Source organism: Paracoccus sp. SSJ, from assembly GCF_030234105.1.
Taxonomy (GTDB): Bacteria; Pseudomonadota; Alphaproteobacteria; order Rhodobacterales; family Rhodobacteraceae; genus Paracoccus; species Paracoccus denitrificans.
Window position 1 is genome coordinate 1 of sequence record NZ_JASSPE010000016.1, and the last position, 109,940, is coordinate 109,940.

At 66.4% G+C, this 109,940-nt stretch carries 116 protein-coding genes, 1 tRNA gene and 4 pseudogenes (1 of these 121 running past the window's edge); 74 read left to right on the forward strand and 47 right to left on the reverse strand.

All coding sequences use genetic code 11. The features are described 5' to 3' along the window. Positions 1 to 50 precede the first annotated feature (50 nt). Positions 51 to 127, forward strand: a tRNA-Met gene (locus tag QPR87_RS16340). A 205-nt stretch (positions 128 to 332) separates the two neighbouring features. Next, positions 333 to 542 (forward strand): hypothetical protein, encoded by a 210-nt coding sequence (locus QPR87_RS23660; RefSeq protein ID WP_350310459.1) that lies wholly within the window; start codon positions 333 to 335, stop codon positions 540 to 542. Positions 543 to 698: 156 nt separating this feature from the next. Here QPR87_RS23660 and QPR87_RS16345 read toward each other — a convergent pair. Continuing rightward, positions 699 to 1,736, reverse strand: a pseudogene (locus QPR87_RS16345) (recombinase family protein); the annotation flags it as partial. Between the two features lie 513 nt (positions 1,737 to 2,249). Between QPR87_RS16345 and QPR87_RS16350 the strand changes: the two are divergent. After that, complete coding sequence (locus tag QPR87_RS16350; protein ID WP_179921497.1) at positions 2,250 to 2,549, forward strand: type II toxin-antitoxin system TacA family antitoxin; 300 nt, start codon at positions 2,250 to 2,252, stop codon at positions 2,547 to 2,549. Positions 2,550 to 2,553: 4 nt separating this feature from the next. After that, positions 2,554 to 3,063: a GNAT family N-acetyltransferase gene (locus QPR87_RS16355; protein ID WP_179921499.1), complete on the forward strand. Its 510-nt coding sequence runs from the start codon at positions 2,554 to 2,556 to the stop codon at positions 3,061 to 3,063. Positions 3,064 to 3,178: 115 nt separating this feature from the next. On the opposite strand, the gene QPR87_RS16360 is transcribed toward QPR87_RS16355, so the two are convergent. Together QPR87_RS16360 and QPR87_RS16365 are read right to left on the reverse strand one after the other, a co-directional pair. After that, positions 3,179 to 3,838: a response regulator gene (locus QPR87_RS16360; RefSeq protein ID WP_148378261.1), complete on the reverse strand. Its 660-nt coding sequence runs from the start codon at positions 3,836 to 3,838 to the stop codon at positions 3,179 to 3,181. Next, the gene (locus QPR87_RS16365; protein WP_285050397.1) at positions 3,835 to 5,991 is read right to left on the reverse strand and encodes a sensor histidine kinase; all 2,157 of its coding nucleotides are present in this window, start codon (positions 5,989 to 5,991) and stop codon (positions 3,835 to 3,837) included. The genes QPR87_RS16360 and QPR87_RS16365 overlap by 4 nt, the downstream gene beginning before the upstream one ends. Positions 5,992 to 6,166: 175 nt before the next feature. Here QPR87_RS16365 and QPR87_RS16370 point away from each other — a divergent pair, with 175 nt between their 5' ends. From QPR87_RS16370 to QPR87_RS16400, 7 genes are all read left to right on the forward strand, one after another. Beyond that, complete coding sequence (locus tag QPR87_RS16370) at positions 6,167 to 6,550, forward strand: hypothetical protein (RefSeq protein ID WP_285050399.1); 384 nt, start codon at positions 6,167 to 6,169, stop codon at positions 6,548 to 6,550. Positions 6,551 to 6,752: 202 nt separating this feature from the next. Beyond that, positions 6,753 to 7,247, forward strand: coding sequence for a hypothetical protein (locus QPR87_RS16375; RefSeq protein ID WP_285050401.1), 495 nt, complete (start codon positions 6,753 to 6,755; stop codon positions 7,245 to 7,247). Positions 7,248 to 7,264: 17 nt separating this feature from the next. Next, entirely contained in the window at positions 7,265 to 7,873 is a 609-nt protein-coding gene (locus QPR87_RS16380) for a hypothetical protein (RefSeq protein WP_285050402.1), read from the forward strand. 98 nt (positions 7,874 to 7,971) lie between these two features. Next, positions 7,972 to 8,208: a hypothetical protein gene (locus QPR87_RS16385; RefSeq protein WP_285050404.1), complete on the forward strand. Its 237-nt coding sequence runs from the start codon at positions 7,972 to 7,974 to the stop codon at positions 8,206 to 8,208. Between the two features lie 104 nt (positions 8,209 to 8,312). Further along, entirely contained in the window at positions 8,313 to 8,603 is a 291-nt protein-coding gene (locus QPR87_RS16390; RefSeq protein WP_285050406.1) for a hypothetical protein, read from the forward strand. 1 nt (position 8,604) lies between these two features. Beyond that, positions 8,605 to 9,027, forward strand: a complete 423-nt coding sequence (locus tag QPR87_RS16395) for a tetratricopeptide repeat protein (protein WP_285050408.1) — start codon at positions 8,605 to 8,607, stop codon at positions 9,025 to 9,027. A 206-nt stretch (positions 9,028 to 9,233) separates the two neighbouring features. Continuing rightward, positions 9,234 to 10,463: a hypothetical protein gene (locus tag QPR87_RS16400; RefSeq protein ID WP_285050410.1), complete on the forward strand. Its 1,230-nt coding sequence runs from the start codon at positions 9,234 to 9,236 to the stop codon at positions 10,461 to 10,463. Here the strand turns inward: QPR87_RS16400 and QPR87_RS16405 are convergent. The 4 genes from QPR87_RS16405 to QPR87_RS16420 are packed head-to-tail and all read right to left on the reverse strand — an operon-like array spanning position 10,441 to position 12,495. Then, positions 10,441 to 10,938, reverse strand: a complete 498-nt coding sequence (locus QPR87_RS16405; protein WP_285050412.1) for a hypothetical protein — start codon at positions 10,936 to 10,938, stop codon at positions 10,441 to 10,443. The two genes, QPR87_RS16400 and QPR87_RS16405, sit on opposite strands and share 23 nt — an antisense overlap. Before the next feature lie 34 nt (positions 10,939 to 10,972). Next, complete coding sequence (locus tag QPR87_RS16410) at positions 10,973 to 11,452, reverse strand: hypothetical protein (RefSeq protein ID WP_285050413.1); 480 nt, start codon at positions 11,450 to 11,452, stop codon at positions 10,973 to 10,975. A gap of 33 nt (positions 11,453 to 11,485) precedes the next feature. Then, on the reverse strand, positions 11,486 to 11,974 hold the full coding sequence (locus tag QPR87_RS16415) for a hypothetical protein (protein ID WP_285050415.1): 489 nt from the start codon (positions 11,972 to 11,974) through the stop codon (positions 11,486 to 11,488). Then, a complete protein-coding gene (locus QPR87_RS16420) occupies positions 11,971 to 12,495 on the reverse strand; it encodes a hypothetical protein (protein ID WP_285050417.1) in 525 nt (174 codons plus the stop codon). The genes QPR87_RS16415 and QPR87_RS16420 overlap by 4 nt, the downstream gene beginning before the upstream one ends. A gap of 85 nt (positions 12,496 to 12,580) precedes the next feature. Between QPR87_RS16420 and QPR87_RS16425 the strand changes: the two genes are divergently transcribed. The 12 genes from QPR87_RS16425 (at position 12,581) to QPR87_RS16480 (ending at position 21,979) form a co-directional block, all read left to right on the forward strand. Further along, positions 12,581 to 13,894, forward strand: coding sequence for an immunity protein CdiI family protein (locus QPR87_RS16425; protein ID WP_285050419.1), 1,314 nt, complete (start codon positions 12,581 to 12,583; stop codon positions 13,892 to 13,894). Next, positions 13,891 to 14,325 (forward strand): hypothetical protein, encoded by a 435-nt coding sequence (locus QPR87_RS16430; RefSeq protein WP_285050421.1) that lies wholly within the window; start codon positions 13,891 to 13,893, stop codon positions 14,323 to 14,325. Before QPR87_RS16425 ends, QPR87_RS16430 begins: the two co-directional genes overlap by 4 nt. 94 nt (positions 14,326 to 14,419) lie before the next feature. Continuing rightward, positions 14,420 to 14,902 carry a hypothetical protein gene (locus QPR87_RS16435; protein WP_285050423.1) on the forward strand — a complete coding sequence of 161 codons (483 nt, stop codon included), beginning with the start codon at positions 14,420 to 14,422 and terminating at the stop codon, positions 14,900 to 14,902. Then, the gene (locus tag QPR87_RS16440) at positions 14,895 to 15,755 is read left to right on the forward strand and encodes a tetratricopeptide repeat protein (protein WP_285050424.1); all 861 of its coding nucleotides are present in this window, start codon (positions 14,895 to 14,897) and stop codon (positions 15,753 to 15,755) included. The genes QPR87_RS16435 and QPR87_RS16440 overlap by 8 nt, the downstream gene beginning before the upstream one ends. A gap of 72 nt (positions 15,756 to 15,827) precedes the next feature. Continuing rightward, positions 15,828 to 17,015 carry a hypothetical protein gene (locus tag QPR87_RS16445; RefSeq protein WP_285050426.1) on the forward strand — a complete coding sequence of 396 codons (1,188 nt, stop codon included), beginning with the start codon at positions 15,828 to 15,830 and terminating at the stop codon, positions 17,013 to 17,015. A gap of 79 nt (positions 17,016 to 17,094) precedes the next feature. Beyond that, positions 17,095 to 17,586 (forward strand): hypothetical protein, encoded by a 492-nt coding sequence (locus tag QPR87_RS16450; protein WP_285050428.1) that lies wholly within the window; start codon positions 17,095 to 17,097, stop codon positions 17,584 to 17,586. Between the two features lie 23 nt (positions 17,587 to 17,609). Further along, entirely contained in the window at positions 17,610 to 18,035 is a 426-nt protein-coding gene (locus QPR87_RS16455) for a tetratricopeptide repeat protein (protein WP_285050429.1), read from the forward strand. After that, the gene (locus QPR87_RS16460; RefSeq protein WP_285050431.1) at positions 18,032 to 18,685 is read left to right on the forward strand and encodes a hypothetical protein; all 654 of its coding nucleotides are present in this window, start codon (positions 18,032 to 18,034) and stop codon (positions 18,683 to 18,685) included. The genes QPR87_RS16455 and QPR87_RS16460 overlap by 4 nt, the downstream gene beginning before the upstream one ends. A gap of 4 nt (positions 18,686 to 18,689) precedes the next feature. Then, on the forward strand, positions 18,690 to 19,418 hold the full coding sequence (locus QPR87_RS16465; RefSeq protein WP_285050432.1) for a hypothetical protein: 729 nt from the start codon (positions 18,690 to 18,692) through the stop codon (positions 19,416 to 19,418). Then, positions 19,415 to 20,014 (forward strand): hypothetical protein, encoded by a 600-nt coding sequence (locus QPR87_RS16470; protein ID WP_285050434.1) that lies wholly within the window; start codon positions 19,415 to 19,417, stop codon positions 20,012 to 20,014. The genes QPR87_RS16465 and QPR87_RS16470 overlap by 4 nt, the downstream gene beginning before the upstream one ends. Before the next feature lie 106 nt (positions 20,015 to 20,120). Further along, positions 20,121 to 20,609, forward strand: a complete 489-nt coding sequence (locus QPR87_RS16475) for a hypothetical protein (protein ID WP_285050436.1) — start codon at positions 20,121 to 20,123, stop codon at positions 20,607 to 20,609. Beyond that, positions 20,606 to 21,979, forward strand: coding sequence for a hypothetical protein (locus tag QPR87_RS16480; RefSeq protein WP_285050438.1), 1,374 nt, complete (start codon positions 20,606 to 20,608; stop codon positions 21,977 to 21,979). The genes QPR87_RS16475 and QPR87_RS16480 overlap by 4 nt, the downstream gene beginning before the upstream one ends. Before the next feature lie 46 nt (positions 21,980 to 22,025). Here QPR87_RS16480 and QPR87_RS16485 read toward each other — a convergent pair whose 3' ends face one another. The 4 genes from QPR87_RS16485 to QPR87_RS16500 form a co-directional block, all read right to left on the reverse strand. Continuing rightward, on the reverse strand, positions 22,026 to 22,373 hold the full coding sequence (locus QPR87_RS16485) for a hypothetical protein (RefSeq protein ID WP_272857852.1): 348 nt from the start codon (positions 22,371 to 22,373) through the stop codon (positions 22,026 to 22,028). Positions 22,374 to 22,506: 133 nt separating this feature from the next. Beyond that, positions 22,507 to 23,472, reverse strand: coding sequence for a response regulator (locus tag QPR87_RS16490; protein WP_285050442.1), 966 nt, complete (start codon positions 23,470 to 23,472; stop codon positions 22,507 to 22,509). Continuing rightward, positions 23,469 to 24,806 carry a sensor histidine kinase gene (locus tag QPR87_RS16495; RefSeq protein WP_285050444.1) on the reverse strand — a complete coding sequence of 446 codons (1,338 nt, stop codon included), beginning with the start codon at positions 24,804 to 24,806 and terminating at the stop codon, positions 23,469 to 23,471. The genes QPR87_RS16490 and QPR87_RS16495 overlap by 4 nt, the downstream gene beginning before the upstream one ends. Further along, positions 24,803 to 25,285, reverse strand: coding sequence for a putative pterin-binding protein (locus tag QPR87_RS16500; RefSeq protein ID WP_083539298.1), 483 nt, complete (start codon positions 25,283 to 25,285; stop codon positions 24,803 to 24,805). Before QPR87_RS16500 ends, QPR87_RS16495 begins: the two co-directional genes overlap by 4 nt. 136 nt (positions 25,286 to 25,421) lie before the next feature. Between QPR87_RS16500 and QPR87_RS16505 the strand changes: the two genes are divergently transcribed. From QPR87_RS16505 to istB, 10 genes are all read left to right on the forward strand, one after another. Next, positions 25,422 to 25,901, forward strand: coding sequence for a hypothetical protein (locus QPR87_RS16505; protein WP_011749575.1), 480 nt, complete (start codon positions 25,422 to 25,424; stop codon positions 25,899 to 25,901). A gap of 1 nt (position 25,902) precedes the next feature. Further along, positions 25,903 to 26,475, forward strand: coding sequence for a hypothetical protein (locus QPR87_RS16510; RefSeq protein WP_011749576.1), 573 nt, complete (start codon positions 25,903 to 25,905; stop codon positions 26,473 to 26,475). A gap of 8 nt (positions 26,476 to 26,483) precedes the next feature. After that, entirely contained in the window at positions 26,484 to 26,963 is a 480-nt protein-coding gene (locus QPR87_RS16515; RefSeq protein ID WP_011749577.1) for a hypothetical protein, read from the forward strand. Continuing rightward, the gene (locus QPR87_RS16520; protein ID WP_285050450.1) at positions 26,960 to 27,487 is read left to right on the forward strand and encodes a hypothetical protein; all 528 of its coding nucleotides are present in this window, start codon (positions 26,960 to 26,962) and stop codon (positions 27,485 to 27,487) included. Before QPR87_RS16515 ends, QPR87_RS16520 begins: the two co-directional genes overlap by 4 nt. Next, on the forward strand, positions 27,484 to 28,008 hold the full coding sequence (locus QPR87_RS16525; protein WP_011749579.1) for a TMEM70/TMEM186/TMEM223 family protein: 525 nt from the start codon (positions 27,484 to 27,486) through the stop codon (positions 28,006 to 28,008). Before QPR87_RS16520 ends, QPR87_RS16525 begins: the two co-directional genes overlap by 4 nt. Before the next feature lie 23 nt (positions 28,009 to 28,031). Continuing rightward, positions 28,032 to 29,003, forward strand: a complete 972-nt coding sequence (locus tag QPR87_RS16530; protein ID WP_072463935.1) for a hypothetical protein — start codon at positions 28,032 to 28,034, stop codon at positions 29,001 to 29,003. Beyond that, a complete protein-coding gene (locus QPR87_RS16535) occupies positions 29,000 to 31,567 on the forward strand; it encodes a vWA domain-containing protein (RefSeq protein ID WP_285050454.1) in 2,568 nt (855 codons plus the stop codon). The genes QPR87_RS16530 and QPR87_RS16535 overlap by 4 nt, the downstream gene beginning before the upstream one ends. Further along, on the forward strand, positions 31,564 to 31,812 hold the full coding sequence (locus QPR87_RS16540) for a hypothetical protein (RefSeq protein ID WP_285050456.1): 249 nt from the start codon (positions 31,564 to 31,566) through the stop codon (positions 31,810 to 31,812). The genes QPR87_RS16535 and QPR87_RS16540 overlap by 4 nt, the downstream gene beginning before the upstream one ends. 111 nt (positions 31,813 to 31,923) lie before the next feature. Beyond that, positions 31,924 to 33,423, forward strand: a complete 1,500-nt coding sequence (gene istA / locus QPR87_RS16545) for an IS21 family transposase (protein WP_285050458.1) — start codon at positions 31,924 to 31,926, stop codon at positions 33,421 to 33,423. After that, on the forward strand, positions 33,423 to 34,151 hold the full coding sequence (gene istB, locus QPR87_RS16550; protein WP_028710811.1) for an IS21-like element helper ATPase IstB: 729 nt from the start codon (positions 33,423 to 33,425) through the stop codon (positions 34,149 to 34,151). Before istA ends, istB begins: the two co-directional genes overlap by 1 nt. Before the next feature lie 537 nt (positions 34,152 to 34,688). On the opposite strand, the pseudogene QPR87_RS16555 reads toward istB, so the two are convergent. After that, a pseudogene (locus QPR87_RS16555) lies at positions 34,689 to 35,780 on the reverse strand (phage tail tape measure protein); the annotation flags it as partial. A gap of 59 nt (positions 35,781 to 35,839) precedes the next feature. Here QPR87_RS16555 and QPR87_RS16560 point away from each other — a divergent pair. Further along, a complete protein-coding gene (locus QPR87_RS16560) occupies positions 35,840 to 36,181 on the forward strand; it encodes a type II toxin-antitoxin system RelE/ParE family toxin (protein ID WP_285050461.1) in 342 nt (113 codons plus the stop codon). After that, a complete protein-coding gene (locus QPR87_RS16565) occupies positions 36,178 to 36,468 on the forward strand; it encodes a helix-turn-helix domain-containing protein (RefSeq protein ID WP_285050463.1) in 291 nt (96 codons plus the stop codon). Before QPR87_RS16560 ends, QPR87_RS16565 begins: the two co-directional genes overlap by 4 nt. A 5-nt stretch (positions 36,469 to 36,473) precedes the next feature. Here the strand turns inward: QPR87_RS16565 and QPR87_RS23765 are convergent, their stop codons facing one another. From QPR87_RS23765 to QPR87_RS16580, 3 genes and pseudogenes are all read right to left on the reverse strand, one after another. Next, positions 36,474 to 36,551 (reverse strand): DUF7697 family protein, encoded by a 78-nt coding sequence (locus QPR87_RS23765; protein ID WP_502921620.1) that lies wholly within the window; start codon positions 36,549 to 36,551, stop codon positions 36,474 to 36,476. 156 nt (positions 36,552 to 36,707) lie between these two features. Next, positions 36,708 to 37,145 (reverse strand): annotated as a pseudogene (locus QPR87_RS16575) (phage-derived protein YdaY family protein). Beyond that, positions 37,145 to 38,059, reverse strand: coding sequence for a phage tail tube protein (locus QPR87_RS16580; RefSeq protein ID WP_502921618.1), 915 nt, complete (start codon positions 38,057 to 38,059; stop codon positions 37,145 to 37,147). Before QPR87_RS16580 ends, QPR87_RS16575 begins: the two are co-directional and overlap by 1 nt. A gap of 209 nt (positions 38,060 to 38,268) precedes the next feature. Between QPR87_RS16580 and acuR the strand changes: the two genes are divergently transcribed. The 4 genes from acuR to QPR87_RS16600 all read left to right on the forward strand — a co-directional run bounded on the left by acuR (position 38,269) and on the right by QPR87_RS16600 (position 40,924). Next, the gene (acuR, locus tag QPR87_RS16585; protein WP_502921619.1) at positions 38,269 to 38,928 is read left to right on the forward strand and encodes an acrylate utilization transcriptional regulator AcuR; all 660 of its coding nucleotides are present in this window, start codon (positions 38,269 to 38,271) and stop codon (positions 38,926 to 38,928) included. Between the two features lie 4 nt (positions 38,929 to 38,932). Then, entirely contained in the window at positions 38,933 to 39,919 is a 987-nt protein-coding gene (gene acuI / locus QPR87_RS16590) for an acrylyl-CoA reductase (NADPH) (protein ID WP_285050471.1), read from the forward strand. 6 nt (positions 39,920 to 39,925) lie between these two features. After that, complete coding sequence (locus tag QPR87_RS16595) at positions 39,926 to 40,426, forward strand: peroxidase-related enzyme (protein ID WP_285050473.1); 501 nt, start codon at positions 39,926 to 39,928, stop codon at positions 40,424 to 40,426. A gap of 111 nt (positions 40,427 to 40,537) precedes the next feature. After that, positions 40,538 to 40,924, forward strand: coding sequence for a methylglyoxal synthase (locus QPR87_RS16600; RefSeq protein ID WP_285050475.1), 387 nt, complete (start codon positions 40,538 to 40,540; stop codon positions 40,922 to 40,924). 76 nt (positions 40,925 to 41,000) lie between these two features. Here QPR87_RS16600 and QPR87_RS16605 read toward each other — a convergent pair whose 3' ends face one another. The 6 genes and pseudogenes from QPR87_RS16605 to QPR87_RS16630 form a co-directional block, all read right to left on the reverse strand. Then, positions 41,001 to 41,198, reverse strand: coding sequence for a TOBE domain-containing protein (locus QPR87_RS16605; protein WP_285050537.1), 198 nt, complete (start codon positions 41,196 to 41,198; stop codon positions 41,001 to 41,003). Then, complete coding sequence (locus QPR87_RS16610; RefSeq protein WP_285050477.1) at positions 41,114 to 42,094, reverse strand: ABC transporter ATP-binding protein; 981 nt, start codon at positions 42,092 to 42,094, stop codon at positions 41,114 to 41,116. Before QPR87_RS16610 ends, QPR87_RS16605 begins: the two co-directional genes overlap by 85 nt. Next, entirely contained in the window at positions 42,094 to 43,590 is a 1,497-nt protein-coding gene (locus QPR87_RS16615; protein WP_285050479.1) for an argininosuccinate lyase, read from the reverse strand. The genes QPR87_RS16610 and QPR87_RS16615 overlap by 1 nt, the downstream gene beginning before the upstream one ends. Before the next feature lie 2 nt (positions 43,591 to 43,592). Next, on the reverse strand, positions 43,593 to 44,438 hold the full coding sequence (locus tag QPR87_RS16620; RefSeq protein WP_285050481.1) for a carbohydrate ABC transporter permease: 846 nt from the start codon (positions 44,436 to 44,438) through the stop codon (positions 43,593 to 43,595). Between the two features lies 1 nt (position 44,439). Continuing rightward, positions 44,440 to 45,372 carry a carbohydrate ABC transporter permease gene (locus QPR87_RS16625; RefSeq protein WP_285050483.1) on the reverse strand — a complete coding sequence of 311 codons (933 nt, stop codon included), beginning with the start codon at positions 45,370 to 45,372 and terminating at the stop codon, positions 44,440 to 44,442. 65 nt (positions 45,373 to 45,437) lie between these two features. Then, positions 45,438 to 46,705: pseudogene (locus QPR87_RS16630) on the reverse strand (extracellular solute-binding protein). 126 nt (positions 46,706 to 46,831) lie between these two features. Between QPR87_RS16630 and QPR87_RS16640 the strand changes: the two are divergent. Beyond that, the gene (locus tag QPR87_RS16640; protein WP_285050486.1) at positions 46,832 to 47,887 is read left to right on the forward strand and encodes a substrate-binding domain-containing protein; all 1,056 of its coding nucleotides are present in this window, start codon (positions 46,832 to 46,834) and stop codon (positions 47,885 to 47,887) included. A 72-nt stretch (positions 47,888 to 47,959) separates the two neighbouring features. Here the strand turns inward: QPR87_RS16640 and QPR87_RS16645 are convergent, their stop codons facing one another. Next, on the reverse strand, positions 47,960 to 48,670 hold the full coding sequence (locus QPR87_RS16645; protein WP_285050487.1) for a gamma-glutamylcyclotransferase: 711 nt from the start codon (positions 48,668 to 48,670) through the stop codon (positions 47,960 to 47,962). Positions 48,671 to 49,244: 574 nt separating this feature from the next. On the opposite strand from QPR87_RS16645, the gene QPR87_RS16650 reads away from it, so the two are divergent. The 14 genes from QPR87_RS16650 to QPR87_RS16715 all read left to right on the forward strand — a co-directional run bounded on the left by QPR87_RS16650 (position 49,245) and on the right by QPR87_RS16715 (position 64,075). After that, positions 49,245 to 50,570: an MFS transporter gene (locus QPR87_RS16650; RefSeq protein ID WP_285050488.1), complete on the forward strand. Its 1,326-nt coding sequence runs from the start codon at positions 49,245 to 49,247 to the stop codon at positions 50,568 to 50,570. 176 nt (positions 50,571 to 50,746) lie between these two features. Next, entirely contained in the window at positions 50,747 to 52,132 is a 1,386-nt protein-coding gene (ehuR, locus tag QPR87_RS16655) for a MocR-like ectoine utilization transcription factor EhuR (RefSeq protein WP_011746626.1), read from the forward strand. Between the two features lie 97 nt (positions 52,133 to 52,229). Beyond that, positions 52,230 to 53,015, forward strand: a complete 786-nt coding sequence (gene ehuA / locus QPR87_RS16660; protein WP_011746627.1) for an ectoine/hydroxyectoine ABC transporter ATP-binding protein EhuA — start codon at positions 52,230 to 52,232, stop codon at positions 53,013 to 53,015. Positions 53,016 to 53,038: 23 nt separating this feature from the next. Further along, complete coding sequence (ehuB, locus tag QPR87_RS16665) at positions 53,039 to 53,860, forward strand: ectoine/hydroxyectoine ABC transporter substrate-binding protein EhuB (protein WP_232290479.1); 822 nt, start codon at positions 53,039 to 53,041, stop codon at positions 53,858 to 53,860. 58 nt (positions 53,861 to 53,918) lie between these two features. Next, the gene (gene ehuC / locus QPR87_RS16670) at positions 53,919 to 54,575 is read left to right on the forward strand and encodes an ectoine/hydroxyectoine ABC transporter permease subunit EhuC (RefSeq protein ID WP_011746629.1); all 657 of its coding nucleotides are present in this window, start codon (positions 53,919 to 53,921) and stop codon (positions 54,573 to 54,575) included. A 1-nt stretch (position 54,576) separates the two neighbouring features. Further along, on the forward strand, positions 54,577 to 55,236 hold the full coding sequence (ehuD, locus tag QPR87_RS16675) for an ectoine/hydroxyectoine ABC transporter permease subunit EhuD (protein WP_230998418.1): 660 nt from the start codon (positions 54,577 to 54,579) through the stop codon (positions 55,234 to 55,236). Beyond that, the gene (locus tag QPR87_RS16680; protein WP_285050489.1) at positions 55,233 to 55,976 is read left to right on the forward strand and encodes an aspartate racemase/maleate isomerase family protein; all 744 of its coding nucleotides are present in this window, start codon (positions 55,233 to 55,235) and stop codon (positions 55,974 to 55,976) included. The genes ehuD and QPR87_RS16680 overlap by 4 nt, the downstream gene beginning before the upstream one ends. Beyond that, the gene (eutB, locus tag QPR87_RS16685; RefSeq protein WP_285050490.1) at positions 55,973 to 56,929 is read left to right on the forward strand and encodes a hydroxyectoine utilization dehydratase EutB; all 957 of its coding nucleotides are present in this window, start codon (positions 55,973 to 55,975) and stop codon (positions 56,927 to 56,929) included. Before QPR87_RS16680 ends, eutB begins: the two co-directional genes overlap by 4 nt. Continuing rightward, complete coding sequence (locus QPR87_RS16690) at positions 56,926 to 57,903, forward strand: cyclodeaminase (RefSeq protein WP_285050491.1); 978 nt, start codon at positions 56,926 to 56,928, stop codon at positions 57,901 to 57,903. The genes eutB and QPR87_RS16690 overlap by 4 nt, the downstream gene beginning before the upstream one ends. 11 nt (positions 57,904 to 57,914) lie before the next feature. Next, on the forward strand, positions 57,915 to 59,096 hold the full coding sequence (gene doeA, locus QPR87_RS16695) for an ectoine hydrolase DoeA (RefSeq protein ID WP_285050492.1): 1,182 nt from the start codon (positions 57,915 to 57,917) through the stop codon (positions 59,094 to 59,096). A 4-nt stretch (positions 59,097 to 59,100) separates the two neighbouring features. Next, positions 59,101 to 60,111: a N(2)-acetyl-L-2,4-diaminobutanoate deacetylase DoeB gene (gene doeB / locus QPR87_RS16700; protein WP_041529713.1), complete on the forward strand. Its 1,011-nt coding sequence runs from the start codon at positions 59,101 to 59,103 to the stop codon at positions 60,109 to 60,111. Continuing rightward, a complete protein-coding gene (locus QPR87_RS16705; RefSeq protein ID WP_285050493.1) occupies positions 60,108 to 61,559 on the forward strand; it encodes an NAD-dependent succinate-semialdehyde dehydrogenase in 1,452 nt (483 codons plus the stop codon). Before doeB ends, QPR87_RS16705 begins: the two co-directional genes overlap by 4 nt. Next, a complete protein-coding gene (locus tag QPR87_RS16710) occupies positions 61,559 to 62,929 on the forward strand; it encodes an aspartate aminotransferase family protein (protein ID WP_104493400.1) in 1,371 nt (456 codons plus the stop codon). The genes QPR87_RS16705 and QPR87_RS16710 overlap by 1 nt, the downstream gene beginning before the upstream one ends. 3 nt (positions 62,930 to 62,932) lie before the next feature. Beyond that, complete coding sequence (locus QPR87_RS16715; RefSeq protein WP_230998421.1) at positions 62,933 to 64,075, forward strand: alcohol dehydrogenase family protein; 1,143 nt, start codon at positions 62,933 to 62,935, stop codon at positions 64,073 to 64,075. A gap of 15 nt (positions 64,076 to 64,090) precedes the next feature. Here QPR87_RS16715 and QPR87_RS16720 read toward each other — a convergent pair whose 3' ends face one another. The 3 genes from QPR87_RS16720 to QPR87_RS16730 form a co-directional block, all read right to left on the reverse strand. Then, a complete protein-coding gene (locus QPR87_RS16720) occupies positions 64,091 to 65,287 on the reverse strand; it encodes a winged helix-turn-helix domain-containing protein (RefSeq protein WP_285050494.1) in 1,197 nt (398 codons plus the stop codon). 157 nt (positions 65,288 to 65,444) lie between these two features. Continuing rightward, the gene (locus QPR87_RS16725) at positions 65,445 to 65,750 is read right to left on the reverse strand and encodes a hypothetical protein (protein WP_285050495.1); all 306 of its coding nucleotides are present in this window, start codon (positions 65,748 to 65,750) and stop codon (positions 65,445 to 65,447) included. Positions 65,751 to 66,397: 647 nt separating this feature from the next. Beyond that, a complete protein-coding gene (locus tag QPR87_RS16730) occupies positions 66,398 to 68,167 on the reverse strand; it encodes a Hint domain-containing protein (protein WP_285050496.1) in 1,770 nt (589 codons plus the stop codon). A 224-nt stretch (positions 68,168 to 68,391) separates the two neighbouring features. Here QPR87_RS16730 and QPR87_RS16735 point away from each other — a divergent pair, with 224 nt between their 5' ends. After that, the gene (locus QPR87_RS16735; RefSeq protein ID WP_285050497.1) at positions 68,392 to 68,697 is read left to right on the forward strand and encodes a hypothetical protein; all 306 of its coding nucleotides are present in this window, start codon (positions 68,392 to 68,394) and stop codon (positions 68,695 to 68,697) included. Positions 68,698 to 68,743: 46 nt separating this feature from the next. Further along, positions 68,744 to 69,220 carry a MarR family winged helix-turn-helix transcriptional regulator gene (locus QPR87_RS16740; RefSeq protein WP_285050498.1) on the forward strand — a complete coding sequence of 159 codons (477 nt, stop codon included), beginning with the start codon at positions 68,744 to 68,746 and terminating at the stop codon, positions 69,218 to 69,220. Between the two features lie 31 nt (positions 69,221 to 69,251). Here QPR87_RS16740 and QPR87_RS16745 read toward each other — a convergent pair whose 3' ends face one another. The 5 genes from QPR87_RS16745 to QPR87_RS16765 form a co-directional block, all read right to left on the reverse strand. After that, complete coding sequence (locus QPR87_RS16745) at positions 69,252 to 71,219, reverse strand: TonB-dependent receptor plug domain-containing protein (RefSeq protein WP_285050499.1); 1,968 nt, start codon at positions 71,217 to 71,219, stop codon at positions 69,252 to 69,254. Between the two features lie 102 nt (positions 71,220 to 71,321). Beyond that, positions 71,322 to 72,080, reverse strand: coding sequence for an iron ABC transporter ATP-binding protein (locus tag QPR87_RS16750; RefSeq protein ID WP_285050500.1), 759 nt, complete (start codon positions 72,078 to 72,080; stop codon positions 71,322 to 71,324). Next, entirely contained in the window at positions 72,077 to 73,036 is a 960-nt protein-coding gene (locus QPR87_RS16755) for an iron chelate uptake ABC transporter family permease subunit (RefSeq protein WP_285050501.1), read from the reverse strand. Before QPR87_RS16755 ends, QPR87_RS16750 begins: the two co-directional genes overlap by 4 nt. After that, entirely contained in the window at positions 73,026 to 73,982 is a 957-nt protein-coding gene (locus QPR87_RS16760; protein ID WP_011746646.1) for an ABC transporter permease, read from the reverse strand. Before QPR87_RS16760 ends, QPR87_RS16755 begins: the two co-directional genes overlap by 11 nt. A gap of 1 nt (position 73,983) precedes the next feature. Further along, entirely contained in the window at positions 73,984 to 74,889 is a 906-nt protein-coding gene (locus QPR87_RS16765) for a siderophore ABC transporter substrate-binding protein (protein ID WP_285050502.1), read from the reverse strand. A 215-nt stretch (positions 74,890 to 75,104) separates the two neighbouring features. Between QPR87_RS16765 and selA the strand changes: the two genes are divergently transcribed. Continuing rightward, positions 75,105 to 76,496, forward strand: coding sequence for an L-seryl-tRNA(Sec) selenium transferase (gene selA, locus QPR87_RS16770; protein ID WP_285050503.1), 1,392 nt, complete (start codon positions 75,105 to 75,107; stop codon positions 76,494 to 76,496). Here the strand turns inward: selA and QPR87_RS16775 are convergent. After that, the gene (locus QPR87_RS16775; RefSeq protein ID WP_285050504.1) at positions 76,493 to 77,398 is read right to left on the reverse strand and encodes a LysR family transcriptional regulator; all 906 of its coding nucleotides are present in this window, start codon (positions 77,396 to 77,398) and stop codon (positions 76,493 to 76,495) included. The two genes, selA and QPR87_RS16775, sit on opposite strands and share 4 nt — an antisense overlap. Before the next feature lie 93 nt (positions 77,399 to 77,491). On the opposite strand from QPR87_RS16775, the gene QPR87_RS16780 reads away from it, so the two are divergent. After that, positions 77,492 to 77,932 (forward strand): PACE efflux transporter, encoded by a 441-nt coding sequence (locus QPR87_RS16780; protein ID WP_285050505.1) that lies wholly within the window; start codon positions 77,492 to 77,494, stop codon positions 77,930 to 77,932. Here the strand turns inward: QPR87_RS16780 and QPR87_RS16785 are convergent. Further along, positions 77,929 to 78,813 carry a LysR substrate-binding domain-containing protein gene (locus QPR87_RS16785; protein WP_011746651.1) on the reverse strand — a complete coding sequence of 295 codons (885 nt, stop codon included), beginning with the start codon at positions 78,811 to 78,813 and terminating at the stop codon, positions 77,929 to 77,931. The two genes, QPR87_RS16780 and QPR87_RS16785, sit on opposite strands and share 4 nt — an antisense overlap. A 104-nt stretch (positions 78,814 to 78,917) precedes the next feature. Here QPR87_RS16785 and QPR87_RS16790 point away from each other — a divergent pair, with 104 nt between their 5' ends. Next, positions 78,918 to 79,181 carry a hypothetical protein gene (locus tag QPR87_RS16790; protein ID WP_285050506.1) on the forward strand — a complete coding sequence of 88 codons (264 nt, stop codon included), beginning with the start codon at positions 78,918 to 78,920 and terminating at the stop codon, positions 79,179 to 79,181. Between the two features lie 98 nt (positions 79,182 to 79,279). Here the strand turns inward: QPR87_RS16790 and QPR87_RS16795 are convergent, their stop codons facing one another. From QPR87_RS16795 to QPR87_RS16815, 5 genes are all read right to left on the reverse strand, one after another. After that, complete coding sequence (locus tag QPR87_RS16795) at positions 79,280 to 79,435, reverse strand: hypothetical protein (RefSeq protein WP_164901601.1); 156 nt, start codon at positions 79,433 to 79,435, stop codon at positions 79,280 to 79,282. A 154-nt stretch (positions 79,436 to 79,589) separates the two neighbouring features. Then, positions 79,590 to 81,107 carry a tripartite tricarboxylate transporter permease gene (locus QPR87_RS16800; RefSeq protein WP_011746653.1) on the reverse strand — a complete coding sequence of 506 codons (1,518 nt, stop codon included), beginning with the start codon at positions 81,105 to 81,107 and terminating at the stop codon, positions 79,590 to 79,592. A 3-nt stretch (positions 81,108 to 81,110) separates the two neighbouring features. Continuing rightward, entirely contained in the window at positions 81,111 to 81,605 is a 495-nt protein-coding gene (locus QPR87_RS16805) for a tripartite tricarboxylate transporter TctB family protein (protein WP_104493388.1), read from the reverse strand. After that, positions 81,602 to 82,543 carry a Bug family tripartite tricarboxylate transporter substrate binding protein gene (locus QPR87_RS16810; RefSeq protein WP_285050507.1) on the reverse strand — a complete coding sequence of 314 codons (942 nt, stop codon included), beginning with the start codon at positions 82,541 to 82,543 and terminating at the stop codon, positions 81,602 to 81,604. Before QPR87_RS16810 ends, QPR87_RS16805 begins: the two co-directional genes overlap by 4 nt. A 172-nt stretch (positions 82,544 to 82,715) precedes the next feature. Further along, on the reverse strand, positions 82,716 to 83,795 hold the full coding sequence (locus QPR87_RS16815) for an ABC transporter substrate-binding protein (RefSeq protein WP_285050508.1): 1,080 nt from the start codon (positions 83,793 to 83,795) through the stop codon (positions 82,716 to 82,718). 79 nt (positions 83,796 to 83,874) lie between these two features. On the opposite strand from QPR87_RS16815, the gene QPR87_RS16820 reads away from it, so the two are divergent. The 5 genes from QPR87_RS16820 to QPR87_RS16840 all read left to right on the forward strand — a co-directional run bounded on the left by QPR87_RS16820 (position 83,875) and on the right by QPR87_RS16840 (position 88,889). Further along, complete coding sequence (locus QPR87_RS16820; RefSeq protein WP_104493385.1) at positions 83,875 to 84,546, forward strand: response regulator; 672 nt, start codon at positions 83,875 to 83,877, stop codon at positions 84,544 to 84,546. After that, the gene (locus tag QPR87_RS16825) at positions 84,543 to 85,973 is read left to right on the forward strand and encodes a sensor histidine kinase (RefSeq protein ID WP_285050509.1); all 1,431 of its coding nucleotides are present in this window, start codon (positions 84,543 to 84,545) and stop codon (positions 85,971 to 85,973) included. Before QPR87_RS16820 ends, QPR87_RS16825 begins: the two co-directional genes overlap by 4 nt. Positions 85,974 to 86,106: 133 nt before the next feature. Next, positions 86,107 to 87,201 carry a DUF475 domain-containing protein gene (locus QPR87_RS16830; protein ID WP_011746659.1) on the forward strand — a complete coding sequence of 365 codons (1,095 nt, stop codon included), beginning with the start codon at positions 86,107 to 86,109 and terminating at the stop codon, positions 87,199 to 87,201. A gap of 90 nt (positions 87,202 to 87,291) precedes the next feature. Next, complete coding sequence (locus QPR87_RS16835) at positions 87,292 to 88,233, forward strand: hypothetical protein (RefSeq protein WP_285050510.1); 942 nt, start codon at positions 87,292 to 87,294, stop codon at positions 88,231 to 88,233. A 143-nt stretch (positions 88,234 to 88,376) separates the two neighbouring features. Beyond that, positions 88,377 to 88,889, forward strand: a complete 513-nt coding sequence (locus tag QPR87_RS16840; protein WP_041529719.1) for an AmiS/UreI family transporter — start codon at positions 88,377 to 88,379, stop codon at positions 88,887 to 88,889. Here QPR87_RS16840 and QPR87_RS16845 read toward each other — a convergent pair whose 3' ends face one another. The 4 genes from QPR87_RS16845 to QPR87_RS16860 form a co-directional block, all read right to left on the reverse strand. Continuing rightward, on the reverse strand, positions 88,890 to 90,974 hold the full coding sequence (locus QPR87_RS16845) for an NAD-dependent epimerase/dehydratase family protein (protein ID WP_285050511.1): 2,085 nt from the start codon (positions 90,972 to 90,974) through the stop codon (positions 88,890 to 88,892). It lies immediately after the preceding gene. Between the two features lie 9 nt (positions 90,975 to 90,983). Beyond that, positions 90,984 to 91,946, reverse strand: a complete 963-nt coding sequence (locus tag QPR87_RS16850; RefSeq protein ID WP_285050512.1) for a glycosyltransferase family 2 protein — start codon at positions 91,944 to 91,946, stop codon at positions 90,984 to 90,986. 90 nt (positions 91,947 to 92,036) lie between these two features. Next, positions 92,037 to 93,221, reverse strand: a complete 1,185-nt coding sequence (locus QPR87_RS16855) for an HPP family protein (RefSeq protein WP_285050513.1) — start codon at positions 93,219 to 93,221, stop codon at positions 92,037 to 92,039. A 104-nt stretch (positions 93,222 to 93,325) separates the two neighbouring features. Beyond that, entirely contained in the window at positions 93,326 to 93,982 is a 657-nt protein-coding gene (locus tag QPR87_RS16860) for a GntR family transcriptional regulator (RefSeq protein WP_011746665.1), read from the reverse strand. Positions 93,983 to 94,275: 293 nt separating this feature from the next. Between QPR87_RS16860 and QPR87_RS16865 the strand changes: the two genes are divergently transcribed. The 7 genes from QPR87_RS16865 to QPR87_RS16895 all read left to right on the forward strand — a co-directional run bounded on the left by QPR87_RS16865 (position 94,276) and on the right by QPR87_RS16895 (position 102,184). Next, positions 94,276 to 95,511 (forward strand): NRAMP family divalent metal transporter, encoded by a 1,236-nt coding sequence (locus QPR87_RS16865; RefSeq protein ID WP_011746666.1) that lies wholly within the window; start codon positions 94,276 to 94,278, stop codon positions 95,509 to 95,511. Between the two features lie 68 nt (positions 95,512 to 95,579). Beyond that, entirely contained in the window at positions 95,580 to 96,353 is a 774-nt protein-coding gene (locus tag QPR87_RS16870; RefSeq protein ID WP_285050514.1) for a LamB/YcsF family protein, read from the forward strand. Then, positions 96,350 to 97,141, forward strand: coding sequence for a putative hydro-lyase (locus QPR87_RS16875; RefSeq protein WP_011746668.1), 792 nt, complete (start codon positions 96,350 to 96,352; stop codon positions 97,139 to 97,141). Before QPR87_RS16870 ends, QPR87_RS16875 begins: the two co-directional genes overlap by 4 nt. 2 nt (positions 97,142 to 97,143) lie before the next feature. After that, positions 97,144 to 98,697 (forward strand): 5-oxoprolinase subunit B/C family protein, encoded by a 1,554-nt coding sequence (locus QPR87_RS16880; protein WP_285050515.1) that lies wholly within the window; start codon positions 97,144 to 97,146, stop codon positions 98,695 to 98,697. Continuing rightward, the gene (locus tag QPR87_RS16885; RefSeq protein WP_285050516.1) at positions 98,694 to 100,460 is read left to right on the forward strand and encodes an acetyl/propionyl/methylcrotonyl-CoA carboxylase subunit alpha; all 1,767 of its coding nucleotides are present in this window, start codon (positions 98,694 to 98,696) and stop codon (positions 100,458 to 100,460) included. The genes QPR87_RS16880 and QPR87_RS16885 overlap by 4 nt, the downstream gene beginning before the upstream one ends. A 79-nt stretch (positions 100,461 to 100,539) precedes the next feature. Further along, positions 100,540 to 101,571 (forward strand): AbrB family transcriptional regulator, encoded by a 1,032-nt coding sequence (locus QPR87_RS16890; RefSeq protein WP_285050517.1) that lies wholly within the window; start codon positions 100,540 to 100,542, stop codon positions 101,569 to 101,571. Positions 101,572 to 101,620: 49 nt separating this feature from the next. Further along, positions 101,621 to 102,184, forward strand: coding sequence for a HutD/Ves family protein (locus tag QPR87_RS16895; RefSeq protein ID WP_230998446.1), 564 nt, complete (start codon positions 101,621 to 101,623; stop codon positions 102,182 to 102,184). 49 nt (positions 102,185 to 102,233) lie between these two features. Here QPR87_RS16895 and QPR87_RS16900 read toward each other — a convergent pair whose 3' ends face one another. Both QPR87_RS16900 and QPR87_RS16905 read right to left on the reverse strand, forming a co-directional pair. Further along, on the reverse strand, positions 102,234 to 103,253 hold the full coding sequence (locus QPR87_RS16900) for an LLM class flavin-dependent oxidoreductase (protein WP_041530047.1): 1,020 nt from the start codon (positions 103,251 to 103,253) through the stop codon (positions 102,234 to 102,236). Positions 103,254 to 103,264: 11 nt separating this feature from the next. Next, positions 103,265 to 104,239 (reverse strand): LysR family transcriptional regulator, encoded by a 975-nt coding sequence (locus QPR87_RS16905; protein WP_104493377.1) that lies wholly within the window; start codon positions 104,237 to 104,239, stop codon positions 103,265 to 103,267. 119 nt (positions 104,240 to 104,358) lie between these two features. On the opposite strand from QPR87_RS16905, the gene QPR87_RS16910 reads away from it, so the two are divergent. Beyond that, entirely contained in the window at positions 104,359 to 105,303 is a 945-nt protein-coding gene (locus QPR87_RS16910) for a ring-cleaving dioxygenase (RefSeq protein WP_285050518.1), read from the forward strand. A 151-nt stretch (positions 105,304 to 105,454) separates the two neighbouring features. Continuing rightward, positions 105,455 to 105,856, forward strand: a complete 402-nt coding sequence (locus QPR87_RS16915; protein ID WP_285050519.1) for a DUF1801 domain-containing protein — start codon at positions 105,455 to 105,457, stop codon at positions 105,854 to 105,856. Between the two features lie 31 nt (positions 105,857 to 105,887). On the opposite strand, the gene QPR87_RS16920 is transcribed toward QPR87_RS16915, so the two are convergent. The 4 genes from QPR87_RS16920 to trpA all read right to left on the reverse strand — a co-directional run bounded on the left by QPR87_RS16920 (position 105,888) and on the right by trpA (position 109,808). Continuing rightward, a complete protein-coding gene (locus QPR87_RS16920; protein WP_285050520.1) occupies positions 105,888 to 106,481 on the reverse strand; it encodes an NADPH-dependent FMN reductase in 594 nt (197 codons plus the stop codon). 256 nt (positions 106,482 to 106,737) lie between these two features. After that, positions 106,738 to 108,267, reverse strand: coding sequence for a VOC family protein (locus tag QPR87_RS16925; RefSeq protein ID WP_285050521.1), 1,530 nt, complete (start codon positions 108,265 to 108,267; stop codon positions 106,738 to 106,740). 12 nt (positions 108,268 to 108,279) lie between these two features. Beyond that, the gene (locus QPR87_RS16930) at positions 108,280 to 108,897 is read right to left on the reverse strand and encodes a glutathione S-transferase family protein (RefSeq protein ID WP_285050522.1); all 618 of its coding nucleotides are present in this window, start codon (positions 108,895 to 108,897) and stop codon (positions 108,280 to 108,282) included. Positions 108,898 to 109,010: 113 nt separating this feature from the next. After that, positions 109,011 to 109,808 (reverse strand): tryptophan synthase subunit alpha, encoded by a 798-nt coding sequence (gene trpA, locus QPR87_RS16935; RefSeq protein ID WP_285050523.1) that lies wholly within the window; start codon positions 109,806 to 109,808, stop codon positions 109,011 to 109,013. Positions 109,809 to 109,937: 129 nt separating this feature from the next. Here trpA and ychF point away from each other — a divergent pair, with 129 nt between their 5' ends. After that, positions 109,938 to 109,940 carry the 5' portion of a redox-regulated ATPase YchF gene (gene ychF, locus QPR87_RS16940; RefSeq protein WP_285050524.1) on the forward strand. Its footprint extends 1,095 nt past the window's final position, so 3 of the gene's 1,098 nt are visible here — the first part of the coding sequence; it begins with the start codon at positions 109,938 to 109,940; its stop codon lies beyond the right edge, outside the window.

Genomic DNA, 109,940 nt, shown 5'->3' on the forward strand with positions numbered 1-109,940 from the left:
GAAAATCTCTCGACGATGACAAAAAGCGCTGACAATCCAGCGCAAACGGCCGCGGGGTAGAGCAGCCCGGTAGCTCGTCAGGCTCATAACCTGAAGGTCGTAGGTTCAAATCCTACCCCCGCAACCATCTTTACTTGCAACCCCGCTGCTGACGCCGCGGGGTTTTTGCGTTGCGCGGAAATCGTAAGGATTCCAGCGAGATCGCCCTGAACGTCGATCTCCACCTTGCCGTCGACCGGGGTTAGCACGATCTGATCCACGAGCGAGCGCAGCGTGTCGGCGGCCTCGATCCGCTTACCCTCGTCTTCGTCCTGCAGGGCGTCGTAAAGCTGTTGGACCCGCTTGCGGTATTGCAGTGCCATGCTCGGGTGCAGCAGGGGAGGCGGCTCGTCGGCTTCGGCCAGGAAGTTCTTCAGTTCGGCCTTGCGGCCTTCAAGCCGCTTCATGTCTTCTACGATGGCTTCGATTGGCCCGCCGGACTTGATCGCGGTCAGCAGCTTGGCCAGCTCGCGGTCGATCTTCTCGACCTCGGCCTCGGCTGAGACGATTTCCGCGCGGCCTTCCATGCGCAGGCGGTTCATCTCCTGAGTGAAGACCTCGCAGAAATGGGCGAAGAGCTCCGGATCGACGAGTTTGGTACGCAGTGCGTTCAGCACGCGCGATTCAAGCTCGTCGCGGCGGATGTTGACCCGGTTGTCGCAGGTTCCCTTGTTGCGGGCCGTCGCACATCCGATCAGCGTCGCCGAGATCGCGGAATACCCACCGCCACAGCAGGAACATTTGGTCAGTCCCGAGAAGAGGTACTTGGGGCGGCGACGGGTATTGATTCGGGAGAGATCGGCCTCGCCGTTTTCCTTCCGTGAGATCTTGTTCTTCTCCTGCCGCGCCTTCACGGCGTTCCAGAGATCGTCATCGAGGATGCGCAGCTCCGGCGTTTCCTGGATGACCCATTCCTCTTCCGGGTTGGGGCGGGCCTGCCGCTTGCCGGTGTTCGGATCCTTGACGAAGCGCTGCCGGTTCCAGACGATCTTGCCGATATACATCTCGTTGTTGAGGATGCCGTTGCCCCGTTTTGGGTTCCCGTTGATCGTGCTGAACCCCCAGTCGCCGCCTGACGGAGCGGGAATGCCTTCCTTGTTCAGCGCGAAGGCGATGGTCTTGGCCGATTTGCCGGCGGCGTAGTCGCGGAAGATGCGGCGGACCACCTCGGCCTCGAACTCGTTGATGGTGCGATCGCCACGGATCGGTTCGCCGTTTGCATCGAGCTTTTTGACCACATCGTAGCCATAGGCGTTTCCGCCGCCCGATTTGCCTGCCTCGACCCGGCCGCGTTGTCCGCGCCGGGTCTTGTCGGCCAGATCCTTCAGGAACAGTGCATTCATCGTGCCCTTGAGGCCGACATGCAGATGCGTCACCTCGCCTTCCGACAGGGTGAACATCTTCACGTCGGCATAGGACATGCGCTTGAAGATGCCCGCGATGTCTTCCTGATCGCGAGAGAGGCGGTCCATCGCTTCGGCCAGGATCAGGTCGAAACGGCCACTCATAGCGTCGGCCATGAGCGCCTGAATGCCTGGGCGGATCAGGGAGGCGCCGGAGATCGCGTGGTCCGAATACTCCTCGACGATATGCCAACCCTGCTTCTCGGCATGGAGACGGCACATACGGAACTGGTCGGCGATGGAAGCGTCGCGTTGATTGTCGGAAGAATAGCGGGCGTAGATTGCGACTTTCAAACCATGGCTCCCATCCGTATCAGGAGGAGCGCTTCCTCCTTTGCCGTGACATCTTCACTTCCTCTGCATAGCACTCCTGCGCCGCCTGCCTCGCCAGGATGCCGACCAGACGCAGAAGGCGAGGGTCGGGATTGCCACGCGGCGTAAACGTCAGCTCCGGCGCGTCCAGCAGCAAGGATTCGATCAGCGCTTCGCGCTCTCCTCCTGTCATCTTTGCCGGGTTTCCTGGGGCTCGCAAGGTCATAACTTGCAGCATTCGCCGCGAGGGAAGCATAAGCAATGGAAATTGAAGGTGAATATTTGGCGGCAATTGGCGCGGGTGAGCGGGCTGTAGCGTAGCCCAGCGTGTCCTGGCGAGCCATGGCGTAGCAAAATAACCTATCGGAATCTCTCGCTGGCCTCGTCATTATCCGCCTCGTCGCCCCTCCTCATGAGGTCATTGACTGTTGGGGCAACCTTATCGTATTGTAATTCGCGATACAAGGCGCTATATGCCGACCAAGGAGATTCGCCATGGCTGCGACCGCCGAACGCAAGGAATACCCGATCTCGATGCGCCTGCCTGAGGCAGATGTCGCAATGATCGATCGCGCCGCAAGCCTGCGCGGCCGCTCGCGCACCGACTTCGTGCGCGACGCCGCGGTGCGTGCGGCCGAAGAGGTCGTCATGGAGCAGGGGCTGATCCGGATGAGCCCGGAAGGCTTTGCCGAGTTCATGGATGTGCTGGCGCGTCCGGCCGCTCCGGTTCCGGAGATGGTGGAAGTCCTGAAGCGGCCCGCGCCATGGGAGCCCGGCTACGTGGCGAAGCGGTAAGCTCTTGCTGCTTTCGGGTCCTGAACCGCTCTCCGCCGAACACGATGTGTCCGAGTTCGCCTGTGGCAAGCCTACGCTTGACCACTGGCTGAAGACGCGCGCCCTCTCCAATCAGCAGAAGGGCTTCACCGCCGTTCTCGTCGTGCATGAGGCTGGGCGCGTGGTCGGCTTCTACGGCCTCGCGCCCACCGGTGTGGTGCCTTCGGTTTTGCCGCGTTCGATTCGGACAGGCCAGCCGCCCAACCCGGTCCCCTGTATGCTGCTCGGCCAGCTCGCAACCGACACAGCATGGGCAGGGTTGGGTATTGGCACCGGCCTTGTGAAACACGCCCTCCAGCGCTGTGTTCAGGCCGCGTCGCTGATCGGCGGGCGGGCCTTGATGGTCAACGCCGTCGACGGGGAGGCGGCCGAGTTCTGGAGGCGGCGCGGCTTTGAGCCGTCCAGGGATGATCCCCTGGTTCTGCTTCGCTCGATCAGCGACATCGCAGCGTCGCTCGGCGAGGCTGCCGGCTGAACGGTTGGCTGGCTCCAACCGTAGCGATCCGCCATTCAAATTCGTCTTCACCCCTGAAGAAAGGCGGGATCAAGCGCGCCAATCCAAAAAAGCGCGTAGAATCCGGAACCGGACGTTATTTGCCCTTCTTGCCTGAGGCGGGCGCTTCTCCGAGGCCCAGCCTTGCCGCGTGCCAGGAGGCTTCGGCGCGCGAGGAAATACCGAGCTTGCGGTAGATGTCCTTGATATAGCCCGCCACCGTGTTTTCCGAGATGCCCAACGATTCGGCCACCTCGCCATTGCGCAGGCCGCGGCCTATCAGGCCAAGCACCTCGCGCTCGCGTCCCGTCAGATCGTCTTCAGGCGCGGCCGGGCCAGTTCTCTTGAAATGCTCCATGATCCGGCGCGCGACCGAGGGTGAGAGCGCGGGGATGCCCTCAGCCATCTGCTTGAGCTGCCGGACCAGCAGATCCTGGGGTTGTTCCTTGAGCAGATATCCCTGCGCGCCTGCCGAAAGCGCGCCCACGATGGAGGCGTCATCGCCCATTACGGTGGTGACAACACAGACAGTCTGGGGGCGCAGGAGGCGCAGATTGCGCAATACGTCGAGACCGGACCCGTCCGGCAGGCCGAGATCGATCAGCGCGACGTCGTAGTCGCGCGCCGCCGCCTGCGCGATGCCGGCGCGCATGCTCGCTGCTTCGTGAATTTCGGACTCCTCGAAAGCCGCGCTGACGATCTCGCTCAGCCAGCGGCGGGTTTCGCTCAAGTCCTCGACGATGAGTATTTTCGTCATTGTGTAATCCGTACAATATCAACGGGGAACTGCGCCTCGATACGGGTGCCCTCTGTCCCGCTTGCGACGTTGAACCGGCCACCCAGACTTGTCACTCGCGCCTGCATGTTGGCAAGCCCGTTGCCGGCCTGGACGCTGCCGGGATCGAAACCGCTGCCATTGTCGGCCACGGTCAAGGCTATGGCGTCTTCATCGAGACGAACGGCGACGCGGATCGATCTTGGCTGTCCATGCTTGAGTGCATTCTGGACAGCCTCTCGGACGACCGAGCGCACCGTATGCGCTGCAGCCAGCGGCAGGATCGCGGGTCCGGCATTCTCCACCTCCCATTTCATCTTCACGCCGGCGGCGAACAGATGTTCGGAGATCTGTGAGCGCAGATCGGCCAGCATCTCGTCAAAGGAGAGGTCGGGATTGGAGGCGTTGTTGATGATGTCGCGCAAGTCCGTCAGCGTCTCGCGGATCATCATGTCCTTGCGCGCCAGCCCCCGGCTGTGCAGCGCGCCCATCAGTTGCACTCCGATATTGTCGTGGATGTCGCGCGCGATACGCTCACGCTCCTCGGCGACACCCTTTTCATAGGCTTCGCGGCTTTCCAGCGCATTGGCGAGCATGGCCGTAAGCTCGGCCGCAAGGTCGGCGTCGCGCAGGGAAAACAGCTTTCGCCCTCCGCTCGCATAATCCAGCCGGTAGTCCGGCAGATTGCCGGGACCGGGTACGGCGAGCGCCAGGCCGTCGTCGATCAGCACTGGGGCCTCGGCATCGCCGGGTGCGATGGAGAGCGGGCGAAACGCATCTTCCAGCAGCGCTCGCCAGCGCGCTTGCTGGTCGCGCCCTGGCGGGGTGAGCGCCACGTCCATCACCTGACGAAACAAGTTTCCGCGCGACGGCTCGGCGCGACGCAACACGAGGCGGGCCAGCATGTCGCGCAGGGGCAGCCAGGCCAGAGCCACGATCAGCAGCGACAGCGCGAAGGCTGGTGCGCGTTCATCGACGATGGTGACGATCAGGATGGCATCGAGCACAAGAAGCAGAAGCACGCCGACAACATAAAAGAGAATGCGGAAGGCCCATTCGTCGAGCTGGAACAAACGATAGCGGGCGACCCCGAGCGCAACCCCCACATAGACCAGCAGGAAGAACAGGAACGCCTCGCCCTGCGAGACGAAGGCGCCGATGCCCAGAACATTCGGCGCGATGACCGTAGCGACGAAAGCGCCCGCGCCGACGACCACCGCCAGCCCGAGCCAGGCGAGCGCCGCACGGTCGCGCGGGTGCCCGCGCGTGACCTTGAACTGGATGGCGACCAGAACGACGATGGCCAGCATGGCGAGCACGACCGCCAGATGGAAACCCAAGCCTGGCCCGTCCGCCAGTTGCAGGATATCCACGACCTGCCACGCGCCGAGAATAACGGCAGGAAAAGCAAGCCAATTGGGTGACACCAACCTTCGGGGATAGACGAGAAACAGCCCGATCATGCCCACACCGAATGTAAGCGCCCCAATGTGGTTGAAAGTTGAAAGAACACTAAACAGCCTGCCCGGAAGCGCCAGCTCCCGCGTGGAATAGACGGCGGCCGGAAAGGCCGAAATCATCAGCCCCGCACCTGCGAGCAACAGGAAGCGTGTCGCCCATTCGCCCCGCCTCAGTGCCCATATCCACGCCCCGATCCAGAAACCCGCCAGCCCCACGCCGATCTGCATCCAGAAGGCTGGCGGCAGGCTTGTCGCTGGCCGCTGGCTGGGGGGCAGCACTTCATCCCGTCGCGGGATCGACAGATGTTCCGTCTCGATCGCCACCGGCTTCATACCCAGTGCTTCGGCGATTGCATTCTGCCGGGCAAAGAAGGCTCGCATGGCTGCGTAGCTCGCAAGTGCGTCCGGTTCCTCGATGAGGTCTTGAGGCCCGATCTCGATCCGCTCGCCATCCCGCCCCGTGATCGCGACCAGAACGCTGGACGGTGCGATCGCTTGCGAAGGACCGTTCGGATCGACGCGGTCGATCCAGGCGAGATCGAGTTCGGTGTGAGGGGTAACGCCGAGGCCCATCCACCGCTGATTCGTCGCCATACCGAGCACGAGCCATGCGAGGATCACGCTCAGTGCGACCGCGGCCGAAAGCAGAACTTGGGGCGTGAAGCGGGCCGACAAGGGTGCGCGTCTCCTCTTTGTGCGAAGATCCGGCGGTGGCGCCGCGCGCCTCTATCCGCCTGTTGCACGCACCCTATGGAGCGCCCCCGGCCTCGTGACCCCCCTGACCAGGGGGGTGCGGCCATACGCGTGCGCGCCTAGTCCTTTCCGCAGGGAAGAAAAAGGGGAGTAACCAATGATGCGGAATTGGATCGCGATGCTGGCCATGCTGGCATTTGCATTGCCGGCGCCGGCGTTGGCATCAATGGCACCGGCGCGTCACGTTAACGATTTCGACTGCGCGGTCTCCTACTGGCTGCATGGCGCGGTTCAGGTCGCCGAGCAGCAGGCCGCGCTGGAGCGGGCCAGTCTGGCTTTCGGCCAGTACCTGTTTGTGGAAGAAGCCATTTTCTACGATGTCGATGACCCTGCCGTTGTCGAGCGTTGGGAATTGGTGGTGGCCGAGGGCAAAGCGCGCGGCCAACGCATCAAGCAGGGGCAGGAAACCGTGGACAACCTGAAGAGCGATCTCGCCGTCTGTGAGGCAAGGTACGGCTTCGCCCAATCTGGGGAACAGTAGGCGCGTGGAACAGGCATTCGAAAGCGAAATCGACGCCTTCCTTGCCGACATTCAGGCCTGCGACGCCCGCTACGGCCTTGCCCCGACCCCGACACCCTGGCGGGATTGATACCCCCCTGAACAGGGGGGTGCGCGGATGCAGGCACAGTCCGATCCTTATGCGACAGATGGATCCATCACATCAGTTCCGCAGGAGGACCCCATGAAAGCGAAACCCGCCATTCTCGCCCTTGCCATGTCCGCGATGCTGGGCTTTCCGGCTTCCGCGCAGATCCCCGCCACCGGCGAGGGAATCGGCGGCATCTACGCCGGGAGCTATCTGTGCGAAGACGGCGAACACGGCGTCGTGCTCGATATCGCGGTCAGCGAAATCGAGGGACGAACGGAGTTGCGCGTCAATGGTACTCTGGGCATCGTTCCCGTTCTCGCCGGCGCGAATGGCGAGTTTGCGGACGTTGCGGGCAGTTTCACGATCTCAGGGTTTCTCCTGACAGAGCCGCGCGGCGCCAACACTGCCGGCTATCTCCAGTTCCAGCGCGAAGAGTGGCTGCTCGAGCCCGAGGGGTACGGCTCAGCCAACTTCCGTGGCCAGTTGAACCGGCGCGACGACGGGTTGTGGCAGATCACCGGCACGCCCCTGGCCGGGCCGACATCGGAATTCTGCTCCGATCTGATCGCCACCCGGTTCCTGCCGTAAACGGGGGGATTGGCGCGATGACCAACGCCCGCGAACAGAGCCAGCACGGCCATGCCTTCCGCCCCGGCCCGTTTCACCAGCGACGTGCCTACTGGCTGGACGGGGCCATGCTGCATTGGCGTATCGGTTCCAGCGAGGGTCACGTGGCGCTCACCGATATCGCGTCCATGCGACTCAACCTGGCCGAAGGCACCAACTCGGCGGCGCGCTGCGTACTGGTGGAGAAGACCGGTCGGGTTCACAAGCTCAATGATCTCTACTGGCCGCGCTGGACGAAGGGAGTACGCCGTTACTGGGGTCGGCTCCAGCGGCGCGATGCCACCTTCCGAGGCCTGACCTTCACCCTGGCGCGGCGGCTGAAGAAAGCCAACCCCGAAGTCATTGTCCAAACCGGACCTGGCCGGGGCGAATGGCTCGCCAGCTGCATCATGGCTGTGCTCGCCGTCGCCATTGTCATCGTAGGGCTCGTGCTGATGGTTGTTCACGGCAGGTTTGAGCCCGCCGCCGCAGCCTTCATGGCCCTCGCGGCGATCTACCTGCCCATACTATGGCCGGTCATCCGCTCCGGCGGCCCAAAACCGCTCGACCTGGAAACCCTGCACAACGCCAACCCGCCACCCGATTGAGTGGATTGTTGACTTGGCGTTCCGTCCCCCCTGAACAGGGGGGAGAACCATCTGCGCATCCCTGGCACGATGACTCAAGGTCCAGAATGGAGGGAACAATGACACGAATCCTGATTTCAACGCTGCTTGTCGGCGCGACACTTCTCACTGCCGGTTGCGCCAACAGCGTTCTCAACGATCCCGAGGAGATGGCCCGGCGTCATGCCGAAGTCGCGCGGAATCAGGCCGCCTGGAACAAGTTCTGGAGTAGCGGAACGTCGGTCGGCGGCAGCAGCACCGCATCAAGCTCGACAAGCAGCGGCTCGTCCGGGTCATCATCTTCTGTCAAGACCTAGGAGCCGCGCAGGTGCTACCAGACATCGAGCACGCACCAGACATGTTTCGACTGACCGGACAAGGATCTCCAGCCTCCTCCGCCAGCGCGAAAACATGGAGTATGATGTCCGGCGCCCTGCTGGTTGCTTCTATTTTCATCGTCATGCCCGCGCATGCCCAACTTCCCTTCACGCTGAAGGATTGCTTGGCCGATCGGGACGAGGACGCCAAGCTCCATATCTGCTCGATCATGTCCGGTACCGAGGAGGAAAAGGCGTTGGGCGCGGTCGAAGCGTCGCGCGTCCTGCGCGCGCGGCGAATACGATGCGGCCCTCGCTCTGGTGACGGGCCTGTGGCCCGGCGTGTCGCGCGACGCGGAATTGGGGCACATCTGGTTCGAACAGGGCGATCATAGGATGGCCGATTTTCACTTCGAGATGGCGCTCGAATACGGGCTCGACCCCGATCGGCAGACACGCGAGCGCATGGTCATTGCAGCGCATATGCATGGCGAGGAATTGCAGTATTCGAGCGAGAATTTCCCCGGCGCCATCAGCGCCTATTCCCGCGCGCTCGCGCTCAATCCCGACCATGCGCCGGCATTGCTCGGCCTGGCCGAGGCCCTGCAAAGGCTGGACCGACACGAAGAGGCGCTCGCCGATCTCGACCGGGCGATCGCGCTCGGCGCGGATTGGACAGGCTATCTTCTGCGCGCCCGCTCGCGCCGGGCGCTCGGCGATATGCCGGGCGCCATCGCCGATTTCCGGCAGGTTCTCGAGGAGAACCCCGAGCATTTGGGCGCGCGCCAGGCTCTAGCTGAGATGACCGCACGGCCGTGACGCGCAAAACGGAGAAACCTGCCATGACCTTGCGCAGAAAGATCGCCCTGGCCGCTCTTGTCGTACTGGGCGTCCTGCTGGCAGGGGTCGCACTGCTGGGCTTCTGCGATGTCTACCAGAACCACGTCGCGAGAGATTGCGGTGCGGATTGCGGCACTCCGCCTCCCAGCGGAACTGTTCGGGGCGGCTTTTGAAGCATGGCAGGGGTGAGCGATCGCTATGAACACCATTTCCATGAGTACTCCGTCGAACAATACGACAATCTGCTGACGCTGGCGCGCTATCTGGTCGTCAATGCCGGGACAATCGATGCCGCTGGCGGTCTGCTGTTCGATCGCGCCTATATGCTGGATTTCGAGCCGATGCCCGAGGGTATTGCCGCTCATCCCCCGGCCGCCATGCCGCCGCTGGCCTATGGGCCGCTGGCAGGCATCGCGGCGCTGCCCGGCGAGGATTGGCAAGACTATTGCCAGCGCGCTTTCGGCATCGAGATTTTACCATACGACCCCTTCTGCCTGTGGCTGCAATCGCCGCTCTGGGCCAGGACCGAACCGAGCGCCTTGGGAGCGGCATTGAGGATCGTCTATGTGCTGGATCTCGGCGTGCCGCACGATCATGTCGAGATTTCCATGGGCCAGGCCCATACCAATTATGACCGCAGCGGTTTTCTGTGGGACAAACTCGATCCGTCTGCCGAACTCTTCAAAGCCGGAATTCGCAGGCCGATCCGAGAATGGCCCGAATGGATCGGCGCGCCCACGCTCAACGCACGCCGTGCCGCGATCCCGCTCAATGCGGACAATCTGCGCCAGACGCTGATCGAACACGGGATCGCCCGGCCCGAGGACATTGCGGGCGTGAGCCAAGAGGAAATCCGCCAGCTCGAATTCACCTTCGGCGCGTCGCCGCGCAGCTACCGCGATGTGCTTTCCCTGATCGGCCATCGTGCCGGGCGGCTGGTGGACGACCGCGAACTCCAGATCTACGCCGATCAATTGCCCGAGGTGAACCGCATGGGACGTGAAAGGCGCGCGGATTGGGAGGCGGAGGGTGGCGACCCCATCCCCGACGACGCAATCTTCATCGGCGCGCGCTATGGCATGTCGCCCTGGTTCATCCTGCAGGACAGCCGCGCCCACCACCCCCCTCGCGGGGATTCCCCGGTCTTTTTGTTCGATACGGACACGGGAAAGGTCACACAGGTCTCGATCAGCGTCTGGGGCTGGGTCGAGGGGCTAGTCCGTGATGCCGAAATCTTTATCGCCGAGGGCATCCCCGAGAAGAACGCCCGCCGGGGCCACCGGACGGAACTTCCGCCCCTGGCGATGAAGTACAAGCAGCAAGCGCAAAGGGATCGCAATATCACCATCGCCATGATGGCGGGCGCAGTGCTGCTCGGTGTAACCCTTTACCTCATCTATCGCCTGACGACCTGACCGGCACGAACATCTGTCGCGCGAGCCAGGCGCAGGCCAGCGCAGCCATCAGGTGGCCCAGTGCCAACCAGAGGTAATCGTGGTTGTCGAGCGACAGCGGCTCCCGTCCTCCGAAATGCGGCGGCCCCATGATACCGAGCCGCAGGCCGAGCGCCGCGAGGGCGCAAAGCACAGCGCCCCAGTACGAAATAGCGCCGGTGCGGCGATGCCAGAATCCCATGACAAGGCCGGTAACCAGAGCCTGAGGGGCGCCGAGAACATAAGCGATGATCACTCCGAAAGCGAAGATGAAGCCGAACGCCTTGAGCGGGGACCCGATCTGCATCAGTTCCGGCAATTCGCCGAAGCTGAGCATGATCGGGATAATGGCCCCGATGAGCGGCCCCATGAGCGCGAACAGCGCCACGATGCCGGCAAAGCGTTTCCAGGAAGGCTGGTGCCACTGATCCGGCCCTGGAATTGGTTCAGTCGCCACTGCTTCCCTTTCCCGGTTTCAGAAATGCCAGGCGCTACCGGAATATCCGGCGCGCAGCCCAGGTGCAGAGGATCGTGGCGCCGATATAGGCGGGGAGCATCCCGCTTGTTCGGCTCAGCGTGACTCCATCGGCTGCAAATCGGTCACCCGCGTAAAGTAGCGGGACAAGCCAAACGACGAATGCTGCCCCACCGGCCGCCAACCAAGAGATTGTCCTGAACCGCCATTCCCAAAGCGCGGCGACCAAGCCGACCACGGCGGCTGCCGGAAAGCCGATCGAATAGGCATTCGGCACGCCGAAAAACATGCCGATCACGGCAATCTTCAGCAGTTCCAATACGCCCCCGGCCAAGTCGCTGATCGATGCCGGCGTTCCAGAGACTATCCCAAGCAGGACGAACCAGAGCAGAAAGGTCGCCAGACCGGCCAAGGGACCCGTCGCGGCGAAAAATGCGACAATTCCCACCGAGCCGTCCCAGTGGCTCTTGTCCTGCCCGCCTTTGACCTTTTCCACGATTTCCTCTCGCCTGTCGCCGGAATTGTCCGGCTACCGGAAGATCCGGCGCGCGATCCAGGTGCCGACAGCCGGCGCCAGCACATGCGCGGCAAGCAGCGCTCCGATCCATTGCACCAATCCTTGCGGTGGCACGACGGCGGTGGCTGCCAGCGACATCAGCAGCCAGAATGCGAGCGCGGCAACCAATGACATTCTCCACGAAATCCCGCCCTTGCGCCGGTCCCGGAACGCAACGACAAGCCCGACGTCAGCCGCCGATACGATCCCGTAGGCGTAGGCAAGGATCGCCGAGACAATGGTGCCGACCAACATGCCGCCCACGAACCGCCGGGCGATGTCATCGAAATTGCCAATCGCGATTTCGACGCCCACGGCATAGACGGTGAAAAGCCCGGTTACGCCGATCGCGCCCACCAGCGGTCCAAGCAAGGCATAAATGGCGACGATTCCGGCAAATCGCCCCCAGGATTGCGAACCGGGCCGAGGCCGGCCCGCCACGGTTTGGCTTTGCGTGTTCATTGGTTTTTCCCCATTTCGGAAGTGTTCGACACCGCTGGACGACCGAAGATCGCTCGCGCGAGGAGCCAGCACAGCCCGGCTGCGGCCATGTGGGACAACAGGATCGCGATCTGCGCGGCGCGTTCACCTTCCGACGCGGAGACGAGACCTGCCGACCGCAACGCTGCCAGAACGCCCAGCACCAGGGCGGCTCCGAGCGCGACGTAGAGTGAAATACTTCCCGTGCGCGCATCCCACGCAGCAATCGCAAGTCCGACCAGCGCTGCCGGGGCGGTGCCGACGATGTAGGAAATGGGCAGGCCGAACACGATGCCGAGCAGCATCACCCCCACGGCGAAACGGCCCTGATCCAGCCAACCGTCCGCGGCGAGACCCGAACCGAGGCCCAAAGCGGCAAGGAGAAGCGTAACCGCCAAGGCTCCGACCGGTGGGCCGAGCGCCACAAACACGGCGACGATGCCGACGAAGCGGCCGATGGAGGGCTGGGGCTTGCTGTCCTGGACCTGTCCAATATCTGTCATGCTGGCAGATTGAACGCCGGCTGGAAGGGCCGCACCCCCCCGTTCAGGGGGGTGTGGGATCGCCGGACATCCATACGCTCACGCCATGTCGGAGAGCTTTGCCAGCATCGTCACCGTGATCGCCTTCGCTGCCGGTCTTTTCTATGCGGCGGGCGGGCTCGTGCATATGCGTGCCCTGGTCATGGGCACGATGGTCGACAGCCTGCTCGCCGCGCTCGGAGACGGTGACGCCGGCAAGGAGCGTCGGCGCACGCGGATCATGACCCTCGGCGCAGCGCTGACCTTTGCCTCCGGGCTCTCGCTGGTGGCGATGTCGCGCTGGACGCTGCCGATCTTCGCCGTCAACGCAGCGCTTCAGGGCGCATACCTCCTCTGGGCGGCCCGGGCCTTCCCGCCGCGGGACCACAACGAGCGGCGGGGACGGCGCAGCACCGTTCGCGCTTTCCTCATCTATCTCGTGGCATTGGGCTTCGTGGTTGCGCTCGACCGGCTTGGCCTGTGGCGCATATGGTTCGAGCCTGCCCTTGTTGAGCTTGCGATCATCGTTGCATCGACACTCGCGGTTTCATGGTTTTTCCGGCGCGGCCTGCGCGCTCCGGGCAAGGTGGCTGTCCCGATGCACGCACCCGCCCCGCGGGCGGAAGCACCCGCCTCGCAGCCTGAAGCCCAGGACTCGCTGCCTCCGGAACGGTTGAGGCTGGCCCCTGAGTATCACTGTTCTCCCCTGTGGGATGACGAGCGCGGAAACATGCTCCTGCCCGGTGATCTGGCGTTGAGCCCCGAACTGGTGGCGCGGATAAACGCATGGGACGAGGGATTTCAGGCGACCTATCGCGAGGACAACCCGCTCGGCGCCGTTTTCCCGGATGTCGCGGCGGAACGTGCCTGGGTACGGGAAGGCTACGCCATCGCCGGCGATCTCGGGCGCGAATGGCCCGGACCACTCAGCGTGCAGATCTCCGCCCTCGACATGCTGATGCGCGATGCCCGGCACGATCTTTCACCATTGAGCCCGATGCCCGAAGATCGGGGGCAATGGATCGGGGAGCTTTGCGGCGTTGCGGAGATCGAGGCGGCGATCGAAAGGCTCGACGCGCTCTCGCGTGAAAGGGATGAACTGCCGGACTGGGATGGGGACAGCCGCGACGACATCGCCCGGACCCAGGAGCTGTTCCAGCGCATCCTCGCCCACGTTCCCGCGCGCTATATCGAGGATGTCGCTGCCGGGCTCGAAAGCCCGCAATGGGGCACGCGCGTCTATGTCGCGGGCGCGCTGGCCGGCCACGAGCACGCGATTGCGCTGCCGATCCTGCGCCATGCGCTGGCGCGCGAGAAAGACGAAACCGCCCGCCAACTGATCGCCATGACTCTGGCCAACGCCGAAAGCGAGGGACGATGACACGAAGCATATCCAACCGCATCGCCTGTCTCGCGCTGGCTCTCGCGGCCATGAGCGCGCCGGTTGCGCTGGCCCAGGACTTCTCGCCCTATTTCAAGACGACCGGCAGGGGCGCCTACGACCTGTATAACGACACAGTCCTCTGCAGCGCGGTGCTTGAGCGGGCGCTTGAGGCCGAGCCGGAGAGCGAACAGCTTCCGCTGCTTGAAAAGGGCATCGACTACACGGTCAATTTCGCGCTGTTCCTGCTCGAAACCGGCGATGTGGTCGATATGAGCGGGGCGATCCTCGCGCCAGACAACCTGCCCATCGACCGGCGCAATGCCCGCGCCGACTGGCAGGCCGTGCTCATTTCGCTCGAGGACGAGGGCGAGACCCCGGACGCCGAGATCGCCCGCTGCCTTCGCCTCTACGGGCATGACTGGGAATAGGCGCGTCTGCCTCCTACCCCCCTGAACAGGGGGGTGAGTGCAGTTCCGGCGGCCGATAACGTGCCGGCATGGTTTCGCAGACTGGAGGCTGGAGATGCGATTTCCTGGTTTGAGTATCGTCGCCACGGCCGCAATTGCAGCCGCCCTGTCTGCTCCTGCTGCGGCGCAGGAGTGGCATGCACGAGAAACCCCACTCATATCTGAGTCCGGCGCGTTATGTCTCATCAGCTCAGGGGAAGCGCTTCCGCATGTCGCGTTCACCTTCGAGCGGGAGAGGACCCGTTTCGGCCTCATTGCAGACGCGTTCTTTGACCGCAACGACATTCGCGAATATCACGGCACACTGCCGTCTGGCGCGTCATTAAGGCTAAGCTTGGGTAGCGATCCGTCATCGCCAGCCGCCGTGCTGGACATTGCCAACCGAGAAACCGGCCTGCGATTCCTTGAGCATTTCTTGGTCTCGGGCGATTTTTCCCTCACAGGCAATGGCGTCCACATCGAGATTCCTGCCTTGCCCAGCGCATCCAGCGAAATGGAGAACCTTCACCATTGCCTGAGGGAACTCGACAATGGCTGATCGTTCCTTCCGCTCGTTAACAGCGCTGTCCATCGGCGTTCTGCTCTCGGTCCTTCTTTCCGCCGCCCCCGCCTTCGCCCAGAACTTCGAGGACGGCCGCGCCGCCGCACAACAGGGCGATCCAGCTACAGCCATCGCGATCTGGACGCCATTGGCCGAGGCAGGCGATCCGGAAGCGCAGTACTGGCTGGCGGAATCCTTCTGGGGCGGATGGTGGGGCGTGCCCGAGAATCTCGAGCGAAGGGCCTTCTGGCATATGCAGGCCGCCGGGCAAGGCCATGTCCCGTCCTACGTGCAGTTAGGCCGGATGTACGAATTGGGGCATCACTTCGCGCAGGACGATCTCGCAGCCGTTGAGTGGTACACCCGCGCCGCCGAGGCCGGAAACGCGGATGGCCAATATGCGCTGGCCTTTTTCTATCAGGACGGTCGCGGCGCAGCACAAGATCTCGAACGGGCGCATGTCCTTTGGGAGACCGCCACCTTGCAGGGCCACGAAGGCGCAAGGCACGAGCTGTGTGAGAGATCTGGCCGCTTCTGCAATACTTGCGTCGCTGATCCCCAGACGTTCGAGATACGGCAATTACGGGGAAGCGACCCGATGTCATTTCTTGAGCAACAGGAGCTCATGACCGCCTCGTGGGCCTGGGACGATAACATCACCATCGAAGGAAAAACCTACAGGAAGTCTGGTCTGCCGCAGGTCCGCACCTTCGATGTACTCGAGTTCTTCGCCTTCAAGGACAAGGTGCCGTTCATGATCGAAACCGGAGATGGATCCGAGCCCAGCGTTATCTGGGCACTCTACAAGGGCATGACCTGCGAGGTGCAACCTTATCGGCTCGTCTTCTGAGCACTGACTTGGCGGCTCGAGCCTCCGTTCCGGGCCGAACTACAGGACCATTCACAACAAGAGGCTCTTGCGATGTTCAGTGTGGCCCCACGTGCGGCGATTATCGCGGCCTGCTCGCTTACCTTGTCGCTCGCCGCCGCACCGGCGCTTGCCGGCACGGTGACGCTCCAGTCCATGCAGTTCTCGGCCGGCAAGCCGGTGCCGCATCTCCACTACGAAGGCGAGGTCGTTGAGGGCGATCTGGAGCGGATTGCGGCCGCGGTCAGCCAGTATGTCGATTGCGACCCCAAAACGCTGCCCGATACGGGCGGGAACTGCGCCGTCATCACCATGACCAGCGAGGGCGGCAACTATGTCGAAGGATTGCGGATCGCGCATTTCTTCCGCGAGAACGCCATCGCCACCTGGGTGAAGACCGGCTCGTATTGCTATTCAGCCTGCGCTTTCGCCTTTCTCGGCGGTTCAGGCCATTCGTCCTGGCACGCGACGGGCGACTATATCGACCGCACCATCGAGCCGGGGGGCACGCTGGGCTTTCACGCGCCCTATGTTGTGGCGGACTCCCTTGGCGAGCTCGTCGCTCAATACGGCGTCCAGGAGGTGTTGGGCGCATCGCGGGAAAACATCGCCCTGATGATCGACCAGCTCGTCTACTGGAATGTCGATGACGGCGTTCTCTCACGCATCACCAGTATGGGCGCCGACGAGGCCTATACCGCGTCCACCGCGCAGGATCTCTATCTGCTGCGCACCGGCTTGCCGGACGCGCCGCGCCGTCTGTGGGCGCCCGACCCGGCCGAGGCGCTGCGCAATGCCTGCATGCGGCTGCTCGCCCATCATGAAGATGTCTGGCCCTATGACGTGCGCGATCGGCTTGCCGGCGAGATCGCTTACAATATCGGCACCGACGATCGCGGCTGGGCGCTGTCGGGATACCAGCTGACCGGCAATCCCGGCGGGCTGACCGTCAGCTACTGCGCCATCCACACCAGCGATGCACATCTTGGCGCCAATGCCGACATCGCGCTCTATTACGGCCCCGGCGTCGAAGGCCATATGCGCCCGGCGCTGACTTTCTTCCACCGGCCCGAGGGCTGGTCCACGCTGGGAACCGGCGGCACGGCCGCCCAACGCATTTTCCAGAAGGGCGGGATTGGCCACTTCTTCCTGCCGCCCGAGGCCGAGCTTGGCGGCGCCCACGCCCTGACCTGGCGGCTGGTGGGCGAGGATTTTCTGAAAACCGGCCGGTTGGGGCAATGAACCCCCTGAACAGGGGGGTGAGTGGCCGGCACGCTCCGGCTAGCGTGCGGGCATTCTTTTGCGGATTGGGGGGATAAGGATGCGCATTTCAGCGTTCGTTGCTGGGTTCAAAGCCACGTCAATTGCTAGCTTTGCTCTTGCGCTGCTCGGCGTCCTGCCAGCGCACGGCCAAGGCTGGGACAGCATGGCCGACCCCCAACAAAACAGTCTCGGCCACTCCTATTGCATGCTCTGGCAAGGTGACAGTCGGCCGATGATGCAATTCACCATCAGGGACGATGGGGCCCACTTTGTCGTCGTCGCTGCAAACGAATTTTCGGCGGTACCGCAAAACGGTGAGGCAACATTCCGCGTTCCTTCCGGCGAAATCATCATCCTCAAATACGCCGTTCCCCAGTCCGGCGTGATCCTGACGAGCTTCACTCAGTCCGCGTTCGCGCAATTTCTGCATCATTTCGAGAGGCCGGGCGAATTCTACATTTCCGTCGACGGAAAGCGCGTCGACTTCACCGCAACCGAAACAGCGCCGATGATTGCCACGCTTTGGCAATGTGCGGCTGCGCTTGAGTGACCCGAGCAATGTGGAACATGCCTATGGCAAACCGAATTCTGATCGCCATCCTCACGACCCTTTGCCTGTCGTCCACCCAAGCTGCGGCGCAGGATTTCGCCCGTGGACTTGCTGCCTATGACAGCGGTGACTACGAAACCGCGCTCGCCAATATTCACCCTCTTGCAGAGTTGGGAGGCATGGCGGCTCAATACCAACTCGGGCTGATGTATGCTGGTGGTCACGGGGTCGAGCAGGATCATGTTCAGGCCGTGCATTGGTTTGGCAAGGCGGCTGAGCAGGGCAATCCTGATGCGCAGTACGAACTGGCGATCGCTATCAATAATGGCCTGGGCATCGAAAAAGATCTTGAGCTGTCATACCGGTGGCTCTGTACAGCTGCACTGAACGGCCATGAGGCGGCGGACGAGTTGGCATGGGACATGAACGTACTCTGTGTGGCAGAATGAGGTACATCTCTCTGATCCTCGCATTTGCTGCACTCCTCCAAGCATCCGCTCAAGCCGCGCCGCCGGATAGCGAGGCATTCGTCGCGGCCTTCGGCGAAGTCTGCATCCCTGAGCGGCTCAGCTACAAGGGTACGCTCGCCCTGGCCGAAGATCTCGGCTGGCGACACGTCGTGCCCGGAGAGAATGCCGACTATGACCGCTTCATTGCCTATTCCGACGCCCTTCTGGCTGGGGAGGTCGCGGAGGACCCGGACTTAATCGAGGAAACGGGCAACGCGTGGTTCACCCGCGAGATTGGTGGGCGGCCGCATCTTCTGGCGGTCAGCTACCAGCTGTCGCAATATCTCGATGCACTGGGCTGCTATCTCTACGATTTCGCTGCGACCGCTCCAATCGACCCGGAGCCGGTGACGCGGCTGCTTAGCCAGCCCATCGCCCACACCACCGATGGCGGCGATCCATTCTACGCCGTCGATCCGGCCGTTCTCGTCACCACCGTCTGGGGGCCGTCGCCCCGCCTGCCGCGCACACTCGACACATACCTGACCTTCATCCCCCAAGGCAGCGAGGTGGCCGCGCAGACGGGCTTCACCGGGCTGATGCTCAAATTCTCGACCTCGCTGCCCGACCGCGAGGAGTGGCAAGAATGAGCCGGTGCCATTTTCGCTTCGCGATGCGCTGCCCATCCCTGACATTCCTTGGTCGGGTGATGGGCGCGTTCGTCAGTTCAACGAAACGCAATTAAGCGTCGTGCAATCACGAGAGCAGCAAATGGGGCAAGAATTTTCCTATCGACCTGCGCCGCTGGGAAGGGCGGTGAAGATCAGCATCGGGCCGAACCGGATCACTGCGAGAGGGCTCTGGTCGGTTGATCTCTCGGATCTCGATCAGGCGGCCTTCGTTCATACGCGCCTTGGCGGCAATCAGATGATCCGACTTGATCTTTACACCGGCAATGGCCGTCATTCGGTGTCATATAATGGGAGCATGGCGGGGATGGAAGCCAATGAAGATGCGCGGCAGCACCGCGCTGCCATGATTGCCACATTGCACGCGCTTTCGAGGGTTCGTCCCGAAATGCGGGTTGCACTCGGGGCGGTGCAAGGTGCCCGCTGGGGAATGTTCGCGGTCGGCGCCGGAGCCGTCCTGCTTGGGGCTGGTCTCTTGGTCGCCGCCGTCGCCACCGGGGTGTCGGGTGACCGGCTCGTTGCGGCAGCCACGCCGGTCGTTCTGCTGCTGACGCTTGGTGTTTTTCTGATCGCAAGCTACGGGTCGTGGCGTGACCGCCCCCAAATCGATCCGGTGGACCTTGCCAACACGCTCGCAGAAACGGCAACAGGATCACCTACACCACGCTCCGCGCCAGACGAGCGGTCACAATGAACCGCCTGATCTCGACATTGACCGTCATTCTGTTTCCCGTCGCTGCAATGGCCCAGACGCCGGTAGTTGGCCCCGCAACCTGCGAGGCCGAGCGGGCCGTCTATGAAATGACCGCCCCCGATACCGACGAGGTCTGGCGCATCGGGCTCGTTCCGGCCCGCAACATGGCCTCCATCGCCTCCGATCTTTATCTCAAGCTCACCACGCCGCAGCGCGACTACTGGTTCACCTTCTCCGTCTCCCAGGGCTATTCCGGCATATCCGTCTTTCCCGTCACCGACCCCTATGCGGATAGCGGCCCACGCGACCTGCTCGGCCCGCCCTTCGGCGCCAACGCCGATGGTGTCACCGATCGCGACATCCTGGGCGCCCTGCGCTTTCTCACGCTCGACGCCGAACTCAACATTGCGTTCGAGCCTCCCATGAGCGGCGAGGAGGCGCCGCCTTACATCATGCTGCCCGAGATCGGCCGCGCACTCTGGTATGATGCCGCGGCGCTGACCGACGATGAAACTGCCGACCGCGATCCGATGCCGCGCGGCGTGTTCAGGCGCACGGGGTGCCTGGTCGCTCCGCATCCGACAGCCCGGCCATGAGGTGGAACTCTGCCGAAGCGCGAAGGGATGGAAACCGGTGGCGATAGGTGGGTGCAAACCGGGTGACAGGTCGCCGCCGCCGGTTCCGCCATACTGGTTCGATGGCATGACAGGCGGAGAGACGCCGCCCGGCATCGCCGCCGCCGCCGCGCTCGACGATTTCGCAGATGCGCTGGGCAATGCCCCGCGCTGGCTGCTGGAAACGGGCGGCGGCGGCGCGACAACGCTACGGATTTGCGCGCACCGCCAGGGGGAACGCCTCGAAATCCTGGCAGAGCTGGCCGGCGGGCCTGTGCAGATTGTCCTTGAACCGCACGCTTCGGGCTGGCTGTCGATTGCCGCTGTGTGTAGCGGCCAAGAGGTCTTTCGCGCCTGGCTCGACCGCCCCTATGAAGAATACGAGTTCTGGCCCGAAGGAGCGGCGATCCCAGCAGGCAGGACGATCGATCCACCGGGGCGCATCGGCAAGCGGCGCAACTGGATCAACCTCTCGGCAGCGGCATGGCCGCAATTGGCACGATTCGCCAATGCGGCCGGCATCGTGGCGGCAATTGAAGCGGAAGCGCAGACGATGGGAAGGCCCGACAGCCCATGACGATGGCAAGGTATGGGCGCTCGATACGCACCGCATTGGCCACCGCCGCGATGCTGGCGCTTTCCGGCTGCTACGAGACGCAGCTCCCGATCGTCACCCAGCAGAACGCCCACGCCAGCCCAGTGATACCGGACGGCCGATATTGCGAGATGACTTTCGAGGATGCCCGCCCGGTCACGGGGATTGGTCAGTGCATCACCCTGACCTGGGTGGACGGAGCCAATGGCTGGCGCACCGACACTCTTCTGCTTCCGGGCGACGAGCACGGTGTTTCCATACGCGCCCGCAAGCTGGGTCACGGAAACGATGCGGTCGGCCTCAGCGGCTTCTTCATGTTGCAAGCCGGCCCGCAACCACGTCAGGTCACTATAGGCGGGCGCACGGTTCCAGTCGCAACGGCCCGCCTGATGGCGGTGCTGAGACGAGGTGACACGTTCGCCGTTATCGACAGACATCTCCCGCAAGCTCCCGTCATCGAGCGCGCGCACGAGCAGGGTATCGGCCTCGCGCCAGGCGAGATCAGGCTGACCATCCCGTCCGTCAACGCTTTGTCCTCTGAGAGGAGGGCAGACCTCGTCGGCGCCTGGCTGGCGCGCGAACTGGCCCACGAGGTCCATGCCGCCGCCTTTCCCGGGGCGGAGCCGGAAAGGAATGCGATCCGAATCTTCGTCCCTGGCGACGTCGCCGACAGGGAGGGGCCGGATGGGCTGGCCGCGCGCGCCCGGACGATGCTCGATGCGGTGGTGTTCGAGGCTGGTGTTCTCAATCAGGCGCTGGGTCTCGGCCTTCCGCCGGCCCGGATCGACCCCGACATACTCAATCGGACGACACCGTCAGTATCGCCCGCGCCTTCCTCTGCACCCGCAGCGCCCGCGGCGCCAGGGACGCCCGCCCCGCCATCACCGGCGCAACCCGAACCTCCTGCCCTCGCTGCGGCTGTCCATGCGGCTGTCCAAGAGCACTATGACAAGTATCGGCATTGTATGGGCTTGCTGGACGGCGCCCGGTCATATGCAACCATTCTGTCAGTGTATCTGGGAGACATGGCAAGGGAAGCGCGCTGGGCCGGTCACGCGGCGACAGCCGCCGATTTGGAAGGGCTGAGGGAGACGGCAGATAATGAAGCGGCCGTGCTCGCCACACTCCAGGCGCATTGGGAAGATCTGGGCGAACGATTCGAGGCCCTCGGGGCAGACCGGCAAGTGGGCGAAATCAGCTTCCTTCTCGGCAAGACCGAGTTCAGCATACCCAACCAGGACCGCTTATGGTCCGGTGGTGGGGAATTGAGCGCCGCCATTCGAAAATTGCGGACCAACAGAGACGCCGTGATGGCCTGCTTCAGTTCAATCCGCGACCCGTCCGCGCGGTAATCACGGCCAGGACGTCCCAGGGAACAGCGGCAGGCGTGGTATTGGATCACTGGCTATTCAAAGCAGCGCGAGCGGTGCGATGGTCTGGAAACGGTGCATCCAGGGCAACACGCTGCGAAGGGACGCAAATATCCATCATTACAAAATAATGGAACGTGCCGGCCTCCGGCGTTTCTATCGGCTCGGCGCCCGTTTCGCCGGCCACCTGACGATCCTCGAGGAACAATTCCACTCTTTGCGATTGCAAGGTCCGTTCCCGGCAATCCACACGCATCAATTTGGCAGCAGCATCGAAGGATATATCACGGACCGTGCGGATGGACTTAAAGAAGGTCCACATCCAGACATCCACCGGTGTCTCCGGCGCAGCTTCCGGTAACTCACCGGCTATCATTGTAGCCATCGTCGGGTTTGAAGCGTTCGAATGAAGCGACGAGAACATATGAGAACATACTGACTACAAGTCCTTCGTGTTCGTTGCGGAACGGTCTTGATCGCTATGTCAGATATTCAATGCGCCGCTTCACTCAGGTCACCGGCTGCGCCAGTGGTACTGACAGAATCAACGCCACCAGTTCCGCCTGCCTTTGCACGCCGGTCTTGGAGAAGATGTTTCGCAGATGGAATGCGACGGTCGTGCCCGAGATCGCCAACCGGTCTGCGACCTGGCTGCGGCGCAGCCCTTCAGCCAGCAAACACGCAACCTGGGCTTCCATCGGCGTCAGGCCGAACAACTGGCCAAGGGTCGCAGTGTCAATAGGGGGCTTGCTGTCTGTGCCGCTCAGTATCAGCATGGTAACCGCCTCATCATGGTGCGAGTGCGCTGGAAGCGACATCCCGATAACCATGAGCTGGCCCCCATCGTCCAACCGCAACCCCGTCGGGGCCATCCCGCCACCCGGAGCTAATCCCGCAATCAACGCCGACAGCTTCCGGCCATCTACGCCGCTGGCGGTAATACGTCCACTCAGCGAGATGCCGGCTGCGCCCGACAAGCTTTGGGCGAGTGGATTGGCATGGACCACGCCGCCATTAGCATCGAGCAGCACCACGCCAAGAGCCAGGCGGTCCAGGGCGGCCAGGCCGGACCGGTCTCCCGGCATTGCGCGCAACCTTTGCATCCGGTTCAGGCGCGCTTCGACGATTGCACGAAGCAGGTCGTAATCAATGGGCTTGGTCACATAATCGTCGGCCCCCGCCATGCGCCCATCGATTACCTGCTGGCGTGAGGACAGGGCAGTCAGAAAGACAAAGGGCACGTCATCAAGATCGGGTCTCGTCTGACGCAAATAGGACATGAACCTCTTGCCGTCCATGCCGGGCATCAGGATGTCACAGAGGATCAGATCGGGGCGCTGCCTTTCCAGACAGGCCAGCGCCTCGCGCGCATCTCCGACGGCGCTCACAATATAGCCGGCCTCCTGCAACTCGAAGGCGATGTCATCGCGCAAGGATGGCTCATCCTCGACACACAGGATCAGTGGCGCGGTCATGCGGAGGCCTCCCTCGGCAGGTAAAGCGCGACTGTCAGGCCCCCTCCGTCACGCTGCATCAAGGTCACCTCGCCACGCTGCATTCGGGCCAGATGGCGCGCAAGCGTCAGCCCCAATCCGGAGCCGGGCAAAGTCTCGTGCCCGCTGCCTCGGTAGAACCTGTCAAAAGCACACTCAATCTCTTCGGGCGACATACCCCTCCCTCTGTCCTCGATCCGACAGACGATGCAGTCCCGCGACTGAAAAACACTCACATCGACGCGGCAATCGGGCGGAGAATACAAGAGCGCATTGCGCAGGAGGTTGGACAGGATTTCGGCGGTCAGCATCGGATCGCACAGCGCGACAGTTGGTTCTGTTTGCACCGACTGCCGAATACGGGCCGGGTCGCGGTCCCACGCCGTCGCCATCAGGTCATCAATGACTGAAGATACAAGATCGTTTAGGTCATGGGCGCGCAGGCTAGGAAGAACCGCATCGCGTTCCAGCCGGGACATCATCAATGCGGTATCTGTCAACTTCACGAGCCGCGCGACCGCCTCACGGGACACCGCCGCCTTTTCCGAGATCAGTTCTGGTGGAACCGGGCCGCCGCTGCGCCGCGTCAGGCGGTGCATCGCGCTGTCGATTACGGCTAGCGGCGTGCGGAACTGATGGGCAATCAGGTCGGCGAACCGGCGGTGGTTCTCGGCGGTTTCGCGTTCGCGTTCCAGATCGCTGGCGAGCTTCTCAGCCCGCAGGTGGTCCAGCTGTCCGCTCATCAGCCGCCTCTCACGATCGATCAGGATTGCCACCAGCCCCAATCCCGCTACAGCAGCCCCCAGCACTGACATCAGCGCAAGCAAATGCAGGTGCCTCAGGCTGTCCAGGCGCGTGGCCTGACTCTGCCATTCATGGGACATCACCAGACTCGCCTTGGTCCTTAGTGCAGCGACCAGCGCCGTGACATGTGCCCGCAGCGCGGCCGGATCGGCACCTTGCGCGGGGTCAAGCGCCAGAAGCCCACTGCGCCAGCGTGCAAGTGTTTCGGACACTCCCGCATTCTCGAGAAAGCGACGTTGCGGCCCATCTTCCAACAGCGTCAGCCGCGAAACCAATATATCAAAACGGGTCTGGATCTGTTGTGGCGCTGCCTCATCCGAGAGCGCCAGCGCAAGGTTCAAGGCCTCGATCTGCGTCTGGCCAAAGACCCAGATCATGTTCTCGGTTGCGGCAATGCGCATCTGGCGTTCCAGCACCACAAGCTGCCACGCAGCCAGCGCCAACAGGCCCAGGCAGATCGCCACCAGCCCACCAAGCCACAGATAGCGGGCCCGCCCGCCTGTGCCGGTCATTGCACATGCAGCGCGACAAGCTGCCAGACCCATCGCATGTCATACCGTATATCGGCCAGAACGCCGTGATTGTCGCGCGGATAGACGATCCAGACTGGACCCTTGTCACGCGGGGTCAGAGGCACGTCATCCATGTAAAGCGCGGCTAGAACATCAAACCGGTGAAAATCCTCGACAGGTATATCGACGACATAGTCGTTCAACGCTGTCGCGCGCACACTACTTCCCTCGGCTCCGGCATGGGCGAGGACGTCTCGCATCAGCACACCGCGGAACTCCGGCCTGCCATCTGTGACGCTGGTCGATGTCGAAAACTCATGCCAGTCCATCGTATCGAAATCCGCGCGCGTCATCTCCACTCTGCCGTCCGTGACCGCGCCGGTCAGGGTCAGCAGGACGTCCTCGGCAGCCGCTGGTACGGCCATGAACACAAGTGCCGTCATCAACGCGGTCTGAACGATGTGATACCGCAAGCTCATCACCACAACCCAAAATGAAAACCAGGTTCCGGACTGAACTCTATCACAGGAGACTACATGTTCCCCGTTCAAACGAACGGGGCGGCCAGTCTTGAGCAGAACTAAACTCGGAATCAAACAGCAGGAGGATCTACGCTTGACCATCTTCTCGACCATGCGAAGAGCGGGCATACCTGTTCTGGCCTGTCTTCTGGCGCTGCCGGCGCTGGCCGACGAGCCTGGAGGGCTGGTTACCGGCAGTTTTGGCGATCAGCCGCTGGAGCTGACTGTTGCCCCCGAATTGTCCGGCGCGACGATCATCGGCAACTATGCCGATGCCTCCTTGCTTGCCTCACAGATGGAGGGCGATCAGGGGCCGGTCAATCTGGAACTGACGATCAATGGCGAATTGCCCGCGCCCGGCGAAATGGCGCTGACGATCACCTTTGCGCGCGACATGGGACGGAATTGGACCGGCGATCAGGACAGCCTGACACTGACCCTGGAGGAATTCACGCCGGGCGACGGGATTGTCGCCTTGAAGGGCACGCTCACCGGGCAAGTCAGTGGCGGCCCCTCATCCGAAACCCGGCCCGTCACCTTCAGCTTCGACACCCGGCTTGAAGAGCTTGACTGAGATGGCTGGACCCGCCTTTGCCCGAACTGCGGCCCTGCTGCTGATCGCTACGGCAACCTCAGCACTGGCCGGTGAACCGTCCAACCCGGTCTGCCACGCGGACGTCCATCGCGCCGGTAATTTTGACCTGCGACAGATTGGTCCGCTGATCGCGGGAACGTGGACCGAAGCCGCCATCGGAACGAGTGTGGCAATAGGCGTTCAGGAGAGCACCTTCGAGATCATTTATGATCGGAACCGCAACCGATTGTATCTGGGTTCGGACGGCATTCAGACCGAACTGGTGCCGGTTCGAGGTGGCAACAAGCCGCTGCGCTTTGACTTTGTGCGTGGCGAGGCAATGGACCCGCAGTTTTATATGTTGACTTCAACGGGTTCCGAGCCCGGCGCGGAGCCTTGGGAATGGGCGTTGGTTCAGGATTGCCAGATTGCCTCGGCGCCGCAATTCGAATGGCAATTCGGCACCGGTGCGCGGCGCTCGGACGGGATCATCAGTTTCTTCTCGGCCAATGAGGCGATGGGAACAAAACGCAATTCGGCGCGGGGCGTCCGCGAACAGCTGATCAGCCGATAGGAATGCCAATGAAGGTGCTTGTCCCGCTTGTCCTGGCCCTCGGAATCGCAACCCCCGCTGGTGCATTGGACGCCATCGGCGAGATCGGGGCAAACTTGGACGGTGAAGAACTGAACTGGCAGGTGATGCGTCAGGATGATGGCTCGGCGATGGTGCAGATCACCGATATCGGCCCGCTGACCATGATCGAACTGCATGCACTTGGTGACGGCAGCATTTCTATCGGCCTGATCTTTCACGGCAAGCCTTCCGGAGATACGCCGCCCGCCGGTCTGACCATCGACATGCGGCCCGATCGCGGGGCGATGGCGGGCGCGGTCTGGGAAAGCGAGGAAGAGCCGCCGCAGATGTCGATCGACCTGCTGGATCTTGAGGATGAAGGCCGCATCCAGGCCAGCTTTGCGGCAACCCTATGCCGCCGGGATGCCCCGGACGACTGTCGCGACGTCGAGGGGCGGATCGACACGTCGTTGGGTGCAGGCCCATGACACTGGCCGAGTTTCTGGCTGATCCGCTGCGCGTGACGCAAATCTCCGACAGCGTGCTGGAGATCGAGAATCGTCCGGTCCGGCGGGCGGTGATTGCTGCGGCGGTGATATTGGTGGCGATCGCGGCGGGCCTGGCAGCCATCGGGGATGGTGCGACCGGAACGGGGATCATCGTGCTTGCCGTGGTGGGCCTGATCGGTTGGCTCTACATGCACGAGTTGGTGCAGCTGACTCAACTGAGCCTGGACAGGCATGCCGGTCTTGTCCGGCTGCGTGTGACCACATTGCGCGGGCGGCGTGAAGATACATTCGCACTCTCTGACCTGCACAAGCTGGAAAGCGTCGCGCACTATGGCACGGCGGCAGGAAACGATGAGACCCGGCTGGTGCTGATTTGCGGATCGGAACCAGAGCGGCGCGAGATCATAGTGCCCATGTTCCGCCCGGATCCCGAAGAAGTGGCGCATCTGACGGGCGTCGTCAATGGCTGGCTTTCCCGCCAGGGAAAGGGAAACCCGTCATGAGTATTGAGACGAATACGCCCGAACGACTGGAACTGGAATTGGCGATACCGCGCTTTATCCTGTGGTTCGTCATGCTGCCTGTCCTGCCGATCACCCTGATCGGGCTGGCCAATCTGATCGGGGGAGAAATCCTGACCGCGCTGGTGCTGCTGGTCGGGCTGAACGGGGCCTTTCTCGCGGGATATATCGCCCTGTCCGAGCGCACACGGCTCAGGTTGGACGCAGGGTCGGGGCTGGTCAGCATCATCCGGACATCGCGCCTCGGCACGCGTCAGCGGGACTATCCGCTCGAGGCGCTCGACAGTGCCGAACTTGACCGCAGCCATACCTCGCGAGAGGACCGCAGCACCTCGAAGGTGGTTCTGGTTTTTCGCAACACCCGCCCGGCAACACGGGTTCCGTTGTCACGTTGGGGCGTATCGGGCGATGGACCTGGGCAGGTCGCCAATGACATCAATGCCTGGCTGCGACGCCATTTCGGGGGCGAACAGACTGCCCCCGCATCTCAACCTTCAAGCTGATTGCCCCAAAAGGAACCGGAGCCATGTGGGATTTCAATATCGGACAAGCTCTCGGACTGTTGGGCCGAACATTGCCTTTCGTGCTCCTGCGTGCCGCCGTCTATTTCGGAATCACACTGGCCTATATTCTGGCCACCGGCGCCGGTATCGGGGTCGGCTGGGGCGTTGGCGCCTTCGGGGATGACGAGTTCCGCGCGACCGCGATGGCTTGGGGCGGCATTGCCGGCTTTGGCCTGACCGGCGCTGTAATGTACTGGCTTCGGGAATACATTCTCTACATCGTCAAGGCAGGCCATGTCGCGGTTCTTGTCGAACTGATTGACGGCAAGCCCCTGCCGGAAGGACGCGGCCAGATCGCCCATGCAACGGCCGTGGTGAAGGGGCGCTTCGGCCAGGCCTCACTGCTCTTCGCGCTGGACCAACTGGTCAAGGGAGTCATTCGCGCCGTCATCGGCCTTGTGCGCGGTGTATTGTCCATCCTGCCGATCCCCTATGTCCGGCAGTTGATGGGCATTGTGCAGGCCTTCCTGCGCGTGGCGGTGGGCTTCATCGATGAGGTGATCCTCGCCCATGCCATCCGCACCCGCTCGACCGATCCCTGGGGATCCGCACGCGAGGCGCTGGTGCTATATGGCCAGAACTGGAAGGCGATGCTCCGGAACGCCGCCTGGCTGACGCTCTTCACCTATGGTCTCGCCTTCCTGATCTTCCTCGTGATGCTCGCCCCGGCAGCGGCACTGGTCTACGTCATGCCCGGCGCCTGGTCGGCGGGCGGCTTCGTTTTCGCGTTGCTGTTCGCCTGGAGCGTCAAGGCTGCCTTTCTCGAGCCCTTCGCCGTCACCTGCCTGATGCAGGTCTATTTCAGGATCACCGATGGCCAGGAGCCCGACCCTGAGTGGGATGCGCGGCTGGAGCAGATGTCCTCACATTTCCGCAAGCTGAAAGAGCGCGCCGGTGCCCGCTTCGGGACAGCGCGCGATGGAGAAGCCGCATGAGATCTCTTGTGACCGCCGGGCTTATCGCCCTGACATCCGCCCTTGCGCCGGCGGCGCTTGCCCAGGAGCGCCCCAGCACGATCCTTGTTTTGGACGCCTCGGGGTCGATGTGGGGGCAGATCGATGGGATAAACAAAATCACCATCGCGCGCGATGTCGTCGGGGACATTGTGTCGGATTTCCCCGCCGATCAGAATCTCGGTTTCGTCACCTATGGCCATCGCGAGCGCGGGCAATGCGCGGATATCGAAACCTTGGTCGAACCCGCGCCCGGCACTGCGGCAGAGATCGCCGGCATCGTTGAAGGGTTGAACCCGCGGGGCATGACCCCGATGACCGATGCCGTCATCACCGCGGCTCAGGCGTTGCGCCACACCGAACAGGCGGCGACGGTGATCCTGGTTTCCGATGGGATCGAGACCTGCAATCCTGATCCTTGCGCCGCCGCCCGCGCATTGGAAGAAGCGGGCGTAGATTTTACCGCCCATGTCATCGGCTTCGACGTGCGGGGCGAAGCCGATGCCCTGTTGCAGATGCAATGCATCGCCGAGGAAACCGGCGGCCGCTTCCTGACTGCCGACAATGCCCAGGAACTCAACGAAGCCTTGCGCGAGGTCACTGCCGCGCCGGCCTCAGGGAGTTTCACCTTCACCGCAAATCTCGGAGGCGAGGAGATCGGCGACGACACCGTCTGGGAGCGGCCAGTAGCGCCACTGGAGCTGCCACTTCTGTCCGACGAGGTGATCTGGGAGATATCGGATACTTCGTTCAACAGGGTGCAGACCGGCACCGCGAACCCTTTCACCACGGATCTTCCGTTCGGCGACTATATCGTAACGGTGCATTCGACGGCGCAGGACGACTTCTCGCAGACCGAGGCCAGTTTGGCGTTGGACAGCGCGCGCAATGTCCACGCCATTTTCCCGCCCATCACGTCGCAACAGCCCACCGCCCAGGTCTTTGGCCCTGCACAAACCCTGGTTGGCTCCGCGTTTACGGTGAGCTGGGAAGGTGAGGGTCTGGCTCCACGTGATTATGTGACAATTGTCCCCGCCGACGCCGAAGACGGAGCCTATGCGGATTATGACCGGCTAGAGAACCGTACCGAAGGCGAGCTTCGTGCACCTGCCGAGCCCGGCCTCTACGAAGTGCGTCTGCAACTGGACGCGGGTGACCGCGTGCTCGCCCGCACCCCGGTCGAAGTTGTTGATGCCGAGGTTACTGTCTCGGCGCCAGCCCAGGTCGTTGTCGGGTCGGCATTCCCGGTCACCTGGCAGGGCGAGGGCCTGCACCCGCGCGACTACGTGACAATCGTTCCCGCCGGTTCGGCGGACGGCACCTATGCCGACTACGATCGCATGCAAGGTCGGAGCGAGGGCGAGCTGCGGGCGCCTGCCGAGCCTGGCCTCTACGAAGTGCGCCTGCAATTGGACGTGGGGGACCGCGTGCTCGCCCGCACCCCGGTCGAGGTGGTCGATGCCGAGGTTGCTGTCTCCGCGCCGGCTCAGGTCGTTGTCGGGTCGGCTTTCCCGGTCACCTGGCAGGGTGAGGGCCTGCACCCGCGCGACTACGTGACGATCGTTCCCGCCGGCTCGGCGGACGGCACCTATGCCGATTACGATCGCATGCAAGGTCGGAGCGAGGGCGAGCTTCGCGCGCCTGCCGAGCCCGGCCTCTACGAGGTGCGCCTGCAATTGGACGCGGGGGACCGCGTGCTCGCCCGCACCCCGGTCGAGGTGGTCGATGCAGAGGTCACGGTTTCCGCGTCGGCCCAGGTCGTTGTCGGTTCGGCGTTCCCGGTCACCTGGCAGGGTGAGGGCCTGCACCCGCGCGACTACGTGACGATCGTTCCCGCCGGCTCGGCGGACGGCACCTATGCCGACTACGATCGCATGCAAGATCGGAGCGAAGGCGAGCTTCGCGCGCCTGCCGAGCCTGGCCTCTATGAGGTGCGCCTGCAATTGGACGCGGGGGATCGCGTGCTCGCCCGCACCCCGGTCGAGGTGATGGATGGTAATGTTTCGCTTGACGGACCGGACAGGGCGCGGGCCGGCGCCGAGATCACGCTATCCTGGACCGGTGCCATACATCCGCGCGACTACATAGCCATCGTTCCCGGCGGCACACCGGACGGCGAGCAAAGTGGCTATCGCCGTATTCAGGACGAAGATCAGGCCACGTTCACTGCACCCGCGGAGCCTGGTGCCTATGAAATCCGCTACCATTTGGACCGCGGCGATCGGGTCATGGCCCGGCGACCGCTCGAGGTGCTGGCGGCGGATGCGCCGATAGACGAGGGTGCCGGGCTTATGGTTCCTGGTACAGCAAGGCCGGGCGATATCGTTACAGTTTCGTGGACAATCGAAGCTGGCGATGCCGACCGGCGCGTGGCGCTGGCACGAGCTGATGCGCCCGACTTTACCTGGATTACAGTCCATCACGTGGGCGACGAAACCGAAACGGTAATCAAGCTCCCGGACGAGCCGGGACAATACGAAGTGCGGTTTCTCGACCTTCAAAGCCAGAGCGTTCTCGGACGCGCGATGATCACGCTCGGCGAATGAACTACGACAATTTCAAAGAATCGGGAGCACTCACGACCATGCTCAGATCAGCCATCGCTGCATTTGGCTTTCTCGCCCTTGTCGTACCCGTCATCGCTGCAGAACCGGGGGGAGCGGCGTCAGGGACGATCGCAGGCGAAGAGATAGAACTGTCGGTCTGGACAGAGCAGTCCGACTTCACGTCTTCAAGTTTTTCGATCTATTTTCAAGCACCGGCACTGAGAGAGCGCGGCCTGGGCTGTTGACCGGCGTGGAATAAGGACCCCGCTTCTGGGGTGATCGGCGTCCAAAAGGGACCCCACCGACCGGGGGTTGGTCCATTGTGCTTCCGAGGATTATCGGAGGCCGAGCGCGGGATGCTGATCGTGGAGACAATCGCAAAAATCAGGCGGCTGCATTTTACCGAGGGCAAGGGGATCAAGACGATCTGCCGCGACCTGAAGCTGTCGAAGAAGGTGGTGCGCAAGGTGATCCGCACCGGGATAACGGAGTTCACCTACAGCCGGACGGTTCAGCCACGCCCGAAGCTGGGTGCCTGGCTTGAGGAACTGAGCCGGCTGTTGGCGATCAATGCGGCTCGTGGGCGCCGGGAACGCCTGACGCTGATCCAGATCTACGAGGAACTGCGCGGCCTTGGCTATGAAGGCGGGTATGATGCGGTCCGCCGCTACGCCTCGGTCTGGGCGCGCACTCAAAGCTCCGGTGCCTCTTCCGCCTTCGTGCCGCTGAGTTTTGCCCCCGGCGAAGCCTATCAGTTCGACTGGAGCCACGAGGTTGTCCTGATCGATGGGGCGACCACCACGATCAAGGTGGCGCATGTTCGCCTGTGCCACAGCCGGATGTTCTTCGTGCGGGCCTATCCTCGCGAGACGCAGGAGATGGTGTTCGATGCCCATGATCGGGCTTTCGCCTTCTTCAAGGGCACCTGCACCCGCGGGATCTACGACAATATGAAGACGGCGGTGGAGACCATCTTCGTCGGCAAGGAACGCCTCTACAATCGTCGGTTCCTGCAGATGGCCAGCCATTATCTGGTCGAGCCCGTCGCCTGCACCCCGGCCTCGGGCTGGGAGAAGGGTCAGGTGGAGAGCCAGGTCGGCACGGTCCGCCAACGGTTCTTCTCACCCCGGGTCAGGGTCAAGAGCTACGAGGAACTGAATGCCTGGCTGCTGGACAAGTGCATCGCCTCGGCCAGGAGCAGCAAGCATCCCGAACTGACGGACAAGACCGTCTGGGAAGTCTTTCAGCAAGAGCGCCCGCACCTCGTCCCTTATGCCGGGCGCTTCGACGGCTTCCACTCGCTGCCTGCGGCGGTATCGAAGACCTGCCTCGTGCGGTTCGACAACAACAAATACTCGGTCGCGGCGACGGCTGTCGGGCGGCCGGTCGAGATCCGGGCCTATGCGGAGCGGATCGAGATCCGGCAGGAAGGGCGGCTGGTCGGGGATCACCCCCGTCACTTCGGGCGGGGCCGGGCAATCTACAATCCCTGGCACTATGTGCCTGTCCTGCTTCGCAAACCCGGGGCGCTGCGCAATGGCGCACCGTTCAAGGACTGGGTTCTGCCCGGCGCCCTCGAGCAGATCCGCCGCAAGTTGCAGGGGTCGTCGGATGGCGACCGCCAGATGGTGAAGATCCTCGGCGCCGTGCTGACGGAGGGGGTTCCCGCCGTGCAGAAGGCCTGTGCCGAAGCGCTCTCGCAGGGCGTCCACTCCGCCGATGTGATCCTCAACATCCTGTCCCGCAGGCGCGACCCGGAGCCGCCACCCTTGCTGCTCACCTCTCCGGCCCTGCGCCTGACCCATGAACCGAAGGCAGACTGTGCCCGCTATGACCTGCTGCGGAGGGCCGGCTGATGGATCGTGCAGAGATCATGGCAGCGATGGGCGAACTGAAGCTCTACGGCATGCGCGCCGCCTACGACGAACTCATGGCGGTGGCTGTGCGCCGTCAGCATGAACCCCGCCAGATCGTTGGTGATCTTTTGGCCGCCGAGATCAACGAGAAGAAGGCGCGGTCGGTCAAATACCAGATCACCACCGCCAAGCTGCCCTATGCCCGGGAGATCGAGGAGTTCACCTTCGATGATACGCCGATCAACGAGACGCTGGTGCGCGATCTGACCAGCGGGGAATTCCTCAGCCAGCAGCGCAATGTCGTGCTGGTTGGTGGCACCGGGACCGGCAAGACCCATATCTCCGTGGCGATCGCGCGAGCCGTCATCCGCAACGGCGCCCGGGGCCGCTTCTTCAATGTTGTGGATCTCGTGAACAGGCTGGAGGCCGAGGTCCGTGCAGGGCGGGCGGGCCGCCTGGCCGAACATCTCATGCGACTCGACTTCGTCATCCTCGATGAACTCGGCTACCTGCCATTCGCCCAATCCGGCGGCCAGTTGCTGTTCCATCTGGTCAGCAAGCTCTACGAGCAGACTTCCGTCATCGTCACCACCAACCTGGCATTCGGGGAGTGGCCGACCGTCTTCGGAGACGCGAAGATGACCACCGCGCTGCTCGATCGTCTCACCCACCATTGCGACATCGTCGAAACCGGCAACGACAGCTGGCGCATCAAAACACGAGCCTGACCGCCCGCCAAAACGCAGGCCCGCGTCGGCTGCGCCAGCTGGAAAGCTACGCCGCCACGGGCCTGCTCACCACATCGCCAGAGGGGGCCCTTTTGGACGCCGATAAGGGGGCACTCTTCAACGCCGATTGACATCCAGTGCCTCGGCCACGCGCCGGGCGCCAGCGGCAGCGGCATCGAGCGCGCCCTCGGTTTCCTCGCCCGAGCCGCGCACCGCCTCGACCAGCGCGGTGACCGCCTCGCGGACTCCGTCGAAGGCGCTCGCCCGTGTGTCCGCTGCCCGCTGGCGGAATCGTTCGGCCATGGTGCCCGCGTTGCTGGCGGCATGATCCAGCATCGAGGCCCAGGACTGCGCGCCGAACCAGTCGATCTGGAAATCCGCCCCGATCCGGTCGGCCACGGCGTTGAAGGTGGGCCCGATGATCCCGAGGAAGTCGGCCCATTTGCCTGCAAGAAAAGCCATGAGCTGCGTCCAGATGTTCTCGATGTCGGCGCGCAACGCCCGGAAATCGTCGACCAGCGAGCCCATGGTGGTCTTGATGCCGTCCCAGACCGCGCGGGCCACTTTGCCCATCAGCTCGAGCGCGTTGCCGAAGCCGCCCGCCCCGGTGACGAGGCGGGAGAACTGATAGACCAGCTTGCCCGCGCCGACGATCAGCGCCCCGATGCCGGTGCGGATCAGCGCCCCGTGCAGGACCACGAGCGCCGTGGCCAGCCCGCGCACCGAGAGCGCCGCAGCCGCGAGCCCCGCGACCCGCCATCAAGGCGGCGAAGGTGCCCGCGATGCTCACCATCCGCCCGAGGTTGTCGAACAGGGCCCGGATCGCGATCCCGAGCGGCCCGGTTGTACGTGCCACCGCCGCCATGGCGTTCGCAACGGCCTCCAAAGTGGGGGCGGCAGCGACCGCCAGCTGGTTCGAGAGCCCGCGCCAGATCAGGCCGAGGCGCGAGATGGCATCGTTGGTCCGTTCGATCTGGCGGGCATCCTGATAGCTGACGACGACGCCGAAATCCCGCACGTCCTGTGTTGCCTGCCGCAGCGTGGCGGTGTCGATGCGTGTGAAGACCAGAGCAGCCCGGTCCCCGAAGAGCTGCGAGGCGATGGCTGCGCGTTCCGCCTCGGGCACGAGATCCGCGAGCCGGTCCTGAATGAGGGCGATCCGCTGGTCGAGCGGCAGGGCCTGCAGCTCTCCCGCCGACAGCCGCAGGCGGCGCAGGGCTTCCGTCGCGGGTCCGGCTCCGGCGGCGGCCTGGCTCAGCCGCCGGGTCAGCTGCATCGCCGCCTGTTCGACCTGGCCCATCGACACGCCCGCCAGGTCGCCCGCGTGCTCGAGCACCTGGATGCTCTCGAGCGTGGTATCAAGCGAGGCCGCGAGCTTGGCCTGCGCATCCACGACGGACAGCCCCGAGCGGATCATCGCCGTGGCCGCCGCCGCCAGCGCCCCGGCGGCTGCCGCGGCCGCGATCCGCGCGCGCCGCGCGAAAGCGGCAAGACGGGTGTTGGCCAGTTCCATCTCACGGCTGAGCCGTCCGAAGCCGCGGGCGCCGCTTCGCCGACGCCTTCCAGTTCGGCGCGCACCTGTCGGCCGCCCACCGCCGCGAGGCGGACGGATACGCGTTTCTCGGCCATCGTGTCGTCCTTTCGGCGTGCGTCATTGACATATGCGCCATTGGCGCATACATGGGGTCATGAGCATCGTTACTGTTGTCGAGACACCGGAGTTCCAGCGCCGCGCGGGCCGCCTGATGTCGGAGGACGAGCGGCTGGCCCTGATCGATTTCGTCGCGCGCAATCCGACGGCGGGCGTGTCCATCGGGGGCGGTGTGCGCAAGTTCCGCTTCGCGCGCGACGGTGGCGGCAAGAGCGGCGGGTATCGGGTGATCCACTTCTTCAGCCCGAACAGCGGGGTGCCGATTTTCCTGATCACGGTCTTTGCGAAGAACGAGAAGGCCAATCTGACCCCGCGCGAGACGGACATGGTCAGGCAATTGGGCGAGGCCCTTGCGGCAAGCTACAGGAGGACGTCATGAGCGACGCATTCAAGAGCATCGAAACGGGCCTGCAGGAGGCTCTGGCCCATGCGCGGGGCGAGAAGGTCGGCCTGGTCCACGAGATCGAGCTGCCGGAGCCGGATGTGCAGGCGATCCGGGCACGCACGGGCCTGTCGCAGTCGGACTTCGCGCGCAGCATCGGGATCAGGAAGGGCACGCTTCTGAACTGGGAGCAGCGCCGCCGCAGCCCCGAAGGGCCGGCGCGGGTGTTGCTGGCGCTGATCGACAAGGATCCGCAGATCGTTCAGCGCACGCTGGTGCGCTGAAACGGCTATAGGCGCTCTGCTGCCATCTGGTCGTTGATCCTGCGCACCATCACCGCCTCGATCGGCGGCAGGAACTCGGCCATGGGGAGGGGCGGGACGCCCAGCGCCCAGCGCCAGACCCAGCGCCAGCGCCGCGCCCATGGCCCAGCCGATCACCGCGCCGGGCAGGATGCGCAGCTGGCCGCCGAGGCGCCGCGCTAGGTCCCAGACCTGTGTGCCCTCAAAGGTGATCGGCAGGTTCAGCCTTGCCGGGCAGTCCGGGCAGGCTTGCGAGCACGCCGCGCAGTAGCTTTCGCCCCCGCCGTAGGACCAGTCGGCGAGGGCGATGAGGCGTTTTTTTCCTGTTCCAGCAGCAGGCCCTTGGCGACATAGGCCCCTTAGAATGCCTCGAAGGCGGGCCAGATTTCAAGGAGCGCGTCGATGCCCTTGGGGGTAACGCCTACCGGGGCGCCCTCGGCATCGCCGACGCCCTCCCAATCGAGGATCGCCAGACGGGCCACCGCCTTCGCCATGGCGAGCGCCAGTTCCTCGGTCGTCGCCTCGGCCGGCAGGGCCTCCACCGCCGGATCGGCGCGGGCGGAGACCATAAGCGCGGTCGTCAGCGGGCGAAGCTTCAGCCGGACGCCCGGCAGCAGGTCGAGCCAGCGGGGTTCGTTCGTCAGGTCCAGAGTCAGCATCAGAATGTCTCCCGCTCGTTGACTAGCGTCACCGTGCACATCCGCCCGAGCGCGGGATCGACCGCCGCCTGCCAGTCGAAACTCTCCTGGATGCCCTGAGGCCCCGGTATCTCGATGCGTGGGCGCGGCAGGTAGACGGCGTGGATGGTGAAGGTCAGGCTCTCGCCCGAGGGCAGCGACCAGCCGAGCTCGATCTCGCAGGGGTCCCCGGCGATGGCCTGGTTCGCCAGCACCTGGTCGGCGAAGCGCACCTCCATCCGGCCCGTGAGGGCGGCCATGCCGGGATCGGCCCCGTCGATCCGTCCATCGGCGCGGATGGTCTCGATCCGGTCGAGATTGTTAGCATAGGTCAGCTCGGCGGTGACGAGGTTGCCGAGCGCCGTGCCGTTGCGCGTGACCGTGCCGTTGAAATGGCCGAAGCGCAGCAGGTCAAGTGCGGCGGGCGTCCCCGCGCCGGTGGTTGCGGCCAGCGCCTCGCCCTGCGCCACCAGCCGAGCGGTCGCGGTCAGCAAGCCCGCGCGCTGCACTTGGAAGGACAGCTGATCGACGACACAGCCCGCGTACATGGCAAAGCGCGGCACCTCGGGCATGGCGACCTCGATGGCCATCGAGGGCAGCACCCAGCCGCCCGAGCGGAACTCATGCGTGAAGGGCCCGGGCGCGGTGCCCGAGGTGGTGGGCGCCCCGAACGCCCCCTTCAGCCAGAAGCCGAAGGCCTCGGCGTCGATCGGCACGACCACGTGCAAGGACGCCTCGTGGGTGGAAAGACTGACGAGAGCGCCGCTCGGCATGAGGTCAAGTCGGAAGATCCCGAAGATCCTGGAGCACGTCGGTCGGCTGAAGCCTCGCATGGTTCCAGACAGGCTTACGGTAGTGCGTTCTCCGGCTGATGAGCGCCGGGCCTTTGGGTGCAATAGGCTTGGATAGTGACGCTGGCTGCACTTGGTCGTTGGGCCTGAGGCTGCGCCATAGGGCCGCTCAACTGGAAGCGCGAATATTTAATTTAACAATAATCAACACTTACCATTTCATTGAGATCTGCTCTGCAAGATTGTCTCTATTTTGAAAGACGACCGGTCTAATTATTGTAAATTTTAGGAGTGGATCGGTCTAGAAAAGCCTGATGGGAGATTCGCTAGACCCCAGCCCACGTACACGTGGCCGTCCACGCAAGGATCAGAGTCAGCCGGATGCGCCGCGCATGGTGCTCATTCGGACGGGCGTGGCGATCCTGACGGAAAAAGGCTTCAGTGCGGTCAGTATCGACGACATCCTCTCCTCGGCGGGCGTGCCGAAGGGGTCTTTCTACCACTACTTCCCCAGCAAGGAGGCTTTCGGCATGGCATTGATCGATGCCTATGCCGGGTATTTTGCCCGCAAGCTGGATCGCTGGTTCAACGATGAAACCCGGTTGCCGCTACAACGCCTCAGCAATTTCTTCGTCGATGCCAAGGCGGGCATGGCGCGGTTCGGCTTTCGGCGAGGCTGTCTGGTCGGCAATCTGGGGCAGGAAATGGGTGTTTTGCTCGAATCCTACCGCCACCGCCTGGCGGCGGTGTTTCACGACTGGGAGGCGCGAACCGCCCGCTGTCTTCGGGCGGCGCAGGTCGCCGGCCAGATCGGTGCAGATGCGGATTGCGACCGGCTGGCACGGTTCTTCTGGATCGGCTGGGAGGGCGCGGTGCTGCGCTCCAAACTGGAGCAAGACCCGGGCCCGCTCGATGAATTCGCTCGGGGCTTCCTCGCCCTGCTGCGATCTGGCTCTGAAACTTCAAAGGGGTAACACCATGTTCAAGGCGCTTCTGATAGAAAAAGACGACAGCGGGCAGCGAGTGTCGCTGTCCGAACTGGACGAAAGCCAGTTGCCCGATGGCGACGTCACGGTCCGCGTTGCCTGCTCGACGCTGAACTACAAGGATGCGCTGGCGATCACCGGAAAGGGACCGGTGGTCAGGCGCTTTCCCATGGTGCCTGGCATCGATTTCGCGGGCGTGGTGGAGCATTCGGACAACGCCGCCTTCCGAGCCGGCGACAAGGTCGTGCTGAATGGCTGGGGCGTCGGCGAGGTGCATTGGGGCGGGCTGGCCGAACTGGCCCGGGTGAAGGCCGAATGGCTGATCCCGCTGGAGCCCGCCTTAACCCCCGCCCAGGCCATGAGCATCGGTACCGCGGGCTATACCGCGATGCTGTGCGTGATGGCGCTGGAGCGCCACGGCGTCACTCCCGACAGCGGCGAGGTGCTGGTGACAGGTGCCGCCGGGGGCGTGGGCAGCGTCGCAGTCGCGGTGCTGGCAAAACTGGGCTATCATGTCGTGGCAGTGACAGGCCGCCCCGAAGAAGCAGATTATCTGACCGGTCTGGGCGCGAAACGCATCCTGCCGCGATCCGATTTCAGCGAACCGGGCAAGCCGCTTGGCCGCGAGCAATGGGCGGGCGCCGTAGACGTGGCGGGCGGGCGCGTATTGGCCAATGTCTGCGCCTCGATGAAATACCGTGGCGTGGTCGCGGCCTGCGGTCTTGCAGGCGGCATGGATTTCCCAGCCACGGTCGCGCCCTTCATCCTGCGCGGCGTCACGCTGACGGGCATCGACAGTGTCATGTGCCCGCCCGCCGAACGGCGCGAAGCCTGGCGGCGCCTTGGCCAGGATCTCGACCCGAGCGTGCTGGACGCCATGACGAACCGCATCGCGCTCGAGGATGTCATCGACGTTTCCGAACGACTCATCGCCGGTGCCGTGCGCGGTCGCGTCATCGTTCCGCTCAGTGATCTCTGATGTTCTGTGGACATCGCTGACATGCCCGACGACATCCGGGACCGCATTCTGGCGGTGCAGGAGAAATCGGGCTTCGTCCCGAACGTCTTTCTGACGCTTGCGCATCGTCCAGACGAGTTTCGAGCGTTCTTCGCCTATCATGACGCGTTGATGGACAAGCCCGGCAATCTCAGCAAGGCCGAGTGCGAGATGATCGTGGTGGCGACCAGCAATCTCAACCAATGCCAGTATTGTGTCGTGGCTCATGGCGCCATCCTGCGCATCCGCGCCAAGAACCCGCTGATCGCCGATCAGGTCGCCGTGAATTACCGCAAGGCGGATATCACGGCGCGCCAGAACCCGAACGAGACCACGCTTCAGCATCTTGATCCCGCGCCCGGCGAAACGGCAGGTGGTTTTGCGGAAACCGCCGAGAATATCGCATTGGCCGGTGCGCCTCTGGTGGATCGGATCGTGGCGGATTGGCAGGCCTGGAAGGACGGCGTTCCGCCGCTGCCGGCTGACTGACGAGGCATGTAAGGGCGCCACATTATTTCCGATGCGCCTCATCCCTGGTTCGACTTCTGGCTGTCGGATTGCTATGATAGCGCTAACGAAGCAGCCAGGCAGAGGATGCGTATGGATATTCATGCCGATCTGGCTCTTGTCGCGCATGACGGCAAGAAGGACGATATGATCTCGTGGGTCGAGGAGCGGATCGATCTGCTGCGGCCGCTGTCACTGGTCGCCACCGGAACCACCGGGACGCGGATCCACGCGGCGACCGGGCTTGAGGTGACACGGCTTCTCAGTGGGCCTCTTGGTGGCGACGCGCAGCTGGGGGCGATGATTTCCGAAGGGCGGCTGAGGAACCTGATCTTCTTCATCGATCCGCTGTCCGCATTACCGCATGACGTGGACGTGAAATCGCTGCTGCGGCTGGCGATCCTTTACGATGTCCGACTGGCGGTGAATGCCAGAAGCGCGGACGCTGTCCTGGCGGCGCTTGCGGCGGATAGCCGCTGATCCCATCCCGGGTGCGGCAGTCCATCAGGCGATATTCGTCGCCTGACGGGTGCTTGTCGTGGGGTCGAGAGGCGGCCTATGCGACCAGCTTTTCGGTCTCGCGATCGAAATAGCGGATGCAATGCCGATCCGCCTTGAAGCTTGCCGTGTCGCCGGGCCGATAGGTCGCCGCTGCCGGCGCCCGGGCGATCACGCTGCCCGAGGGCAGGTCCAGATGCACGAAGGTCTCGGATCCATGCGGCTCGGCCACCCGGACCGTGCCGTGCAATACCAGCGCTGCGCCAGTCGTTTCGGCATCGAGCGGCGCCAGATCCTGCGGACGGATGCCGATGGCGACGCGGGACGCGGACGCTCTGCGCAGTTCCGGTGGCAGCGCGTCCGGCACCAGGCTGATCTTGCCTGCGTTGGCGCCGAAGGCGAGGCTATCGCCGGACAGGTCGCATCCAGCATGTTCATCTCGGGGCTGCCGATGAAGCGGGCGGTGAACATGTCGGCGGGCCGGTTGTAAAGCTCCATCGGCGCGCCGACCTGCAGGATGCGACCGTCGCGCATGACCACGATGCGGTCGGCCATGGACATCGCCTCGACCTGGTCGTGCGTCACGAAGACGATGGTGCTGCCAAGACGCTGATGGAGTTGCTTGATTTCCAGCCGCATCTGGCCGCGCAGTTGCGCGTCGAGGTTCGACAGCGGCTCGTCGAACAGGAACGCCTGCGGATCGCGCACCATGGCGCGGCCGATGGCGACGCGCTGGCGCTGGCCGCCGGACAGGGCAGCGGGACGGCGTTCAAGCAGGTGGGACAGGCCAAGGATCTTTCCCGCCTCCTGCACGCGGGCATCCTTGTCGGCCTTGGACAGTTTCGAGGTGTAAAGCCCGAAGCCGATGTTCTGATGCACCGTCATATGCGGGTAGATGGCATAGTTCTGGAACACCATGGCGATATTGCGCTGCTTGGGCTCCATATGGTTCACCATGCGGTCGCCGATCTTCAGCGTGCCGCCCGAGATGCTTTCCAGCCCGGCGATCATGCGCAGCGTGGTGGACTGGCCGCAGCCCGAGGGGCCGACCAGCACCACGAATTCGCCGTCGGCGATTTGCAGGTCGATACCATGGACGGCGGTCGAGGCGCCGTAGTTCTTGACGATCTTGTCGAGGGTAATGCTCGCCATCATGCTCCTCCCGAGAGCTGATTGAAGGATTGTTCAAGGGCTTCCGCCGCCGTGCGGTTTTGTGCGGCACGGGCGGCGGCACGGTCTTCAAGGGCCTGCAATTCCGCGTGATAGCCCGCCAGTGCCGGTTGCAGCGCCGCCGGGGCCGGGCCGCCGAAGCGGTCGCGCACGGCGACGAAACGCGAGGCAGACGTGGCCTGGGCAAAGGCCGCGGCATCCATGTCCGGCGTCTGGCCCGTCGCGGCCTCATAGGCGCGGCGGAAATGCGGATAACCGTCGGCGGACAGGTCCTCGCCCGCCGCCACCACGACGCCAGCGATCTCGGAGGCGATCTCATGCGCGGTGCGGAAGGACAGGCCCGCCTCGCGCACTAGCATGTCGGCAAGTTCGGTCACCGTGGCGCAGGACAGGCGCAGGTTGCGGGCTACGCGCACCCCATCGACCTTCAACGCGGCCATGACCCGGCCGAACAGGCCCAGCACGCGTAGCGCGGTGTCGAAGGCCTGATGGCCGAATTCCTGCGTTTCGCCCTCGCTGTCGTTCATGTCGGTGAAGGGAGTGTTGTGCAGGATGTCTAGCACCGCATTGCTGCGCGCCCAGGCCAGGCTGGCCAGATGCAGCAGATGCTCGATAGCGACCGGGTTGCGCTTTTGCGGCATGATCGAGGAGATCTGCACCAGTCCGCCCGGCAGGCGGATCTGCCCGACCTCGAAACTGCTCCAGAACTGCAAGTCCTGGACCGGGCGGCCCAGATGCAGGAGCATCAGCGACAGCGCCGAATAGGTCGCCGAGATGTAATCCACCGTCTCGATGCAGCCATAGGAGTTCTGCAAGGACGCCGCGAAGCCCAGCAGTTGCGCCACCCGGTGCCGGTCGGTCGGAAAGCCGGTGGTGGTGATCGCCGCCGCGCCCAGGGGGCAGCGGTCCACGATCTCCAGCGCGGCCTCGATCCGGGCCAGGTCGCGCAGCATCACCTCGGCCACGGCGGTAAGGTAATGGCCCAGCGTGGTCGGCTGCGCGGGCTGGCCGTGGGTATAGGCGAAGATCAGCGTTCCGGCCTCGCGCCCGGCGGTGTCCAGAAGTTGGGCCAGCGCCGCGCGACCCTCGGCCAGCGCCGCCTCGACCCTGGGCTTCAGCCCCAGCCGGAACAGCGTATGGTCGATGTCGTTGCGCGAACGTGCCGTATGCAGGCGCCCGCCCAGGTCGGGGCCGATCTTCGCCTTCAGCGCCTTTTCCATGGCGAAGAAGAAATCCTCGACATCGCCGGCATAGCGCATGGCGGCGGGGTCGTTTTCGGTCCAGACGGCGCGCAGCCCGTCGGCGATGGCGCCTGCCTGCGCGGGGGTAAGGATGCCGGTCTCAGTCAGCATCACCAGATGGGCCTTGTCCACCTGCCGCAGCGCCTGGGCATGGCCCAGCCGTGCGCCGTCGAACAGCGGCATCAGCACCGTGTCGCGATAGACCGGATCGGGGAAGGTGTCGGAAACGATGGTCATGGTCAGCCCTTCACGCCGGCCAGTATGACGCCGCGGACGATATAGCGCTGGAAGAACAGGAAGATCAGCAGGGTCGGGATGGTCGAAAGCGCCGCCCCGGTCATGATCATCTCCCACTGGATGGATTGCTCGACCGCGAAGCTGGAGAGCCCCACCGGCAGCGTGTAGAGATCGCGGTCGGTGGTGACGATCAGCGGCCAGAAGAAGGCGGTCCAGTTGCCGAGGAAGGTAAAGATCGCCAATGCCGACAGCGTCGGTGTCACCAGCGGCATGGCGATGCGCCACCAGATGGTGAATTCGTTCAGCCCGTCGATCCGCGCCGCCTCCAGGAAATCGTTCGGCACCGTCTCGAAGAACTGGCGCATCAGGAAGACGCCGAAGGCGGTCATCAGGCCGGGGAACATGATGCCCCAATAGGTGTCGGTCCAGCCCAGGCTGCTCGACATCAGATACCACGGGATGACCAGCATTTCGGTCGGGATCATCAGCGTGGACAGGATCGCCAGGAAGACCAGCCTGCGGCCCGGAAAGCAGAACTTGGCCAGCGTGTAGGCGACGAGGCTGTCGAAGAACAGGCACGAGACCGTGGTGATCACCGCGATCAGGGTCGAGTTCAGGAACCAGCCGAGGAAGCGGCCGTCCGACAGCACGCGGATATAGTTCTGCAGCGTCGGGTTGGCCGGGATCAGGCGCAGGTCGAACACCTCGCCCGCCGATTTCAGCGAGGTCGAGAACATGAAGAACAGCGGCGTGACCATGATGACCCCGCCGATGAACAGGCAGGTCCAGGCGATGATCGCGCCGGGGCGGATGATGCGCGGGGCAAGGGCGGTTGCGGATCGGCTCATCTCAACGGCTCCGCAGGATCCAGAGCTGGATCATGGTGATGGCCAGCAGGATGGTGAACAGAACGACGGTCTGTGCCGCGGCGTAGCCCATCTGGTATGAAGAGAACGCGGTCTGATAGATCATCAGCACCAGCGGCTTGGTCGAATTCAGCGGCCCGCCCGGATCGTTGCTGGTCATGTTGTAGACCTGGTCGAAGATCCGCAGGAAGCCGATGGACGAGAACACGACAAGGAACACCGTGGTCGGCTTCAGCAAAGGCAGGGTGATCCGGTGCAGGATGGTGAATTCGCCCAGCCCGTCCACCCGCGCGGCCTCGTAATAGGTCGTGGGGATGGCGCGCAGCCCGGCAAGGAAGATGATGATCTGGAAGCCCAGGCCCGCCCAGATCGCCGTGACCATGATGGCCGGCAGCGCCTGTTCGGTCGAGCGCAGGAAGGGTTGCGCCTCAAAGCCCAGCATGCCGATGAAGCCGTTGATGATGCCGATGGGCGGCGGCTGGTAGAACAGCCGCCAGACCCAGGCCATCGCGGCCGCGGTGGTCAGAAAGGGCAGGAAATACAGCGCCCGGATCGTGCCGTGCATGAAGCGCACGCGGTCGAGGTAATAGGTGATCACGAATGAGACCGCGATGCTGATGGGCGTGCCGATCAGCAAATAGGCGAAGGTATTGCGGAATACCTGCCAGAACAGCGGGTCGGCCAGCATCTTGTGATAATTGTCGAGGCCGATAAAGTTCGCCTCGTTCAGCAGGTCCCAGTCGGTCAGGGACAGCCAGAAGGCTTGCAGGGTGGGATAGAAGCGCACGACGCCGAAGAACAGGATCGGGACGGCAAGGAAAAGCCATGCCCAGACGATCTGCTTGGTCGTGACCGACAGCCTGTCCCACAGGCGCAGGGAACCCGTCCCTCCGCCGCGATGGTCGGATGGTGTCATAACATGTTCCTGGATGCTTGAAGCCGCGAAGGGTCCCGGCCCGGATGAGGGCCGGGACCGACGGGTCATTTCGAGAAATGCTTGTCCAGCAGGGCCTGTTCGGCCTCGGCCAGCGAATCCGCCGGGCTCTGGCCTTGCAGCAGCGCCCGGTTCACCATGTCGATGGCGATCTGGCGTTGCGCGGCCTCGTCCACGAAACGGGTGGTCTGCGAATAATCCAGCGCCCGGATGAACGGGCCGAAGACCGGATCGGCAAGGTTCGCCTCGGTCATGGCGACATCCTTGCGGGCGGGCAGTTCGCCCACCTCCTTCTGCCAAAGCTCCATCGCGGCCGGCGACGAGATATAGGCCAGGAACTTCTTCGCCGCCTCAAGCTCCTCGCCCGAGGCCGAGGCCCCGATGCCATTGGCGAAATAGCTGGCATAGTTGGCACGCGTGCCATCCGCTGCCGCCGGAAGCTCGGCCACACCCCATTCGAAGCTGCCGATCGTGCCATAGCTGGCCAGGCGGAAGGTTCCGTCCACCACCATCGCGGCCAGCCAGGCGCGGAAGGCGGCCTGGCCTTCGTCCATGAAGCCTTCCTTGCCGACCCTGTGCTGGGTCTGCAGCGCCAGGTAATAGTCCAGGGCCTTCAACCCGGCTTCGCTGTCGTAGGTCACGGTCGTGCCGTCCTCCGAATAGGGCGCGCCGCCATATTGGGGGGTCAGGATCGTCCGCCACCAGTGATGGTCCTGCCGGGCGATGTCCAGCGCGATCCCGGTCAGGACCAGATTGCCGCCATTGTCCTGCCTGGCGGTCTTTTTCGCGACCTCGACCAACTCGTCCAGCGTCTTGGGCGGCTCGGTCACGCCGGCTTCGGCAAGCAACTTCTTGTTGTAGAACGGCGCCATGGTCCGCACCGCCGTGGGCAGCGCGTAATACTGGTCGTTGCGCTTCATCGCCTCCACGATCGGAAAGAACTCCGCCTCGATCGCGCTTGCGGGAAAGGCATCCTCGGGCAGCGGTTGCAGGATGCCGCCATCCACGAAATTGTCGATCCAGCCGTAGAAAGCTGCACGACATCGGGCCCCTTGCCGACGACATGGGCCGCAACCACGCGGGTCTGGTAGTCGGCATAGGGGAAGGTCACCTGCTTCACGGTGATGCCGGGATTCTCGGCCTCGAACATGTCGATCAGCGTGCCCATCGCCTTCACGCGGGCGTCAAAGACGTATTGCCAATATTCGATCTCGACATCCGCCGAAGCGACGCTGGGGCCGAGTGCGGTGGCGCAGGCAAGGGCGGCTGCGGCAAGGCGCAGCTTTGCGGTGCCGGTCAGGGCGATGCGGGTCATGGGTCTCCTCCCGAGGGTACACAAGCGCTTGTGTAAGCTTTCGCGACCAACAGGGGATTGACCCGATGAAACTCAAGAAATATCCTGATTTTTTAAAGAATACGCTGCGCAAGCGAAGGGAATGACATGGCCATTGATCGCCCGAATCACGGACAGGGCATCGGCCTGAAGGTGGTGGCGGACGAACTGGGCCTGTCCCAATCGACGGTCAGCCGCGCCTTGCGCAATCACCCCTCGATTCCCGCGGCTACCCGCGAACGGGTGGCGCAGGCCGCAAAGCGCATGGGCTATGCCCCCAATGCCCGGGCGCGCGGCCTGGCCATCGGCCGGACCGAGGCCATCGGGCTGGTCTTCCCGCTGGAGCGCCTGCGCCTTGTCCAGACGAATTTCGTCGATGTGCTCAGCGGGATCAGCGACGTGGTGACCGAACGCGGCTACAACCTCCTCCTGTCCCCGTTTCGCGACGACGAATCCTCGGTGCTGCGCCGGCTGGCGACGTCGCGGATGGTCGATGGGCTGATCATCACCCGGCCGCTGGTGCATGATCCCCGCATCGCGCTGCTGGCCGGGACCGGCATCCCCTTCGTCGTGCATGGCCGCAGCGACGTCGACATCTCCTGTTCCTATGTCGATGTGGACAACTTCGAGATCTTCAGGCGGCTGGCCGAGGTATTGCTCGATTACGGGCACAGGCGCATTGCGGCGCTGAACTCTTATCGGCGGTTTCGCTATGCCGCGGCCCGCGACGCGGGCTATCGCGCCGCGATGGAAGGCCGTCATGTGCCCGTCGACCCGGATCTGGTTCTGGAAACCGCGATGACGGAAGAGGACGGGCTGAAATTAGGCGCCCGGCTCTTGTCCTTGCCCGAGCCGCCGACGGCGATCATCTGCGGTTCGATCTTCCTGGCGAAAGGCGTCTATCGCGCCGCGGCCGAGGCGGGGCGGACCATCGGCAAGGATCTGTCGGTGGTGGCCCATGACGACCAGCTGCGCGGCATTTCGGCGGCGGACTTCGCCCCTGCACTGACCGCCACCCAGCAATCCGTCGAGATGGCAGGGCGCCGTCTGGCCGAGATCCTCATCGACCGGCTCGAGGGCAGGCTTGCCCCCGAGCCTATATGTGAAGTGTCGCGGCCCGACCTGATCCTTCGCGGTTCGGTCGGGCAGGGGAAGCCGGTGTAGTTGCCGGCTAGCCCCTCAGCCACGCCTTGCCGGCTTCCGCGCCTCATGCCGGGCTTGATCGCTGCAAGGCGATCATTCGCCGGGCCGTTCCTCGGGCTCTGCCGTTCCGGCGTCGATTTCCTCGGCCACGAGCTGCTGGAGCGTCCAGATATAGTCGTCATGGATGCCGATTTCCGCCAGCCCCCGGGCCGTGCGCAACAGATACTCGGCGCCCGATCCGGCGGCACCTGCCGCGCGGGCCAACCGCTGCGCCTGTTCCTCGACCGTGAGTTCGGCAAGTTGCGTGCCAACCGGGTCGGCATAGAAGGTCAGCGCATCCTCGCGGCCGCAGTCGGTCTCGACCTCGATCCAGCAGGCATTGGCGGACAGTTCATGGGCGACGAGTTCGCGCCGCAGGATGGCGCGGAGCGACTGCGCCTCGGTCCCTTCGGCGATGTCGAGGACCAGCCCCTCGCAACTGCCGCCCGAGGCCAGCGCGAGCATCAGCCCGGGCCGCTCGGGCGTGCCGCGGAAATGGTCGAGCGAGATCGAAAAGCGGCGATGCCAGCCGATGGCGGTGGCGCGGCGGCGCCCGCCGACGGCAAAGCCGGGGTTCCAGATCAGCGAGCCGTAGGCAAAGACCGGGATGGGCCGCGGCCGCCCCCGGGTGAGCCTGTCGGCCAGCAGGTCCAGGTCGGCGTCCTCGAGCATCCGCCAGCGCGGATCGTGCAACAGCCCCTCCTCGGCCGAAGCCACGCGGGCGACGTGATCGTCGGACAGCACGATGGGGCGACAATTGGACATAAGGTTTCCTGCGGGCGGCGACTGTTCCATCCGCGCAAGGTTCCTGCCAGCGCGATCCCGGGTCAACCCGAAACCAGGGCAGTAACGGCGCGTCGGACAGGATGCTTCGCATTCGCCATCGGCGTTCCAGCCGCAAAAGGACGGTGGCGTTAGAAATTCTAATGCTTTCTGAGAGAATATTCTCGTTTGCTCCAACGGGCCCGTCGGGAAATAAGCCGCGTGTCCGGGTTGCGGGGCGCCCGGGCGAACATGACCGGTCATCAGCCCCGGCCGATTGAAAGCAGATGCCGGGCCTTGCCTTCGCCCGCCGGGCCTTCCGGCGGCATGGGCTTCGGCCGCCTGGTCGACAACCTGTCCAGGCCGAGCGTTCGGGGAGGATGGGGCCGCGCGTCCAGGCACCGGCGGCCAGGACAGGCTGGTGCAGCCCCGGAGTGCCCGAAGCTGCACGGCCGGCAATTTCATGGACCCGTGGAGGAGCCACGCCGGTGGGGGGCCATGGAAAGCACGATGCGTATAGGGGACCGCCCGCCAGCCTTCAGCGGAACGTCCGATCTTGAATTCAGGAAGGTATTCCATGGCTATATCGATCTTGCCCGGCGGGCCCGCGATGCGGGATGCTTTCGGGCGGCTGCCGATTGACGAGGCGCCGCTGAAGCCGATCCATATCGTGGCGGCGGCCGCAGTGCTGGGCGGGGCGGTTCTGGACGGCTATGTGCTTGGCATCGTCGGGCCGGCCCTGTCCATCGCCAGGCAGGAAATGCAGCTTTCTGCGATCAGCCAGGGCCTGATCGCCTCCAGTGCGCTGATCGGCGTGTTCATCGGCGGGCTGTTCTTCGGCAACCTGGCGGATCGTTTCGGCCGCAGGCCAGTCTTCGGCTGGAACCTGGCAGCGTTCATCGTGCTGTCGGTGTTGCAGATCTTCGTGCAGGATGTCTGGCAACTGGTCGCGATCCGGCTGGCGCTGGGGTTGGCGATCGGCGTGGAATATGCCGTAGGCTCCTCGGTGCTGGCCGAGTTTTCGCGCCGCAAGGGCAGGGGCGTGCTGCTGGGCTGCTTTTCCATCGGCTGGCAGGTGGGCTTCACCGTCGCCTTCGTCGTCGGTTCGTTCTATGACGGCGACAACTGGCGCATGCTGCTGGCATCGAGTGTGATCCCGGCGCTGATTACCTTTGTCCTGCGGATGACCCTGCCCGAAACCCCGATGTGGCTGAAGGCGCAGGGCCGTGATGCCGAGGCACGGGCCATCGTCGACAAGCATTTCGGTTCGGAATACGCGATCCCCGATGTCGATCCGAACCCCCACCACGCCTCCCCGCGCGAGCTTTTCACGGCCGAGACCTGGCGGCAGACGCTTTACTCCGGCCTCTTCTGGTTCTGCCAGGTCGGGCCTTTCTTCGGTATCTTCACCTTCCTGGCCCCGGTGCTCGAATCGCTGGGCCTGCGGGATGCGACCGCGGTCGACATGTCGCTGAACGCCATCCAGATCGCCGGTGCGGTTGTCGGCGTCTTCCTGCTGCACTGGATGAGCCGGCGCGGCTTCGTGATCTGGACCTTCGTGATCGTGCTGCTGACCTTCCTGGCGCTGGGCCTGTTCCCGCAGGCGCCGACCTGGGTCGTCGTGGCGCTGTTTGCGACCTACATGTTCGTCGCCCCGGCCGCGAACAACATCCAGTTCGTCTATCCGCCCGAGATCTTCGACACCCATATCCGCGCGACCGGCATCGGCTTCTCGGCCGCCTTCTCGCGGATATCGGCGGCGGGGGTGACGTACCTGCTGCCCTGGCTGCTGCAGAAGTTCGGTTTCTCGGCGACGTTGGTGATGATGGCGGGCTTTCCGCTTCTCGGCCTGGTTCTGTCCATATTCTGGGCCCCGGAAACCAAGGGCAAGCATCTGCGCTAGGCGCAGGTCGTCGATCGCGCCTTTCCCGATTGCTGCGGCAGGCCGTTTTGGCCTGCTGCTCGTCGGCTTGGCCCATGCGAGACGTCAAGTTCCTCGGCCGCAAGAGGGCGATTGCAGGCCGGTTCGATAAATCATAGCATTATGGCCTGTGAAATAGATTGTCTCGGCCTTGCTTCATGACAATATGGACCCCTGACCCCAGCGGCTTGCATCGCCCGGCCTATCTTTCCCTTGCCGAGCAATATGCGCGGGCGATCCGCGATGGCATGCTGCCTGCCGGAACCCGCCTGCCGCCCCAGCGCCGGCTGGCCGATGATCTGGGGCTGTCGGTCCAGACCGTCTCGCGCGCCTATGAAGAGTTGATCCGCCGCGGCCTTGTGGTCGGAGAGGTCGGGCGCGGATCTTTCGTGCTGCCGCCGGGTTCCGAGAATACGCCGCCCTATCTGGCCGAGCGGCTGGGCGAGCTTATCGACCTGTCGATCCTCAAGCCCGTGACCGAGCGGATGCATGTGGAGACCTTTCGCGAGGGGCTGCACTGGGTGGCCGAGAACCTGCCCGTACCGGCGGCGCTGTCCTTCCGGCCCAGCTCGGTCCTGCCGCAGCACCGGCAGATCGCCGCCGACTGGCTGCGCCGCGGCGGAATCGACGCCCAGCCCGAAAACATCACCATCACCGACGGCGCCACTTCGGCCATCACCACCGCGGTCATGAGCGCAGTGCCCGCCGGCGACACGCTGGCCGCCGCGGCGCTGACCCATCACCTGCTGATGCCGCTATGCAAGTATCTGGGCCTGCATCTGGAAGGACTGCCGGTCGATGAGGACGGCATCGTGCCCGAGGCGCTGGACCATCTGGCGCGCAAGGGCAGCCTGCGCGCGCTTTACATGCAGCCGGCGGCGATCAATCCGATGGCGATCATGAGCAGCGCCGAGCGTCGCGCCGAACTGGCCGCCATCGCCCGCCGCCACGACCTGCTGGTCATCGAGAACGACATGCTGAACGTGATGATACCGGACCGGCCGCCGCCCATGGCGGCCCTGGCGCCCGAGCGGGTTCTGCATATCAACGGCTTTACCAAGACCACGCTGCCCGGCCTGCGGGTGGCCTGGCTGCTGTCGCCGGCGCGCCTTGCCTCGGCCACGGCCAATCGGCATCTGGTGACGAACTGGATGGCCACCCCCGCCATGGTCGAGTTGCTGAGCCACTGGATCGGCGACGGCACCGTGGACCGGCTGATCCTCTGGCAGCGCGAGGCGCTGGGCGCCCGCCACCGCATTGCGCGCGAGGTTCTGGGCGCGGCGCCGTTCCGCGCCCATCCGCAAAGCCTGCATATCTGGCTGGAACTGCCTCCCGGCCGCGACGAAGAGGAGTTCGTGGCCCAGGCCCGCCAGCGCGGCGTTGCCGTCGCCTCGGGCCGGGCCTTTCGGCTGAGCGAGCGCGGCAGGCGGGATGCGGTGCGAATCGCGCTCGGCTCGACCGGGGCGGATGAGTTGCGCCGGGGCCTTACTCTGGTGGCCGAGACCCTGGGCGGCAGCGCCGAACCCCTGCTTCCGCTGATTTGATGGGCAGATTACACTAGAAAATTGTTATGATATTATTTAAATATTGACCTGATTTAATCTCGCTGCAAAGTTCCTCTGGACAGCAAGGGGGACGCTTTTGGACCAGCCGATCATTCGCATCCAGAACCTGCGAAAGTCCTTTGGGACGCTGACCGTCATCGACGGGCTGAATTTCGACGTGATGAAGGGCGAGAAGCTGGCGCTGATCGGCCCCTCTGGCTCGGGCAAGACCACCATCCTGCGCATCCTGATGACGCTCGAGGATATTTCGGGCGGGCGCATCGAGGTGTGCGGCGAGCCGCTTTACCACATGCAACGAAGCGGCGCCGAGGTGCCGGCGGACGAGGCGCACCTACACAAGATGCGCCGTCACATCGGCATGGTGTTCCAGCATTTCAACCTGTTCCCGCACAAGTCGGTGCTGCAGAACATCACGCTTGCGCCGATGCTGACCAAGGGCGAGGCTCGCGCCGTCGCCGAAAAGCGCGCGCGCGAGCTTCTGGACATGGTGGGGCTGTCCGACAAGGCAGACTACATGCCCAGCCAGCTTTCCGGCGGCCAGAAGCAGCGCGTCGCCATCGCCCGCGCCCTGGCCTTGCAGCCCCAGATCATGCTGTTCGACGAGGTGACCTCGGCGCTGGACCCCGAGCTTGTCGAGGAAGTGCTGGAGGTGATGAAGCGCCTGGCCGCCGAGACCGACATGACCATGCTGCTGGTCACCCATGAGATGGGTTTCGCCCATGATTTCGCCGATCGCGTGCTGTTCTTCGACAAGGGCCGCATCGTCGAGCAGGGCCCGCCCGCCCAGATATTCACCGCGCCGCAAGAGGACCGCACGAAGTCCTTCCTGCGCAAGATCATCGCCGCAGGACAGCGCGTGTGATGCCAACCCGACAGGAGAGAATGATGAAGAAATGCCTGATTGCCGCGGCCCTTCTGGCCGTGCCGCTGCCCGCCCTGGCCGACAAGCTGGAGGACCTGCAGAAACAGGGCTATGTCCGCATCGCCATCGGCAACGAGCCGCCCTATACCGCCGTCGCCTCGGACGGCAAGGTCTCGGGCGCGGCGCCGGACGTGGCCCGCGCGGTGTTCGAAAAGCTGGGCATCAAGGATCTGGAGGCGTCCATCGCCGAATATGGCGCGATGATCCCCAGCCTTCAGGCCGGGCGCGTCGATGCGATCACCGCGGGCCTGTTCATGAAGCCGGAGCGCTGCAACGCGGTCGCCTATTCCGAGCCGATCCTCTGCGATGCCGAGGCGCTCCTGGTCCCCAAGGGCAATCCCAAGGGCTTCAACTCCTATGCCGATATCGCGAACGACGCCTCGGCCCGGCTGGGTGCTCCCGGCGGCGGCACCGAGGAAAAGCTGGCGCTGGATGCCGGCGTGCCGCGCGACCGGCTGGTCGTGGTGCCCGATCCGCAATCGGGGCTGAAGATGGTGCAGGACGGCCGCATCGACGCCTATTCGCTGCCGGTCCTGTCGCTGAACGACCTGCTGGCGAAGTCCGGCGACGCCAACCTCGAGGTCTTTGCCCCGGTCGAGGGCGCCCCGGTCTATTGCGACGGCGCCGCCTTCAACAAGAAGGACACGGCACTGCGCGACGCCTTCGACGTGGAACTGGCCAAGCTGAAGGAATCGGGCGAATTCGCTGCCATCGTCGAGCCCTACGGCTTCTCGGCGGCTGCGGCCATGTCCACCACTCGCGACGCCCTCTGCGCCGCCCAGTGACATCGGGGCGGGGGTCGTCCCCGCCCACCCGACAACGACAGAAGGGCAGGCACGGCGCATGGGCGACTGGGCAGGATATCTGACACTCATCCTTATGGGGGCCTGGGTCACGGTCAAGCTGACCCTGATGGGTTCGGCCCTGGCGCTGGTCGTGGCCTTCGTCGCCGGGCTGGGCCGCATCTCGCGCCACGCCGCGGTTCGCTGGCTGGCGACCGCCTATATCGAGTTCTTCCGCGGCACCTCGATCTTCGTGCAGCTGTTCTGGATCTATTTCGTGCTGCCGATGACCGGGGCGGAACTGACGCCGATGCAGGCGGGAGTGATGGCGCTGGGGCTGAACGTCGGCGCCTATGGGGCCGAGGTGGTGCGCGGCGCCATCCTGGCCGTGCCGCGTGACCAGCACGAGGCTTGCGTCGCCGTCAACCTGACGCGGTTCCAGCGCATGCGCCACATCATCCTGCCGCAGGCGCTGCCGCTGATGCTGCCGACCTTCGGCAACAACGCCATCGAGCTTTTGAAGGCCACCTCGGTCGTCTCGCTGATCTCGCTCTCGGACATGACCTTCCAGGCGCAGGTGGTGCGCTCGCAGACCGGCAGCACGCTGATGCCCTTCGTCACCATCCTGCTGCTGTATTTCGCCATGTCCTCGGCGCTTTCATTCGGCATGCGCCGGCTGGAGCGGCGGGTGACGCGCGGGTTGGACGGGGTGCGCTGAGATGGAATGGGACTGGGATTTCGCATGGTCCATCATGCCGACCCTGCTGGCCGGCTTTCGGATCACCCTCATCGCCACGGTGCTTGGTGCGATGGTCGCCGCCGTCTTGGGGCTGGTCTTTGCCATCCTGCGCCGTTCGCCCAACCGGCTGGTCGCCCGCACCACCGGCTTCGTGGTCGAGTTCATCCGCGGCACGCCGCTGCTGGTGCAGCTTTACTTCATCTTCTACGTGCTGCCCGATCTGGGCATCCGCCTGCCGGCGCTGACCGCCGGGGTGATCGGCATGGGGCTGCATTACGCGACCTATGCCGCCGAGGTCTATCGTGGCGGCATCGAGGCGGTGCCGCGCGGGCAATGGGAGGCGGCCAAGGCCACCAACCTGACCACGCGCCAGACCTGGCTGCATGTCGTGCTGCCGCAGGCCCTGCCGCCGATGATCCCGGCCATGGCGAACTACCTGCTGGCCATGTTCAAGGAAACGCCGCTGCTTTCCGCGATCACCGTGCTGGAACTGATGAACCAGGCCAAGTCGGTGGCCAACAGCTCCTATCGCTATGTCGAGCCGATGACGCTGGTCGGCGTGATGTTCCTGGTCGTCAGCCTGATCTCGGTCATCGGCCTGCGCTGGCTGGAACGCCGTTATGGGAGGATTTCGCGGTGACTGTCCTGTCCGTTCCCGTCGCCCTTGACGAACGCCCGCTGCCGCGCCGCGTCGGTCTGGTGACGCTGGCCACCGACCACACGACCGAGGTCGATTTCTCGGCCCTGCCGGCGCATGGCGTGGGCGTCTATGCCACCCGCATCCCCTTTGCCAACCCGGTGACGCCCGAGACGCTGGCCGCCATGGCGCGCGACGTGACGGCGGCTGCTGCGCTGATCCTGCCCGACGAGGAACTGGATGCGGTGGTCTATAGCTGCACCTCGGCCTCGGTGGTGATCGGGGATCAGGCCGTGCGGGACGCGATCCGGCTGGGCAAGCCCTCGGCGGAACCGATCACGCCGATCTCGGCCGGTTTCGCTGCGCTCAGGGCGCTGGAGGCAGGGCGGATCACGCTGCTGACCCCCTATACTCCCCGGACGACCCAGCCGATGGCGGAATGCTTCGAGGCGGGTGGTTTCGTGCTGCAAGGCGTGTCCTGCCTGAACCTGACCGACGACCGCGAGATGGCGCGGATTTCCCATGCGACGATCGTCGAGGCCGCGCGCGCCGCGCTGGCGCCGGGCAGCCAGGCGTTGTTTGTCGCCTGCACCGCCGTCCGCGCGGCCGCGATCATCGACCGGATCGAGGATGCGCTGGGCGTGCCGGTGGTCTCGGCTAATTCGGCGACGCTCTGGGCCGCGGCGCGGGCCTGCGGCATCTCCGGGCCGATGGCGCCCGGACAGTTGATGAGGCTGGCATGAGCGTGACGCTGGACGACATCCGCGCCGCCGCCGGGCGCATCCGGGGCCATGTGGTGGAAACCCCGATGGTCCGTGACGAGGTGCTGTCGGCGCGGCTGGGCCAGCCGGTCTGGCTGAAATGCGAATACCGCCAGGCCACCGGCGCCTTCAAGCTGCGCGGCGCGACCAACGCGATCCTGTCGCTTGCGCCCGATGCGCTGGCGCGCGGCGTGGTCACCGCCTCGACCGGCAATCACGGCCGCGCCTTGGCCCATGCCGCCCGCGCGCTGGGCGTGCCCGCCACCGTCTGCCTGTCGCGGCTGGTGCCGGGCAACAAGGTCCAGGCGATCCGCGACCTGGGGGCCACGGTCCGCATCACCGGCGCAAGCCAGGACGAGGCGATGGTCGAGGTCGCCCGCGCCGTGGCGCAAGAGGGCATGACCGAGATCCCGCCCTTCGACCATGAGGCGGTGGTCGCTGGCCAGGGCACGCTGGGGCCGGAGATCGCGCCCCTGACCCCCGATGCGGTGCTGGTGCCGCTGTCCGGCGGCGGGCTTGCGGCCGGGGTCGCGGTGGCGATCAAGGCGCTGTCGCCCGCCACGCGCGTCATCGGCCTGACCATGGAGAACGGCGCCGCGATGGCCGCGAGCCTTGCCGCCGGCCATCCGGTCGAGGTTGCCGAAAGCCCCAGCCTCGCCGACAGCCTTGGCGGCGGCATCGGGTTGCAGAACCGCGTGACCTTTGCGATCTGCCGCGACCTGCTGGACGATGCGATCCTGCTGACCGAGGCCGAGATCGCCGAGGGCATCCGCCATCTGGGCCGCGCCGGCCATGTCGTCGAGGGCGCGGCCAGCGTCGGCACCGCCGCGCTGCTGGCGGGCAAGTTCGTCCCGCAGGGCCCGACCGTCACCATCCTTTCCGGCGCGAATATCGACCCCGCGCTGCATGCCCGCATCATGGCGGAGGCCGCATGAGACCGCCCGTGACCATCCTGACCGAGACGGATCTGCGCGCCCTGGTGCCGCTGGACGCCGAGGCCGTCGCCTGCATCCGCGACGCCTTTGTCGCGCTGGCGACGAAACCCGTGGCAATGCCGCCGATTCTGCGCCTGGACATCCCCGAGCATCGGGGAGAGGTCGATGTCAAGACCGCCTATGTTCCGGGGCTTACGCATTTCGCCATCAAGATCTCGCCGGGCTTCTTCGGCAACCCGGCGCTTGGCCTGCCCTCGACCAACGGCATGATGGTGGTGCTGTCCTCGCGCACCGGGCTGGTCGAGGCGCTGCTTCTGGACAACGGCTATCTGACCGATGTGCGCACCGCCGCCGCCGGGGCGGTGGCCGCCGATGCACTGGCCCGACCGGATGCGGCCACGGCGGCGATCCTTGGTGCCGGGATGCAGGCGCGGATGCAGTTGCAGGCGCTGGCGCTGGTCCGCCCGCTGACCGGCGTGCGGGTCTGGGCGCGCGATCCCGCCAAGGCGCAGGCTTTCGCGGCCGAAATGACCGCCATCCTGCGCATTCCCGTGACCGCCGGCGCCAGCGTGGCCGAGGCTGCACGGGATGCCGATCTGGTGGTCACGACCACGCCGTCCGAAAGCCCGATCCTGAGCGCCGCCGACATCGCCCCCGGCACCCATGTCACCGCCATGGGCTCGGATGCCGGGCACAAGAACGAAATCGCGCCGGCCCTGATCGCCGCCGCCCATTACGTCGCCGACCGCCTGTCGCAGACCCGGGCCTTGGGCGAACTGCACCACTCGCCGCTGGTCGGGCGGGATTTCCCCGAGCTTGGCCAGATCCTGGCCGGACAGCGCCCCGGCCGGACCGATTCCGCCCAGATCACCCTGGCCGACCTGACCGGCACCGGCATCCAGGACACCGCCATCGCCACCCTGGCGCTTGCCCGCGCGGGCAAGGCCGGGGCCGGCCGCACCTTCACCCTGTAAGAGAAACCGCCATGACAGACGTCGCATCGAAGTTCACCCGCGAGGAATATGCGCAGCGCCTCGCCAAGACCCGCCGGGCGATGGAGGAAAAGGGCGTCGATCTGCTGATCGTCACCGATCCCTCCAACATGAACTGGCTGACCGGCTATGACGGCTGGTCCTTCTATGTCCATCAATGCGTTGTGGTGCCGCCCGAGGGCGAGCCGATCTGGTATGGCCGCGGGCAGGACGCGAACGGCGCGAAGCTGACCGCCTATCTGAAGCCCGAGAACATCGTCGGCTATCCCGACCATTACGTGCAGAATCCGGCGATGCACCCGATGGACCATCTGTCGGGCATCCTGCGCGACAAGGGCTGGGGCGCGAAGCGCATCGGCGTCGAGATGGACAATTACTGGTTCACCGCCGCCGCCTTTGCCAGCCTTGTGGCGAACCTGCCCGATGCGAGGCTTACCGATTGCACCGCGCTGGTGAACTGGCAGCGCGCGGTGAAGTCGCCGCAGGAGATCGCCTATATGCGCAATGCCGCGCGGATCGTCGAGGCGATGCATGCCCGCATCCTCGACAAGGTGCAGGTGGGGATGCGCAAATGCGACCTGGTGGCCGAGATCTATGACGCCGGCACCCGCGGCGTCGATGGGATCGGCGGCGACTATCCGGCCATCGTGCCGCTGCTGCCGTCCGGGCGCGATGCCTCGGCGCCGCATCTGACCTGGGACGACAAGCCGATGAAGGCGGGCGAGGGCACCTTTTTCGAGATCGCCGGCTGCTATCACCGCTATCATGTGCCGCTGTCGCGCACGGTGTTCCTGGGCAAGCCGACGCAGGCTTTCCTGGACGCGGAAAAGGCGACGCTGGAGGGGATGGAGGCGGGGCTCGCCGCCGCGAAGCCCGGCAATACCTGCGAGGACATCGCCAAGGGCTTCTTCGACGTCCTGGCGAAATACGACATCGTCAAGGACAACCGCACCGGATACGGCATCGGCGTCAGCTATCCGCCGGACTGGGGCGAGCGCACCATGAGCTTGCGCCCCGGCGACCGCACCGTGCTGCAACCCGGCATGACCTTCCATTTCATGACCGGCCTGTGGCTGGAGGACATGGGGCTGGAGATCACCGAGTCGATCCTGATCACCGAGACCGGCGTGGAATGTCTTGCCGATGTCCCGCGGCAACTGTTCGTGAAGGACTAGGGCCATGTTGCAGATGCAGCCCGCGCCCTCGCCCATCGCGGCGACGGTGGATTTCGCGGCGCCGGGGGTCGGCCACGGCTTCCTGCGCCTGCCCCATTCGCGCGACGACGCGGCCTGGGGGTCGATCATGACCCCGATCACCGTGGTCAACAACGGCGAGGGGCCGACGGCACTGTTGACCGGCGCCAATCATGGCGACGAATACGAAGGGCCGATCGCGCTGTTCGACCTGGCCGCGACCGTCAGGGCCGAAGACGTCACCGGCCGCCTCATCATCGTGCCGGCGATGAATTATCCGGCCTTCGCGGCGGCCACCCGCACCTCGCCCATCGACCGGGGCAACCTGAACCGCAGCTTTCCGGGGCGGCCGGACGGCACGGTCACGCAGAAGATCGCGGACTATTTCCAGCGCGTGCTGCTGCCGATGGCGGATGTGGTGCTGGATTTCCATTCCGGCGGCAAGACGCTGGATTTCCTGCCCTATTGCGCCGCCCATATCCTGCCCGACAAGCGGCAGCAGGCGGCTGCCTTCGATCTTGTGCGCGCCTTCGGGGCGCCATGGTCGGTCAGGATGCTCGAGATCGACGCGGTCGGCATGTATGACACCGCGGCCGAGGAAATGGGCAAGGTCTTCGTCACCACCGAACTTGGCGGCGGCGGCACGGCGTCCGCCCGCACCGCCGGGATCGCCAAGCGGGGCCTGCGCAACCTGCTGGTCGCGGCGGGCGTGATGCGGGGCGAGGTCGCGGCGCAGCCGACGCGATGGCTCGACATGCCCGATGCGGATTGCTTCACCTTTGCCGAGGATGGCGGGTTGATCGAGTTCCTGGCCGATCTTGGCGATGCCGTGGAAAAGGGCCAGCCCGTCGCCCGCATCTTTCCGGTGACGCGCACCGGCCTTGCCCCGGTCACGGTTCCCGCCGGCCGCGCCGGCCTGATGATGGCGCGGCATTTCCCCGGCATCGTGAAACCCGGCGATTGCGTCGCCGTCATCGGCGTGGAGGTCGACGAATGATTACCGACAAGACCCTGATGCGCGAGGATGCCTTCGTGAACGGCGTCTGGTTGGGGGGCGAGCGTTTCGCCGTCACCGACCCCGCGACCGGCACGGCCATTGCGCAGGTGGCGCGGCTGGATGCGGCGCAGGCCCGCGCGGCGGTCGATGCGGCGCAGGCGGCTTTCGCGGGCTGGGCGGCGCTTCTGCCGCAGGAGCGCGCCGCCGTGCTGATGCGCTGGCACCGGCTGATCGTGGATGCGCGCGAGGACCTGGCGCGGATCATGACCGCCGAGCAGGGCAAGCCGCTGTCTGAATCGCGCGGCGAGATCGACTATGCCGCCAGCTTCGTCGAGTTCTATGCCGAGGAAGCCAAGCGGCCGAACATCGAAAGCGTGACCTCGCATCTTTCGACTGCCGAGATGGAACTGTGGCGCGAACCTCTGGGCGTCGCGGCGCTGGTCACGCCCTGGAATTTCCCTTGCGCCATGATCACCCGCAAGGCGGCGGCGGCCCTGGCGGCGGGCTGCACCGTGGTGGTGCATCCCTCGGCCGAGACGCCGCTGTCGGCGACCGCACTGGCGGAACTGGCGGATCGCGCGGGCTTTCCGCCCGGAGTCTTCAACGTGGTGACCGGGGACGCGCCCGAGATCGTCGGCGAATGGTGCGCCGATCCGCGTGTGCGGGCGCTTTCCTTCACTGGCTCGACGCAGGTGGGCAAGCTGCTTTATCGCCAAAGCGCCGATACGGTAAAGCGGCTGGTGCTGGAACTGGGCGGCCATGCCCCCTTCATCGCCTTTGCCGATTGCGACCTCGACCTGGCGGTGGACGAGGCGATCAAGGCCAAGTTCGCCACCTCGGGGCAGGATTGCCTGGGCGCCAACCGCTTCCTGATCGAGCGGCCGATTTATGAAGAGTTCTGCCGCCGCTTCACTGCCGCTGCCGCCGCGCTGGCGCTGGGGCCGGGGGTCGAGGATCGCGACCTTGGCCCCTTGATGAACGAGGGCGCGGTCCGCAAGCAAGAGGAACATGTCGCCGACGCGCTGGCCCGTGGCGCGCGCCTGTTGACCGGCGGTGCCCGCGATCCGCAGGGACCGCTGTTCTATCGCCCGACCGTGCTGGCCGACGTGCCGGGCGAGGCGCTGGTCTTTCGCGAGGAGACCTTTGGCCCCGTCGCCGCCATCGCCCCCTTCGAGACCGAGGACGAGGCGGTGGGTATCGCCAACGCCACCGAATACGGGCTTGTCGCCTATGTCCACAGCCGCGATCCGCGCCGCATCTATCGCCTGTCGCGCGCGCTGTCGTTCGGCATGGTCGCGGTGAACCGCACCAAGGTCACCGGCGCGCCGATCCCCTTTGGCGGCATGAAGCAGTCCGGGCTGGGCCGCGAGGGCAGCCGCCACGGGCTCGAAGCCTTCACCGAGATCAAATACGTCTGCCGCGACTGGGCAGAGACAAGGAGAGCATGATGCTGACCAATGACGAACTGTCCAAGTGGGACCGCGAGAGCCTGTTCCACCCCTCGACCAATCTCGGCCAGTTCGCGCGCGGCGAGGGTCCGCAGCGCATCGTCTCGGGCGCGGAAGGCGTCTATGTCACCGACCGCGACGGCAACCGGCTGCTGGACGGCTTTGCCGGGCTTTATTGCGTAAACGTGGGTTACGGCCGGCCCGAGATCGCCGAGGCCATCGCGACGCAAGCGCGCGAGCTGGCCTATTATCACGCCTATGCCGGGCACGGCTCGGAAGCCTCGATCACGCTGGCCAAGATGGTCATGGACCGGGCGCCCAGGCACATGGCGCGGGTCTATTTCGGCCTTGGCGGCTCGGATGCCAACGAGACGAATGTCAAGCTGGTCTGGTATTACAACAACATCCGCGGGTTGCCGCAGAAGAAAAAGATCATCTCGCGCTGGCGGGGCTATCACGGGTCGGGGCTGATGACCGGCTCGCTGACCGGGCTGGAGCTGTTCCACAAGAAATTCGACCTGCCGCTGGCGCAGGTGATCCATACCGAGGCGCCCTATTACTATCGCCGCAAGGACGCCGGCATGTCCGAGGAACAGTTCAGCGCCCATTGCGCCGATGAGCTGGAAAAACTGATCGCCGCCGAGGGCGCCGACACCATCGCCGCCTTCATCGGCGAGCCTGTGCTGGGCACGGGCGGTATCGTGCCGCCGCCCAAGGGCTATTGGGAGGCGATCCAGAAGGTGCTGGCGCGCCACGACATCCTGCTGATCGCCGATGAGGTGGTGACGGGCTTTGGCCGGCTGGGCAGCATGTTCGGCAGCGACCATTACGGCATGACCCCTGACATCATCACCTGCGCCAAGGGCCTGACCTCGGCCTATGCGCCGCTGTCGGGCAGCATCGTCGGGCAGAAGGTCTGGGAGGTGCTGATGCAGGGCACCGACGAATATGGCGTGCTCGGCCATGGCTGGACCTATTCCGCCCATCCCATCGGTGCCGCGGCCGGCATCGCCAACCTGCGGCTGATCGACGAGTTGGGGCTGGTCGGGAATGCCGGCAGGGTCGGCCGCTACCTGAACGATCGCATGCGGGCGGCAGTTGGCGATCACCCGAACGTGGGCGAGATTCGCGGCGAGGGCATGCTCTGCGCCGTCGAGCTGGTCCGCGACCGCGATACGCGCGGTTTCTTCGACGCGGCCGAGGGCATTGGCGGCAAGGTGGTCGGCGCCATGCTCAAGCGCGGCGTGATCGCGCGAGCGATGCCGCAGGGCGACATCGTCGGCCTTGCCCCGCCGCTCTGCCTGACCGAGGCCGAGGCGGATGTGATCGTCGATGTCACCGCTGCGGCACTGCGCGAAACGCTGGGTTGACCCGTGACGGCGATCCCCGAGACGATGTGCGCCATGGTCCTGACCGGCCATGGCGGCACCGAGCGGCTGGAATGGCGCGAGGATTGGCCGGTCCCCCGTCCCGGCCCGGGCGAGGTTCTGGTGCGCATCACCGCCTGCGCCAAGAACAACACCGATCGCAAGGTGCGCGAGGGGCTATACTCCACCGCCGATGACGGCGCCGTCACCTCGTTTGCCATGGCCGGGAACACGCTGTCCTTTCCGCGCATCCAGGGCGCCGATGTGGTCGGCCATGTCGTCGCCGTTGGCCAGGGCGTGCCCACGGACAGGATCGGCGAAAGGGGGCTTCTGGACTTCAACATCTACCCCGATGCGCGGGACGACCTGAACCTGGCGCCCGATTATTTCGGCCATGGCGCCGATGGCGGCTTTGCGGAATATGGCTGTTTCCCCTCGGAGCAGTTCCACGCCATCGCCAATCCCGCGCTGGGCGATGCCGAACTTGCGACGCTGGGCATGTGTTCGTGGCAGACGGGCTACCGGATGCTGACCTCGGCCGGGGTCGGGGCGGGCGAGCATGTGCTGGTCACCGGCGCCTCGGGCGGGGTCGGGACCGCGCTTTTGCAGCTTTGCCGGGTAATCGGCGCCATACCCCATGCGGTCGCCAGCGCCGGCAAGGCCGAGGCGCTGCATGCGCTTGGCGCGGAAACGGTGATCGACCGCAATGCCGTCGGCGACTGGCCTTCGGCCATCGACCGGGCGACCGGCGGGGCAACGATCGACGCGGTGATGGACCTCGTCGGCGGCGAGATGACCGTGCCGCTGATCCAGGCCATGTGCCGCGACATGCGCCGCCGGACCACGCCGCCCCGCCTGTCCATCGCCGGCGCCAGTGCGGGCAACGTCACCGCGCTGCCCTGGACGCTGATCTACCTGAACCAGGTGCGGATCTTCGGCGTCTCGCACGGCACCCGCGCCGAGGCACGGCAGTTGATCGGCTGGATCGGGGAGAACCGGCTGAAGCCGGTGCTGGCCGGGATCATGCCGCTGTCGCGATTGCGCGAGGCCGAGCGCCTGTTCGTCGAGCGTGGTCGCGATTTCATCGGCAAGCTGGTCATCGTGCCGGATCGGGTCGTCGCCGAACAGGGCCTGGAAACGATGGCCTGACAGTTGGCGCGTCGCTCAGGCCCGCAGCCAGTCCGGCGCATGGCGGATCTCGTCCACCCCGGCCAGCGGCGCGATGCGCTGGAACTCGGCCGCCAGTGCTGTAACGCGGCCCTGGCCCATGCGCACCCCCGGCTCGGGCCAGAAGGCGCGGACGGCCAGCGCGCCATCCTCGCGCTTGGCATCCACCCGCCCGACCAGCCGGTCGCCCTGCATGACCGGAAAGACGTAATAGCCGTATTGCCGCCGCTCGGCGGGCACGAAGATCTCGATGCGATAGCGGAAACCGAACAGCCGCTCGGCCCGCGCCCGGTCGCGCAAGGCCGGATCGAAGGGCGAGAGCAGGCGGATGCGCGAGGACGGATCGGGCAGCGCGGGGACCAGGTCCAGCAGCGCCGGGGCCGAGAAGCTGCGCCGCACCGAGCCATCGGCCATTTCCACGTCGATTTCCACGATCCGGCCCGCCGCCAGCGCCTCGGCGCACCACAGCTTCGCCTCGTCGCGGCTGGCGATGGCGAAGAAACCGGCCAATTCGCCGCTGGTGGCGAAGCCCAGCCGCTCCAGCGCCGCCGTCATGGCCCAGTCGATGATCTCGGCGTCGTCCAGCCGCGCATTCAGGTGCTCGGCCGGGATCACCCGCTCGGCCAGGTCATAGACCTTGCGAAAGCCCGAGCGATGGCGGATCGCCAGCCGGCCCGAGCGCCACAGGTATTCCAGCGCGGTCTTGGACGGGTGCCAGTCCCACCAGCCGCCCGAGCCCTTGGGTTCGTCGCCGCCCAGATCCGAGGAACTGGCCGGACCGTGATCGGCGATGTGCCGCAGCACGCTGTCGAATTCCGCATCCCAGCCCTCGCGCCGCCATTTCGGCCAGCGGCGCTGCATATGCGCCTCGTCCCGGGCGAATTTCAGCCGCCACATCGGGTAAAAGCGCATCGGGATGACGGCGGCGTCATGGGTCCAATGCTCGAAACCGGCGCGGTGGCGGGCGATCAGGCTCTCCAGGGCCTGCGGCCGGTATTGCCCGCGCCGCGACCACAGGATCAGGTCATGCGCGCGGGCCAGCGTGTTCACGCTGTCCACCTGCACGAAGCCAAGGCCGGACAGCACATTCTCCAGATCCGCGCCCTTGCCCGGCCCCGCGCCGGGGCGCAGCAGCAAGTGCCGGTCCAGAAACAACCGACGGGCATCGCGGTTCGTCAGCAGGGGGCGGGCCATCGTCGAAACCTGTTCGTCGCGTCTGTCAGCCTGTCATAGCAGCAGGCGATGAAGGATGGCCAATGCGATGCCGGCTGCCAAGCGGAGATGTCAGGTGAAGCGCGAAGCCGCGCCGATCCTGCGCTTCGGTATCCTGCGGGTGCGAAAAGGCGAGGCGCTACCGGGGCCGGCCGCTCACGGCCGCTCGACGCGGCGCATGGCCGGTTTCCGCCGCATCCGCGTCTTCGTATCGCTCTTCGCTGTCGGGCCGGCTGGCCTTGTGCCAGGCAAGCCCCAGCAGGGCCACCGAGCCGGTCAGGCAATAGGTCGCGACAAGCCACGGCAGCCCCCAGCCCATCAGCCAGGCCAGAGCCGTCGCCGCGACCGCCGCCAAGGACGCAAGGACGACGATCCCAAGGGGGAAGCCGCGATCTTGATCCCTGTCGGATCGGGAAACGCTATCAGGCGTGAGTTTCTTCAGCATGGTTCGGCTCTTTTGGTGAAAGGGAGGACGGCGCCGGCATGGCGCAGGCGGAAACCGCAGGGCATCGCGAAGCGGTCGCGCTTCTGCGCGCCACCCATGCCCCGGCGGGGTGGTGCGGTCGGGACCGGCCTGGCCTTCGTCCCCGTCCCGCAGGCATCGAGCGTGCAAAGGCCCACCCGGTCGGTGCCAGGAGCATCCCCGGCGCATGGGGCGAGGATGGCCGGGAATGCCGATGCTCTTGGCATGATCGTCGTATGGCGGCTCTGGAGAATGCTTCCCATGCGCAAGGATTGCCCCGAGGATCATGGCGCCATTGCCGCGGATCTGGGCGGCGATGTCCTGCGGGCATGATCGCCTTGGGCTCCGTATCGGCTTTGCGGGTCCGTTTGCGGGCAGCCATGCGCCGGCTGCGCCTGCAACCGTTCCCGTCATAAGGCGCCGCATCCCGCCGCGATGGCTTGGTGCAACCGATCCCGGGCGGTGGTGCAGATGACGGCGCTGCCGGCTCTCGTCCGGGGCGGCAAGAGGGAATTGCCGCCCCGGGCAAGAGCCGGCCCCGGCGGCGCTGCCTCTGCCGCCGCCAGGACCGTTCGGCCGGCGTCACCAATGTTCCGCCCGGCCAACCCGGCAGGTCGTCGCGGCCGCCATCAGCCCACCTTTCCCCAGCTGAAGGGCTGTTTGCCGTTGGCGACCAGGCGTTGCACCAGATGCCGCCCCTGCCGGCCGCGCATCAGCAGCCGCGCCGCGGCGGGTTGCTGCGGCGCGGGCTGCGCCAATTGGGGGAACAGCGTAAGGATCTCGTGCCGGGCCTCGGGGCCAAGCGCCTTCATCGCCTCGGGGCCGGTGAACAGGCTTTCGGTAGGGGCGCCGTTCGAAAACACCACCTCATGCCGGTCGAACATGAAGTGCCAGTATTCCACCTCCTGCATGTCCTCGACCACCTCGATGCCGTCCAGCCCGATCAGATGGCGCGCGGCCAGCAGGACCTCGGCCTCGCCGACCATCCGCCGCGCCACCACCGAGCGCAGCAGCACCCGGTGCTGGGGCGAGACGATCAGGTCGCGCTCGGGCAGGCGCTCGCCCAGGGCCTCGGCGCGGATGCGGATCGGCCGCAGCTTGGGCTGGGCCGCCAGTTCCTCGGCCGAGAGCACGCGCTTGCCGATCCAGCGCAGCGCCTTGCAGCCATGGTCCAGCGTCATCACCTTGGTGCCCGGTTCCAGCTGCTCGACGGGAACCTCGCCATCCGCGGTCTTGATCAGGGTGCCCCGCAGAAAGCAGAGCACGCCGGTATTTTCCGTGGTCAGCTGGCTGCCCAGGACCGAATTGCCGGTCCCGTCCTGAATGCGCAGGCCCCCGACGGCATCAAGCACGCCATCGGCCTGGTCCGCCTGCATCCAGCTTTCCGGCGAGGCGTAGGTCTGATGCGGATTGGCGGCGTTCCAGGCCGCCAGCGTGGTGCCGTTGTAGAACGCGCTCAGATCGACGAAATCGTTGTTGTCGGACTGTCCGTCGCCGATGCCGGTCACCGCGTCGAAATCGGTGATCAGGTCGCCGCCGCCACTGACCACGAAGCGGTCGTTCCCCGCCCCGCCGGTCATCGTGTCCGCGCCGGGGCCGCCGATCAGCGAGTCGTCGCCGTCCCCGCCTTCCAGGACGTCATTTCCCTGCCCACCCTCAAGCGTGTCGTTGCCGGCGCCGCCCTGCAAAAGGTCGTGCCCGGCATCGCCGCGCAGCAGGTCGTCGCCCTCGCCGCCCTCCAGGGTGTCGTCACCGTTGCCGCCGTTGAGCGTGTCGTTGCCCGCGCCGCCCAGCAGGAGGTCGTTCCCGTCGTCGCCGCGCAGCAGGTCGTCGTCGTCGCCGCCGTCAAGGGTGTCGTTGCCCAAGCCGCCGTTGAGCGTATCGCTGCCCACGCCGCCCAGCAGGAGATCGTCCCCGTCGTCGCCGCGCAGAAGATCGTCGCCCTCTTCGCCCTCGATGGTGTCGTTTCCGATGCCGCCGTTGAACGTATCGTTGCCTTCGCCGCCACGCAGGACATCGTCTCCGGCATCGCCGCGCAGCAGGTCATCGCCCTCGCCGCCCTCAATGGTGTCGTTTCCGGCATCGCCGTTGATCGTGTCGTTGCCCGCGTCGCCCCGGATGATATCGTGCCCCGCATTGCCGCGCAGCAGGTCGTCGCCCTCGCCACCCTCGATGGTGTCGTTTCCCGCGCCGCCATTCACGGTGTCGTTGCCGGCGCCGGCGTTGATCCAGTCGTTCACGCCGTCAGCGCCGTCGACCACATCGCCCTGATGGTCGACATAGCCGGGGACCATGTAGTCGTCGCCATCGGTGCCGTCCACGATGCCGTCCGGCTGCGCGGACGAGGAAAAGGCCATGGCTGCGGTATTCAGCGGTTGGTTGTTGATCGGGTCCGTCATCTGTTTTCACCCGTGCGAACCTGTTCGCTTACCCTGGTGCGGGTCCGACGGAGAGGGAGGGCGGGCAAATGCCCATTATTTGCTATAACTTTTAAACAATTGACGAATTTAAACACAGCGGCTCTCCGTTAGGACCATTCTGGTGAAGTAAGGCACCTCGCGCGCACCATCTTCCGATGCGAATCCGGCTATCGGATGCCTTTTCCGCATCCCAGCGCGATGCCTTGGATCGCCATTCCGAGAGGCTGAAATATCTTGAACTGCCGATTGATTGTCATGAACCGCAGAATGACAGCATCGGCTCCTACAGTTCGCGCGTCATGAAATGTCGGCAGGCGGCGATGGATGCTTCCGATCGCGAAAAAGCTGCGGAATTTCGCCTTGACCTGCCTTATGCCGAATTCCCGGATGCCGGGGCGCCGCAAGGCTGGCATGCCGGGTTCCGAAGGGCGCCCGCATCCTGCGCGATATGCGCTGCCGCCAAGGCGATGCCGCAACGGCGGTTGGCATGGGACTGCGTTCTCGACTAGGCAGGGGCCGCCGACGCCATTCCTGCATGAGCCCGTCCCGATCGCCATGACCACGCACCAAGCCCAGACCGCCCAGCCGCAATTCGGCGACGACGATCCGCGGATCGCCTATAACCGCGTATTCTTCGCCATCCTGCGCATCCACCGCACCTTGATGCCGCAGATCGAGAAGGCGCTGCGCGAGATCGGCGTCGCCGATCCGATCTGGTATGAGATCCTGCTGGCCACCGAAGAGGCGGGCGAGGACGGCGTGCAGATGCAGGTGCTGCAGCGGCGGCTGTTCGTGCCGCAATATGCGCTGTCGCGCCATGTCGCGCGGATCGAGAAGGCGGGGCTGATCCGGCGCGCCGCGGCCGGGGGTGCCGGGCGCGGCCAGATCCTTTACATCGCCGAGCCGGGCAGGGGCTTGCACGCGCGGATCTGGCAGATCTATGTCGAGCGGATCCAGTCCGCCCTTGCCCCCGCCCTGACCACGGACGAGGCCTATGATCTGGTGCGGACCCTGAACCGGCTTTATCGCTGATCGGCCAGGGGGCCCGTGCTCGTCTGCCGCGTCAGAACCGCTTCGTCGCCACCAGCGAGAAGGTGCGCCCCGGTTCGCGCAGCGGGGTGACGGTGGCGTAGTCGCCGCCATAGGTGGCGCGGTCGGCGTAATCCTTGTCGAAGAGGTTCGCCACCTCGGCCCGCAGCACCAGCCCCTCGACCTGCTCCGGCGCATATTCCGCAAACAGGTTCAGCACCGCATAGCCGGGGATGGTGCGGTCGGAGTCGCCCTCGATCCGGTCGTATTTCGCCGCGGCCTCGATGCTGCCGCCATAGGTGAAGGCGCTGCCCTGGGGCGTGTGCTGCGCCTCGATGGAAAACACCCGGCCCAGCGGCGCGCCGAAATCCAGCGCCTCGTAGCTGGAGGCGGGGTTGCCGTTCACGCTGACCCGGCTGTCCGAAATGCTGGCCCGCAGATAGCCGCCGTTCCAGCCATAGCCCAGGCCGAGATTGTAGCCCCGGCTTTCAAAGTCGAAATTCTCGATGCCGCGATAGGTGCCGCCGCGGGCATTGTCCACCTGGGTCAGGAACAGCTCGCCATCCAGCCGCAGGTCGCCCGCCTCGTAGTCGAAGCCCAGCGTATAGTTGCGCGCCCGCGCCGGCCGCAGCGTGTCGTAGTCCCAGGCGCCGTTGAAGATGTAGTTGTCCTCGATGGCGATGCCGCCGAAGACGGTCGAGGCCCCGGCGCGCAGCACCAGCGCATCGGTCAGGCCATAGGCGAGAGAGGCATTGCCGCTGAAGCCGGAGTTGGTGTCCTTCCAACCGCTGGTGCCGGTAAAGTCCTGCCGGTCCCAGCGCAGGCCAAAGGACAGGTCCAGCCGCTCGACCGGCTCCAGCCGGGCCTGGGCGTAAAGGCCGATATTGCGGGCGTTCTCGTCCAGCCCGCCGAAAGGATCGCTGTAGGTGCTGGAACGGTCATACCAGTCGATCCCCGCCGTCACGCTGTTGGCGTCGGACAGGTGAAAGCGGTTTTCCAGCTTGGCCGAGAATGTGTCGCTGTCACCTTTGCTGACATAGGGCGGCACCAGGGTCGGCTGGTCGACATGCACCCGGCTTTCCGAGCGGCCGATGACGAATCTCGGATCCCACAGCCCGCCGGCCTGCGTGTTCTCGTAGGACAGCGACCAACTGCTGCGGGTGGTGTCATAGCGGCGCAGTTCGGGCAGCGGGGCGCCGCCCTCGATATGGCCGATATTGGCGCGATAGGGGCGCAGCGTATCGTCGCGCAGCCGCTGGCCGGAAAGCTCGATCCGATGGCCTCCGGGCGTCTCATGGGCCAGCTTCAGCAGCACGCTTTGCAGGTCGGCGGCCGAGCCCCTGATCGTCTGGCCGCCCCCGGCCTGGTAGTCGTCGCCGGTCGCCGATTTCAGATAGCCCAGCCATTCGAAACCGCCCATCTGTCCGGCCAGCGTCGCCGCGCGGCCGAAGGTCCGGCCGTTGTCGCCATAGGACAGGCGGACATTGCCGCCGAAGCTGCGCCCGTCCTCAATGATGTCGGCGGCGTCTACCGTTTCCATCACCACCGCGCCGGCCACGGCATGCGGGCCGGCATCCGCCGCCGCCACGCCGGCATCGACGCGGACGAATTTCAGCAGGCCGGGATCGATGGCATTGGCACTGACATGGTGGAAGGCGCGGTTGTTCTGCTCGACCCCGTCCACCGTCACCGACAGGTTCAGCATGTCCACGCCGTTGATGAAGATCTTTTGCGCCACCGGGATCGCGCCCCCGACCGAGACCGAGGCGATGCCGGTGAACAGGTCCTTCAGGTCGCCCATCCGCGCCCGCTCCAGCTCGGCCGCCGCGACATACTGGCTGGCGCCGCGGTCGGCGGCGCTACCGTCGGCGTCCAGCGCGCGGAGGGTGATCGGGTCCAGCAGGACCACGGTCTCTGCGGCCTCCTGGGCCAAGGCGGGCAGGGCCAGCGCCGCGGCGGCGCCGGCAACAAGGATCAGGCGGGGGGTGAAGGGTGCGGCCATTAGCAAGCTCCGTTCCGGGGAAGGCTGGCTGAGGCGCGGGGCCTTGGCTTTTCCATTGCCGGATAACGATTCCAGCCTAAACATGCAACTGCATGTTTGGGGTCAGCCGTAGAAAAGCGCGATCCGTTGGCCGTCGATCTCGCGCACGGCGATCTGCATCTCGTAAAGCTCGCCCAGAAGGGCGGGGGTGACGATTTCCGCTGGCGTGCCGGCGGCGAAGATGCGGCCCTGCCGCATGGCGACGATGCGGTCGGAATGGCAGGAGGCGAAGTTGATGTCGTGCAGCACCACGATCACCGTCTTGCCCAGGTCGTGCGCGGCGCTGGCCAGCAGCCGCATCATCGCCTGCGCGTGCTTCATGTCCAGGTTGTTCAGCGGCTCGTCCAGCAGCAGGTAATCGGTGTCCTGCGCCAGAACCATGGCGACGAAGGCGCGCTGCCGCTGCCCGCCCGACAGTTGGTCGATGAAGCGGTCGGCCAACGGGGCCAGTTCCAGATAGTCCAGCGCCCGGTCGATGGCGGTGCGGTCCTGGGCCGTCAGCCGGCCGCCGGAATGCGGAAAGCGGCCGAAGCCCACCAGTTCGCGCACCGTCAGCCGGGCGACGAGGTGGTTTTCCTGCCGCAGGATCGCCAGCCGCCGCGCCAGCACCGGCCCGGGCGTGCGGGTCACGTCCAGCCCGTCCACCGTCACGCTGCCGGAATCCGGCGCGATCAGCCGGGCGATCAGCGACAGCAGCGTGGATTTCCCCGCCCCGTTCGGGCCGATCAGCGAGGTGACGCCGCCCCTTGGCAGGCTCAGCGACACATCGTGCAGCACCGGCGCCGCGCCGTAGCTTTTGCAGAGGCTGCGGACCTCGATCATCGGCGGCCCTTTCCGATCAATAGCGCGATGAAGGTGATGCCCCCGGCGAATTCGACGATGATGCCAAGCGCGGTATTGAAGGCAAAGACCCGCTCCAGCACGGTCTGGCCGCCGACCAGCATGGTGACGCCGATCAGCGAGGCGGCGGGCAGCAGGTAGCGATGCGCCGATTGCCCGACCGCCAGATGCGCCAGGCTGGCCGCGATCAGGCCGAAGAACAGCACCGGCCCGACCAGCGCCGCCGAGACCGCGACCAGCGCTGAGACCGCCGCCAGGACCGCCAGCACCTCGGCCCGCCAGCGGATGCCCAGGTTCACCGCCACCGGCCGGCCAAGCGCGATCACGTCCAACCGCGACAGGCGCGGCATCAGCCACAGCGTCACGCCCGCGACCATGGCGCTGGCGATGCCCAGCAGTGTTGCGGGAATGGTGCCGAAACTGGCGAACAGCATGTCCGACAGCACCATGAACTCGTTCGGGTCCAGCATGCGCTGGACGAATTCCGCCAGCATGCGCAGGAAGATGCCGAAGACCACGCCGATCAGCAGCAGGCGGTGCAGGCTGCGTTCCTCGCCGCCGAAAAGCCACAGGTAAAGCGCCATCGAGGCCCCGACCATCAGCAGGACGTTGCCGGCAAAGACCAGCCGCGGGTCCAGCCCCGCCATCATGGTCGAGCCGAACAGAGCCACCAGCACCGTGCTGCACAGCACGAACAGCGAATCGAACCCCATGATCGCCGGGGTCAGGATGCGGTTCGCGGACACGGTCTGGAACAGCACCGTCGAGCAGGCGACGGCGTGGCCGACCAGCAGCAGGCCCAAAAGCTTCTTGCCGCGAAACGGCAGCACGAAGCCCCAGTTGCCGCGCGCGCCCAGCGTCATGAAGGCGAGGATCGCGCCCAGGGCCAGCAGGGCCAGGACCAGCAGGGCCAGTCTTGCGCGACGCTCATGCGGCACGGTCGCGGCTCCGCAGGATCAGGACCAGGAACACGGCGCTGCCCAACACGCCCAGCACCGTGCCCAAGGGCACCTCGTAGGGCGCGCGGATCACCCGGCCCAGGATGTCGCAGGCCAGGACCAGCGCCGCGCCCGAGACCGCGACCCAGGGCACCGCCCGGCGCATGTTGTCGCCCAGGGCAAGGCTGACGATGTTCGGCACGATCAGGCCGAGGAACGGGATCATTCCCACCGTCACCACCACGACCGCCGTCACCAGCGAGACGATGGTCAGCCCCAGCGCCACCACCCGTCCATGCGCCAGGCCAAGCGAGCTGGCGATGTCCCGGCCCAGCCCCGCGACGGTGAAGCGGTCGGCGGCCAGCCAGGCGACGGCGGCCAGGGTCGCGCCCAGCCACAAGAGCTCATAGCGGCCGCGCAGCACGCCCGACAGGTCGCCCTGCGTCCAGGCCAACACGGTCTGGATCAGGTCGAAGCGATAGGCGACGAAGGCGGTGCCGGCATAGATCACCCCGCTCAGCAGGATGCCGACCAGCGGCACCAGCATCGGATCGCGCAGCGGCACCCGGCGCAGGATGGCCAGGAACAGCGCCGTGCCCGCCATGGCAAAGCCCGCGCCGGCGGCCATCTTGGCGATGACCGGCGCGCCCGGCGCGACCAGCGTCATCACCAGCAGGCCCAGCCCCGCGGATTCCATCGTCCCGGTATTGGCCGGCTCGACGAAGCGGTTGCGGATCACGATCTGCGTCAGCAGCCCGGCGATCGCCATCGAGGCGCCCGACAACAGCAGGGCCAGCATGCGCGGCAGCCGGCTTTCGACCAGCACCAGCCAGTCGAGTTCCTGCCCGGCCAGGATGCCCCGCAGGCTGACATTCGATACGCCGACGAACAGGCTTGCCAGGGCAAGCCCTGCCGTCACCAGCACCGCTGCCGCCAGCCGGGTCATGTCAGGACGTCGCGGCCAGCGCCTTGGTCAACTGGTCCAGCAGCCGGTTCAGCGCGGTATAGCCGCCAAAGGCGATATAGGCGGCATGGGGGTCCAGATGGACGACATGCCCGTTCCGCACTGCCTGGGTCCGCGCCATCAGCGGATTGTCCAGTGCGGCGCGGGCACCCGCACCCGCCTCGCCCACGCCGGCATCGCGGTCGATGACGAAGATCCAGTCGGGGTCGCGCTCCAGGATGTATTCGAACGAGATCACGTCGCCGCCGTGGAAACGGTCGTCGATATCCGGCGCGACGGTGGCGAAGCCCAGTTGGGTATGGACCCAGCCCACCCGTGATTTCGGCCCATAGGCGCCCAGCTTGCCGCCGTTGGTGACCAGGATCAGCGCGGTCCCGGCACCGGGGGCGAGATCTTTCAGATGCGCGATCTTGGCGTCCAGCGCCGCGACCATCTCGGTCGCCTTTGCGGGCTTGCCGAAGATCCGGCCGACCGTCTCGACATTTTCCCTGACCGACGCGAACAGGTCGTCGCCAAGGCTCAGGTCGACCGTCGGCAGGATCCGGGACATCTCTGCATAGGCCGGCGCGGTGCGGGTGCCGACGATCATCAGATCGGCGCCCGAGGCGGCGATGGATTCGTAGTCCGGCTCGAAGATCGTGCCCATCTTCGGCCGGTCGGCGGCGTATTCCTGCAGGTAATCCGGCAGGTTGCTGCCCAGCACCCCGGCCGGCTCGGCCCCCATGGCATGGGCGATGTCCAGCGCGTTGATGTCCAGGACCAGCACCTTGGAGGGCGGTGCCGGCAACACCGTCTCGCCTTGGGAATGGGCGATGGTCATCGGTTCGGCCAGCGCCGGGCCCGCCAGCGTCAGCGCCGTTGCTGCCCAAGCGATCAATTTGACAAACATGCCTGCCTCCTGCGGATCGTCGGGCGCAGGTAAAGGCCCGGCGGGGATGGGGTCAAGTTTGACCATGGGTTTTTATCGGGATTGTCGGCCGGCCACGGGCATCCGGGTCACCGGATTGACAGGGCGGGGCGCAAAACCCAAGCTGGCCCGCAGGGGCGAAAAACGCGTTTCCGGCAGATGGCCCCCCGAGCAACCGCCGCCATTCCGAAGGATCCATGGACCCCCGCAGCGCCCTTCCCTCGATCGACAGGCTTTTGCGCCAGGCCGAGGCGCGGGAACTGATCGCGCATCACGGGCGCGACAATGTGGTCGGGATGCTGCGCAGGCTGTTGCAGGACCGGCGCATGGCGGCAGGCCGGGGCGACAAGGCGGCGGGCGAGGGCGTGCTGGACGAATGCGCCGAGCGGCTGGCCGCGCAGGCCCGGCCCTCGCTGCGGCCGGTGCTGAACCTGACCGGCACGGTCAACCACACCAATCTGGGTCGCGCGCTCTTGTCGCGGCGGGCCGCCGAGGCGGCCTTCCGGGCCATGATCAGCGCCACGAACCTGGAATACGATCTTGAGCGTGGCACGCGCGGCGACCGCGACAGCCATGTCGAGGCGCTGATCTGCCGGCTGACCGGCGCCGAGGCGGCAACGGTGGTGAACAACAATGCCGCCGCGGTGATGCTGATGCTGAACACGCTGGCCTTGGGGCGCGAGGTCGTCGTCTCGCGCGGGGAACTGGTCGAGATCGGCGGCGCCTTCCGCGTGCCCGACGTGATGGCCCGGGCCGGCTGCCGCCTGCACGAGGTCGGCACCACCAACCGCACGCATCTGCGCGACTTTGCCAATGCGGTGAACGAGGACACCGCCGCTTTCATGAAGGTCCATGCCAGCAATTACGCCATCGAGGGCTTTACCGCCGAGGTGCCGCAGGCCGATCTGGCGGCGCTGGCCCGGCGCCACGGCATTCCCTTGCTGATCGACCTGGGCAGCGGTTCGCTGCTTGACCTCGACGCCTTCGGCCTGCCGCCCGAGCCGACGGCGCGGCAGGCGATCCGCGACGGTGCCGATGCGGTGACCTTCAGCGGCGACAAGCTGCTGGGCGGGCCGCAATGCGGCATCATCGCCGGCTCGCGCGCGCTGGTGGACCGGATGCGGGCCAATCCGCTGAAACGGGCGCTGCGGGTGGACAAGATCATCCTGGCCGCGCTGGCCGAGACGCTGCAAAGCCATGGCGATCCCGAACGCGCGCGCGCCGAGATCCCGACCCTGCGCCTGCTGACCCGGCCGCAGGACGAGATCCGCGCGCTGGCCGAGCGGCTTTGCCCGCCGGTCCACGCCGCGCTGTCGGGGCTGGCCGAGGTCCGGGTCGTCGACTGCCTCAGCCAGATCGGCAGCGGCGCGCAGCCGGTCGACCTGCTGCCAAGCGCGGGCTTGGGTTTTGCCGAAACCGGCGCCGTCCCGGTCTCGCGCATCGCGCAGGCGTTCCGCGACCTGCCGCTGCCGGTGATCGGCCGGGTGCACAAGGGGCAGTTCCTGCTGGACCTGCGCTGCCTTGAGGACGAGGCGCCTTTCCTGGCCCAGCTCGACCGGCTGGCGCTTGCCGGCGCGTCGCGGTCCTAGCCGGGGCTTCCGCCCGGAAGGCCGCTGATCCGCATGGCGGCAAAGCGTTGGCGCAGCCAGCGCGCGGCCGGGCCGCTGGGCCGCTGCTTGTGCCAGACCAGTTCCAGCGCCACCGGCCAGTCGGCGCCGTCGAATTGCAGCGGCGGCGTGACCAGATCGTCCCGAACCGGAGAATCCTCGATGATATGGTCGGGCACCAATGCCCAGCCGATGCCCTGCCGCACCATTTGCAGGATCACCCAGTGGCTTTCGACCCACCATACCTCGGCCGCTGTGCGCAGCCGCTGCTTTTCCGGCCCCTCGCTGCGCACCGCGACCATCAGCTGGCGGTGGCGCTTGAGTTCCTCCCAATCGACAACCGTATTGGCCAGCGGGTGGTCCTTGCCGCAGACCAGCTTCAGCGGCACCCAGCCCAGCGTGTGAAAGGCGATCTCGGTCGGCAGGATTTCCTGCCGCCACATCACGCCGATATCGGCCTTGCCGTCCAGCACCAGCCGGCTGACATCCTCCATCATCGGAAACAGCAGCTCCAGCTCGACATGCGGGAAGTTCGCGGCGAAATCGGCGAAAAGCGTGCCCAGGGGCTGTTCGGGGTAAAGCTCGTCGATGGCGACGACCAGCCGATGCTCGACATGAGCCTCGAAGCTGGCGGCGACGCCGATCAGGTGCTCGCGGCGATCCAGCACCACCTTGGCCTCGGCCAGCAGCCGCTCGCCCGCCGGGGTCAGCACGGGATTGCGCCCCTCGCGGCTGAACAGGAGCACGCCCAGGTCGTCTTCCAGATTCGAGACCTGGGTGCTGATCGCGGACTGCGCCTTGCGCAACGCCCGACCGGCGGCCGAGAACGAGCCATGTTCTGCGGCGGCGACGAAAGCTTCCAACTGGTCCAGCGATACGGTCATCGATCCATCTTTTTTTCAGATGGAAGCTAACTTTGCCTTGCAGAGAATCAAGATAGAAACGGCGCAACACGAAACAACGGAAAGATTCGGAATATGACGATGCGCAGTTTCCCCGACCGGGTGCGGCATGCGCTGATGTTCGAGATCATCGGCCTTGCGATCATCACCCCGGCAGCCGCCTGGCTTTACGACAAGCCGATGCTCGACATGGGCGTGGTGGGGGTCGGGGCGGCGACGCTGGCCACGGTCTGGACCTTTGTCTTCAACCTGGGCTTCGACCACGCCATGCGGCGCTGGGTCGGGCATGTCCACAAGGCGGTGCATCACCGGCTGCTGCATACCGTGCTGTTCGAATTCGGCCTGCTGGTCATGCTCTTGCCGCCGATGGCCTGGTATCTGGGCATGACGCTGTGGCAGACGCTGCTGCTGGACCTGTTCATCGTGGCCTTCTACCTGGTCTACAACTTCGCCTTCAACGTGATCTATGACCGGGTGTTCCCGCTGCCCGGAATGCCGCGCGGGCAGCCGGCCTAGCCCGGATCGCGGGCGATCTCGTCCAGCAGGAAGGCGCGGAACTTGCGGATCGCGGGACGGTTGCGGCGGCCCTTGGGATAGACCAGCCAGAAGCTGCGGCCGTTCTGCGCCACCAGCGGAAAGGGCTGGATCAGGCTGCCCGTCGCCAGCTCGAAGCGAAAGAAGCGCGGCGTCAGCAGCGCCACGCCGTAACCTTCCAGCGCCGCCCGCGCTTCGTGCAGGTCGGTCGAGAGCGTCAGGCCCGGCCGGGGCGGGGATTCCCAGAAATCCACCCCCGCCTCGCGCATCCAGACCGCCCAGTTCGGGTCCACCCGATCCAGCAGCGGCAGGTTCAGCAGGTCGGCCGGCTCGCGCAACTCGTGCTTTTTCGCCAGCTCGGGCGACAGCATGGGCGTGTATTCGATGGGCATCAGGCAATGTTCCTCGACCCCCGGCCAGCCGCCCTCGCCGGCGCGGATCGCGACGGTGATGTCCTCGCGCCCGAAATCGACCAGGTTGTCGCTGGTCTCCAGCCGGACGGCCAGGTTGGGATGGTTCATCTGGAACTTGCCCAGCCGCGGCGACAGCCATGCCCCGGCAAAGGTCGGCACGGTCGAGATCGACAGCGTCGAGACCGAATCCGCCGACGGGTCGGCATAAGCCTCGCGCAGCATGTCGAAGGCGTCGATGGTCGGTCGGGCGAACAGCGCCCCCGTCTCGGTCAGCACGATCCCGCGCGGCTTGCGCAGGAACAGCGGCGTGGCCAGCCGTTCCTCCAGCAGGCGGATCTGATAGCTGACGGCGGCCTGGGTCATGCCCAGTTCCTCGGCAGCGCGGGTAAAGCTCAGATGCCGCGCCACCGCCTCGAAGGCGCGCAGGGCGGCAAGCGGAGGAATGGACATAAGCTTGCCTTATGGGTGCTTGCCGAGGCTTTGTTGGTCAATGCCGCGGAAACCTAGCATGATCGGGTCATGGATCAACCATGATCACCGAAAGGAGGGCAAAAATGTCCGATAATTCCGTATGCGAGCGCCAGCGTCCCTTCCTGCCGGGCCTGGCCCGGATGCTTTTCGGTGTGCTGCGTCGCGATAAGCCCAGCCTATCGCCTTGCGCCGACCGGATGGCCGCGCTGGACCACCCCGCGACGCGCAAGGCGCTGGCCGATCTGCCGTCGCATCTGCTGCGCGACATCGGCGTTGCCGACATGCGCAGCGAAGCCGGGACCGCCCCCTCGCAGGAAGGCGACGCGCTGCGCCGTCACCTGTGGTAAACCGCCCTGCCGCGCGTCCCTAAGCGACGGGCGCGAGGCAAGCGGATGGACTGGGGTGGGTTGGTTCCAGTGCGGTCAGCACCGGAACGACGGGCGGATCAGAGGTGGATCGCGTTGAACTTCGTCGCGTCGATACCCAGGCGGCGCAGGTCGGCGGCGGCGGGGTGGCGATGCGCTTCCGTCGCCGAGGCGACGGCAATGGCGGCCCGCAAGGTCGAAAGGGCCGATGCGATGGAATGGAAGGCGCGGTGCATTTTTCTGCCTGTCTGTACGATTCATCGAGGTTTTCGATGACAGACAGATGGGGGCTGCCGGGCCTTGCCGCAACGCGGCAAAAGGGCAAGGCGGCCATGCCGCCAGCACATGACAAGCCCCGGCCGTTCCAGGCCGGGGCTTGTATTTTCTTGATCAGTCCTCGTCGCCGGCAAGCTGGCTCAGAACCTCGCCCTTGCCGCGGGCGCGCAGGATCAGCGGCACGATCAGCGCCAGCGCGGCGATCCCCAGGAGCGTGGCGGCAATGGGCGATTGCACCAGCGTCGTCCAGTCGCCCTGGCTGATCGCCAGCGCCCGCCGCAACTGCTGCTCGGCCATCGGGCCAAGGATCAGGCCGACGACGATAGGCGCGATGGGATAGCCGAAAAGCCGCATCACATAGCCCAGCACGCCGAAGGCCAGCAGCATTCCCAGCTCGAAGGCCGAGGGATTGGCGCCGATGGTGCCCAGCGTCGCGAACAGCAGGATGCCGGCATAGAGCCAAGGTTTCGGCACCGTCAGCAGCTTTACCCACAGCCCGATCATCGGCAGGTTCAGCACCAGCAGCATCGCGTTCGCGATCAGCAGCGAGGCGATCAGCCCCCAGACCAGCGTCGGGTTGGTGGCGAAAAGCAGCGGGCCCGGTTGTAGCCCGAACTGCTGGAAACCGGCCAGCATGATCGCCGCCGTGGCCGAGGTCGGCAGACCCAGCGTCAGCAGGGGCACCAGCGTGCCGGCGGCACTGGCATTGTTCGCGGCCTCGGGACCGGCGACGCCCTCGATGGCACCGTTGCCGAATTCCTCGGGGTGCTTGGTCAGCTTCTTTTCGGTCGCATAGGACAGGAAGGTGCCGATCTCGGCCCCGCCTGCCGGCATGGCGCCGATGGGAAAGCCGATGAACGTGCCGCGCAGCCAGGGCTTCCACGACCGCGCCCAGTCGCGGCGATTCATCCAGATCGAGCCCTTGACGGCCGTCACCTCGTCGTCGACCTGCACGCGCTGGCCGGCGATGAACAGCGCCTCGCCCACGGCGAACATGGCGACGGCCATGGTGGTGACCTCGATCCCGTCCAGCAGCTCGGGCACCCCGAAGGACAACCGCGCCTGCCCGGTGAGCTGGTCGATGCCGACGCAGGCCAGCGCCAGGCCCAGGAACAGCGAGGTCAGCCCGCGCAGGGCCGAATCGCCGAACGCGGCCGAGACGGTGACGAAGGCCAGCACCATCAGCGCGAAATATTCGCGCGGGCCGAAGACCAGCGCCAGCTTGACGATGCTGGGCGCGAGGAAGGCCAGAAGCAGCGTCGCGATCAGGCCGGCGATGAACGAGCCGATGGCGGCCGTGGCCAGCGCGGGGCCGCCGCGGCCCTTGCGGGCCATCTTGTTGCCCTCCAGCGCGGTGATGATCGAGGCGCTTTCGCCCGGCGTGTTCAGCAGGATCGAGGTGGTCGAGCCGCCATACATGCCGCCGTAATAGATGCCGGCGAACATGATGAGCGAGCCGGCCGGGTCCAGCCGGTAGGTGACGGGCAGCAAAAGCGCCACGGTCAGCGCCGGGCCGATGCCGGGCAGGACGCCGACGGCGGTGCCCAGCGTCACGCCGATCAGTGCGTAAAGCAGCATCATCGGGTCGGCGGCGGTGCCAAGCCCCTGCATCAGGAATTCGAATGCGCTCATGGCTCAGCCCCGCGGAAAGATCAGATGCTCAAGCGGCCCGGCGGGCAGGTGCAGCATCAGAAGTTGCGAGAAGATCGCCCAGACCACGAAGGAAACGACGATGCCGATGGGGATGGTCGTCGCCAGGTTGCGCTTGCCGAAGGCCCGCGCGGTAAAGGCGAAGAGGATGCCGGTCGCGATGGAAAAGCCCGCGACATGCAGCAGCATCAGTTGCGCCGCCAGACCCGCCACGATCCACAGGACCGGCGGGGCGTTCTGCGGCGCCCGCTGGGGGAAATCGCCGCGCAGCGCCTCGATGGCGGTCCAGACCGCAAGGCCCATCAGCGCGAAGCCGACGACGCGCGGCACGCTGGCGGGGCCGACGCCGGAATAGCCGCCCAGATCGGCAAGGCGTGCGCTGTCCCACAGCATCACGCCGCCGATCACCACCAGCCCGGCGGCGATGATCAGCGCCGCCGTATCCCGGCGGCGCGGCGGTTCATAGCGGCTGACGCTCATTTCACCAGACCGATGTCCTTGAGGATCGCCTCGGTCGAGGTCACGTCCTGTTCAAGCTGGGCCTCGAATTCGGGACCGGCGAGGTAGGTGTCCATCCAGCCCTTGTCCGAGAGCTGCTTTTGCCAGTTCTCCGACTTGGCCATCTTTTCGATATCGGCGATGACCTTGGCCTTCTGCTCGTCCGACAGGCCCGGTGCCGCGGCGACCATGCGCCAGTTCTCCAGCACCACGTCCAGCCCGGCCTCTTGCAGGGTCGGCGCATCGACGCCCTCCAGCCGCTCGGGCGCGGTCACGGCCAGGAGGCGCAAGGTGCCGGCCTGGATCTGGGCCTCGAACTCGCCCAGCGAGGAAATGCCGGCCGTCACCTGGTTGCCCAGGATCGCCGCCAGCGCCTCGCCGCCGCCGGAATAGGCGATGTAGTTGATCTTGGTCGGATCGACGCCCGCCGCCTTGGCGATCAGGCCCACGGCGATATGGTCGGTGCCGCCGGCCGAGCCGCCGGCCCAGCTGACCGCGCCCGGATCGGCCTTCAGCGCCTCGATCAGCCCGGCGACGTCCTGGATGGGCGAGGCGGCGGGGACCACGATCGCCTCGTATTCGCCGGTCAGCCGCGCGATGGGCGTCACGTCCTTGAGCGAGACGGGCGAGTTGTTGGTCAGGATGGCGCCGACCATGACATAGCCGCCGACGATCAGCGCGTCGGGATTGCCCTTGTTCTGGCTGGCGAACTGCGCCAGCCCGATGGTGCCGCCGGCGCCGGGCACGTTCTGGACCTGCACCGATTTCGAGATGCCTTCCTCTTGCATCACGGTCTGCATGGTGCGCGCGGTCTGGTCCCAGCCGCCGCCGGGATTGGCCGGGGCGATGATGGTGTAATCGGCCATGGCCGGCAGGGCCGTGGCGGCCGCGAACAGGCTGGCGAGAACGAATTGCTTCATGGTCTTCCTCCGCATCGGCCGGACGCATGTGCGCCGGTCCCGTTATCCGTATTTTCTGGCTCTGGCCCGCATCTCTCCCGGAATGCGGGCGTCCTCCGTAAGCCCGCGCGCAGGCGGGCCCCGTGCCTTTCCAGCACAGAAAGCTGTCATGGACCTGACATCGCGGCGAAAATTATTCTCCGGTCAGGGCCTTGTTCCAGCGCGCCAGCAGCTTGGCCCGCGTCGCCTGGTCCAGATAGGCCAGAAGGCCGGGGCTGACCGGCACCGGCTTCAGCCGCAGCCCGGCCAGGTCCTGCATGCCGCCCGCCGGGCCGGGCTGGCCCGCGACCTCAAGGCTGACGGCCGACAGCCGCAGCGTGCGGGACAGAAGGCCCTGCCCCTCGGGCGACATCAGGAAGGCCAGGAAATCCGCGCCCAGCCCCGGCTGGCGCGCCGCCGCCGGCACCAGCGCCACGCGCGAGACGACCACGGTGAAATCGCGCGGCAGGATCACGCCCACATCGGGATGCCGCCGCGCCCAGTCGGAGGCATAGGAGCCGAGCAGGTTGTAGCCCAGCCTGAGCCGCCCGTCGGCAATCCGCTCCAGCAACTGGGCCGAGGTCGGGAATTGCTGCACGCCCGCCCGGCCCATCGCCTGCACCACCGACCAGATGCCGGGATAAAGCTCCTGGTCGCGGGCCAGGAACAGATAGCCCACGCCCGAGCGCGACACGTCATAGGTGCCGATCCTGCCCTGCGCCTCGTCCGGGTGCTCGGCCATCCACTGCATCAGGTCGGCACGGGTGGCGGGCGGTTCCCGCCCGGCGAAGCTGGGCTTGTGATAGGCAAAGACCGCAGGCTCGAAGGTCAGCGCATAGGCGGTGTCGCGCCAGTTCGCCCAGCCCGGCCAGCCGCGCGTGTGCGGCGTCTCGACCGGCCGGGCAAAGCCGTCATTCGCCAGCTTGACCTGCAGGTCCATGGCCGAGGAAAAGGCGAAATCCGCCGTGCCTCCGCCCGCCTGCGTCTCGGCCACGATGCGGTCGTGCAACTCGGTCGTCAGCAGGTTCTCGTAGCGCACGGTGACGCCGGGATGAAGGTTCTGGAAGGCGGCGACCAGCGGCGCGGCCAGATCGTCGTCGAGCGAGGAATAGACCGACAGTTCCCGCCCGTCGCCTGCCGGGGCGGGAAACAGCGTCACCTGCGCCGATGCCGGGCCCGGCCACAGCGCAAGTGCTGTGGCGATGGCTGGCATAAGGCGGGCGATCAGGCGCATGATGGGCGACTTTGCCAAAGCGGCAACCCGTTCACAAGCCCGCGCCGCGCCGCTAGGCTGCGGGCGGGAGAGGGAAAACATGCGTATTCTGCTTGTCGAGGACAATTTGTCGCTGGCCGAAGGCCTGACCGCACTGTTGCGGCAATCGGGCTATGCGGTGGACGTGGTCCATGACGGCGCCTCGGCCGAGGCCCTGGCGGCGGCGGAAAGCTTCGATCTGGTGATCCTCGACCTGAACCTGCCGCAGATGGACGGGCTCGAGGTGCTGCGCGCCATGCGCGCGCGGCGCAACCCGGCGGCGGTGATGATCCTGACCGCGCGCGGCGCGCCCGAGGAGCGGGTGCGCGGCCTTGACCTGGGCGCCGACGACTATCTCATCAAGCCCTTCGACATCGGCGAGTTCGAGGCCCGCATCCGCTCGCTTTTGCGCCGGCAGGCGGGTTTGCGCAATTCCACCGTCAGCTTCGGCGACCTGGTGTTGGACCAGACCGCGCGCAGCTTTCTGCTGGCGGGCCAGCCGCTGGACCTGCCGGCGCGGGAACGCGGGCTTCTGGAGCTGCTGATCATGCGCGCCGGCAAGGTGGTGGCGCGCGAATCGATCGTGCAGTCCCTGACCTCGCTCGAGGACGACCTGTCCGCCAATGCCATCGAGCAATATGTGAGCCGGCTGCGCAAGCGGCTGGCTCCGGCTAGGCTGACCGTCAGGACGGCGCGTGGCATCGGCTATTTCCTCGACCGGGCGGAGCCGTGATCCGGCGGCCGTTTTCCCTGCGCCGTCGCCTGCTGGCCTGGCTGCTGCTGGCGACGCTGGTGCTGGGAACCGCCGCGCTGATCGACACCTGGCGCGAGGCGGTGCGCATGGCCAATGCGCTGGCCGACCGGGTGCTGGCCGGCTCGGCGCTGGTGATCGCCGAGCGCGCCTCGCTGGACGAGGACGGGCGCATCGCCATCGAGATCCCCTATGGCGCGCTGGAGATGCTGAGCTCCGCCGCGCAGGACCGGGTCTTTTATCGCGTGGACGGCCCGCCGGGCCATATCGTCACCGGCTATGGCGACCTGCCGATGGCCCCGGCGCGGCCGGGCGGCGGGCCCGCCTATGCCGACGACGTGTTCCGGGGCGAGCCGGTGCGGGTCGCCAGCCTGGCCCGCGCCGCCTCGACCGGCATCGACGAGGTGCCCTTTGTCGTGACCGTGGCCGAGACCACCAATGCCCGGCGCGAACTGACGCGGGCGATCCTGATGCGCTCGGCCCTGCGGCTGGTGCTGATGATCGCGGGGGCGGCGCTGATCGTCTGGATCGCGGTCACGCTGTCCCTGCGCCCGCTTTACCGGCTGGGCGAGGAAATCGCCGCCCGCAATCCCGACGACCTGAGCCCGATCGAAACGCCGGTCCCGTCCGAGGTGCGCGGGCTGGTCGGCACGGTGAACGGCTTCATGCGGCGGCTGGGCGCGGCGCTGGACGGGATGCGCAACTTCACCGGCAACGCCGGGCACCAGCTGCGCACGCCGCTGGCCGTGGTGCGCACCCAGCTGGCGCTGGCGGCGCGGGCCGCCAGCCTGCCCGAGGCGCAGGCCGCGGCGGCCAAGGGCGATGCCGCCGTGGCCCATGCCGAGCGCATCCTTGCGCAACTGCTGCTGCTGGCCCGGGTCGATACCGCCGAGGGCGCTGCGCTTGCCGCGCCGCTGGACCTGGCGGCGCTGGCCCGCGACCTGACCGCCGAGCACATCCCCGCCGCCGCCGAGGCCGGCATCGACCTGGGCTTCGAGGGCGGGGGGCCGGTGACGGTCCGCGCCGAGCCGCTGCTTCTGGGCGAGGCGGTGAGCAACCTGATCTCGAACGCGCTGCTGCATGCCGGCCGCGCGGCCGTGGTGACGGTGCGGGTCGGTCGCGAGGGTGGCGATGCGGTGCTGGAGGTCGAGGATAACGGCCCCGGCATCCCGCCCGCCGCGCGTGCCGCCGCCGTCAGCCGATTCGCCCGCGGCCAGACCTCGGGACCGGGGATGGGGCTGGGCCTGCCGGTGGCACTGGAAATCGCCAGCCTGTTCGGTGGCCGGCTGGTGTTGGACGAGAGGGCCGGCGGGCGCGGGCTGTTGGCGCGGATCACCCTGCCGGCGCTGGTAACGACCCGCTCAGCGCAAGAAAATGCCGGCATCGACACGGAACCCTTGCAATCGTGACATGGATTCGCCATCTTTTGCGCGTTCGCGTCTTTGTGAACGCAGTTTGATGGCCGGGCCCCTCTGGCGAACGTGGCGGCACGTTCGTGATGTCGGCATCGATCTTTGACCAGCCGCCTGGACTTGTTCTTACATGCAGCAAGGAAACAACCCGTCCGCGGGGGGCTCGACGAATGGAACCCATCGTCCGACCCTGCACTACTTCAAATGGTCCTTCATCGTCACCGCGCTCGGCCTGGCCCTTGGCGCGGTGCTGGGATGGCAGACGACCGGGACCGTCGGCGGCACGCTGACGATCTTTTTCATCTGTGCCGTGCTGGCGGTGCTGGAAATCTCGCTTTCCTTCGACAACGCCATCGTCAACGCGAACAAGCTGAAAGAGATGACCCCGAAGTGGCAGCGCCGCTTCCTGACCTGGGGCATCCTGATCGCCGTCTTCGGGATGCGGATCGTCTTTCCGCTGCTGATCGTGGTCATCGCAGCCAATATCGGCCCGTGGCAGGCGATGGTCCTGGCCGCAAGCCAGCCCGACGAGTATTCGCGCATCATGCATGACGCGCATCTGCCCATCGCGGCCTTCGGCGGCACCTTCCTGATGATGGTCGGCCTCAGCTTCTTCTTCGACCATGAAAAGGACGTGCATTGGGTGCGCTGGCTGGAACATCGCATGCAGCGCTATGCCACCGTCCGCGGCATCGAGGTGGCGGTGGTGCTGGTCACGGTGCTGATCTTCTCGCGCTTCCTCGAAGGGGCCGATTCGCAGGTCTTCTTCCATTCCGCGATCTGGGGCCTTTTGACCTTCCTGCTGGTCGAGGTGCTGGGCGGCTTGCTCGACAGCTCGCAAGAGGCGATGCAGGCCGGCGCCAAGGGCGGCATCGGCGCCTTCCTCTATCTTGAGGTGCTGGATGCGTCCTTCAGCTTCGACGGCGTGATCGGCGCCTTCGCGCTGACGCATAACCTGTTCGTCATCGCCATCGGCCTGGGCATCGGCGCCATGTATGTGCGCTCGATGACCATCATGCTGGTCGAGCGCGGCACACTGGCGGAATACCGTTTCCTGGAACACGGCGCCTTCTATGCCATCATCGCGCTGTCGGTGATCATGTTCGTGCAACCGCTGGTGCATATCCCCGAGGTCATCACCGGCCTGGGCGGCGCAACCCTGATCGGCATCTCGTTCTGGTCCTCGATCCGCTGGAACCGCAAGAACCACGCGGTCGAGGCGTAAGCCCGGCCAAGCGACGCGGAACGGCCGCTGCCTTTCGGGGCGGCGGCCTTTTTGCTATCCCTGTCCCTGTGGTTTGAACGAGGGATGGACATGCGTTACCTGCTTGCCCTGCTGGTCGTCGTCGCCGTGGCGGCGCTGTTCTACTGGCGCCATGCGCAAAAGGCCGGGGCCGCGCATGACGACGGCGCCGATGTGCAGGCGCTTTACCAGGCGGGCCGGCCGCTGCCGCAGGGGCCGCTGCGGGTCTATCACCTGGGCCACAGCCTGGTCGGGCGCGACATGCCGGCCATGCTGGCGCAACTGGCCGGGCAGGGGCATGACTACGCCCTGCAACTGGGCTGGGGCACCGCGCTGCGCGAGCATCACCAGGGCCGCGAGGCGGTCAACGGCTTCGACCAGGAAAACGCCACACCCCATCACCGCGAGGCCCATGAGGCGCTGGCAAGCGGCGCTTACGACGCCTTTGTCATGACCGAGATGGTGCGGCTGAAGGATGCGATCCAATACAAGGAAAGCCGCACCTATGCAGGAAAATGGGCGGCCGAGGCGGCGGCCGGCAATCCGGCCGGGCAGATATTCCTTTACGAAAGCTGGCACGCGCTGGACGACCAGCCGGACTGGCTGTCGCGCCTTCCCGACGACCTGGAGACGATGTGGAAGCCCGGCCTGCTCTGGCCCGCCGCCCGCGCCGCTGGCCGGCCGGTCTGGCTGATCCCCATGGGGCAGGTCATGGCCCGGCTGGTGGCCGAGGCCGAGGCCAAGGGCGGCATCGCCGAGCTGACATCGCGCGAGGGCCTGTTCGCCCGCAGCCCGGACGGCACGCTCGACACCATCCACCCGAACGATCTGGGCGTCTATCTGGTGGCGCTGACGCATTACGCGGTGCTTTACGGCCAAAGCCCGGTCGGGCTGCCGCATGAACTGATGCGCGCCGATGGCAGTCCCGCCGACGCACCCTCGCCCGAGTTGGCGCGGCGCATGCAGGAGGTGGTGTGGGAGGTTGTCAGCGCCAACCCGCTGACCGGATTGTAACTGCGCAGAATCCGAATTCTGATTTTACGGATCATTGAAAATATTCCCATTGATCCGGCGATGATTCTGCCCTCTTGGCAGGCATGACTGATCGCATTCCAGGCAATTGCCCAAAGCGCGGTCAGGCTTGCGCAGGAGGTCCAATGCTTACCGGGTTCGTGCTGTTCTATGTCGGTGCCGTGCTGTTTCTCAACGGCCTGTGGCTGATGGGCCGGATCGCCGATCGCGAGATCGTCGTCATCAACATCGTCACCGCGCTGGTTTCGGGTGCGGCGGTGCTGCATGACGCCTTTGGCACGGGGGCGAGTGCGGCGAGCATCCGCAACGGTGCGCTGAGCCTGTTGTTCTGCACCACCTATCTGTGGGTTGCCTATAACCGGCTCAGCGGCGCGGATGGGCGCGGCCTTGGCTGGTTCAGCCTGTTCGTGGCGGTGACGACCGTGCCGGTCTTTCTGCGCGCGCTGGCGGCGGCGGGTTCGGCGACCGAGCTTTGGCTGGCGGCGAACTGGGCCGTCTGGGGCGTCCTGTGGTTCATGTATTTCCTGCTGCTGGCGCTTGGCCGCCCGATCCAGCGGCAGACCGCCTGGGTCACGCTGCTGGCCGGGATATTCACCGGCTGGCTGCCGGGCTTCCTGCTGCTGGACGGGCTTATCTGATCACCAGAACAGATGCGCCTCGTCGATGGCGCGGCGCCAGAAGGCGTCGCGGTCGGCCTCGGGCGCCCAACCCAGCAGGCGCTTGGGTTTGCCGTTGTCGAAGGGCGACAGATGCCCGCGCGACTTCCAGTCCGCCAACGAGGCGGGCGCGGCACCCTTGCGGCGCAGCGCGTGGCGCTTCAGCCCCTGCTTGACCGCATCGACCGCCCAGAGCGCCGTCAGGTTCGAGCCGCTGACCTTCAGCCGCGCCCCGGTGCGGCGATGGATGGCGTCGAAATAGTCGCGCCCCGAGAACATCGGCTCGCCGATCAGGTTGAAGCTCTCGCCGATGGCTTCGTCCCGTTCCATCATGGCGATCAGCCCGTCCGAGACGTCGTCGGCCAGCACGAAGGGCAGGATGTTGCGGCCGTTGCCCCACAGCCTGACCGCCCCGGCGCCGTGCCAGCGGCCGATGCCCCAATGCTGCAAGGGGCCGCCGTCGCCCAGCACGATGCCGGGCCGCGCGATCGCCAGCCGCAGGCCCTGCGCCTGCATGGCGATCAGCCGGCGCTCACCCTCGGCCTTGGACCGTGCATAGATGTTGCGGCTGTCCATGGCGCCGAAATCGGTCGCCTCGGTGATGGTGCGGGCGGGGTCCGACATGTCGTAGGAGGCGATGGTGCCGGTATGGACCAGCCGCCCGACGCCGGCGCGGATCGCGGCGCGGCCGATGCGCTCGGTCGTGGCCACGTCGTTGTCCAACGCCGCCTGCCAGCTCTTGTCGGTCGATTTCGCCAGGTTGAAGACGCAATCCATGCCCTGCATCGCCGCGGCCAGCCCCTCCTCGTCATGCAGCGAGATCCCCAGCGTCTCGACATGATCGGCGATGTCGGGGAAGGGGCCGTTCCGGCCGCGCGACAGCACGCGCACGTCATTGCCGCGCTCGACCAGCCGCCGGGTCAGGTTGCGGCCGATGAAGCCGGTGCCGCCGATCACCATCACGCGCGGCTGCGGCGTGCCGATGGGCCGGGCCGGGACCGGGGGCAGGGCGGGCAGGCAGGCCAGTGCGTCCCCGATGCCCTGCATCACCGCCCGGGCCGAAGAGGGCGCAAAGCGCGGATCGGGCCGGCCGGCGCGGATGCCGTCGTAGAACGCCGCGATGGTGGCGCGGAAGCTTAGCCCATAGGGGCTTTTCTGGTTCAGCGAGGCGGCCTGGCGCAAGGCGTTGCGCACCCCTTCGCGCAGATGCGCGCCAGAGCGGGACAGTTCCTTGACCAGCGGGTTCAGCACTAGGTCGGCGGTATTGTCGCGCGTCAGAACCAGCGCATCCGCCGCATAGTCCAGCCGCGCCATGCCGGACGAGCCGCGCAAGCTGAGCGAGCGGTCGTCAAAGGTCTCGACCAGCGACAGGGCGATGGTCACGTCCACCTTGCCGGCGCGGGCCAGGATGCGCCAGCTTTGCGGCCGCTGCTCGCCGCCGGGCAGGGTGATCCATTGGCCCAGGCTGACATGCTCGACCTCCAGCGGGCCGAACAGGTCCACGGCGAACGAGAAGGGGTGCGGGCCAAGCTCCAAGAGCAGGTTCTGCGTCTCGCGCAGCATCCACAGCCCATAGGGCCCCGAGCGCAGCGGCACCAGCGGCAGCGACCAGTTGATCTGCGCGCTGGAGACCAGGCCCAGCTCGCCCGCCTGAACCGCCCGTTTCAGCCGTTCGTAACCCGGCAGGCCCAGGAAATTGTGGCAGGCGCCCAACTGGCGGCCGGCGGCCGTGGCGGCCGCTTCCATCTCGTCGATCTCGGCGACCGAGAGCGCCACGGGCTTCTCGACCAGCACATGCAGGCCGGCGTTCAGGCATTGCACCGCCAGGTCGCGATGCAGGTTCGGCGGCGTCAGGATATGCACCACGTCGCAGACCCCGGCCGCGATCATCTGGTCCAGGTCGGCAAAGGCCGCGACGCCATGGCTGGCGGCCAGCGCCTCGGCCGCGTCGCGGGCGGGATCGCAGACCGCGACCAGCCGTGCGCCCGGCGCGGCCTTGATCGCATCGGCATGCCACGAGGCGATGTAGCCGGCCCCCAGAATGGCGATGCGCAGGTCCGAGGTCATGGCAAGCTCCTATTTGTATTCGATAATATGCATGGCGTCGCCCCTATGGCGGCGACGGAAATATGTCAGCATTCCCAAAAGGTTGGGGATCTTGGCCAGCGTCAGCAGCGCGGCCTGCCGCGCCGCCATCGGCTGGCCCCGAAGCCCCTTGAGGGTTTTCCAGAAAGACAGCGCGTAAAGCCCCAGCACCGCCAGCGACAGCCAGAGGCTGGTGAAAAGCCCCAGCAGAAAGACCAGCGGCAGCACCAGCCCATAGGCCCAGACCCGCAGCTTTTCGCGCCTGAAATGCGGCGGGTGCATGCGGCCCACCTGCGCAAAGCCGTGGCCGTTGCGGATGGTGCGCTGCCACCATTGGCCAAAGCGGGTCATGTCCGCGTCGTGCCAGGTCATCTGCACCGGCAGGCGCAGCAGCTTCCAGCCCGCCTTGCCCAGGCGCAGGCAGAATTCGTCGTCCTCGGCCGCGATCACCGTCGGGTCGAAGCCGCCGATCCGGCGAAACGCCGCTGCGCGCACCATCATGTCGCCGCCGCAGGCCACGATAGGGCCGGCGGGACGATGCCAGTCCACCTGGCACATCTGGTTATAGACGGTGGCCGTGGGGTGGATCTCGGACCGCCAGCCGGTGACGAGGCCCAGTTCGGGATCGGCCTGCATGGCGGCGGTGCCGGCCTCCAGCCAGCCCGGCTCGACCCGGCAGTCGCCATCGACGAATTGCACCAGATCCAGATCGCCGCCGGCCAGCAGCGCCTCTGCCCCGGCATTGCGGGCACGGGCGGCGGTGAAGGGAACCGATGTGTCCAGCTCGACCACGTCGACGCCGAGGCTGCGGGCAAAGGCTACGCTGTCGTCGCGCGAGCCGCTGTCCACATAGACCACCCGCTCGCAAAGCGGCACCAGCGAGCGCAGGCAGGCCTTCAGCCTCTCGCCCTCGTTGCGGCCGATGGCCACTGCGCCCAGCGTGGGACGGGTCATGATTCCCCCGAGGATTGTTCCGATCAGGGGAAACCTATCCCCGCGACCCCGCATTCTGCAATGCGGCGGCGCCTGTCGTTATGGGCATGTTCAATGCGCCGGCAGGTCCTGCCGGAGGCTTTGCCGGGCCAGGGCCGAGATCAGGTCGGTTTGCGTGACGATGCCGACGATGTGCTGCCCGTCCAGCACCGGCACCGCATCGCATTCGCCCGAGGCCAGCATCGGCAGCAGCGCCCCGATGGGGGTGTCCGGCGCGACATGCGGCGGGTCGGTCTGCATGATCTCGCGTGCGCGGGTCGGCATGCCGCGGCTTGGGGTCAGCAGGTCCGACATTGCGGCGGAAAAGCGGCGGTCGTGGCGAAAGGCGTCGTCGCGGGCGCGGCGGATCAGGTGAAGCTGGAAGATGACGCCGCAGAACCGGCCCTCGCCATCGACCACCGGCAGCGAGGTGAAGCCGTGCTTGCGGAAGATGTCGGCGACGCGCACCAGCCTCGTATGCGGCGCCACGGTGACAAGGTCGCGCGACATGACATCCGCCGCGGTCAGCGGCCCGGTGCGATGGGTGGCGGCCTGCAATTCGGCGGCGCCGATCAGGCGGGCCAGATCCTCGACGCCCAGGTTCAGCGACTGGCGATAGCGTTGCAGGATCTCGGTCAGCTCCTCCCTGGACAGGCCCAGCCGCTCCATCGCCGGGTGGTCGGCGGTGCCGTGCGGGCCCGGCTCGTCGAACTGGCGAAAGGGATAGCGCCGCCCGGTCAGCCGGGCATAGATCATGGCCAGGCCCACCAGTGCCAGCGTGCCGGTCAGCACCGGCGCCAGAACGAAGTGAAAGCCCAGTTCGCGGATCGCCTCGGGGTTCAGCGCGGCGGTCATGGCGACCGCGCCTGCCGGCGGATGCACGGCGCGCAGCAGGATCATTGCGGTGATGGTGACGCCCACCGCCAGCGCGACGCACAGTGTCGAGCTTGGCGTCAGCATGCAGGCCAGCACGCCGACGGCGGCGGCGACGCAATTGCCGACCACCGCAGACCAGGGCTGGGCCAGCGGGCTGTTCGGCACCGCGAAGACCAGCACCGAGGTCGCCCCGAAGGGCGCGATCATGTAAAGCCCCAACCGCAGGTCGGTCGTGGGCGACAGCAGGAACAGGCCCGACACGCCCAGCCCTGCCAGCGCGCCGATCCCTGCCCGCAGCGCCTCGCGCGGCGAGCCGGGCGCGATCGCCGGGCCAAGCGCCTGCGCGATCTGGTGCAGCACGGCCCCGGCCGGTCTGGTCATCTGGCTTGTCCTTCGCGCCTGCCCGGAAAATGGGCTCCGATGCGCCTAATTGTCGCAGGAGCGGGCAGGTTGCAAGTCCCCGGAAAGGTTTATGCGCGGCGCGGTCAGCCCAGCCGGGCAAAGGCTTCCAGCACGGCGCGCTCGGACTGGTTCAGGTAGTCCTCCAGCATGCGAGAGGCGCCGGCCGGGTCGCCGGCCTCCAGCCTGCCCAGAATTTCGGCATTGCGCGGGATATAGGGCCGGTGCAGCAGTTCGGGACTGTCGAGCAGGCCGAAGGCCAGCCGCAACTCTGCGATGATCTGGGTAAAGAACTGGATCAGCCGCGGGCTGTCGGTCAGCGCCACGATGGCGGCGTGAAATTCCATGTTGGCGCTGCCGACACCGCGCCAGTCGGGGATGCGCTGCAATTCCGTGGCCCGCGCGACGGCGGAGCGCATGCGGGCGACAGCGGCATGGCCGGGCCATGCCTGGGCCAGCGCCGGCACCTCGATCAACCGGCGCACCCGGTAGATGTCCAGGATCGAGGCCATCGAGGGCACGGCGACGAAGACGCCCCGGTTCGGCTCGTGCCGCAGGATGCCCTCGCGCGTGAGCAGGCGGAATACCTCGCGCAGCGTGTTGCGCGAGATGTCGAGCTCGGCCGCGACCCGCGCCTCGGACAGCCGCTGGCCGGGCACCAGCGCGCCGCCGGTGACCTGGTCGCGCAGCCGGGCGGCGATCTCTTCGGCAAGGCTGGGGGCGGGTTCGCGTGCTTCCGCCATTGCGGTTCCTTCGTCATGAGTCCGGCGATCTTGGCCGAGAGGTCGGGGGCAAGGCAAGGCGGCCCATGCCGATTCGTCCGCTTTTCCTGCACGTTGGATGGACCATGATCGGTGCAGCGATGGGCAGGGTGCTGCCGAACTGCCCATGATCCAGGCAGATTACCCCTGCTTCATGAACATGTTGTTCAACAATTTTGTTGTGAGTGTCAAATTATCGTTGACGGATTGTCTTGTTGAATTCACATTCGAGCTATTCCCAAGACGCACTCCACCCTTGCAGCAGGAGCAGACCGATGGCCGAATCCGTCACCTCCCCCTCTGCCGCCTCGGCTGCCGCGCGCGGCGGTTTCATGGCGGCGATCTTCCTGATGGCGACCTCGGCCATCGGGCCGGGCTTCATCACCCAGACCGCGACCTTCACGGCAAAGCTGGGCGCTGCCTTCGCCTTTGCCATCCTCGCCTCGATCGTGATCGACTTCGTGGTGCAGCTGAATATCTGGCGCATTACCGCGCTGACCAAGCGCAACGCCTCGGACACCGCCAACGCCGCCATTCCCGGCGCGGGCTATCTGCTGGCGATTCTGGTGCTGGTCGGCGGGCTGGCCTTCAACATCGGCAACATCGCCGGCGCGGGGCTGGGCCTCAACGCCATGTTCGGGCTGGAGCCCAAGATCGGCGGCGCGCTGTCGGCGGCGCTGGCCATCGGCATCTTCCTGTCGCGTCGGGCCGGGCTTCTGCTCGACCGTTCGCTGATCGGGCTGGGCCTGCTGATGATCGCCATGACGGTCATCGTCGCCCTGGTCTCTAACCCGCCGGTCGGCGACGCGGTGCGGCAGATGGTGCTGCCCGAGATCGTCGATTTCGCCACCATCACCACCATCGTCGGCGGCACCGTGGGCGGCTACATCACCTATTCCGGCGCGCATCGCCTGCTGGACAAGGGGCTGGTCGGAGAGCAGAACCTGGCCGCCGTCACCCGCGCCTCCCTGACCGGGATCGCGGTCACGGGGGTCATGCGCTTCATCCTGTTCCTGGCCATCCTGGGCGTCGTCGCGTCGGGCGTGACGCTGGACCTGTCCGGGCAGGCTGCGAACCCCGCCGCGCAGGCCTTTGCGGTCGTGCTGGGCGAATGGGGCATGCGCATCTTTGGCCTGATCTTCTGGGCCGCCGCCATCACCTCGGTCATCGGCGCGGCCTATACCTCGGTCAGCTTCCTCGTCGCCTTCCGCACCATGGGCGACCGCGACCGCAACATCGCGACGGTGATCTTCATCGCTATCTCGCTGGCGGTCTATCTGTCGCTGGGCACGGCGCCGGCCGCCATCCTGGTCTTTGTCGGCGGCTTCAACGGGCTGATCCTGCCCATCGGCCTGACCATCTTTACCTATGTCGGCTTCGCACGGGCCGACCTGATGGGCGGGCATGTCTACAACCGCCCGCTGCTGATCGCCAGCGCCGTGGTCTGCGCGCTGACATGGTATATGGGCTTCAATTCCATCGGCCCGATCTTTGCCTTCCTGAGCGCCTGAGCCATGATCGCGGCGGGCCTCCTGCGGGCCTGCCGCCCCAATTCCCGCCCCGATTCCCGGAGGAACACATGACCCGCAACATCGACCTGAACAGCGACCTGGGCGAGGGCTATGGCGCCTGGAAGATGGGCGACGACGCCACCATGCTGGGCATCGTCAGCTCGGCCAACGTCGCCTGCGGCTTTCACGCCGGCGATCCGCTGACCATCCTTGCCACCGTGCGCGAGGCGGCGGCGCGCGGCGTGGCGGTCGGCGCGCATGTCTCCTATCCCGACCGGGTGGGCTTCGGCCGCCGGCCGATGGACGTGACCCATGCCGAGCTGGCCGCGGACGTGATCTATCAGATCGGCGCGCTGCAAGGCATCTGCGCCAGCGCCGGCACCCGCGTCAGCTATGTCAAGCCGCATGGCGCGCTTTACAACACCATCGCCACCGATCCCAGGCAGGGCGCTGCAGTGATCGAGGGCATCAAGGCCGTCGATCCGGGGCTGGCCATGATGGGCCTGGCCGGGACGCAGATCCTGCGGCAAGCGGCCGAGGCCGGCCTGCCCACCATCGCCGAGGCCTTCGCCGACCGCGCCTACCGCCCCGACGGTCAGCTCGTTTCGCGCCGCGAGCCGGGCGCCGTGCTGCACGACCCCGAGGCCGTCGCCGCCCGCATGCTGCGCCTGGCGACCGAGGGCGAGGTCGAGGCGGCGGACGGCTCGGTCCTGCATCTGCACGCCGACAGCATCTGCGTGCATGGCGACAGCCCCGGCGCCGTCGCCATGGCCGCCCGCATCCGCGAGGTGCTGCTGGCGGGCGGCGTCTCCATCGCCCCGGCTGCGGGGGGCGCGGCATGACCCTGCTTCCCGATCCGGCCGAGGCCCGCGCCGCCCGCCTGGCCTGCCGTCAGGGTGCCCCGCGTCCCACGGCGGGCATGGCGCCGGGGTTCACCCAATGCAACATGATCTCTCTGCCCAAGGACTGGGCCTGGGATTTCCTGCTTTATGCGCAGCGCAACCCCAAGCCCTGCCCGGTGCTGGACGTGACCGATCCCGGCAGCCACCGCACCGCGCTTGCGCCCAAGGCCGACCTGCGCACCGACATTCCGCTGTATCGCATCTGGCGCGACGGCGTGCTGGCCGAGGAAACCCCCGACGCCACCGCCGCCTGGGCCGAGCATCCCGATCTGGTGACCTTCCTGATCGGCTGTTCGTTCACCTTCGAGACGCCCTTGCAGCAGGCGGGGATCGAGGTGCGCCACATCGCCCAAGGGTGCAACGTGCCGATGTTCCTGACCGACCGCGACTGCCGGCCGGCGGGGCGGCTGCATGGCAAGATGGTCGTCTCGATGCGCCCGATCCCGGCCGGAAGGGTGGCCGAGGCGGCGATGATCTCGGGCCGCACGCCGGCTGTCCACGGCGCCCCGGTGCATATCGGCGCGCCCGAGGCCTTGGGCATCGCCGACCTGTCGCGCCCCGATTTCGGCGACCCGGTCCAGATCCGGCCGGGCGAGGTGCCGGTGTTCTGGGCCTGCGGCGTGACTCCGCAGGCGGCGTTGATGGCGTCGAAACCGCCCTTCGCCATCACCCATGCGCCGGGCTACATGTTCATCACCGACGTGCCCGACACGCATTGGCAGGTGTGACCATGCGCTTTCTGCCCATCGGGCCCCGCACCCTGCTGGCGGAACTGGACGACCTGGACCAGACGCTGGCGCTGTTCGACGCGCTCTTGGCCGATCCGGTGCCGGGCGTGGCCGAGATTGTTCCGGCCGCCCGCACGCTGATGATCCGCACCGCGCCGGGCGTTGCCGCCGACGCGCGGCTGGCCGGCGCGATCCTCGCCCGCCAGCCTGCCCCCGGCACACAGCCCAACGCGCGCGCCAGCGAGATGGTCGAGCTGCCGGTGACCTATGACGGCGAGGACCTGGCCGATGTCGCGGCCCATATGGGCCTGACCGAGGCCGAGGTGATCGCCGCCCATCAGGAAACCATCTGGCAGGTGGCCTTTTGCGGCTTCGCGCCCGGTTTCGCCTATATGACCTGCGACGATCCGCGCTTCGACCTGCCGCGCCGCCCGGCGCCGCGGACACGTATTCCGGCGGGCTCGGTGGCACTGGCCGGGCGCTTTTGCGGCGTCTATCCGCAGGAGACCCCCGGCGGTTGGCAGCTGATCGGCCGGACCGAGGTGCCGATGTGGGATCTGTCCCGCGACCCGCCCGCGCTGCTGCGCCCCGGCATGCGCTGCCGCTTCGTGGCGCGCCGAGCCAAGGTTCACGCCTCGGCCGCCATCCCGCAGCCGCAGCCCGAGCAGGGCCTGCGCGTGCTCTCCACCGCCTTTCCTATCGTCTTTCAGGACGAGGGGCGGCCGGGGCAGGGCGGGCAGGGCGTCTCGGCCTCGGGTGCGCTGGACATGGGCGCGGCGCGCCGGGCCAATCGCGCCGTCGGCAACCCCTCGGACACGCCGGTTCTGGAGATCACGCTAGGCCCCGTTCGCCTGCGGGCCGACCAGCCGATGACGCTGGCCCTGACCGGCGCGTCACAGGCCAGCATCGCCGGTCATGCCGTTCCGCACGGTGCAGCCTTTGCCGTGGATGCGGGCGACGAAATCACCATTGCCCCACCCGGCGCGGGCATGCGCAGCTACCTTGCCCTGCGCGGCGGGTTCCGGGTCGCGCCGGTTCTGGGCTCGGCCGCCACCGATACGCTGGCCCATGTCGGCCCCGAGCCGGTGGTGGCAGGCACCGTGCTGGCCGTCGCGAACCATTCCGCCGTCGCCGCAGCCGCGGCCGAGGCCGAACCCGCGTTGCCGAAACCCGGCGATCTGGTGGAACTGCCGGTGACGCTTGGCCCCCGCGCCGACTGGTTCACGCCGGACATGGTGCGGCATTTCCTGACCCAGGAATGGCTGGTGACGCCGCAAAGCTCGCGCGTCGGCATCCGCCTGCAAGGCGATGCGGTGACGCGCGAGGATGCGGTCGAACTGCCCTCGGAAGGGACCGAGACCGGCGCCATCCAGATCCCGCATTCCGGCCAGCCGGTGCTGTTTCTGGCCGACCATCCGCTGACCGGCGGCTATCCGGTCATCGCCACCCTGCGCCCCGAGGCGCTGGACCTGGCCGGGCAAATCCCGCCCGGCGCCCGCATCCGCTTTACCGCCAGCGCCGATTTCGCACCCATCACGCCAGAGAGGCCCGCATGACCATTTTCGCCACCGGCTCCACCCGCCCGATCCGCCGCCTGCTGATCGCCAATCGGGGCGAGATCGCCGTCCGCGTGATCCGTGCCTGCCGCGACGAGGGCATCGAAAGCGTCGCCGTCTATGCCGATGCCGACCGCGACGCGATCTTCGTGCGCATGGCCGACCAGGCCCATGCGCTGGGGGGGGACACGCCCGCCGAGACCTATCTGGATGCCGGCAAGATCATCGCCATCGCCCGGGCGGCCGGCGCCGATGCCATCCATCCGGGCTATGGCTTCCTGTCCGAGCGCGCCGAATTCGCGCAGGCGGTGCAGGATGCCGGGCTGATCTGGATCGGCCCCGATCCCAAGGTGATCGAGGCTTTGGGCGACAAGATCGAGGCCCGCCGCATCGCCGAGGCCGTGGGCGCGCCCCTGGTCGCCGGCACCCCGGGCCCTGTCGAAAGCCCCGCCGAGGCGTTGGCTTTCGCCCGTCAGCACGGTTTGCCCATCGCCATCAAGGCCGCATTTGGCGGCGGCGGGCGTGGCATGAAAGTCGCTTGGCGCCTGGAAGAGGTCGAGGAGCTGTTCGAATCCGCCACCCGCGAGGCGCTGACCGCCTTTGGCCGCGGCGAATGCTTCATCGAGCAGTTCCTTGACCGCCCGCGCCATGTCGAGGCGCAGGTGCTGGCCGACAAGCACGGCACCGTCAAGGTGATCGGCACCCGCGACTGTTCGCTGCAACGCCGCAACCAGAAGCTGGTCGAGGAGGCGCCCGCGCCGTTCCTGACCGACGAGCAGCGCGCCCGCATCCACGACTCGGCCCGCGCCATCTGCGCCCATGCCGGCTATAGCGGCGCCGGAACGGTGGAATACCTGCTGTCTGCCAATGGCACGATTTCCTTCCTGGAGGTGAATACGCGGCTGCAGGTCGAGCATCCGGTGACCGAGGAAACCACCGGCATCGACCTGGTGCGCGGCATGATCCGCGTGGCGCAAGGCGCAAGACTGGCCGACGAGACGGTGCCCGAGCCGCGCGGCCATGCCATCGAGTTCCGCATCAATGCGGAAGACCCGGCCCGGGGGTTCCTCCCCACTCCCGGGCCGGTCGAGGTCTTCGATGCGCCCTCGGGGCCGGGCATCCGCATGGATAGCGGCGTGGCCCAAGGCTCGGTGGTGCCGGGCAGCTTCGATTCGCTGATGGCCAAGCTGATCGTGACCGGCGCGACTCGGCAGGAAGCCTTGCAGCGCGCCGAACGGGCGCTGCGCGAATTCCGTATCGAGGGCGTGGCCTCGGTGCTGCCCTTTGCCCGCGCCGTGCTGGCCCAGCCGGACTTTCGCGCCGAGGACGGGGATTTCCGCGTCCACACCCGCTGGATCGAGACCGATTTCGCCGAGGCGCTGGCCGAGGCGGTCGCGCCCCATGCCCGCGTCGCGCCGGCCGCGCAGGCGCCGCTGTTGCGCCTTGCCATCGAGATCGACGGCAAGCGGCACGAGCTGGGCCTGCCCGCGAACCTGCTTTCGGCCTTGCCCGCCGACGGCGCCTCTGCGGTGCAACCCGCGCCCGAGGCGGATGAGGCGGTGCTGACCGCCCCGGTGCCCGGCACGCTGACGCTGTGGCAGGCCGAGGACGGGGCCGAGGTCGAGCAGGGCCAGGTCGTCGCCGTCATCGAGGCGATGAAGATGGAGACCCGCATCGAGGCGCATCGGGCGGGCAAGCTGACCCGCATCGCCGCGCAGGGCGAGGTGCTGGGCTTTGGCGCGGCCCTGGCGCGGATCGACTGAGCCGCTTTGACATTTCCCGGCGGGCCGTGCCAATTCGGCCCATCGGCGCTTGGGCGCCGGCCGCCCGCCGGGAATGACGATGAACCTGCTGAACCGCCGCATCCTGACCTTTGCGCTGGCCGCCCTGGGCGGCGCGGCCTTTCTGCTGTTGCACCTGCCGCTGCCCATGCTGCTGGGACCGATGCTGGCCTGCCTGATCGCGGCGCTGGCGGGGGCGCCCCTGGCCGGGGCCGGACAGTTCGGCATCTTCATGCGCACCATCCTGGGGGTGGCGGTCGGCGCCTCGATCACGCCCGGCGTGCTGGCGGAACTGCCGGAGGTGGCGGCCTCGCTGCTGTTCGTGCCGGGCTTCATCGGGGTGATCGCGCTGGTCGGTTATCCGCTGTTCCGCCGCGTCTTCGGCTTCGACCACGCGACGGCATGGTATGGCGCCATGCCCGGCGGCTTGCAGGACATGCTGGTCTTTGGCGAAGAGGCCGGCGGCGACATCCGCGCATTGTCGCTGATCCATGCGACGCGGGTGCTGGTGATCGTGACCGTCGCGCCGCTGATCATGACCGCCTGGTGGGGCGTGGACCTGTCGCAGCCGCCCGGCACGCCGATGCGCGCCACTGGCGCGGCCGAGATTGCGCTGATGGTCGCCGCCGGGCTGATCGGCTGGAAGGGGGCCGAGCGGCTGGGCATCTTCGGCGCCTCGATCCTGGGACCGATGGTGCTGACGGCGGCGCTGTCGCTGTCGGGCCTGATCACCCAACGCCCGCCGGCCGAGATGATCCAGGCCGCGCAGTTCTTCATCGGCATCGCGGTCGGGGTGAAATACGCCGGCATCACCCTGCGCGAATTGCGGCTGCATGTGACGGCCGGCATCGTCTATGCGCTGCTGCTGGCCTGGATCAGCCTGATCTTCATCGAGGTGATCGTGCATCTGCGGCTTGCACCGGGGCTGGACGCCTTCCTGGCGTTCCTGCCGGGTGGCCAGGCCGAGATGGTGGTGATCGCACTGATCGCCGGTGCGGACCTGGCCTATGTGGTCAGCCATCACCTGCTGCGCATGATCATCGTCATCGTGCTGGGCCCGGTGGTGGGCAAGGTGCTGGGCCGGCGCAGCTAGGTCCAAGAACAACCATGGCCCGACCGGGTCGCAAGGGGAGAGAAGACGCATGAGCCATCGCATCCTGAAAGCCGCGGACCATCGCCGCATGCCGTGGAAGAACGGCAGGGGCGAGACGGTCGAGATCGCCGTTCATCCCCAGGGCGCGGGGCTTACCGATTTCGGCTGGCGGGTCAGCATGGCGGGGGTAAGCGAGGACGGCGATTTCTCGATCTTTCCGCAGATCGACCGCACCCTTGCGGTGCTGACCGGAGAGGGGATCGAGCTTGACGTGCAGGGACAGGCCAGGCGGCGGCTGACACCGGAATCCGGGCCGCTGGCCTTTCCGGCGGATGTGCCGACCTCGGCGCGGCTGCTGGGGGGACCGATCACCGACCTGAACGTGATGACCCGGCGCGGCGCCTTTACCCATCGCCTGTCGCGGCTGACCGAGGCGGCGGTGGGCGCGCCCGGCTGGCGGCTGGTGCTGGCGACGGCGCCGGTGGTGCTGGACCTTGCCGGCGCGACCGTGGCGCTGGACCAGCTTGACGCGCTGTTTTGCGAGGGGCCGGATGCCGCGCTGCCCGTCGGGCCCGCCGCGGATGCCTGGCTGATCGAGATCGACCGCGCCTAGGGGACGGTGGGCCTGGGGGACGGCGGCCGGCGCCCTCCGCTCGCTGCGCTCAGCGCCAGCCGAGCGCGGGGGCGACGTGGCTCAGCACTGCCTCGATCACATGGGCGTTGTAATCGACGCCCAACTGGTTCGGCACGGTCAGCAGCAGGGTGTCGGCCTCGGCGATGGCCTCGTCCTCGCGCAACTCTTCGATCAGCCGGTCCGGTTCGGCAGTATAGCCGCGGCCGAAGATCGAGCGGGTTTCCTCGATAAAGCCGATCTGATCGGCTTCCTTGCCGCCGCGGCCGAAATACATCCGGTCGCGGTCGTCCATCAGCGGAAAGATCGAGCGGCTGACCGAGACCCTCGGCTCGCGCTCATGCCCAGCCGCCGCCCAGGCCTCGCGATAGGCGCGGATCTGCTCGGCCTGCTGGACGTGGAAGGGCTTGCCGTTCTCGTCCGTCTTGAGCGTCGAGCTTTGCAGATGCATGCCCAGCTGCGCCGCCCAGCGGGCGGTGTCGTTCGAGGCGGCGCCCCACCAGATCCGCTCGCGCAGGCCCGGCGAATGCGGCTCGATCCGCAGAAGGCCCGGCGGGTTCGGAAACATCGGGCGCGGGTTCGGCCGGGCGAAGCCGTGCCCCTCGATCACGTTCAGGAACACCTCGGCATGGCGCCGGGCCATGTCGGCGTCGCTTTCCTCCTCGGCCGGGGTATAGCCGAAATAGCGCCAGCCCTCGATCACCTGCTCGGGCGAGCCGCGCGAGATGCCAAGCTGCAGCCGCCCCTGCGAGATCAGGTCGGCCGCCCCGGCATCCTCGGCCATATACAGCGGGTTTTCATAGCGCATGTCGATGACGGCGGTGCCGATCTCGATGCGCTGGGTGCGCGCGCCCACCGCGGCCAGCAGCGGAAAGGGCGAGGCCAGCTGGCGCGCATAATGATGCACGCGGAAATAGGCGCCGTCCGCGCCCAGTTCCTCGGCCGCGACGGCCAGCTCGATGGATTGCAGCAGCGTGTCCTGGGCGCTGCGGGCCTGCGAGGCGGGCTCGTCCGACCAATGGCCGAAGGACAGGAAACCGATCTTCTTCACGCCAATCTTCTTCACGGGGCGACCTTTGGGGTTGTGGGTTCCTGGGATATGGGGTCGCGGCGTGCGGATACCCAGCCCGCCTGCCATGCCGGGCTGCTCAGTTCCACTGCCAGATGGTCGATGAAGCGGCGCAGCTTGGCCGGCATCGGCTGGACCGGCGGCCAGACCGCGACGATGGGCAGCGGCCTTGTGCCGAAGCCGGGCAGCACCCGCTCCAGCCGCCCGTCGGCCAGCGCCGGGGCGACGACGAAGCCGGGCAGCATGGCCAGTCCCAGCCCCTCGATGGCCATGTCGCGGATCGCCTCGCCATTGTTCATCGACAGCCGCCCCTGCACGAAGGGCGAGACGAAGCGGTCGCGGTCCTGGAATTGCCAGAGCTGGCTGTTCGGCAGGTGGCTGTAGCCGATCACCTCATGCTCGCGCAGGTCGGCAAGCGTCTGCGGGCGGCCCTTGCGGTCCAGATAGGCGGGGCTGGCGCAGGCGATGCTTGCATCCTCGCACAGCTTGCGCTGCATCAGCGCCTTGTCGCGCATCTTGCCGATGCGGATGCCGATGTCGAAGCCTTCGCGCGCCAGGTCGCGGCTGCGGTCGTCGTAGTCGACGCTGATCTCCAGCTCGGGGTTCTGGGCGGCGAAGCGGGCGATGATCGGCCCCAGATGCAGCACGCCGAAGCTCATCGGCGCGGCGACGGACAGGCTGCCGCGCAGGGGTGCCAGCCCGTCCATGTCCCAGGCTGTGCTTTCGGCGGCCGCGATCAGTTCCGCCAGCGCCGGGCGCAGCCGCTCGGCCAGGCGCAGCGCCGCCTCGGTCGGCGTGATGCGGCCGGCATTGCGGCGAAACAGCGCCGCGCCCAACGTGGCCTCCAGGTCGGTGATCCGCTTGCTGACCACGGATTTTGACAGGTTCAGCCGCGCGGCGGCGGCGGTGACGGTGCCTAGCTCCATCACCGTCAGGAAGGTTTCCAGATCGTTCAGGTCATAGCGCATGGCGCAAGCTTACCCGGTCCCGCATCGTTCGCAATGGCCGAACGCGATGTTCGCAGTCGCTCCGGTGGCGGAAACGGCCGCGATGCCCGATATTGGTGCCAAGAGAAAGGAGGCCCATCATGGAGCTGACCGGAATTCACCACCTGACGGCGATCACCGCCGACGCACCCGGCAACAAGCGGTTCTATACCGATACGCTGGGGCTGCGGCTGGTCAAGAAGACCGTCAACCAGGACGACACCAGCGCCTATCACCTGTTCTATGCCGACGGGTTGGCCCGTCCCGGCACCGACCTGACCTTTTTCGACTGGCCGGCGGCGCCGGAACGGCGCGGGACGCATTCGATCAGCCGCACCGGGCTGCGGGTCGCGGGCGACAGCCTCGATTATTGGGCCGGCCGGCTTGCGGATCGCGGCCTGACCCCGGGGCGGGTCGCCGAGATCGACACCCGCGCCAGCCTCGACTTCGAGGACCCCGAAGGCCAGCGTTTCCGCCTGACCGAAGACGCGCAGGATGCGGTGACCGCGCCTTGGGAAAAAAGCCCGGTGCCGGTGCAGCACCAGATCCACGGGCTGGGGCCGATCACCATCTCGGTGCCGGACCTGGCGCCGACCGAGATCGTGCTGACCCATGTGATGGGCATGCGCAAGGTCCGCGACTATGCCAGCCCCGACGGGCACGGCACCGTCCATGTCTACGAGATGGGGCAGGGTGGTCCTTCGGCGGAATTGCATGTCGCGGTCCAGCCCGACCTTGCCGTGGCGCGGCAAGGCGCGGGCGGGGTGCATCACGTCGCCTTCCGCGTGCCGGACAAGCCCGCCATCCACGATTGGGCCAGGCGGCTGAACGAGATGCGCGTCCCCAGTTCGGGCGAGGTCGAGCGCTATTATTTCCGCTCGCTCTATTTCCGCGAGCCGGGCGGCAACCTGTTCGAGATCGCCAGCGATGAACCCGGCTTTGCCGTGGACGAACCGCTGGAGAGCCTGGGCGAGACGCTGTCCCTGCCGCCCTTCCTGGAAGGGCAGCGCGCGCAGATCGAGGCGCGGCTGAAGCCGCTGGACTGAACCGCACCCCCTGACGAACAAGGCCGCCGGAGCGATCCGGCGGCCCTTTTCATGCACGCGGGAAACCGCCTGCCTCTGGCGGCCCTGTTGCCGCATCGGGGGTTTCGCCCCATGCTCCTTGCCGCGACAGGACGGAACGGAGCGATGCGGCATGAGCCAGTCGGAAAAGGGAACGCCTGCCTCGGAATTGATCGATGCGCGGATCAGGGAATTGGGCAACTGGCGCGGCGAAACGCTGGCGCGGCTGCGCGCCCTGATCCACGAGGCCGATCCCGAGGTGGTCGAGGAATGGAAATGGCGCGGCGTGCCGGTCTGGTCGCATGACGGCATCCTCTGCACCGGCGAGACCTACCGCCAGGTGGTCAAGATGACCTTCGCCAAGGGCGCGGCGCTGGAGGATCCCTCGGGCCTGTTCAACGCCAGCCTCGAGGGCAACACCCGCCGCGCCATCGACCTGCGCGAGGGAGAGCGGATCGAGGCCGAGGCGCTCAAGGCGCTGATCCGCGCCGCCGTGGCGCTGAACCGGGCCAGGAAAAAGGGGCGATCGAAGTGACCGCCCCTTCCAACTGACTGATCCGATCGCTTCAGGCGGTTTTCGCGCGCTGTGCCATGGTCGCCTCGGCCCACCAGAGCAGTTCGTCCAGCATGGCGTTCAGCGAGGGCAGCAGGTTGGCCTCGACCTCGGCCATCTCTCCATTGGCGCCCAGCGGCGAGACCTTGAAGAAATCGCCGCCGCCCAGATGCACGGCGTTGCGCAGCGGCACCATCTGCAATTCGACCGCGATGCCGCGCAGATGCTCGATGGCGCGGGCGGCGCCGACGCCGCCATAGCCCATGGCCGCCGCCGGCTTGCGGTTCCATTCCTTGTAGGCCTGGTCCAGCGCGTTCTTCAGCGAGCCGCTGATCGAATGGTTGTATTCCGAGGTCACGAAGACATAACCGTCGAACTCGGCCAGTTTTTGCTGCCATTTCACGGCGCGCGGATCCTGCGACGGCACCCACAGGTTCGAGGCGGCCTCGTCGAACAGCGGCAGGTCGTAATCGCGCAGGTCCACCAGTTCGAAGCTCATGTCGTCGTGCTTTTGCGCGTTTTCCAGCAGCCAGGCTGCGGGCTTGTCGGCAAAGCGCGCGGCGCGGGTCGAGCCGATGATGATGGCGATATGCGGTTTCCTGGTCATGGGTCTGGTCCTTCGTGATGGCCCTGCGGGCCGGTCGCGGCCCTCTTGGTTGAATATCGTGGCCTCAAACTGGCCCTTGCGGGGCCTTCGGACAAGCCAACCGGAATCGGATGCGGCGTTCGAAAATCGGAAACGGCTGGCCCGGGCCGCAGAAAAGGAAAGGCGGGCCTTGCGACCCGCCTCTCCGGCTTCTCTGTTCCACAAATACTCATGCGGCAGTTCGGACAGGCGCGACCTTGACTGCCTGGACTCGGCGTCAGTCGTGGGCCAGCCAGCCGGCGGCCAGCGTCAGATCCTCGGGCTGAAGCTCATGCCCGGCCTCGATGACCCTCGCCTCCAGCGCCGCGCCGCCGTTGCGCAACGCGCGCTCCAGCGCCGGGGCCATGCGGGCGAAGGGATCGCGGGCGCCGGTCAGCATCAGCACCCGGCTGCCGGCCAGGCCCTGCGCGCCCAGCGCCGGGGGATCCTCCAGCACCTGCACGGCGCGCAGCAGCACTGCGCGGCCGATCAGGCCCGGATGCAGTTGCATGGCCGCCCCCAGCAGGTTCGCGCCGTTGGAATAGCCCAGATAGGTCAGCGCGCCAGGGTCCAAGGCGTAGGCCCGCGCGGCTTCGTCGATGAAGCCGGCAAAGGCCTCGGCCTCGGCGCGGATGTCGTCCTGGTCATAGGTCACGGCGTCATGGCGGCGGAACCAGCGGTTGATGCCCTCTTCGGTCGAGCGGCCGCGGACGCCCAGCAGCGTGGCGTTCGGCGCCATGCGATGGGCCAGCGGCATCAGGTCGGATTCGTTGCCGCCGGTGCCGTGCAAAAGGACGATGGTGCTGCCGTCCGGGTTTTCCGGTCGGTGGAAGCGGTGGATGAAATGCAGCTCGCGCATCGGGCTCCTTTCCTCGCCCGGCAGGGCGAATTGCGGCAGGATCACGCGCAGGTCGTCGGCGCGGGCCGCGTCATGGGGCGGAACGAACAGCGTTTCGCCCAGGTGCTCCGGCGCCTCGTCCAGGGTAAAGCTGGGGGCGTCGGTGGCATATTCGAGCAGCGTTCCCGCCGGCTCGCGCACATAAAGCGACAGGAAGTATTTCCGGTCGTGCACGGTGGTCGCGTCGGTATCCTTCAACTCCAGCCGCATCCGGCGCACCGCATCGGCATCCGGCGCGCGGAAGGCGACGTGATCCAGGATGCCGGTGCCGGGAATGCCCGGAAAGAATCCGGTCGCGTCGCGGATGTCGACGGTATCCGTGTCGGATTCCATGCGCTGCACCGCGCCTTCGGTCGCACCGGGGCGATAGCCGAAACGGGCCAGGAAATCGCGCGTCGCCTGCGGCTGCTCGGTCAGGATGGTCGCGCCGCGCAGCCGCGTCGGCGCGATGGGATCGGGCAGGGGCGCCGTCGCGGGCAGGTCCACCCCCACCAGCTTGACGGTCACGCCGTCGGGGTCTTTCAGCCGCAGCACGGTTTCGCCCCGCTCGCGCAACGGCCCCTCGACCGGCACGCGGGCGGTCATGGCGCGGGTCAGCCAGTCGCCGATGGTTTCGGGCGGCACGGCCAGCGCGATTTCTGCCACCTGGCCATGGCCGACCCGGCCCGGCGCCCCGTCCTCCCACACCAGGAAGGTGACGAGAGAGCCGGGCGAGCCGAGCGCATCGCCATAGAACAGGTGCAATTGCTCGGCATCCTCGAACCCGCCCGTGCGCTTGACCAGACGCAGGCCCAGGAAGCCGGCGTAGAAATCGACATTGGCCTGCACCCGGCGGGTAATGCCGGTGACGTGATGGATGCCGGTGGGCATGGGTCTGTCTCCTTATGCGCCCTCTTCGCGGGCAAGGACGGTTTGCACGGCCGGATCGGCCGCGATGCGGTCATGCAGGGCCTGCACATTGGCCCAGCCCTGGGTCCCCTCGGGCAGCAGTTTTGCGGCCCAACGCAGCATCGGAAAGGCATAGGCGTCGATCACCGAGCGGCGGCCCAGGATCCAGTCGCGACCATCCAGATGCGCGTCCAGCAGCGCCAGCCGCTTGCGGACCAGCTTGCGCCCGGCCTCCTGCACGGCCTCGCGGTCGGCCTTGTCGCGGCTGGTGGTATAGCGCTGCGGCGTGAACAGCGGAAAGAAGGCCGGATGCAGGTCGCCGGTGAAGAAGCTCGACCAGCGATCAAGCTCGGCCTGCGCCCGCAGGTCGTCGCCGCCACCCAGTTCGGCCTCGGGGTGCTTGCGCGCCAGATGGTGCAGGATCGCGCCCGCCTGGGTCAGGATCCAGCCGTCATCCTCGCGCAGCACCGGGACGGCACCCGCCGGGTTCACGGCCAGAAGCTCGGCCGAGCCGAATTCGACCGCCACGGCCTCATAGGGCACCTGGGTCCATTCCAGCACGATATGGGGCGCGAGCGAGCAGGCGCCGGCATGGTAGAACAGGGTGGGCATGAAATCCTCCGGTTTGCGATGCGTCCAAGATAGCGTCGCACCGCGTTTCCCCAACCGGCGATGGCTGGAACGCGGCGTTCTGCATCATCGAACGCGCCGGGCGGAGGATCGGTTCAGGCGCTGTGCGCGCCTTGGGCCAGGTCCGCGACGAAGGACAGGATCTCGGGCACCGGGCGGCCCTCGCCGATCAGCTTGACGATGGCACTGCCCACGACGCAGCCATCCGCGACGCCCGCCACGGCCTGCGCCGCCTCCGGCGTCGAGATGCCGAAGCCGACGACGACCGGCAGCTTGGCGGCGGTGCGGATGCGGGCGACCTCTGGCGCGACCTCTGCGGCATTGGCTGCGGGCCCGCCGGTGATGCCGGTGACCGAGACGTAATAGACGAAGCCGCTGGTATTGCGCACCACCGCAGGCAGGCGCCGGTCGTCGGTCGTCGGCGTTGCCAGGCGAATGAAGTTCAGCCCGGCCTCGCGTGCCGGCAGGCACAGCTCGGCATCCTCTTCGGGCGGCAGGTCGACGACGATCAGCCCGTCCACGCCGGCCTCGACCGCCTCGGTGATGAAGCGGTCCACGCCGCCCTGCCGGGCATAGATCGGGTTGTAATAGCCCATCAGCACGATGGGGGTGGCATCGTCGTCCCGGCGAAAGGCGCGCACCATGTCCAGCACCCTGCTGACGCTGCCGCCGGCCGCCAGCGCGCGCTGGCCCGCCGCCTGGATGGTGGCGCCGTCGGCCATCGGGTCGGTGAAGGGCATGCCCAGTTCGATGATGTCCACGCCCGCGCCGGGCAGGCCGCGCATGATCTGCAGCGAGGTGTCGAAATCCGGGTCGCAGCCCATCATATAGGCGACGAAGGCCTTGCCGCCCGTCTCGGACAGCCGCGCGAAAGTGTCGTCGATTCTGCTCATGCGCCCCGGATCTCCTTCATGACCGCCCAGCCCTAGCCCGGCTTGAGGGGCAAGATCAACGGCCCGCCACTGGACTTGGGCGTCATCGCCCCATAATAAGCGCGAAAATCCGGGGAAAAGGGGTGCATCATG

Coding starts and splice junctions, on each gene's coding strand:
- QPR87_RS16600 (WP_285050475.1), top strand. CDS start 40,538: ATGGATATTCATGCCGATCTGGCTCTTGTCGCGCATGACGGCAAGAAG.
- QPR87_RS16485 (WP_272857852.1), bottom strand. CDS start 22,373: ATGATAGCCGGTGAGTTACCGGAAGCTGCGCCGGAGACACCGGTGGAT.
- QPR87_RS16520 (WP_285050450.1), top strand. CDS start 26,960: ATGACACTGGCCGAGTTTCTGGCTGATCCGCTGCGCGTGACGCAAATC.
- QPR87_RS16510 (WP_011749576.1), top strand. CDS start 25,903: ATGGCTGGACCCGCCTTTGCCCGAACTGCGGCCCTGCTGCTGATCGCT.
- QPR87_RS16440 (WP_285050424.1), top strand. CDS start 14,895: ATGGCTGATCGTTCCTTCCGCTCGTTAACAGCGCTGTCCATCGGCGTT.
- QPR87_RS16890 (WP_285050517.1), top strand. CDS start 100,540: ATGAACCTGCTGAACCGCCGCATCCTGACCTTTGCGCTGGCCGCCCTG.
- QPR87_RS16720 (WP_285050494.1), bottom strand. CDS start 65,287: ATGGCCCGCCCCCTGCTGACGAACCGCGATGCCCGTCGGTTGTTTCTG.
- QPR87_RS16820 (WP_104493385.1), top strand. CDS start 83,875: ATGCGTATTCTGCTTGTCGAGGACAATTTGTCGCTGGCCGAAGGCCTG.
- QPR87_RS16870 (WP_285050514.1), top strand. CDS start 95,580: ATGACCCGCAACATCGACCTGAACAGCGACCTGGGCGAGGGCTATGGC.
- QPR87_RS16780 (WP_285050505.1), top strand. CDS start 77,492: ATGACGATGCGCAGTTTCCCCGACCGGGTGCGGCATGCGCTGATGTTC.
- QPR87_RS16560 (WP_285050461.1), top strand. CDS start 35,840: ATGAGCATCGTTACTGTTGTCGAGACACCGGAGTTCCAGCGCCGCGCG.
- QPR87_RS23765 (WP_502921620.1), bottom strand. CDS start 36,551: ATGGCCGAGTTCCTGCCGCCGATCGAGGCGGTGATGGTGCGCAGGATC.
- QPR87_RS16650 (WP_285050488.1), top strand. CDS start 49,245: ATGGCTATATCGATCTTGCCCGGCGGGCCCGCGATGCGGGATGCTTTC.
- QPR87_RS16640 (WP_285050486.1), top strand. CDS start 46,832: ATGGCCATTGATCGCCCGAATCACGGACAGGGCATCGGCCTGAAGGTG.
- QPR87_RS16455 (WP_285050429.1), top strand. CDS start 17,610: ATGGCAAACCGAATTCTGATCGCCATCCTCACGACCCTTTGCCTGTCG.
- QPR87_RS16745 (WP_285050499.1), bottom strand. CDS start 71,219: ATGGCCGCACCCTTCACCCCCCGCCTGATCCTTGTTGCCGGCGCCGCC.
- QPR87_RS16450 (WP_285050428.1), top strand. CDS start 17,095: ATGCGCATTTCAGCGTTCGTTGCTGGGTTCAAAGCCACGTCAATTGCT.
- QPR87_RS16725 (WP_285050495.1), bottom strand. CDS start 65,750: ATGCTGAAGAAACTCACGCCTGATAGCGTTTCCCGATCCGACAGGGAT.
- QPR87_RS16395 (WP_285050408.1), top strand. CDS start 8,605: ATGGCCGATTTTCACTTCGAGATGGCGCTCGAATACGGGCTCGACCCC.
- QPR87_RS16850 (WP_285050512.1), bottom strand. CDS start 91,946: ATGACCCGTCCCACGCTGGGCGCAGTGGCCATCGGCCGCAACGAGGGC.
- QPR87_RS16855 (WP_285050513.1), bottom strand. CDS start 93,221: ATGACCAGACCGGCCGGGGCCGTGCTGCACCAGATCGCGCAGGCGCTT.
- QPR87_RS16430 (WP_285050421.1), top strand. CDS start 13,891: ATGACACGAAGCATATCCAACCGCATCGCCTGTCTCGCGCTGGCTCTC.
- QPR87_RS16370 (WP_285050399.1), top strand. CDS start 6,167: ATGATGCGGAATTGGATCGCGATGCTGGCCATGCTGGCATTTGCATTG.
- ehuB (WP_232290479.1), top strand. CDS start 53,039: ATGAAGAAATGCCTGATTGCCGCGGCCCTTCTGGCCGTGCCGCTGCCC.
- QPR87_RS16420 (WP_285050417.1), bottom strand. CDS start 12,495: ATGACAGATATTGGACAGGTCCAGGACAGCAAGCCCCAGCCCTCCATC.
- QPR87_RS16435 (WP_285050423.1), top strand. CDS start 14,420: ATGCGATTTCCTGGTTTGAGTATCGTCGCCACGGCCGCAATTGCAGCC.
- QPR87_RS16785 (WP_011746651.1), bottom strand. CDS start 78,813: ATGTCCATTCCTCCGCTTGCCGCCCTGCGCGCCTTCGAGGCGGTGGCG.
- QPR87_RS16765 (WP_285050502.1), bottom strand. CDS start 74,889: ATGTTTGTCAAATTGATCGCTTGGGCAGCAACGGCGCTGACGCTGGCG.
- QPR87_RS16840 (WP_041529719.1), top strand. CDS start 88,377: ATGCTTACCGGGTTCGTGCTGTTCTATGTCGGTGCCGTGCTGTTTCTC.
- QPR87_RS16760 (WP_011746646.1), bottom strand. CDS start 73,982: ATGACCCGGCTGGCGGCAGCGGTGCTGGTGACGGCAGGGCTTGCCCTG.
- QPR87_RS16515 (WP_011749577.1), top strand. CDS start 26,484: ATGAAGGTGCTTGTCCCGCTTGTCCTGGCCCTCGGAATCGCAACCCCC.
- QPR87_RS16480 (WP_285050438.1), top strand. CDS start 20,606: ATGACGATGGCAAGGTATGGGCGCTCGATACGCACCGCATTGGCCACC.
- QPR87_RS16845 (WP_285050511.1), bottom strand. CDS start 90,974: ATGACCTCGGACCTGCGCATCGCCATTCTGGGGGCCGGCTACATCGCC.
- QPR87_RS16470 (WP_285050434.1), top strand. CDS start 19,415: ATGAACCGCCTGATCTCGACATTGACCGTCATTCTGTTTCCCGTCGCT.
- QPR87_RS16490 (WP_285050442.1), bottom strand. CDS start 23,472: ATGACCGCGCCACTGATCCTGTGTGTCGAGGATGAGCCATCCTTGCGC.
- QPR87_RS16530 (WP_072463935.1), top strand. CDS start 28,032: ATGTGGGATTTCAATATCGGACAAGCTCTCGGACTGTTGGGCCGAACA.
- QPR87_RS16905 (WP_104493377.1), bottom strand. CDS start 104,239: ATGCGCTATGACCTGAACGATCTGGAAACCTTCCTGACGGTGATGGAG.
- QPR87_RS16880 (WP_285050515.1), top strand. CDS start 97,144: ATGCGCTTTCTGCCCATCGGGCCCCGCACCCTGCTGGCGGAACTGGAC.
- QPR87_RS16790 (WP_285050506.1), top strand. CDS start 78,918: ATGTCCGATAATTCCGTATGCGAGCGCCAGCGTCCCTTCCTGCCGGGC.
- QPR87_RS16895 (WP_230998446.1), top strand. CDS start 101,621: ATGAGCCATCGCATCCTGAAAGCCGCGGACCATCGCCGCATGCCGTGG.
- QPR87_RS16910 (WP_285050518.1), top strand. CDS start 104,359: ATGGAGCTGACCGGAATTCACCACCTGACGGCGATCACCGCCGACGCA.
- QPR87_RS16930 (WP_285050522.1), bottom strand. CDS start 108,897: ATGCCCACCCTGTTCTACCATGCCGGCGCCTGCTCGCTCGCGCCCCAT.
- QPR87_RS16495 (WP_285050444.1), bottom strand. CDS start 24,806: ATGACCGGCACAGGCGGGCGGGCCCGCTATCTGTGGCTTGGTGGGCTG.
- eutB (WP_285050490.1), top strand. CDS start 55,973: ATGAGCGTGACGCTGGACGACATCCGCGCCGCCGCCGGGCGCATCCGG.
- ehuC (WP_011746629.1), top strand. CDS start 53,919: ATGGGCGACTGGGCAGGATATCTGACACTCATCCTTATGGGGGCCTGG.
- QPR87_RS16540 (WP_285050456.1), top strand. CDS start 31,564: ATGAACTACGACAATTTCAAAGAATCGGGAGCACTCACGACCATGCTC.
- ehuR (WP_011746626.1), top strand. CDS start 50,747: ATGACAATATGGACCCCTGACCCCAGCGGCTTGCATCGCCCGGCCTAT.
- QPR87_RS16375 (WP_285050401.1), top strand. CDS start 6,753: ATGAAAGCGAAACCCGCCATTCTCGCCCTTGCCATGTCCGCGATGCTG.
- QPR87_RS16730 (WP_285050496.1), bottom strand. CDS start 68,167: ATGACGGACCCGATCAACAACCAACCGCTGAATACCGCAGCCATGGCC.
- QPR87_RS16360 (WP_148378261.1), bottom strand. CDS start 3,838: ATGACGAAAATACTCATCGTCGAGGACTTGAGCGAAACCCGCCGCTGG.
- QPR87_RS16795 (WP_164901601.1), bottom strand. CDS start 79,435: ATGCACCGCGCCTTCCATTCCATCGCATCGGCCCTTTCGACCTTGCGG.
- QPR87_RS16920 (WP_285050520.1), bottom strand. CDS start 106,481: ATGACCAGGAAACCGCATATCGCCATCATCATCGGCTCGACCCGCGCC.
- QPR87_RS16645 (WP_285050487.1), bottom strand. CDS start 48,670: ATGTCCAATTGTCGCCCCATCGTGCTGTCCGACGATCACGTCGCCCGC.
- QPR87_RS16460 (WP_285050431.1), top strand. CDS start 18,032: ATGAGGTACATCTCTCTGATCCTCGCATTTGCTGCACTCCTCCAAGCA.
- QPR87_RS16915 (WP_285050519.1), top strand. CDS start 105,455: ATGAGCCAGTCGGAAAAGGGAACGCCTGCCTCGGAATTGATCGATGCG.
- QPR87_RS16860 (WP_011746665.1), bottom strand. CDS start 93,982: ATGGCGGAAGCACGCGAACCCGCCCCCAGCCTTGCCGAAGAGATCGCC.
- QPR87_RS16565 (WP_285050463.1), top strand. CDS start 36,178: ATGAGCGACGCATTCAAGAGCATCGAAACGGGCCTGCAGGAGGCTCTG.
- QPR87_RS16835 (WP_285050510.1), top strand. CDS start 87,292: ATGCGTTACCTGCTTGCCCTGCTGGTCGTCGTCGCCGTGGCGGCGCTG.
- QPR87_RS16815 (WP_285050508.1), bottom strand. CDS start 83,795: ATGCGCCTGATCGCCCGCCTTATGCCAGCCATCGCCACAGCACTTGCG.
- QPR87_RS16380 (WP_285050402.1), top strand. CDS start 7,265: ATGACCAACGCCCGCGAACAGAGCCAGCACGGCCATGCCTTCCGCCCC.
- QPR87_RS16800 (WP_011746653.1), bottom strand. CDS start 81,107: ATGAGCGCATTCGAATTCCTGATGCAGGGGCTTGGCACCGCCGCCGAC.
- acuR (WP_502921619.1), top strand. CDS start 38,269: ATGGGAGATTCGCTAGACCCCAGCCCACGTACACGTGGCCGTCCACGC.
- QPR87_RS16885 (WP_285050516.1), top strand. CDS start 98,694: ATGACCATTTTCGCCACCGGCTCCACCCGCCCGATCCGCCGCCTGCTG.
- QPR87_RS16615 (WP_285050479.1), bottom strand. CDS start 43,590: ATGACCATCGTTTCCGACACCTTCCCCGATCCGGTCTATCGCGACACG.
- selA (WP_285050503.1), top strand. CDS start 75,105: ATGGACCCCCGCAGCGCCCTTCCCTCGATCGACAGGCTTTTGCGCCAG.
- QPR87_RS16390 (WP_285050406.1), top strand. CDS start 8,313: ATGTCCGGCGCCCTGCTGGTTGCTTCTATTTTCATCGTCATGCCCGCG.
- QPR87_RS16620 (WP_285050481.1), bottom strand. CDS start 44,438: ATGAGCCGATCCGCAACCGCCCTTGCCCCGCGCATCATCCGCCCCGGC.
- QPR87_RS16500 (WP_083539298.1), bottom strand. CDS start 25,285: ATGAGCTTGCGGTATCACATCGTTCAGACCGCGTTGATGACGGCACTT.
- istB (WP_028710811.1), top strand. CDS start 33,423: ATGGATCGTGCAGAGATCATGGCAGCGATGGGCGAACTGAAGCTCTAC.
- QPR87_RS16625 (WP_285050483.1), bottom strand. CDS start 45,372: ATGACACCATCCGACCATCGCGGCGGAGGGACGGGTTCCCTGCGCCTG.
- istA (WP_285050458.1), top strand. CDS start 31,924: ATGCTGATCGTGGAGACAATCGCAAAAATCAGGCGGCTGCATTTTACC.
- QPR87_RS16350 (WP_179921497.1), top strand. CDS start 2,250: ATGGCTGCGACCGCCGAACGCAAGGAATACCCGATCTCGATGCGCCTG.
- QPR87_RS16750 (WP_285050500.1), bottom strand. CDS start 72,080: ATGATCGAGGTCCGCAGCCTCTGCAAAAGCTACGGCGCGGCGCCGGTG.
- QPR87_RS16385 (WP_285050404.1), top strand. CDS start 7,972: ATGACACGAATCCTGATTTCAACGCTGCTTGTCGGCGCGACACTTCTC.
- trpA (WP_285050523.1), bottom strand. CDS start 109,808: ATGAGCAGAATCGACGACACTTTCGCGCGGCTGTCCGAGACGGGCGGC.
- QPR87_RS16525 (WP_011749579.1), top strand. CDS start 27,484: ATGAGTATTGAGACGAATACGCCCGAACGACTGGAACTGGAATTGGCG.
- QPR87_RS16810 (WP_285050507.1), bottom strand. CDS start 82,543: ATGAAGCAATTCGTTCTCGCCAGCCTGTTCGCGGCCGCCACGGCCCTG.
- QPR87_RS16535 (WP_285050454.1), top strand. CDS start 29,000: ATGAGATCTCTTGTGACCGCCGGGCTTATCGCCCTGACATCCGCCCTT.
- QPR87_RS16445 (WP_285050426.1), top strand. CDS start 15,828: ATGTTCAGTGTGGCCCCACGTGCGGCGATTATCGCGGCCTGCTCGCTT.
- acuI (WP_285050471.1), top strand. CDS start 38,933: ATGTTCAAGGCGCTTCTGATAGAAAAAGACGACAGCGGGCAGCGAGTG.
- QPR87_RS16415 (WP_285050415.1), bottom strand. CDS start 11,974: ATGAACACGCAAAGCCAAACCGTGGCGGGCCGGCCTCGGCCCGGTTCG.
- QPR87_RS16425 (WP_285050419.1), top strand. CDS start 12,581: ATGTCGGAGAGCTTTGCCAGCATCGTCACCGTGATCGCCTTCGCTGCC.
- QPR87_RS16830 (WP_011746659.1), top strand. CDS start 86,107: ATGCAGCAAGGAAACAACCCGTCCGCGGGGGGCTCGACGAATGGAACC.
- doeB (WP_041529713.1), top strand. CDS start 59,101: ATGTTGCAGATGCAGCCCGCGCCCTCGCCCATCGCGGCGACGGTGGAT.
- QPR87_RS16610 (WP_285050477.1), bottom strand. CDS start 42,094: ATGGCGAGCATTACCCTCGACAAGATCGTCAAGAACTACGGCGCCTCG.
- QPR87_RS16740 (WP_285050498.1), top strand. CDS start 68,744: ATGACCACGCACCAAGCCCAGACCGCCCAGCCGCAATTCGGCGACGAC.
- doeA (WP_285050492.1), top strand. CDS start 57,915: ATGACAGACGTCGCATCGAAGTTCACCCGCGAGGAATATGCGCAGCGC.
- QPR87_RS16875 (WP_011746668.1), top strand. CDS start 96,350: ATGACCCTGCTTCCCGATCCGGCCGAGGCCCGCGCCGCCCGCCTGGCC.
- QPR87_RS16705 (WP_285050493.1), top strand. CDS start 60,108: ATGATTACCGACAAGACCCTGATGCGCGAGGATGCCTTCGTGAACGGC.
- ehuD (WP_230998418.1), top strand. CDS start 54,577: ATGGAATGGGACTGGGATTTCGCATGGTCCATCATGCCGACCCTGCTG.
- QPR87_RS16690 (WP_285050491.1), top strand. CDS start 56,926: ATGAGACCGCCCGTGACCATCCTGACCGAGACGGATCTGCGCGCCCTG.
- QPR87_RS16865 (WP_011746666.1), top strand. CDS start 94,276: ATGGCCGAATCCGTCACCTCCCCCTCTGCCGCCTCGGCTGCCGCGCGC.
- QPR87_RS16925 (WP_285050521.1), bottom strand. CDS start 108,267: ATGCCCACCGGCATCCATCACGTCACCGGCATTACCCGCCGGGTGCAG.
- QPR87_RS16710 (WP_104493400.1), top strand. CDS start 61,559: ATGCTGACCAATGACGAACTGTCCAAGTGGGACCGCGAGAGCCTGTTC.
- QPR87_RS16775 (WP_285050504.1), bottom strand. CDS start 77,398: ATGACCGTATCGCTGGACCAGTTGGAAGCTTTCGTCGCCGCCGCAGAA.
- QPR87_RS16805 (WP_104493388.1), bottom strand. CDS start 81,605: ATGAGCGTCAGCCGCTATGAACCGCCGCGCCGCCGGGATACGGCGGCG.
- QPR87_RS16475 (WP_285050436.1), top strand. CDS start 20,121: ATGACAGGCGGAGAGACGCCGCCCGGCATCGCCGCCGCCGCCGCGCTC.